Origin of the sequence: Halalkalibaculum sp. DA3122, from assembly GCF_043951865.1 — a bacterium.
GTDB lineage: Bacteria > Bacteroidota > Rhodothermia > Balneolales > Balneolaceae > JAMQKA01.
Map to the genome: position 1 here is coordinate 115,343 of NZ_JBINJF010000003.1, position 115,343 is coordinate 230,685.

General features: G+C 50.2%; 83 protein-coding genes, 1 tRNA gene and 1 pseudogene. 40 read left to right on the forward strand and 45 right to left on the reverse strand.

Translation table 11 applies throughout. The features are described 5' to 3' along the window. Positions 1–30 precede the first annotated feature (30 nt). Positions 31–450 carry an ATP-binding protein gene (locus tag ACG2F4_RS03295; RefSeq protein WP_395258366.1) on the forward strand — a complete coding sequence of 140 codons (420 nt, stop codon included), beginning with the start codon at positions 31–33 and terminating at the stop codon, positions 448–450. Positions 451–502: 52 nt separating this feature from the next. On the opposite strand, the gene ACG2F4_RS03300 is transcribed toward ACG2F4_RS03295, so the two are convergent. From ACG2F4_RS03300 to ACG2F4_RS03325, 6 genes are all read right to left on the reverse strand, one after another. Further along, on the reverse strand, positions 503–2,416 hold the full coding sequence (locus ACG2F4_RS03300; protein WP_395258368.1) for a hypothetical protein: 1,914 nt from the start codon (positions 2,414–2,416) through the stop codon (positions 503–505). Between the two features lie 22 nt (positions 2,417–2,438). Beyond that, positions 2,439–4,265 (reverse strand): family 16 glycoside hydrolase, encoded by a 1,827-nt coding sequence (locus tag ACG2F4_RS03305; protein WP_395258370.1) that lies wholly within the window; start codon positions 4,263–4,265, stop codon positions 2,439–2,441. Between the two features lie 481 nt (positions 4,266–4,746). After that, complete coding sequence (locus ACG2F4_RS03310; protein WP_395258373.1) at positions 4,747–6,318, reverse strand: RagB/SusD family nutrient uptake outer membrane protein; 1,572 nt, start codon at positions 6,316–6,318, stop codon at positions 4,747–4,749. A 31-nt stretch (positions 6,319–6,349) separates the two neighbouring features. Further along, entirely contained in the window at positions 6,350–9,733 is a 3,384-nt protein-coding gene (locus tag ACG2F4_RS03315) for a SusC/RagA family TonB-linked outer membrane protein (RefSeq protein ID WP_395258375.1), read from the reverse strand. Between the two features lie 13 nt (positions 9,734–9,746). After that, a complete protein-coding gene (locus ACG2F4_RS03320; protein WP_395258377.1) occupies positions 9,747–10,817 on the reverse strand; it encodes a FecR family protein in 1,071 nt (356 codons plus the stop codon). 298 nt (positions 10,818–11,115) lie between these two features. Continuing rightward, positions 11,116–11,601, reverse strand: coding sequence for a DUF4112 domain-containing protein (locus ACG2F4_RS03325; protein WP_395258379.1), 486 nt, complete (start codon positions 11,599–11,601; stop codon positions 11,116–11,118). A gap of 290 nt (positions 11,602–11,891) precedes the next feature. Here ACG2F4_RS03325 and ACG2F4_RS03330 point away from each other — a divergent pair, with 290 nt between their 5' ends. Further along, the gene (locus ACG2F4_RS03330; protein ID WP_395258381.1) at positions 11,892–12,917 is read left to right on the forward strand and encodes a DUF2279 domain-containing protein; all 1,026 of its coding nucleotides are present in this window, start codon (positions 11,892–11,894) and stop codon (positions 12,915–12,917) included. A gap of 41 nt (positions 12,918–12,958) precedes the next feature. On the opposite strand, the gene typA is transcribed toward ACG2F4_RS03330, so the two are convergent. The 3 genes from typA to ACG2F4_RS03345 all read right to left on the reverse strand — a co-directional run bounded on the left by typA (position 12,959) and on the right by ACG2F4_RS03345 (position 17,630). Beyond that, a complete protein-coding gene (gene typA, locus ACG2F4_RS03335; protein WP_395258384.1) occupies positions 12,959–14,779 on the reverse strand; it encodes a translational GTPase TypA in 1,821 nt (606 codons plus the stop codon). Between the two features lie 375 nt (positions 14,780–15,154). Beyond that, positions 15,155–16,480, reverse strand: coding sequence for an APC family permease (locus ACG2F4_RS03340; protein WP_395258387.1), 1,326 nt, complete (start codon positions 16,478–16,480; stop codon positions 15,155–15,157). 292 nt (positions 16,481–16,772) lie between these two features. Then, on the reverse strand, positions 16,773–17,630 hold the full coding sequence (locus ACG2F4_RS03345) for an SAM-dependent methyltransferase (RefSeq protein ID WP_395258390.1): 858 nt from the start codon (positions 17,628–17,630) through the stop codon (positions 16,773–16,775). An 827-nt stretch (positions 17,631–18,457) separates the two neighbouring features. Between ACG2F4_RS03345 and ACG2F4_RS03350 the strand changes: the two genes are divergently transcribed. Continuing rightward, positions 18,458–19,234 (forward strand): SDR family oxidoreductase, encoded by a 777-nt coding sequence (locus ACG2F4_RS03350; RefSeq protein ID WP_395258395.1) that lies wholly within the window; start codon positions 18,458–18,460, stop codon positions 19,232–19,234. 64 nt (positions 19,235–19,298) lie between these two features. Next, a complete protein-coding gene (locus ACG2F4_RS03355; RefSeq protein ID WP_395258398.1) occupies positions 19,299–19,727 on the forward strand; it encodes a secondary thiamine-phosphate synthase enzyme YjbQ in 429 nt (142 codons plus the stop codon). Between the two features lie 159 nt (positions 19,728–19,886). On the opposite strand, the gene ACG2F4_RS03360 is transcribed toward ACG2F4_RS03355, so the two are convergent. The 7 genes from ACG2F4_RS03360 to ACG2F4_RS03390 form a co-directional block, all read right to left on the reverse strand. After that, positions 19,887–19,975 (reverse strand) — tRNA-Ser (locus ACG2F4_RS03360). Between the two features lie 301 nt (positions 19,976–20,276). Next, on the reverse strand, positions 20,277–20,855 hold the full coding sequence (hpt, locus tag ACG2F4_RS03365; RefSeq protein ID WP_395258400.1) for a hypoxanthine phosphoribosyltransferase: 579 nt from the start codon (positions 20,853–20,855) through the stop codon (positions 20,277–20,279). A 7-nt stretch (positions 20,856–20,862) separates the two neighbouring features. After that, positions 20,863–22,227 carry a tRNA lysidine(34) synthetase TilS gene (tilS, locus tag ACG2F4_RS03370; RefSeq protein ID WP_395258403.1) on the reverse strand — a complete coding sequence of 455 codons (1,365 nt, stop codon included), beginning with the start codon at positions 22,225–22,227 and terminating at the stop codon, positions 20,863–20,865. Then, complete coding sequence (locus ACG2F4_RS03375) at positions 22,199–22,981, reverse strand: biotin--[acetyl-CoA-carboxylase] ligase (RefSeq protein WP_395258406.1); 783 nt, start codon at positions 22,979–22,981, stop codon at positions 22,199–22,201. Before ACG2F4_RS03375 ends, tilS begins: the two co-directional genes overlap by 29 nt. A 160-nt stretch (positions 22,982–23,141) precedes the next feature. Beyond that, positions 23,142–24,212 (reverse strand): bifunctional phosphoglucose/phosphomannose isomerase, encoded by a 1,071-nt coding sequence (locus ACG2F4_RS03380; protein WP_395258409.1) that lies wholly within the window; start codon positions 24,210–24,212, stop codon positions 23,142–23,144. 13 nt (positions 24,213–24,225) lie between these two features. Further along, the gene (gene ptsP, locus ACG2F4_RS03385) at positions 24,226–25,956 is read right to left on the reverse strand and encodes a phosphoenolpyruvate--protein phosphotransferase (RefSeq protein ID WP_395258411.1); all 1,731 of its coding nucleotides are present in this window, start codon (positions 25,954–25,956) and stop codon (positions 24,226–24,228) included. Continuing rightward, positions 25,953–26,234: an HPr family phosphocarrier protein gene (locus ACG2F4_RS03390; RefSeq protein ID WP_395258414.1), complete on the reverse strand. Its 282-nt coding sequence runs from the start codon at positions 26,232–26,234 to the stop codon at positions 25,953–25,955. The genes ptsP and ACG2F4_RS03390 overlap by 4 nt, the downstream gene beginning before the upstream one ends. A gap of 362 nt (positions 26,235–26,596) precedes the next feature. On the opposite strand from ACG2F4_RS03390, the gene gatC reads away from it, so the two are divergent. From gatC to ACG2F4_RS03470, 16 genes are all read left to right on the forward strand, one after another. Continuing rightward, complete coding sequence (gene gatC, locus ACG2F4_RS03395) at positions 26,597–26,884, forward strand: Asp-tRNA(Asn)/Glu-tRNA(Gln) amidotransferase subunit GatC (protein ID WP_395258416.1); 288 nt, start codon at positions 26,597–26,599, stop codon at positions 26,882–26,884. A 2-nt stretch (positions 26,885–26,886) separates the two neighbouring features. After that, the gene (locus ACG2F4_RS03400; RefSeq protein WP_395258419.1) at positions 26,887–29,394 is read left to right on the forward strand and encodes a YfhO family protein; all 2,508 of its coding nucleotides are present in this window, start codon (positions 26,887–26,889) and stop codon (positions 29,392–29,394) included. A gap of 100 nt (positions 29,395–29,494) precedes the next feature. Beyond that, entirely contained in the window at positions 29,495–30,781 is a 1,287-nt protein-coding gene (locus ACG2F4_RS03405; RefSeq protein WP_395258422.1) for a glycosyltransferase family 4 protein, read from the forward strand. Positions 30,782–30,792: 11 nt separating this feature from the next. Continuing rightward, a complete protein-coding gene (locus ACG2F4_RS03410) occupies positions 30,793–32,133 on the forward strand; it encodes a polysaccharide deacetylase family protein (protein ID WP_395258424.1) in 1,341 nt (446 codons plus the stop codon). After that, the gene (locus ACG2F4_RS03415; protein WP_395258427.1) at positions 32,130–33,290 is read left to right on the forward strand and encodes a glycosyltransferase family 4 protein; all 1,161 of its coding nucleotides are present in this window, start codon (positions 32,130–32,132) and stop codon (positions 33,288–33,290) included. Before ACG2F4_RS03410 ends, ACG2F4_RS03415 begins: the two co-directional genes overlap by 4 nt. Continuing rightward, complete coding sequence (locus ACG2F4_RS03420; RefSeq protein ID WP_395258430.1) at positions 33,290–34,141, forward strand: sulfotransferase; 852 nt, start codon at positions 33,290–33,292, stop codon at positions 34,139–34,141. Before ACG2F4_RS03415 ends, ACG2F4_RS03420 begins: the two co-directional genes overlap by 1 nt. A gap of 24 nt (positions 34,142–34,165) precedes the next feature. Beyond that, the gene (locus tag ACG2F4_RS03425; protein ID WP_395258433.1) at positions 34,166–34,834 is read left to right on the forward strand and encodes a sulfotransferase family protein; all 669 of its coding nucleotides are present in this window, start codon (positions 34,166–34,168) and stop codon (positions 34,832–34,834) included. A gap of 211 nt (positions 34,835–35,045) precedes the next feature. Beyond that, positions 35,046–36,056, forward strand: a complete 1,011-nt coding sequence (locus ACG2F4_RS03430) for a sulfotransferase family protein (RefSeq protein WP_395258436.1) — start codon at positions 35,046–35,048, stop codon at positions 36,054–36,056. Between the two features lie 10 nt (positions 36,057–36,066). Beyond that, positions 36,067–37,560 (forward strand): oligosaccharide flippase family protein, encoded by a 1,494-nt coding sequence (locus ACG2F4_RS03435; RefSeq protein WP_395258438.1) that lies wholly within the window; start codon positions 36,067–36,069, stop codon positions 37,558–37,560. 12 nt (positions 37,561–37,572) lie between these two features. Beyond that, entirely contained in the window at positions 37,573–38,556 is a 984-nt protein-coding gene (locus ACG2F4_RS03440; protein ID WP_395258441.1) for a sulfotransferase, read from the forward strand. A gap of 74 nt (positions 38,557–38,630) precedes the next feature. After that, positions 38,631–39,341, forward strand: a complete 711-nt coding sequence (locus tag ACG2F4_RS03445; RefSeq protein WP_395258443.1) for a WbqC family protein — start codon at positions 38,631–38,633, stop codon at positions 39,339–39,341. 317 nt (positions 39,342–39,658) lie between these two features. Next, positions 39,659–41,110 carry a cysteine--tRNA ligase gene (gene cysS, locus ACG2F4_RS03450; RefSeq protein WP_395258446.1) on the forward strand — a complete coding sequence of 484 codons (1,452 nt, stop codon included), beginning with the start codon at positions 39,659–39,661 and terminating at the stop codon, positions 41,108–41,110. Between the two features lie 94 nt (positions 41,111–41,204). Then, entirely contained in the window at positions 41,205–42,212 is a 1,008-nt protein-coding gene (lgt, locus tag ACG2F4_RS03455; RefSeq protein WP_395258449.1) for a prolipoprotein diacylglyceryl transferase, read from the forward strand. Positions 42,213–42,299: 87 nt separating this feature from the next. After that, positions 42,300–44,036 carry a phospho-sugar mutase gene (locus ACG2F4_RS03460; RefSeq protein WP_395258451.1) on the forward strand — a complete coding sequence of 579 codons (1,737 nt, stop codon included), beginning with the start codon at positions 42,300–42,302 and terminating at the stop codon, positions 44,034–44,036. A gap of 191 nt (positions 44,037–44,227) precedes the next feature. After that, positions 44,228–44,974, forward strand: a complete 747-nt coding sequence (locus tag ACG2F4_RS03465) for a ZIP family metal transporter (protein WP_395258454.1) — start codon at positions 44,228–44,230, stop codon at positions 44,972–44,974. Between the two features lie 256 nt (positions 44,975–45,230). Continuing rightward, the gene (locus ACG2F4_RS03470; protein WP_395258456.1) at positions 45,231–46,472 is read left to right on the forward strand and encodes a hypothetical protein; all 1,242 of its coding nucleotides are present in this window, start codon (positions 45,231–45,233) and stop codon (positions 46,470–46,472) included. 56 nt (positions 46,473–46,528) lie between these two features. Here ACG2F4_RS03470 and ACG2F4_RS03475 read toward each other — a convergent pair whose 3' ends face one another. Continuing rightward, a complete protein-coding gene (locus ACG2F4_RS03475; protein ID WP_395258459.1) occupies positions 46,529–47,443 on the reverse strand; it encodes a mechanosensitive ion channel family protein in 915 nt (304 codons plus the stop codon). A 223-nt stretch (positions 47,444–47,666) separates the two neighbouring features. Here ACG2F4_RS03475 and ACG2F4_RS03480 point away from each other — a divergent pair, with 223 nt between their 5' ends. The 3 genes from ACG2F4_RS03480 (at position 47,667) to ACG2F4_RS03490 (ending at position 50,410) form a co-directional block, all read left to right on the forward strand. Then, on the forward strand, positions 47,667–48,092 hold the full coding sequence (locus ACG2F4_RS03480) for an OsmC family protein (RefSeq protein ID WP_395258462.1): 426 nt from the start codon (positions 47,667–47,669) through the stop codon (positions 48,090–48,092). Positions 48,093–48,187: 95 nt separating this feature from the next. After that, entirely contained in the window at positions 48,188–49,297 is a 1,110-nt protein-coding gene (gene rlmN, locus ACG2F4_RS03485; RefSeq protein ID WP_395258464.1) for a 23S rRNA (adenine(2503)-C(2))-methyltransferase RlmN, read from the forward strand. A gap of 369 nt (positions 49,298–49,666) precedes the next feature. Beyond that, positions 49,667–50,410, forward strand: coding sequence for an SDR family NAD(P)-dependent oxidoreductase (locus tag ACG2F4_RS03490; RefSeq protein WP_395258467.1), 744 nt, complete (start codon positions 49,667–49,669; stop codon positions 50,408–50,410). A gap of 55 nt (positions 50,411–50,465) precedes the next feature. On the opposite strand, the gene ACG2F4_RS03495 is transcribed toward ACG2F4_RS03490, so the two are convergent. From ACG2F4_RS03495 to ACG2F4_RS03520, 6 genes are all read right to left on the reverse strand, one after another. Continuing rightward, positions 50,466–50,909: a hypothetical protein gene (locus ACG2F4_RS03495; RefSeq protein WP_395258470.1), complete on the reverse strand. Its 444-nt coding sequence runs from the start codon at positions 50,907–50,909 to the stop codon at positions 50,466–50,468. Between the two features lie 25 nt (positions 50,910–50,934). Then, positions 50,935–51,237 carry a HigA family addiction module antitoxin gene (locus ACG2F4_RS03500; protein WP_395258472.1) on the reverse strand — a complete coding sequence of 101 codons (303 nt, stop codon included), beginning with the start codon at positions 51,235–51,237 and terminating at the stop codon, positions 50,935–50,937. Positions 51,238–51,260: 23 nt separating this feature from the next. Then, positions 51,261–51,542, reverse strand: coding sequence for a type II toxin-antitoxin system RelE/ParE family toxin (locus ACG2F4_RS03505; protein WP_395258474.1), 282 nt, complete (start codon positions 51,540–51,542; stop codon positions 51,261–51,263). A gap of 135 nt (positions 51,543–51,677) precedes the next feature. Next, entirely contained in the window at positions 51,678–52,511 is an 834-nt protein-coding gene (locus tag ACG2F4_RS03510; RefSeq protein ID WP_395258477.1) for an NmrA family NAD(P)-binding protein, read from the reverse strand. A 720-nt stretch (positions 52,512–53,231) separates the two neighbouring features. After that, positions 53,232–54,131: an SAM-dependent methyltransferase gene (locus ACG2F4_RS03515; RefSeq protein WP_395258479.1), complete on the reverse strand. Its 900-nt coding sequence runs from the start codon at positions 54,129–54,131 to the stop codon at positions 53,232–53,234. 98 nt (positions 54,132–54,229) lie between these two features. After that, a complete protein-coding gene (locus ACG2F4_RS03520) occupies positions 54,230–54,448 on the reverse strand; it encodes a cold-shock protein (RefSeq protein ID WP_395258480.1) in 219 nt (72 codons plus the stop codon). Positions 54,449–54,715: 267 nt separating this feature from the next. Here ACG2F4_RS03520 and ACG2F4_RS03525 point away from each other — a divergent pair, with 267 nt between their 5' ends. From ACG2F4_RS03525 to ACG2F4_RS03545, 5 genes are all read left to right on the forward strand, one after another. Then, positions 54,716–54,796, forward strand: coding sequence for a TOTE conflict system archaeo-eukaryotic primase domain-containing protein (locus tag ACG2F4_RS03525; RefSeq protein ID WP_395258604.1), 81 nt, complete (start codon positions 54,716–54,718; stop codon positions 54,794–54,796). A gap of 202 nt (positions 54,797–54,998) precedes the next feature. Beyond that, on the forward strand, positions 54,999–55,283 hold the full coding sequence (locus tag ACG2F4_RS03530) for a TOTE conflict system archaeo-eukaryotic primase domain-containing protein (RefSeq protein ID WP_395258606.1): 285 nt from the start codon (positions 54,999–55,001) through the stop codon (positions 55,281–55,283). Positions 55,284–55,442: 159 nt separating this feature from the next. After that, positions 55,443–56,882 carry a sugar porter family MFS transporter gene (locus ACG2F4_RS03535; RefSeq protein ID WP_395258481.1) on the forward strand — a complete coding sequence of 480 codons (1,440 nt, stop codon included), beginning with the start codon at positions 55,443–55,445 and terminating at the stop codon, positions 56,880–56,882. Positions 56,883–56,903: 21 nt separating this feature from the next. After that, positions 56,904–60,269, forward strand: coding sequence for a DUF5107 domain-containing protein (locus ACG2F4_RS03540; protein ID WP_395258483.1), 3,366 nt, complete (start codon positions 56,904–56,906; stop codon positions 60,267–60,269). 51 nt (positions 60,270–60,320) lie between these two features. Next, a complete protein-coding gene (locus tag ACG2F4_RS03545) occupies positions 60,321–63,185 on the forward strand; it encodes a sugar-binding domain-containing protein (protein WP_395258486.1) in 2,865 nt (954 codons plus the stop codon). A 200-nt stretch (positions 63,186–63,385) separates the two neighbouring features. Here the strand turns inward: ACG2F4_RS03545 and ACG2F4_RS03550 are convergent, their stop codons facing one another. The 8 genes from ACG2F4_RS03550 to ACG2F4_RS03585 form a co-directional block, all read right to left on the reverse strand. Further along, positions 63,386–64,822, reverse strand: coding sequence for a c-type cytochrome domain-containing protein (locus ACG2F4_RS03550; protein ID WP_395258489.1), 1,437 nt, complete (start codon positions 64,820–64,822; stop codon positions 63,386–63,388). Between the two features lie 359 nt (positions 64,823–65,181). After that, the gene (locus ACG2F4_RS03555; protein ID WP_395258492.1) at positions 65,182–66,102 is read right to left on the reverse strand and encodes a sugar phosphate isomerase/epimerase family protein; all 921 of its coding nucleotides are present in this window, start codon (positions 66,100–66,102) and stop codon (positions 65,182–65,184) included. Positions 66,103–66,210: 108 nt separating this feature from the next. After that, complete coding sequence (locus ACG2F4_RS03560) at positions 66,211–67,698, reverse strand: DUF1501 domain-containing protein (protein WP_395258495.1); 1,488 nt, start codon at positions 67,696–67,698, stop codon at positions 66,211–66,213. 12 nt (positions 67,699–67,710) lie between these two features. Next, positions 67,711–70,458 carry a DUF1553 domain-containing protein gene (locus tag ACG2F4_RS03565; protein WP_395258497.1) on the reverse strand — a complete coding sequence of 916 codons (2,748 nt, stop codon included), beginning with the start codon at positions 70,456–70,458 and terminating at the stop codon, positions 67,711–67,713. A gap of 145 nt (positions 70,459–70,603) precedes the next feature. Then, positions 70,604–71,536, reverse strand: coding sequence for a DUF5107 domain-containing protein (locus ACG2F4_RS03570; protein WP_395258499.1), 933 nt, complete (start codon positions 71,534–71,536; stop codon positions 70,604–70,606). 20 nt (positions 71,537–71,556) lie between these two features. Next, on the reverse strand, positions 71,557–75,081 hold the full coding sequence (locus ACG2F4_RS03575) for a VCBS repeat-containing protein (protein ID WP_395258502.1): 3,525 nt from the start codon (positions 75,079–75,081) through the stop codon (positions 71,557–71,559). A 497-nt stretch (positions 75,082–75,578) separates the two neighbouring features. Then, positions 75,579–77,147, reverse strand: a complete 1,569-nt coding sequence (locus tag ACG2F4_RS03580; protein ID WP_395258505.1) for a RagB/SusD family nutrient uptake outer membrane protein — start codon at positions 77,145–77,147, stop codon at positions 75,579–75,581. A 54-nt stretch (positions 77,148–77,201) separates the two neighbouring features. After that, positions 77,202–80,309, reverse strand: coding sequence for a SusC/RagA family TonB-linked outer membrane protein (locus ACG2F4_RS03585; RefSeq protein WP_395258507.1), 3,108 nt, complete (start codon positions 80,307–80,309; stop codon positions 77,202–77,204). 256 nt (positions 80,310–80,565) lie between these two features. Here ACG2F4_RS03585 and ACG2F4_RS03590 point away from each other — a divergent pair, with 256 nt between their 5' ends. Together ACG2F4_RS03590 and ACG2F4_RS03595 are read left to right on the forward strand one after the other, a co-directional pair. Next, positions 80,566–81,468: an AraC family transcriptional regulator gene (locus tag ACG2F4_RS03590; RefSeq protein ID WP_395258510.1), complete on the forward strand. Its 903-nt coding sequence runs from the start codon at positions 80,566–80,568 to the stop codon at positions 81,466–81,468. Positions 81,469–81,894: 426 nt separating this feature from the next. Beyond that, positions 81,895–83,205 (forward strand): alpha/beta hydrolase family protein, encoded by a 1,311-nt coding sequence (locus ACG2F4_RS03595; protein ID WP_395258513.1) that lies wholly within the window; start codon positions 81,895–81,897, stop codon positions 83,203–83,205. 251 nt (positions 83,206–83,456) lie between these two features. On the opposite strand, the gene ACG2F4_RS03600 is transcribed toward ACG2F4_RS03595, so the two are convergent. The 7 genes from ACG2F4_RS03600 to ACG2F4_RS03630 all read right to left on the reverse strand — a co-directional run bounded on the left by ACG2F4_RS03600 (position 83,457) and on the right by ACG2F4_RS03630 (position 91,673). After that, positions 83,457–85,598 (reverse strand): M3 family metallopeptidase, encoded by a 2,142-nt coding sequence (locus ACG2F4_RS03600; RefSeq protein WP_395258516.1) that lies wholly within the window; start codon positions 85,596–85,598, stop codon positions 83,457–83,459. Between the two features lie 384 nt (positions 85,599–85,982). Further along, a complete protein-coding gene (locus ACG2F4_RS03605; protein ID WP_395258519.1) occupies positions 85,983–86,420 on the reverse strand; it encodes a hypothetical protein in 438 nt (145 codons plus the stop codon). 8 nt (positions 86,421–86,428) lie between these two features. Then, complete coding sequence (locus tag ACG2F4_RS03610) at positions 86,429–86,854, reverse strand: T9SS type A sorting domain-containing protein (protein ID WP_395258522.1); 426 nt, start codon at positions 86,852–86,854, stop codon at positions 86,429–86,431. Beyond that, entirely contained in the window at positions 86,829–87,224 is a 396-nt protein-coding gene (locus tag ACG2F4_RS03615; protein ID WP_395258525.1) for a hypothetical protein, read from the reverse strand. The genes ACG2F4_RS03610 and ACG2F4_RS03615 overlap by 26 nt, the downstream gene beginning before the upstream one ends. A gap of 269 nt (positions 87,225–87,493) precedes the next feature. Then, positions 87,494–88,579 carry a hypothetical protein gene (locus ACG2F4_RS03620; RefSeq protein ID WP_395258528.1) on the reverse strand — a complete coding sequence of 362 codons (1,086 nt, stop codon included), beginning with the start codon at positions 88,577–88,579 and terminating at the stop codon, positions 87,494–87,496. Between the two features lie 438 nt (positions 88,580–89,017). Continuing rightward, positions 89,018–90,706, reverse strand: a complete 1,689-nt coding sequence (locus ACG2F4_RS03625; protein ID WP_395258531.1) for a potassium channel family protein — start codon at positions 90,704–90,706, stop codon at positions 89,018–89,020. A 73-nt stretch (positions 90,707–90,779) separates the two neighbouring features. Further along, a complete protein-coding gene (locus ACG2F4_RS03630) occupies positions 90,780–91,673 on the reverse strand; it encodes a DUF72 domain-containing protein (RefSeq protein ID WP_395258533.1) in 894 nt (297 codons plus the stop codon). 591 nt (positions 91,674–92,264) lie between these two features. Here ACG2F4_RS03630 and ACG2F4_RS03635 point away from each other — a divergent pair. The 4 genes from ACG2F4_RS03635 to ACG2F4_RS03650 all read left to right on the forward strand — a co-directional run bounded on the left by ACG2F4_RS03635 (position 92,265) and on the right by ACG2F4_RS03650 (position 97,293). Then, positions 92,265–92,645, forward strand: coding sequence for a response regulator (locus ACG2F4_RS03635; protein WP_395258536.1), 381 nt, complete (start codon positions 92,265–92,267; stop codon positions 92,643–92,645). 75 nt (positions 92,646–92,720) lie between these two features. Beyond that, the gene (locus tag ACG2F4_RS03640) at positions 92,721–94,757 is read left to right on the forward strand and encodes a M1 family metallopeptidase (protein WP_395258539.1); all 2,037 of its coding nucleotides are present in this window, start codon (positions 92,721–92,723) and stop codon (positions 94,755–94,757) included. A gap of 144 nt (positions 94,758–94,901) precedes the next feature. After that, positions 94,902–96,602: a sensor histidine kinase gene (locus ACG2F4_RS03645; protein WP_395258542.1), complete on the forward strand. Its 1,701-nt coding sequence runs from the start codon at positions 94,902–94,904 to the stop codon at positions 96,600–96,602. Further along, positions 96,592–97,293 carry a response regulator gene (locus tag ACG2F4_RS03650; RefSeq protein ID WP_395258545.1) on the forward strand — a complete coding sequence of 234 codons (702 nt, stop codon included), beginning with the start codon at positions 96,592–96,594 and terminating at the stop codon, positions 97,291–97,293. Before ACG2F4_RS03645 ends, ACG2F4_RS03650 begins: the two co-directional genes overlap by 11 nt. A gap of 76 nt (positions 97,294–97,369) precedes the next feature. On the opposite strand, the gene ACG2F4_RS03655 is transcribed toward ACG2F4_RS03650, so the two are convergent. Further along, positions 97,370–97,945 (reverse strand): NADPH-dependent FMN reductase, encoded by a 576-nt coding sequence (locus tag ACG2F4_RS03655; protein ID WP_395258548.1) that lies wholly within the window; start codon positions 97,943–97,945, stop codon positions 97,370–97,372. 202 nt (positions 97,946–98,147) lie between these two features. Between ACG2F4_RS03655 and ACG2F4_RS03660 the strand changes: the two are divergent. Continuing rightward, positions 98,148–99,594: pseudogene (locus ACG2F4_RS03660) on the forward strand (ammonium transporter). Between the two features lie 28 nt (positions 99,595–99,622). On the opposite strand, the gene ACG2F4_RS03665 reads toward ACG2F4_RS03660, so the two are convergent. Next, positions 99,623–100,999, reverse strand: a complete 1,377-nt coding sequence (locus tag ACG2F4_RS03665) for a replication-associated recombination protein A (protein WP_395258551.1) — start codon at positions 100,997–100,999, stop codon at positions 99,623–99,625. A gap of 533 nt (positions 101,000–101,532) precedes the next feature. On the opposite strand from ACG2F4_RS03665, the gene ACG2F4_RS03670 reads away from it, so the two are divergent. Together ACG2F4_RS03670 and ACG2F4_RS03675 are read left to right on the forward strand one after the other, a co-directional pair. After that, a complete protein-coding gene (locus ACG2F4_RS03670) occupies positions 101,533–103,920 on the forward strand; it encodes a TonB-dependent siderophore receptor (protein ID WP_395258554.1) in 2,388 nt (795 codons plus the stop codon). Positions 103,921–103,926: 6 nt separating this feature from the next. After that, the gene (locus ACG2F4_RS03675; RefSeq protein WP_395258557.1) at positions 103,927–105,186 is read left to right on the forward strand and encodes a PepSY-associated TM helix domain-containing protein; all 1,260 of its coding nucleotides are present in this window, start codon (positions 103,927–103,929) and stop codon (positions 105,184–105,186) included. A gap of 80 nt (positions 105,187–105,266) precedes the next feature. Here ACG2F4_RS03675 and ACG2F4_RS03680 read toward each other — a convergent pair whose 3' ends face one another. The 3 genes from ACG2F4_RS03680 to ACG2F4_RS03690 all read right to left on the reverse strand — a co-directional run bounded on the left by ACG2F4_RS03680 (position 105,267) and on the right by ACG2F4_RS03690 (position 109,214). Beyond that, entirely contained in the window at positions 105,267–105,935 is a 669-nt protein-coding gene (locus tag ACG2F4_RS03680; protein WP_395258560.1) for a metal-dependent transcriptional regulator, read from the reverse strand. Between the two features lie 78 nt (positions 105,936–106,013). Then, positions 106,014–106,514 carry a thioredoxin family protein gene (locus ACG2F4_RS03685; protein ID WP_395258562.1) on the reverse strand — a complete coding sequence of 167 codons (501 nt, stop codon included), beginning with the start codon at positions 106,512–106,514 and terminating at the stop codon, positions 106,014–106,016. A gap of 60 nt (positions 106,515–106,574) precedes the next feature. Continuing rightward, on the reverse strand, positions 106,575–109,214 hold the full coding sequence (locus ACG2F4_RS03690) for a PP2C family protein-serine/threonine phosphatase (RefSeq protein WP_395258565.1): 2,640 nt from the start codon (positions 109,212–109,214) through the stop codon (positions 106,575–106,577). Between the two features lie 239 nt (positions 109,215–109,453). Here ACG2F4_RS03690 and ACG2F4_RS03695 point away from each other — a divergent pair, with 239 nt between their 5' ends. Further along, a complete protein-coding gene (locus ACG2F4_RS03695) occupies positions 109,454–110,227 on the forward strand; it encodes an NRDE family protein (RefSeq protein WP_395258567.1) in 774 nt (257 codons plus the stop codon). A gap of 247 nt (positions 110,228–110,474) precedes the next feature. Here ACG2F4_RS03695 and ACG2F4_RS03700 read toward each other — a convergent pair whose 3' ends face one another. Together ACG2F4_RS03700 and gltX are read right to left on the reverse strand one after the other, a co-directional pair. Then, entirely contained in the window at positions 110,475–112,208 is a 1,734-nt protein-coding gene (locus ACG2F4_RS03700; RefSeq protein WP_395258569.1) for a Na+/H+ antiporter NhaC family protein, read from the reverse strand. A 180-nt stretch (positions 112,209–112,388) separates the two neighbouring features. Then, positions 112,389–113,873 carry a glutamate--tRNA ligase gene (gene gltX, locus ACG2F4_RS03705; protein ID WP_395258572.1) on the reverse strand — a complete coding sequence of 495 codons (1,485 nt, stop codon included), beginning with the start codon at positions 113,871–113,873 and terminating at the stop codon, positions 112,389–112,391. Positions 113,874–114,086: 213 nt separating this feature from the next. On the opposite strand from gltX, the gene ACG2F4_RS03710 reads away from it, so the two are divergent. Beyond that, entirely contained in the window at positions 114,087–114,422 is a 336-nt protein-coding gene (locus tag ACG2F4_RS03710) for a four helix bundle protein (RefSeq protein WP_395258574.1), read from the forward strand. Between the two features lie 201 nt (positions 114,423–114,623). Next, positions 114,624–115,295, forward strand: a complete 672-nt coding sequence (locus tag ACG2F4_RS03715) for a WbqC family protein (protein ID WP_395258576.1) — start codon at positions 114,624–114,626, stop codon at positions 115,293–115,295. Positions 115,296–115,343: the final 48 nt, after the last annotated feature.

A 115,343-nucleotide genomic window follows, 5' to 3' on the forward strand; every position in this document is an offset into this window, starting at 1 on the left:
CCCAAAACCGAAGATTTTTTAATCACAAATATGACAAAACAAACCAAAAAATCTCTTACGCTTACCTCCAGTTTTGAACAAGTCAGCAGGGTGGAATCCTTTGTGGATGAATTGCAGGAGTGGATTGGATTCGATCAGGATATGTATGGGAACATATTACTGGCACTTAATGAGGCCGTGACAAACGCGATCGTTCACGGCAATAACGAGGATGAGCAGAAAAATGTATTTATCACAGCTGTCCACGAAGTTCCGAAATTAAAGGTCAGCATACAGGATGAAGGCAAAGGATTTGACCCCAGCTCCCTGCCCGACCCGTTAGAAGATGAAAACCTGCTGAAGGAGGGAGGGCGTGGTGTTTACCTGATGGAACAGTTTGCCGATGAGGTTACCTATTCTGAAGGTGGGACCAGAATTACAATTGAATTTTTGATTGACGAGCAACAGTAAAACCCCGGAGGCGACGCCAAGTCACCACCGGGATTATGACCAAAAGCCGACTTCAATCCAGAGAGTTAATCCATCGTGCAATTTTAAGAGCTTCCTCCTTTGGCACGTTGGTCATGGGCGGCATGGCGGTAGCGTAGTCCGGCCAGTTGGATTGATCCGGGTTATAGATCAGCTCCACCATCTCCTCCGCGCTGTAGTTTCGTTGGGCCACATCCACAAAGGCCGGACCGACCTGGCGCTGATCCCGGTTGTGGCAGGCCGTACAGGTATATTTTGTTAACAGCGGCTTTACCGACTCATAGCTGCTCACATCGGCCTGCTCTCCTGAATCACCTGTGCCGGTTTGGCCGGACTCCGTTCCAGCCTCTTCCGTTGAATTATAGGTGCTGACCTCACTCATCGACAGTGCGGGTCCGTCGGGGATGTTTTTCAACGTATAATACCCGGAATTGTGCAGTAACGGGTAGCCCTCCTCTTTATCCCTCACGCCGTCGGCCACCACGAAATGGACATAGTTTTCTCGCAGATTGTCCACTTTCAGGCGAACCGTCCTCGCATCATCCGAAATCCGGACGCCGGTTACCTCCGACTGCTCCTGGTCAACCATCGGGCTGCCATAGACCGGATGATATTTATATATAAAGCTGGAGACCGAATAAGAGGCAAGATCCCGGGCCGTTTCAGGCTCCACCGGCTTTGTGAACTCAATTTCAAATCCATCGGGTGTAGCCCGTATTGTCTTCATCTCAAACGGCACCTGCCCATTCCAAACCAGCCGCTGCAGCCCTTCATCCGCCTCTCCGGCCGATCCCCAGCCCCGGTTGGTCTCTCCCACAAACATCGAGCCGTCATCAGCCCAGGCCATGCGCAGCACCCCCGACTGAAATCCGCTACGGAAGTTAAACACGGCCCCCTGGTAGGTTCCTTTCACCTTTTCAAGTGAAACGCGCATAATTTTACTTTGTCCCTGGTCGCCCACCAGCACCTGTCCTTCAAACGGACCAAAATACCCTTCCGGGATCGGCTGAATATCTGAATTTGAGATGCCCATTATCCCGTGCGGCAGCCAGACTGCGGGTGTTTTGAGGGCCGGGAGCTCATCCTGAAGCTCAAACATCGCTTTATAATTTTCTTCATCCTGGATGTTTTCCGGTTTAATATAATTGCCATCTTCATCCTTGTTGATACGGGGATCGATATGGCGATAGAGGTCCTCTGCGGTCATCTTCAATGGCGCATTCGGCTTGTCGGTCCACCGCAGTCCGGCGGGGTGCCCGGTAAAATCTCCCTTCTCCACATGCCATATGCCGCCAGAACCGATCCAGTCACCCTGGTTTTCCGCGTAAAAAAGCTCGCCGTCGATCAGTCCGAGTCCCGCGGGAGAACGCATACCGGTAGCCCAGGGCTCCATTTTTCCATCCTCCGAAATACGCATAATCCAGCCTCTCCACGGCACCCGGCTTTCCCCGCGCCACCACTGCTGATCGCCAAAAGCCACATTCGCTGAGACAAAATAGGAACCGTCCGGTGCCACCAGCGGGCCGTAACTGTATTCGTGATAGTGACCAGAAAGCGGCCAGGAATAGACCGTTTCGATGGCGTCAGCTTTTCCATCCATGTCGGTATCTTCCAGGCGCGTGAGCTCCCCCCGCTGGACGCAGTAGAGCGCCCCGTCTTTATATGCCAGCCCCAGAACTTCGTGGAGCCCGGTTGCAAATTTTCGGAAATAGGGCTCTTCACTGGCAGGATTCTCCACCATGAAAATATCACCACGGCGCGTAGCGACCGCCAGGTTGCCGTTGGGCAGCACGGCCATGCCGCCGACCTCCAGCAGATGTTCTTCCGGGCTGACAACATCTGTGATATAGAAATAATCCTCTTCTGCGGGAGGCTCCTGGGCCGAAGCCACGCCGCCGGTTACCAGGCAAAAAAGCAGTACAAATATGAAATAACGTGTATCAGACATAAAATCTCCTCGTATCCTCAGGTTAAAACAGAATGGTATAATGTATCGTCGGGCGGGCCGGCAGTATCAGTTCCTGGTGGCCGTCGATCTCTCTTATAATAACATTATCGGCACCACCCGGACTTTCCAGCTGAATATAATATGACTGGTCATCGACCAGGAACCGGTTCTCCCCTGCCTGTTTTATCGACTCACCAACGCCGATTCTGACATACCTCTGTTCAAGGGGTCCGCTCATGCGAATGGTTCTTTTGAGGCCACCTCCATCGCGTACCGTTTGGATCCGGTCATTAACGGTGGTTCCGAAGACCGTATACGTAAATTCGGGATTGTCATTGTCATCCAGGTTGTATCCGCCGGATTTGAACCCGGTTCCCGTTCTATCCCGTTTCCAGGGGGCTTGCTCATCCTCCATCTTATTTACCGACAATGCTGGTTCCTCCAGCATATACTCAACAGACCCGTTGGGTCTTGATGAGCCGTCGCCCCGGCTATACCACATCGGGGTCACATCCAGGAACTCGCCCCGCCATGCCTGCACGAGGCTGCCGTGATTCAGGTCATATGTATAGTGGAGCTGTTCCAGGCTGCTGACCGATACCGCATGGGTCAGGCGATCTCCTTCCGGGAGGTCCATAAAACTGCGGAGCAGTGGCTTTTCCCTGGCGTGTACATAAATCGGGTTTCGATCACTCTGCCCCGTAAACCGCTGGTCGCTAAGCACATGTTCTCGCAGTCCCTCAGCGGACACCGAAAGTTCAATATTCGGGGTACTCCAGTCTCCTCTGCGAGCATACAGCAACTCAAAAGGGATCTTCCCGCTGTTAAGCTCTGCTCGCCCCTCCGTGTCATCTACCGGTATAACTTGCTGGTCGGCTATGCGCAACAGCCCCGCCCCGCCGGCGACATCGAGTGCAAAATTGTAGCTGCCCGGCTCCTCGATATCGAGCATTCCGGTATACCGCAGCAGGAACTGTTCCGGGAGCACTCCCAGGTGGGCCGTGAGAAGATCGGAGGATCCCGTCCTGTCGACCGTCAATGTATCCAGATCGGGCTCTTCGGTAAACACCCCTTCATAGAGTTGGTAGCGAAGATCCCCGACAGAAGGGGCCGGACGGTTGTATGGGGTGATTTCGACATTGCGAAACGCCACGGGACCGTGGTCGCCCTGGAACCGAAGAGGGCCCTTCGGGACCTCCCCATCCCCGTAGGCACCGGCCGTCGGACCCATAAGTTCGACGTTTTCATGGATCGGAACGCCGTTCAGTTCTGCCCGGAGCAGGCGTGCATTGGCTATTTTGCGTCCATTTTCATCAAAGCGGGGAGCCTGGAAGGATAACTCCAGGTGCTGCCACAACCCCGGGGCCCTGCTTGCATTCTGGCGGGGAGCATACCCCTGCCGTGGACCTTTCGCATCCGCCGGACGCTGGTAAATGCCGCCGTTGTGGGCAGCGGTCGGAACCTTCACCGTCCAGCTGTCATGAAGCTGCAGCTCGTAGCGTCCCTGCAGGTAGATCCCGGAGTTGGATCCCCTGGGCATCATATATTCAAGCGACAGGTCTATATCGCCGTGCTGAAGCCTGGTATACAGATCTTCCCCCTGGTGGGGGTCGCCCGGATTGTTGACCAGGATCCCCTCTCCCCCCGATATCGAGATGGCGTTGTCCTCATCAAGGGAGGCGGTTACCCCCCCGGCTAATTGCCAACTTCCGGCGGGATCCTCAAAATATGACAAGTCATCGAGCAGTACGGTGTTGGAATCCTGTGCATGCACCCCGGTAACAAGGACCATCCACAGGAGTAGTGCGCTCCACGGCAGAAAGCTGAAAGCGTATTTTTTTGTATTCATAAAGTATGCTGTGTATGATTATATGACGATTCTGATCATTGTACCCTATTCCCCATCCATTTTCAAAACACAGGATGCGACCTGTGCACTTATATTATATTCTGTCGATTCATCCCGTAAATGAATTACTGAATGGAGGTAAGGAATGTGTTTTAGACAAATATTAAAAATTTACCCCGGGAAAAGTTATGATATAAGTAACGGTTTGCCAATTGCCACAGTTAATGGCCACCATACCTGCAGAGTTCTTCCAGTCATTGATCGGGCGACTATTGTAGTCGCCCGATCAGTAACCTGAGATAGGTTAATAAATTTCACCTGTGCTTATGAGTAGACGTTTCAAGGATCTCTGTAATGTTACAGGGGATATCCTTTAAAAATGCGATTGGCTGAACAAGCCGACAAGCACTGTACTGCCTGCAGGCGTTATTCAACCAACCGCCACGATTTTTTTCCTGTTCTGGCTACTCAATAATTAGCATTAGTTATACCCGGGATTCTGCTCAAGCGCAGGATTTGTCTGAATTTCATCATCCGGAATGGGATACAGCAGGTGATGCTCTTCGTAGGTCTGTCCCCAGTTGTTGGATGCCCCGACCACATCGACAAACGTGATCTCACCGGGGTTGTTTTCGGAGGTCACGGGGTATTGCCGTGTGCGCTGTATATCAGACCATATCTTGAAGTTCAGCGCCAGCTCACGCAGCCGCTCTTTCCACACTTCTTCCACGAACTGTTGCTCTGAAAGCCCCGAAAGGCTTGCAACAATCGTGCTCCTGTCGGTTTGCCAGTAGGCGCGATCTCTCACATCGGCCAGGTACTGTACCGCCTCGCTGGTAACTCCCTCGGAACGGGCAATGGCCTCTGCAGCGATCAGCAGAACTTCCGCATAGCGATACACCCGGATATCCCGGCTTCCCCGCCCGGTTTCGAAGAGTGCTTCCTCTTCATACCAGAGGTAGGGGGCCCATTCTCCAAAATCAAACTGTTCGCCTTCCCGCTCCAGCGAGGTGTAGTACAGCTGTTTTTCCTGAATGCGCAGATCCATATTCGGATCATACATCCATGAAAACTCCTCTATAGGGCGGTATGCATTCAATGTCCGGCCGTAGCTGATTCCGGGAGGACGAATAACGCCGGGTACCGTTATCCTCGGGTTGTCGTTGGGATCGATGTCGGCATTATATTCGATGCCGTATACGAACTCGTCATCCGTATCGGAGATCCGGAACTTGTTATAGGCACTCTCTTCAGGCGTGGACCCGTGTTCCAGCAACCTGTGCTGGCCCGACTGAATCACCGAACGCGCCGCATCAGCTGCATTTCCATAGTTGTCAGCCTGCAGCGGGAATCCCGACATCTGAAGATATACATCGGCCAGAAGCGTCTGGACTGCTCCCTGCGTTACCCGATAGTTGTTTTCCGGGAAAGGGACGTTGGCAAGCCCCCCGTTGTTGACAGCCCAGTTCAGGTCTTCAACGATCTGTTCATAAACCGCAGATGAAGGATCGCGCTCCACTTCAATACCTTCAAGACTTTCGGTAGGCTCGGTAATCAGCGGCACATCGCCGAAAAACTTGACCAGGGCAAAATAATTGAGGGCCCTGAAAAAACGCGCCTCCGCCAGCAGCCTGTTTTTCTCATCCTGGGCCATTCCCTCCATATCGGGAATGTATTTCAGAGCGGTATTGGCTCTGCCGATGACATCATAATGCCCGGACCACCAGCCGTCGAAAAACTGGTTCAGCACTTCGGGATCGACCTGCAGATCCTGGGCAACCTGCCCCTGGATCCGCTCGCCTTTACCCTCGTTGTCAAAGTAGCCCGACATGTAGCCTCCCATCATCACATCGGCTCCTCCAAATCCGCCAGAGTCGTAAAAGCCGGCTCCCTGGCCGTCTCTGTACAGTCCGTTAACCAGACCTCTGGCACCTTCGGGCGTATTCAACAGCTGATCTACTGATATCTCATCCTTCGGCACCTCCGTCAGGAAATCATCACACGAATTCAACGCCAAAAAACTCAGTACAAGAATGAAAACTAACTTTTTCATAATGTTAAAATCTGTTTTTAAAAATGAGTATTTAGAATCTGAAGTTTACCCCAAGGGTAAAGGTGCGGGGCTTCGGATACTGGTAGAAAAAGATGTTCTGCGTATTCGGGTTGCCCTGCCAGGATGATCCCTCCGGATCATGTCCCTTGAAGTCGGGATGATGGATTACAAACGCGTTTTGTACGCTGGCTGTAACGCGCATATCCTGTATCCCGAACCTACTGATCAGATTCTGGTCAAGATTGTATCCGACCGAAAACAGGTTTCCTCGAATATAGGACCCGTCCACAATCCAGTGGCTGTCGGCCTGCGTGTTCTGCCCGGAAAGCGGCTGATGACGAATGCGCTGAATGGGCGTATCCTGGTTGTCTACTGTCCAGGCTTCATACAGCTGCGTGGCGATTCCGTTGGTCAGCGCCTGCCGATCTTCGGCGGTATGCAGGAATTGCTGCATGATCTCACTTCCATAGACGAACTGGATATCGGCGGTGAAATCGAAGTTTTTATAGCTGAACCGGTTGATAAAACTTCCCGTCCAGTCCGGCATTCCATGCCCGATAATCTGGCGATCTTCGGAACGCTTTGCTTCCCCGGGAATACGGCCTCGTGCAGCCGCTTCCGCCGCCTCATCGGTATTCCAGGTACCAAAGCGCTGGAATCCGTAGAAAGTACCGATCGGTTCCCCAACCCGGAGTATCGTCTGGCTGCCTGATACCCAGTTGGGTCCGGGGAAGATATCCTCATCTTCTGCACCCAGGCTTTCGACGCGGTTCACATTATAGTTGAAATTGAGGGTGGTCTCCCAGAAAAAGTCGTTGGACCGAACGTTCCGGGTGGTCATCATGAAGTCGACCCCTTGGTTGGAGACCGATCCTATATTGTCCAATACCACGTCGAAACCGGTAGTTGACGGAATCGGGCGATTCAGCAACAGGTCTTCGGTGTCCTTGTAGTAGTAGTCGGCTTCAAACGTAATGGCATTCTGCAATACATCCATCTCGAGACCGATGTTGTACTGGGTCGTTTTCTCCCATTCCAGGTCCGGATTTGCCATCCGCTGCAGCGTGCTGGATGTTTGGCGCTGGTTGCCGAGCAGTACGGTCCCGGAACTTATCGTGGAGAGTGATTGGTACACCCCGATCTCGGTATTCCCCGTTTTACCCCAGGAACCGCGGATTTTCAGGTGGTTGATAAAGTCCACATCCGACATAAACTCCTCGTTGGAGGCGGTCCATCCCAGGCCCAGCGAAGGGAAAAAGCCGTACTTGTTGTTTTCTCCAAAACGGGAAGAGCCGTCCATCCTGCTGGTAAACGTTGCGCTGTATCGACTGTCATAGGTATAACTGCCACGGGCAAAAAAGGAGTTCATCGTCCATTCCCAGGCGTCAGATGCCGGAATGCCCTCTACCTCCGTGGCTGCATCCACGTTGTTCGTCCTGTAAAGGTCATTCGGGAAGTTGCGCACCCCGAACGAGTTGCTCCGGTAGGTGGTCTGCTGCCAGCTGGCACCCAGTACCGCGTTTACGCTGTGGGGCCCCTGGTCCAGCAGGTAGGTCAGGTAGTTTTCGTTCTGCCAATAGGTGGTTTCGCTGTTCGACATGCTGGCATTCCCAACCGATGTTTCCGGAGAATAGAGATCCGTAGGATCGTAATCGCGTGCCTCAAAGTTGGTGTTGTCGATTCCGAACTGTGTTCTGAACTCCAGGTTGGGCGTAATCTGAAATTCGGCAAACGTATTGCCAAAAAGATTTACACGGTCTCGCAGCCGATCCTCTTCCAGTGCGCGGTGCACGGGATTGGGCTGCCCCTCCAGCGTGAGGCTTCGTACGTCGCTAAAGTGGCTCCAGTCGCCATCCGGCATCCGTACCGGAAGGATCGGAGCAAACTCGATCATCGTACGGCGTATCTCCTGCCCGCCGCCGCCTTCTTCAATATTGTTTTCCCAGGTGCGGGTCACTGTAAGGTTGGTGCCGAGCGTCAGCCAGTCGGTGGGATTGGCATCATACACAATTTTCGCACTGGCCCGGCGCATCCATGAATTCAGGATAATTCCCTCGTTGTTGGTATAGTTCAGGAATCCGCCAAATGAGGAGTTTTCTCCACCAGACTGGATACCGATCTGATGGTCGTGGGAAAGGGCCGTTCGGGTCACCTCTTCCTGCCAGTCGGTATCGTAAATTGGGTTGCCCTGCTCGTCAAACAAGGTCCCGATATCGGGCGAAAGATCCAGTTCAGGCTCCTCTCCCGGTGCATAATCATCAAAAAGCGGGGCGTTTTCGTAGCCGGTCCGCTGCACTTCCATAAACTCTTCGGCATTCATGGCGTCCATGCGCCCGAGCATGTGGCCCATGCTGAATGTTCCGTCATAGCTTACGGAGACCTCGTCCGACTGGGTATCCCCACGTTTCGTGGTAACCAGTATCACCCCATTTGCACCGCGGGAACCGTAAATGGCGGTTGCGGAGGCATCTTTCAGTACCTCAATACTCTCAATATTGTTTGGATTCATATACTCGATGCCGTCCTGCATTACAACACCATCCACAACATACAACGGTTCAATACCGGCATTTATCGAACCGGTACCCCGTATAACAACCCTGTTGCTACCCGTGGGGGCTCCAGAGTTGGTAAAAATGTTGACTCCGGCGACCTTGCCCCGCAATCCCTGAAGGGCATTAAACGTGGGCTGTTCCTGCAGGTCCTCTTCGGAGACCATCCCGATGGATCCGGTCACATCCGACTTCTTTTGAATTCCGTAACCGGTGACGACCAGCTCTTCACCTTCAATAGCCTGGGGCTGCAACGCGATTTCCATTTCCGTACGCCCGCCTATCGGCACTTCCGCTGTCTGATACCCGATGAAGGACACCACCAGCGTATCCTGGAGAGAGGGAACGCCAAGCTCAAAACGACCCTCGCTGTCTGTCGATGCTCCGGTGGTCGTACCCTTGACCAATACATTGACACCCGGCAGAGTCTCTCCGGTGTTGGCATCGGCGACCGTACCACTCACAACCTCCAGGTTAATTTTTTCGCTTGGTACCGGCTTCGCAGGCAGAATACCCAGTGTTCGATGGGTTAACACCTTGTAGGTAAAACCAAAACCGGGAAGCAGACTGTCCAACAGGCTGAACAGATCCTTTTCAAAATAGAGGATCTGCTGCTCTGTCAGGGTTTTATCCGCCATCAGCTCGCTCCTGTAGAAAAATTTGACCTCATACCGCTCTTCAATTTCCGAAAGCACGGCGTGAAGGCTGGTTCCCTGCTGAAACGTTTTTACCGTGGCGGCATTAATATCCGACGAACTCACATACACATCCTTTGAATCCTGTGCTTCTGCCGGCAACGCCACAGCAAGCAACAAGACCATCAGACTCACAATCCCTGTCCATTTGTAAGGTATCATATTCATAATTGGTCCCTGGTTATTGTTGATTTGATTCTATGGTTACGGTTTGTTCTGTTTTATAAATTTCAACTTCCATGACCTCCGAAACGGCGTTTATCAACCCGTCGAGGCTTCTGAAATCGATTGATCCGGAAAGCTTCTTGTCCAGCAATTCCTTGTCTTTTACAATAACTTCTTTTCCGTAGGTTCGCCTGATTCGCTCCACCAAGACCGAGAACGGGGTTTCATCAAAATAGAGCTCGTTGGTCGTCCACGAGGTATACACGGCCGGATTAACCTGCTCGAGGCGTATTTGGGGCTGGGAACTGTTGAACCTGGCCATCTCTCCCGGCTTTATGGTGATCCCGGACTGTTCCGATTCCGGCGTATTGGCAACATCAATGTGAACTTCCCCCTCTTCCAGCACCACCCGGGTTCCCTCGCCGTAGGTATCCACCGTGAAACGAGTGCCAAAAACCGAGGCCGAGCCATCTTCCGTTTCGACCACAAATTTCGGCTTATCCCGGGTTTCCTGCCCGGAAATTGAAAAATACGCCTCTCCCTCAAGGCTCACACGCTTCACCGGCTGATCCAGCCAGTTGCTCTTGTAAGAAAGCTGGGATCCGGCGGCCAGTACAATGCTTGAACCGTCCGAGAGGGTTAACGTCTTTTTCTCTTCAAATCCGGTTTCGATGGTCTGTATCGCAACTTGCTTTTGAGCCGATTGCGGCTCCTGATAGGTATAGATTGCAAGGCCGGCAAAAGCGCCCACCAGCAACATGGCCGCAGCTTTAAATAGATAGCTCACCACGCGGGTTCTTTTCTGTTTTGCCTGCCGCGCTATAGTGGCAGCCGTGCCGCGTTCTTCACCTGTAATATCTTGCCGAACCCTGCTCCACTCTTCCCTGATATCAGGCACCCGTGGATGGGTAAACCTGAGTCCCGTAATTTCCTTTTGTGCCCGGAGTGCTTTTTTCCGGTTTTGTTCACTTTGTTGTATCCACCGGTTCCAGTAATCGGCTTTTTCACCCGCCGAATTCCCCAGTGCCCACTCAACAAATGAGGGATCATTCACCAACTGCTGTACTGAGTAGTTATCGTCTTTCAAGACCCGTTTTTTTGGTTATTATCATTATCAGATACCATAGAGCAGTTCATAGAGAAAAGTACTCACCCGAATTTATTTTTTTCTCAGCCCCTGAAATCGCCCGCTCAACGCCTCAGACCCTCAATAGATTAGAAAATGGAAATAGATACAGGTACGCCCCAGCGTTTTCCTCTTCTTTTTTCAACATCACGTGTGCGCGGCTGGCTGGAATTAATTACACAGAGGATACCAGTTCAGGCAGGCTATCTACACGGTGAATACAGTCTATCCTGTCATCATACCTATTTCGACAAGCAGGTTAAAGTAACAGGCCTACGAGTTCTGCGAGCACCCAGCCAATTAGCCAGAGGAAAGCCACAATCATAAAGGTGAACAATACCACGATTGCCCAAATCAGCCACTTGCTCTCGGTGGCCAATTCTGAGGGGTTCTTTTCCAGCTCATCCAATAGCCTGGCATTACGTATGTTCGCTTTCCAAGCCACGTCAAACAGTTCGCCAATTATGGGAACTGTTCCTATCAACATATCGACCAAAATATTTAAAAACATACGTGCCAGGATGGATACCCTGCCCCCGATCAGTGCCGCGTGAATGGGGAAATACAGCGACAAAACCCCACCGATCCAGTCGCCAAGTCCCGGCAACAACCCGATAACTGCATCGATACCAAAGCGAATATCTGTTCCCGGAAATTTAAATTTTCGGTCAAGTAACTCGGCCAGTCGCCCGGCAGCACTTTTCCTGCTCACAGAATCCGTGAATTCGATTTCTTTTTTTACCATATTTCTCCTTCTTACAAAACCATATTAAAACAGGAATAAATACATTATTATCAATATTTTATCCGTACATATATGAAATTTCGATTTCATTTACACATCCTGTTACTCCGGATGAGATAATTGAGCAATGGGAAAGTATAATAGCAGTTGCGAGGTGTAATTAAGTGCCCTGTAAAACGTTTCATCTGCATAGCGTACCTTCATTTCCCGAAACAGTTGGCAAGCTTGCCCCCAAAATGGCACGTGAGTATGTAATCTGTTTTATTACTCAAAAAACGGTCCAATTCATAATGCTGCTGTTCCTGCTTCAACTCGGCCTCCTGCAGGGTAAAGCCCAGGACGGATTGGATCTGCTCGCAGGCGATCAATATGAGAATATGTACCAGCTGAATCAACAGGAGCAGCCGTTTGGTGCAAGCCGGCTTGGTCTTACTGCTGTCGTTCCGGGCATTTCAACAGAGCGTGGGATAATGCCATCCGGCAACCAGATGACACGGAATATCGGTCCCATATTTCAACAAGAGGAAGCGACACCTGTAAACTGGGCTATCTTTTCCGCAGTTACAGCCACCCTGGCCGGTTCATATACCGGGCTTTACCTGTATGCACGAGAGCGCTGGAGTAATCGGCCCACGGTACCCTTTCATTTTAATGAACAGTTGTATGCCAAAGGGTTTGACAAATTGGGGCATTTCTACGCTGCAAGTTCCCAGGCGCTGATCACTTCCCGCCTGTACGATTTTTCCGACATCGGTCGCGCCCGGTCGGCGTTGCTGGGATCAGGTATCGCGCTTTCTGCACAAACACTGGTGGAGATTTTGGATGGCCGAACGTCATCTCTTGGCTTTGACCGATACGACCAGCTGGGCAATATACTGGGGGTGAGCTGGTTTTATGCGCGGGAAAACAGCACCTTTCTGAGGCGCTTCAATATAAGATGGTTCTATTACCCCTCCGGGCGAACCGCCAGTACACAGTCTGCCTACGAAAACAAGGCGTTTACCGACTATAACAGCCAGAGCTACTGGGTGAGCATGCGCATATGGGATCTGCTGCCTGAAAAAATACAGCCCTACTGGCCCCGTTTTTTGGTGCCCACCGCCGGTGTTTCACTGAACAACTGGAAAACGAACGCCGATCCCGCTTACGTATCATATCACCTAAGCCTGAACCTGGATTTCACGCAGATTTTTCCGCAGAAAACAAAATTCGGCCGGCTGCTTGGCGACCTGTTTAACAGCGTGTATCTGCCGGCCCCGGCCGTAGAGCTGCACCCCAACCCCTCGGTCAAGCTCATATTCTACGGGCAGGATTAACGAATGTCGAAGCCGATCCATTTGCGGGTATCGGCCATCATCTATACCAGCTCCTTTTTCTTCTCCGCCCGCTTGCGTTCGTTGTGATCGAGGTACATTTTGCGGATGCGCAGATTTTTGGGTGTGACCTCCAGGAGCTCATCCTTGGCAATAAACTCGATATGCTGCTCAAGGCTCATCTTTTTCGCCGGATCGATCTTGACCGCATCAGCCGATTGCGTGGCGCGGTGGTTGGTCAGGTTTTTCTTTTTGGCCACATTCACCACCAGGTCGTCACTGCGCTTGTTGGCGCCCACGACCTGCCCCATATACACAGGGTCGCCCGGCTCCACGAAAAAAGTACCTCGATCTTTCAGTCCCTCGAGGGCATAGCTGGTCACTTCCCCTTTTTCAAGTGCGATAAGCGCTCCCTGGTTGCGTCCCGGAATTTCGCCCGCATACGGTTCATAGGCATCAAACTGCTGGTGCATGATACCGGTGCCGCGGGTTTCCGTCAGCATCTCACCCCGGAAGCCGATCAATCCACGGGAAGGCACCTTGAAGATAAGGCGGTTGTTGTCGCCCTCCTGCGTCATGGAGGTCATAATTCCTTTGCGCTGCTGAAGGTTGTCGATCACGCGGTTGCTGTAGTCCTGGTGCACATCCACCACCACTTCTTCAAACGGTTCGTGGACCTGCCCGTCAATCTCTTTATAGAGCACCTCCGGTCGGGAAACGGCAAACTCATACCCTTCGCGCCGCATCGTTTCGGTGAGTATTGCCAGCTGCAGTTCGCCCCGGCCCGACACTTTGTATACATCGGGATTGTCCGTCTGATCGACCTTGATCGCCACGTTGGTACGGATTTCACGCATCAGGCGGTCTTTCAGCTGGTTCGAGGTGACATATTCGCCTTCTCGTCCGGAAAGCGGGGAATCATTTACCCGGAAGTACATCGCCATCGTCGGCTGATCGATGTCGTAATATTCAATCGGGGTCATCTCTTCCGCATCGGTGAGCGTATCGCCGATATTCACTTTCTCATATCCCGCCAGGGCAAAAATATCGCCGGATGCCGCCTGCTCCACCGGCTCCCGGCCCAGCCCGGCAAATGTAAACAGCTTCGTAGCCTTGGCTTTCTCTTTCAGTTCGCCCTTCCGGTCGACAAGGGCGATCTCCTGGTTCTGCTCAATCGTGCCCTGTTCGACCCGGCCAATGGCAATTCGTCCCACGTAGTCGTTCCAGTCAATAGCGCTGACCAGCATCTTGAACGGGGCGTTCACTTCCCGTTCGGGTGGCGGCACATGCTCGATAATGGTATCAAAAAGCGGAACGAGATCTTCATTCTCATCCTCCAGCTCGTGGCGGGCAATACCGTTGATCCCTTCCGCATAAAGAATGGGGAAATCGAGCTGCTCGTTGTCTGCATCAAGCATCACGAACAGGTCAAAAATCTCGTTGAGCACGTGGTCGGGCCGCGCGTCTTTCCGGTCGATCTTGTTGATCACCACAATGGGGCGGTATCCCAGGTCAAGAGATTTCCGCAGTACAAATTTCGTTTGCGGAAGTGGTCCCTCGGCGGCATCCACCAGTAGTATCACGCCGTTGACCATTTTCATAATCCGTTCCACTTCCCCCCCGAAATCAGCATGGCCGGGAGTATCGACGATGTTGATTTTCGTATCCTTCCATTTTATTGCCGTATTCTTGGAGCTGATAGTGATCCCCTTTTCGCGCTCCAGGTCGCCGGAGTCCATTACCCGCTCCTGCACCTGCTGGTTCTCGCGAAAGGTCCCGCTTTGCTTCAGCATCTGATCCACGAGCGTAGTTTTACCGTGATCTACGTGAGCAATGATAGCTATATTCCTGATATCCTTAGACATAAATAAATAGATGTTGTGGCTTTAGATACAATCGCTGTGCCACCGAGACGGCACAGCGATTGGTTAATTGCAAAATTCAAAAGACCCGCAAAATAAGGTTTTATTTGCTGAATTCATTGCAAAAGCCGTATTAATTTTAGCCGGCGTTACCTGCAGGATCCCGGAGCGGGTTGAACGGTCAGGGACAACCAATAACTGCACTAGCCTGGACCTCGCCAAGAAATTTGTTCTTCAGCAAGGCAAAGGGAAAATGGCCGCGCTTTACACCCTGTCAAAAATAGGTCGGTAATATATGATGTAAGACACTGCCTGCCATCAGGGCACCTGATTTTTGCATGCATTATCGTGAGAAAGACGGGCTAGCTGCACCTGCTCTTATCTCCGGCCAATCAGCAGTACCGGGATGCCAATCAGCAGAATGCCGATACCAAACAGCGCTCCGATACCCGTGAACGTAACACTTGAATACAGCATATAGAGACAGGTAAGTATAAACAGGATGGGCGTAACAGGATAAAACGGTACTCGATATTCCAGATCCTTCTCGCCGTTCTTAAATCGAAATATAAATAGTGAGATTCCCGTGAGCATCAGGAAAAACCAGAACACGGGAGCCGTATAGTCCACCATCGTGGAGACGCTGTCTTCGGTGACCGCGCCAAGTACCACCAGCAACAGCGCGATAGCGCCCTGAACCAGCAACGCATTTGCCGGCGTATTTTTTGTCGAGTTCCAGACTCCCAGGTAGTTCAGGAAGGAAAAATCGCGCCCCAGGGCGTAGTTTGTACGCGCCCCGGTAATGATGGTAGCATTGGCGGTGGAAAGCGCTGATATGATGACGATAAATGATAGCAGTAGTGCCCCGCCCGATCCGAGAATTGTTCCCATCAGGTCGGCCCCGACGGCATCCGCATTTTGCAGTCCCTCCAGACCCAGTACTTGCAGGTAGGCGTAATTGACCGAAACGTAGATCAGGGTTATCACCCCGATGCCTATCGCCAGCACCCGGATCATATTTTTCTTTACATCCTTTATTTCACCCGACAGGTACGAGGCTTCATTCCATCCACCATAAGTTAAGAGCACAAAAATCATTGCAGCCCCGACGGAGCCCCCCGACCCTGTGCCTGGACTACCGGCAGCGCCTGCGTCGGCGTGGCCTCCTCCAGTAATTCCTAAAAAAGCTGCCAGCAAGAGAATGATAACGATGGTGGAAGTTACCAGGTTTTGCGTTTTCTTGGCTGGATTGGTGCCCAGGAGATTCAGCGCCGTAAGCCCAAAAACCGTAATGGAGGCGTAAATTGCGGAACTGTACGGTCCCAGGGAATAGATAGTCGTGGCATAATCGCCGAGAATAAATGCGGCAAGTGCTATGGAACCGGTCTGGATCACGGTCATCCGCCCCCAGGAGAAGAGAAAACCGAGCGAAGAACCGTACGCCTTGCTCAGGAAATGATACTCACCTCCGGCATCGGGATAAGCGGTTGCCAGTTCCGCATAGCAGAGCGCACCAATCAACGAAATGAGGCCTCCGGCCACCCAAAACGCCAGGAATTCAAATCCACTTCCGGCGTTGGAGGCTACCAGTGGCGGAAGACGAAAAATGCCGATGCCGATGACAATTCCCACGAGCACGGCAACGGCATTCAGGTTTGAAAACACAGGTTGGGGCGTACCATTACCCTTTGTAATTCGGTTCATATAAATAAGATATTACGGTCGTAGAGCAGCATTTATCAATTGATTACTGGTTACCGGATTCGCAGATATGCAAACCTGATCAGACCGCCAACTGCCACTGTCGGACCGGAAAAGCAATAGCACTTTCCAACGCTCGAAACGATAAATCAATATGCATAAGCAGCGGGAGGCGGTCTTCATGCCTGATAGAATGAAGACCACTTCGCCAGGTTTTTACGGATCCGCAACAACTACCCCAACCAAGGGGGTAGAATACCCGCTGACAACCAATAACCGCCGACCTGTCAAAATTCTAGTTTTTAGAGGCAGACCAGTGCAGCACGCGGTCATTTTCCCCGTCGTGGATCTGCACGGTTCCATTTATCACACCATCTTCAACGCGACCGCTGTAGACATAGTGCCGGTCTCCCATGTCCGCCGTAAAACTTACTCGCTCCCCTTTTACCACGGCATGATCTGTCGCCAGTTCGCGACCGTTCGACTCCAGGGCGACATCAATCTTTTGATACTGTTGCTCCACCGACAGGTCGAACGAATCACCTTCTACATTCCAGCTCCAGTTTCCGCCAACCTGGGCCGGCATAACCCAGTAATAGACCGTGTGATTTCTCCCGGTCGAGCTTTCCACCCTCAAGGTGCTGTCCGGCTCCCAGTCGCCCATGTCAAAACTGTGGGATACCACGCGCGTCCCCGGACGCAGCTGCTCAAAAAGTTCAGGACGCAGTTTGCGATTCACGCTGGTCAACAAGTACATAGTGATAACGGATGCCTGGCTGATGTCCGCTTCAAAAATATCGCCGTTGATAAATACGACACGGTCCTCTACGGCATTCTTTTCCGCATTTGCCCGTGCTTCTTTAATTCTCTGGGGATCCAGATCAATTCCATGTCCCACTGCACCGCGCCTGGCGGCGGTTACCACGATACGACCATCACCGGAACCGAGATCAATAACATAATCCCCTTCTTCCACATCGGTAACTTCCAGCATTTTATCGACAACTGGCTGAGGAGTGGGAACATAGGGCACATCCAAATCCTGTGCCTGAGAGGGCAACGAGACCAATCCCAAGAGCAGTACGGACAAAACAGAAAATTGTAAATACTTGTACGGTTTTACTTTGAATACGGATATTTTTGTTGAACTCATTCAGATTCTCCTTCTCTACTTAACTTAATTATGTTGATTGATGAATTTAATGGACAAGTAGTGTTGGCAATCGGTCAATTAAATCCGTTGATGTTAAGAACAAAATGAATATTAAGTTCTTGAAAAACTTAATATTAGCATAAAGCGTAAGATGTCAAACAAATATTCTATTATTTAAGATTTTTAACAGCACACAACGATACAGAATCGGGTCGATGCTACTTAATATTACGGATCATACAGCCGTGGTTAATAAATATCTCGACCCATAACTTCGCCGGGCCAGGCGCCTTCGATTTCCCTTTGTAGCTTTTTCCTTTCTCAACCCGGCAACATACAGTTTGTTGGAGATCAACTCTCTTTAAGTTTTATTTTAATAGACCGAACTCCTTGTTGTATAGTGGCTTATGGCATAACAACATAAATATTTGTGAGAAATACGGGCTAAGTATCCGCTTCTGCAAAGGCCTCTTTAAATGAATAACCCCTCACACAACTGTTGAAAATTCAATACGAAGCTGCCTTGGATGTGTATTTCTACTGCACCAAGGCAGACCGGTTCCCGCTTTCCCATTTTTGTTTTCTCTCTGCGCCAAAATCATCTCTTGAATTTGGAGTCAATAAGAGTGACTTTTTACGAGAGCTTTTACCCCTGCCTCTGCTCGTTTGCCGCGTGTAGTACAACCGTGGTTGCCCGGCAAGGAGGTAGAGTATTGCAAAACGCAATTTACAGCCTTTTCAGCTGGCCGTACCACTTGCGTGAGCAAACAAGAGAAATGGCAGCGTTCGCTAACAGATACCAACTAATCTTTATTCAAAAACATACTATGGACCTGAAGATAAATGATCATCGATTCTTGGTGTGCGGGGCAAGCAGCGGCTTCGGACGTGCAATTGCGGAGCTCCTGTTGGATGAGGGAGCATCGGTCATCGTCGTAGCCCGTCGCGAGCAGAAACTTAAAGAGCTGGAGGAGCAGTATGGCGAGGCCGCCATCACGGTAGCGGGCGACCTCACCGAGGAGGAGACGCACAACAAAATTGAGTCGGCCATCGGCAATTCCGGGCTCCATGGGGCCGTCATAAATTCGGGAGGACCGCCGGCGTTGACACCGCTGGAGACGGCGATGTACGATTGGGACAAGGCGTACGAATCGGTGATGCGCTGGAAGATTGAGCTGGTACTGCGACTGGTGAGTTATTTTACCGCCCACGAATACGGCAGGATTTTGTTCGTGGAAAGCAAATCTGTCAAACAACCGATTCCCTCTCTCGTACTGAGCAATTCGTACCGGGCGGCGGTAGTCGGTTTCGCGAAATCGCTCTCCCAGGAAGTGGCCGGAGACGGTATCACCGTCAATGTGCTGGCGCCCGGGGCCCATGACACCCCGGCTATAAATCGCGTTATTAAAAAGAGAAGCGACGACAGCGGCAAATCGCTCGAGGAGGTCCGCAGCGAGATGGAAGCCGGAGTCCCGGTCGGGCGATTCGGGAAACCGGAAGAGATCGCTTCGCTGGCGGGCTGGCTACTTTCGCCACACGCCTCCTATGTAACAGGGCAAACCATCAGCCACGACGGGGGTGCCATCCAGGGACTGTTTGGCTAAATACCGAATCCCTTGCAGCTCAATTTCACTGGATTTCTTGATCTCAATTTCTACTCTGTAAATTATGTGGCATCAAACACAAATCAGTCTTTCTCCCAAATCAAGAGGATATCACATCATTACTGATGAAATACTCCGCAATATTCCGGAGATCAAACAGATCAGCACCGGCATTGCCCATATTTTCATACAGCATACCAGCGCCAGCCTGACTATCAACGAAAACGCCGATCCCTCGGTCCGCCGCGATTTTCACACCCATTTCAAACGCATGGTCCCGGAAGACACCTCATTGTACGAGCACACCCTGGAGGGGCCGGATGACATGACTTCGCACATCAAAAGTTCACTGTTGGGCTCCTCGGTGAGCATCCCGATAACGAATGGCAAACTAAACCTGGGTACCTGGCAGGGAATTTATCTCTGTGAACACCGAAACAGGGGTGGCAGCCGTAAACTGGTCGTTACGCTGCACGGGGCGTTGGATGATTGAGTGATTGAGTGATTGAGTGATTGAGTGAGTGGATGAATGGTCGGGAATGGAAAAAATTAAGGGAAGAGGTGGATGTTGAATATTGAACAAGGAATCTCGAATTGCGAATGAACGGTTCTACATTCAGTATTCCCTGTTCTGAAATTCGAAAACCAAAAGCGGAGAGGGAGGGATTCGAACCCTCGATACCCTGTTTAGGGTATACTCCCTTAGCAGGGGAGCGCTTTCGACCGCTCAGCCACCTCTCCAAGGAAGTCCCAAATATACGGGCCTCTTCTTTTCATATCAATACCAAATTCAATTTTCGCTTTTCACACGACATTCAGCCGTTTATCCTGCCGAAGATCGATTGTATACGAACGAAAATCATCTTGATCTCCCATTCGAGTAGTCAATACTTATGGACTTTGCAAAACCTTCAATTCCTCGTTCCGGGGAAGTTGGACCGCTGTTTAAAAGATCAATTAAAACCACCTCCCAACACAATAGCAGGTTCTGCAAAGATCCCTGTCTTCCAGAATACCCGGCAGTGCTCCCGGCCTCAACGGTTCAGGTGTGATCGGATCGGGATTCACCTTCATCGAGAATATAAATCTGGGCCAGGTTCCGGCCCTCCTGGGCGTAATCAAGGCCATATCCCAAAACAAAGAGCGACGGTATCCTGAATCCCACGTAATCCAGCGGTATATCGTGGCGGGTGGCCTCCGGCTTGTACAGCAGCGTAACTGTGGCGATGGAGGCCGGATTCTTTTGCTCCAGTTTCTCCACCATGTACTTCATCGAAAGACCGGTATCTACGATATCCTCCACCAGCAGGACGTGGCGATCTTCGATATTGGCATCAATGTCTTTGAGATCTCTTACCTCTCCGGACGATACTTTTTCATCCCCGTAGCTGCTCAACTTCAAAAAATCTACCTCTGACGGGATGCTGATATGGCGCAGAAGATCGGATAAAAAAATAAACGCCCCGTTCAGCACCCCGATAAAAATCGGCTTTTTACCGGAATAATCCCGGTTTAACTGTTTAGCCAAATCGGCAACCCGTGTTCTGATCTTCTCTTCTGACAGATACACTTTGAACGTTTCGCCGTTGCAATTTACAGTTTGGGGTTTGTATAATGACATCGGTCTGCTACTGTTTCCACCGTATTACCAGGCACTCGGCGGTATCCTCCTCGCATTTGACCAGCTCGGAAATAGTGCCCGGGGGATTCATTTTTTCAATCGGCGGAAAGATAACCGCACAGATTGTATCTTCAAAAGTTTTCAGGACAAGGGCTTTTCCCTTTTCAGCGGCACTGATTTTCCGGTTGGTCAGGTGGTCCGATATTTTTTGGTGTCCAACCATGCCAAAAGGCTGGAAAGCGTCCCCCGCTTTCCAGCTGCGCAGCACCAGCGGCCAGTGCAATTTCTGCAGGTCCAGGTACAGGGCCGTTTCAAAGGAAGGGTCCACAAACGGCTCGATGGCAAATACCAGATCATCAAAGATGAACGGCTGCTGCCTCAGGGTCTCCTCATCGAGCTCGATCAAATTCAGCGATTCGGATTGCTCATACACAATTTTGAGCCATTCACGATCATTCAGCAGTGAGTAGTGTTCGGTTAGCTGAATCGATTTGCCCGTTTGCAGATCGGACAGCTTCTCCACCTGCCGGAGTGCCCCACTTGTAATCTCTATACCGGGATCGCTCTGTTTGAGCAGGTGCAGCACCAGCGCCTTCTGCAAGCCGGGTTCCAAATTCCGGAACGCAACCATATCAATCCGGTTGCGGTTGTCTGTCAAGCGGCCGGCGATATAACGAAGCGCCTGTGAAAACAGGGCCGCCCGTTCCGGCAGCCTCAGCACATTTTGCTTCCAGCCCGGGAAAAATTCATCCAGCTTGTCCAGCCACTCATTCCGAAGCAGATTTCTCGCAAATTCTGACTCCAGGTTACTCCGGTCGGTCCGCCAGGGCACGCCATGCGTTTCCACATAATTCATAATTTCCCGCCGTGAGCTATCAACAAGAGGCCTAAACAGGGGAGGATCCCACACACTCATGGCACTCCATGACTCCAGACCAGCTCCCCGAAATAATTTTTGCAGTACCGTTTCAACCTGATCGTCCTGGTGGTGAGCAACCGCTATGGCATCCGCATTATGCTCATGCTGCAGGTCTCGAAAAAACTGGTAGCGCTGATCCCGGGCCCACTGCTGGAAATTGCTCTCCCCGGCTCCCCTGGCATCGAGCTGCTGCCTGTGGCAGCGATAATTCCATTCCCGTGCTGTTTCCTCAACCAGCTGCTGATCTTTATCTGACTCGCTTCCCCTTTTCTGGTAATTTACATGTGCAACCACCGCTTCAACCTCCAGCTGCTTAAAAATATGCAACAGGGCCATCGAGTCGGGCCCGCCGCTCACCCCGATAACAAAGACAGGAGACCCCGTTTGGGGGAAATAGTGTTCCAGGTGCCGCCTGACGCGTTCTTCAATCAGTGATAAGCCGGATCTGTTCATAGGAAAAGGTTTTTACCTCGGCCTCGTGGTTGATTACAGTTAACCGCCCCTTTTCATTGATTCCCAGCAACTTGTACCTGTCGGAGCGGGTATGCCCGTCAATCGACAATCGAATCCATTCGCCGTAGCCAATCAATTTCTGGTTCACCGACCGCAACAGGTCGGTATCATTTTGGTGCCAGCGGGTGTAGCAGTGTTCTATCAATCCGATGAATTCCGCCAGCAGTAGCTCCCGGCTAAACGAAGTGCCGTTTTCGAGTTTTAGAGAGGTTGCGTGCTCCTTTAAATCATCCCTGAACAGGTCCTGGTTTACATTGAAACCGATGCCCACGAGTACCCGGTCCAGACTGTTTCCGCTGAATACTGTTTCGGTGAGCACACCTGCTATCTTCCGATTTCCGATCAGCACATCATTCGGCCACTTGATGGAGGCTTTTTGCGGGGTATTATGCTCTATCAGAGCCGTGGCAGCGTATGCACAGGCCAGTGTCAATACGTGCAGCCGCTCGGCACGACCAGGCTTAAATGCGATGGTAAATGTCAAATTTTCTCCGGGGGATGATTCCCAGTTCCGTTCATACTGCCCCCGCCCTTTTAACTGGTTATCGGCCAGACAAACCATACCGTGGCTGATCTCCTCACCACTCACGCTTCTCAAATACGAGTTGGTGGAATCAAGCCTCTCAAAATACTGCAGCTCATGCCCAACCCACCGCGTGTTGAGAGCCTTTTTAAATTGATCTACATCAAACAAATTTTCCTGGCTTGTCAGTTGTCAGTTGTCAGTTGTCAGTTGTCAGAGGCTGCTTGTTTCTGAGAGCTGTGTCAAGGATAATTTCACAATCCGTTGCTGCACGCTTAAAATGGCAGTTACTTACGAATCCCGCATTACTCAAAAGAAAACCGGTTGCAAATCAATTTCCACTCCCCAAATCCGGGCTTTCAGCCAGTTTGCTCTTAAAAAGATCGATTTTCGCCACCGGGCTTGGATCCACTCCATTTATGACGGCAAGATAAAAGCTGGTCCAGTCTGCCAGCTGTATGAGCGAAAACATGCGCGTCAGCCGGCTTTCCCCCCGCGTTTTCAGTATAATAATCGAGTCGGCCTGATCCTCAATCAGTTCCCGGGTGATATTCATCCGTTGTTCAATGCGGTCGCCATCTTCGCGATCCATAAGAAAGAGAATCGAAAGCCGGCCGGTGAGGTGGGCTACCCGTTCCCAGCCCACAATTTCGGTGTGTGTCATCTCCGGGAACTCGTTGCGATACGCCAGCGTCTTGGAATTTTCCTCGAACTGCGTGCACCAGCGCATTCCCACCGCTTTCATAAAGTTGTTGTTGGTATACACGACCGGGAGTGTCTCAGCCAGATCCCGGGCGAGTGTCAACGCTTCATTGTCACGGTGGTTCGAGAGGAGCTCAACCTGGTTTTCCAGGAACTGCCTGGTCTCACTGAGCGCTTCCCGTCCTTCATTCAGGAACCCAAGTTTTTGAAAAATTCTGAACAAGATGATAAAGCTGTAGCCGACGGCCGCCCGGGCCCGTATGTCGCTCGGTATCTTGAAATAGTCAAAATGGTCGCGCGTAGCCCTGAGCATAAGTTCACCGCCGGCCGTAATGGCAACAGGGGTGGCCCCTTTTTTACGAGCCTGCCGGAGAGCCGCCAGCGTTTCCTCGGTATCGCCCGAAAAGCTGGAAGCCACCATCAGGGTCTCCTTGTTGACCCAGTGGGGTACTTCATATCCTTTTACGACCTCAACCGGTACAGGAGCTGTATCTTTGGTATAGGCCTGAATCAGGTCGCCCGCAATGGCAGATCCCCCCATACCCGCAATGCAGATCGTTTTTATTTTTTTCGGGTCCAGTGATATCTCCAGCTGCTCCGTTGTTTCAACCGCTTCATTCCACTGATTGGGAAAATCCACCAGCAGGTCCCACATTTGCTGAGTATCAATATCCTCGATTGTTGATTTTGTCAACTCCATGGAATCAGCGTGTCTAAAGATTCGTCAATATGCTATTCACTTCGGCAGTCGTTGAAGATGAAAGCACCTTGTCGGCCAGCTCTTTCATTTCAGCGACAGAATATTTTTTCAGCAGTGTTTTCACCTTGGGAATTGATACAGGAGACATACTCAATTCGGTAATTCCCATGCCTACCAGGCAAAGAGCCGCCTTGGGATAAGAGGCGATTTCGCCGCAGACCGCAATATCGATCTGCTCGTTTTCAGCTGCCACTACGCAGTCATGAATCAGTGACATGATGGCGGGATGGATCTCCTGGTACAGTTCTGATATCAATTCATTTCCCCGATCCACCGCCAGCGTATACTGCGTCAGATCGTTGGTTCCCACGCTGAAAAAATCGACCTCTTTGGCAAAAGCCTCCGCCTTGACCGCCACGCTGGGAACCTCCACCATAATGCCGACCTGCACCCGGTCGTCTACCGGCACTCCCTCCTGCCGCAGCTCTTCCTGGATGGCGGATATCTCCTCCTTTACCTCCAGCACCTCTTCCATCACCGATACCATCGGCACCAAAATCTTAACCCGCCCCGGGTAACGGCCGGCCACGGTAAGAATCGCCCTGAGCTGCTCGCGCAGCAGATCGCGCTCGTCCAGCAGCATCCGCACTCCCCTCCATCCGAGGAACGGGTTTCGCTCATCCGCATTCATACTGAAAAACTTGTCCCCGCCGGCGTCAAACAGGCGGATGGTAACCGGGGCGGAGCCGGCCTTTTGCAGGATCTCGGAATAAAAATCGGTCTGCTTTTCCTGGTTCTCAAAATGTTCTTTGCGGATATAGATCGATTCGGTCCGCAGCAGCCCCACCCCCTCGGCCTTGTACTTTTGGACGTTGGGCAGCTCTTCGGCAAACTCAATATTTGCCCGCAGTTGAAAGGGAGTTCCATCCCGGGTTACGGAAGGTTCCGAAATGATACGCCTGAGTTTCTGCTCCTCAACCTGCTGGTGTTTGATCTTTTCGCGATACTCATCTAGCTGGCACTGGTCGGGATCTATGATGACCATCCCTTCGTTGCCGTCCACAATTATCTGGGAAGAGGATTCCACCAGCTGACAGGTTCGCTTGGTACCCACCACGGAGGGAATCCCCATGGAACGGGCCAGTATACTGGCGTGAGAGGTTTGCCCGCCGTGATCCGTAACCAGCGCGCTGATATTGTAGTCAGAAAACTGAATAACCTCCCGGGGGCTGATATCCTCCGCAACCACGATACTGCCCGGTTCAATATCCAGATCTATGGAATAGTTCGTCGCCACCTGTATCAGCCGGTCGCGGACATCCTCCAGGTCTACGATCCGCTCCTGGCTGATCTGGTTCTGGCTCTTTTTGAGCATCTCCAGGTAAGAATCAAATACCTGCTTGACCGCGAAATCCACCGAACGATTCTGTTTTTCAATCAGCTGCTTTACCTGCTCCTCAAGTTCGGGGTCGTTCACCATCTCTATCTGGGCGTCGATCACCTGCAGGGAGATCTCATCCACCTCCTTGCGTTTGAGGCGGACCAGTTCCGTTTCAATCACTCTTTTGGCTTCATCAAACAGTTCCAGGTGCCTGGCTGTGCTGCCGGAACTGATCTTTTCGGTATTGATCACTGGTTTGGGCCTCCGGTAGATATACCCTTTGCCCATGGCAATTCCGTTGGAAGCCGGTACGCCTTTCAACACAAATTCACTTGAAGCAGATTGTTCTACATCGGTGTTCATTGATCACCTGTTATTTCTTCTCCAAAACCATCTTCTATCAATTCCGTGATCGCCTCGGTTGCCTCCTCCTCGTCAGGACCCTCCACTTCTATCTCCAATTCAGCACCCTTTTCGGCAGCCAGAGTCATCACCCCCAGAATACTTTTCCCGTTCACCCGGTAGCCGTGCATATGGATGAAAAAATCTGAGTCAAACTTGCTGGCCAGCTTAACCAGCGAAGCCGCCGGGCGGGCGTGCAGTCCTGCGTCGTTTACGATATTTACTTTCTTTCGGATCATTAAATTACTTATAATTTTTGAAAGGCCAAGATCAGAATTATTACCTAAAGTATCCACACGGATCAGTTGGCAATAAACAGCCTGCGCGGAGACTTAGTTCTACGGTCGTTGTATGATTGGGAATAGTTGCCATTTTTATGTATCTCGAACTGCGTATTTGGAAAAGCATTTTCCCAGATTCAAGCAGAGTAATACGCAATACGGAGTACGAAATACGTTCAAGTTTTAGGGCTAAATCGTGAAATTCGAATCATGCTCCTGTAAAAATTTCGATTGCTATTCAAAACCAATTGATCATTGTTCACTGCAAACTGTTTTGTTAACTTTGAACCTGTTTAATTCGAAACTTATAGACCCAGCACATGTCCGTAACAAAAGATGATGTCCAGTATATAGCCCATTTGGCGCGGCTCCAGGTAACCGACGAAGAGGCCGAAGGGCTCAAGGAAGATATGAACGATATTCTCGGCTATATGGATGAGCTTGCGGAAGTGGACACGACCGATGTTGAACCGCTTGAACACGTGACCGATCTGGAATACCGGTTCCGTGAAGACGAGGCCAAAGAGCCGGTCGACCACAAGGATGCTCTTAAAAATGCCCCCGATGCCGACACCGACTATTTCAGGGTTCCAAGGGTTATCGAATAACTATGGCCTCCAAAAAATCAGCGGTCTCCTCTTATAAAGACGACTTCATATCTTCGCTTCCGGAGGGCAAGCAACACCTTGTGGCGCTCCTGATCATCCTGGTATTGCCCTTTATTCTTTTTGATGATGCCTCCCTCGGGGGCAAGCGATTCATGGGTCATGACACCGAGCAGTGGCGGGCAAGCGCCGAGTCGATCATTGACTACCGAGAAACTCATGACCGGGAACCGCTCTGGGCTACGAACGTATTTTCGGGGATGCCCGCCTACGGCATTTCAGTTCACAACTCGGTACCCCATATCGACCGGTTGATTCGCACTGCGACCAGAAGCATCTATCCTGTCGCCCATTTCTGGATTTTGCTCGGCGGGGGGTATCTTCTCCTCTTTCTCATGGGCATGCGACCGTTGACTTCTCTTATAGGGGCGGTCTGTATCAGTTTTACTACTTACATCCCCATAATTATCGGTGCGGGCCACAACACCAAGTTTATCGCCTATGTATTTGTCCCCTGGATGTTCATCGGCTACTGGCTTTTGACGCGCAGCGATAAAAAACTGCTCAGCTTTGCTCTTTTTGCGATCGCCTTGACCCTTGAATTCAGGGCGGGACATCCCCAGGTTACCTACTATTTCTTCTACCTGCTCGGCTTTTGGTGGGTTTACGATACGTGGCAGGCCTATAAAAAGCAGCAGTTAAAATCGTGGCTCGGCACTACCGGGCTGGTCATTCTTGCCGGGCTGCTGGGGTTTGCGGGTAATGCCCAGCAATACTGGCGATTCCTGGAATATTCGCCCTATAGCACCCGGGGCGGTTCTGCCCTTGCCGAAGGAGGCGGTGGGCTTGGATTAAACTACGCATTCCAGTGGTCGCAAGGCATCAGTGAATTGCTCACCCTGGTCATACCCGGCATATTCGGTGGTGCCTCCAGCCAGGCGTACTGGGGACCCAAACCGGTTACCAGCGGTCCACACTACCTTGGCGCTGTTGCATTTATTTTCGCCCTAATCGGGCTGCTGAGATCCAAACACAAGTTGAAGTACCTGTTTTTTGGGGTAGGCACCCTGACGCTTCTATTTTCTCTCGGTCGCCACTTCGAAACGTTCAACCGGGTGTTCTTCAACTACATGCCCTACTTCAATAAATTCAGGACGCCCGAGATGTGGCTCATCGTCACGGTATTCTGCTATTCCGTGGTTGGTGTTTTCGGCCTGGAGTACCTGTTTGAGCAGGCAAAACAGAAATCCCAAAACCTTAAATCCCTTTTCCTTCCGCTGGGCATAGCCCTGGTCCTTGGAGTTGTCTTCGCGTTGGGAAGCAATGCCTTGCTCTCATTCGAAAAACCGGGAGAACGGCAACAGTTTGCCCGGCAGGTCGCCCAGCGCAACAACGTTCAGCCGTCGGATCCCCAGGTTCAGCAAGCCGTTAACAATTTCATGAATTCCCAGCTAAAACCACAGCGCAAGGAGATCGCTCAAAATGACTCCATACGCTATTTTGTCATTGCGCTGGTAGTAAGTGGATTGATTGTCGGGTTCATGAGGCGAAAAATCAGTGCCGGCTATTTCCTTCTCGCTCTTGTCATTGTGGCCTCGTACGATTACCTGTCGGTGGGCAATCGCTACATAAACGAGGACAGCATGGTCAGTGAACTGGTGGATCCGGAGCGGGCCATTCAACAACAACAGCGGCCCCTCGACAAGTTTCTGCAACAAAATGTGGACAGTGGCAACGGGTGGCCTTACAGGGTGTTCCGGTTAGGTGACAACCCGTTTAACAACTCGATTCAAAGTTATTTTTATCCCACTATCGGGGGCTATTCCGGGGCAAAGCTTAGTTACTACCAGGATCTTATCGATCAGTTTCTGCTCGATGAATCCGGCTCCATGCGTCTTCCCCTGCCGATGCCGATCCTGAATATGTTGAATGTCAAGTATATCACATTCCCCCAGCAGCTCCCGTTTGACAACCTGACGCAGGTGTATTCCGGGAATGACGGCTTCGTATATGAAAATAACACCGCCCTGCCCAAAGCCTTTTTTGTGGATTCGATTCAAACCGTCTCCACAGCCCGGCAAGCCGTAGATGCGATGCAGCCGGTGCAGCAGTTTAATCCTGCTGAAACGGCTATTGTGGAAGGGAATCCATCCACCGACATCCAGCCCGATACGGCGGCCGCGGTCCGGGTAACACATTATGATGCGCGCTCCATCGAACTGACGACTAAGCGCAGCACGCCCGGCTACCTCGTACTGAGCGAAATCTATTATCCCGAGGGATGGGAGTTGACCATCGACGGCGAGCCTGCAGAAATCTATAAAACCAACTACGTGCTGCGCGGCATGAACGTGCCCGCCGGCGAACACACCCTGCGGATGGAGTTTAATCCAACATCATACATCTGGGGTGGACGCATCGCGTGGGCCTCGAACCTGCTGCAGTGGAGTATTTTACTGGCAGGCCTGGGACTATGGTACCGGCGCAGAGAAGAGAAGGGGAATGCCGAATAACGAACACGGAATATCGAATACTGAATATTTTTTCAGCTACTTTAACATTTGAAATTCAAGATTCCTTGTTCGGTGTTCTTAAGCTCAAACGGTGTGAAATATGAGTGAACGGGCGCTTATCGTAACCTATTACTGGCCGCCGAGCGGTGGTGCCGGCGTGCAGCGACCGCTGAAGTTTGCCAAATACCTTCCCCAATTCGATATTCAGCCGTTTGTTCTCACGGTTGAAAATCCCACCTACCCGATACGGGACGAAAGCCTGGAATCAGATATCCCTGAGGAGGTGGAAGTCTTTAAATCGAACACCATTGAGCCGTTTTCGCTCTACTCCAGGCTGGTCGGCAAATCCGTCGCAGACTCAACCAAGCCTACCATCCAGCTCAAATCCGGCAGCTGGAGTGCCAAGCTTAGCGCCTGGATCCGTGCCAATATTTTTCTGCCGGATGCCCGTGCGGGCTGGCTGCTCAGCGCACGGTCCAGCGCGCTGTCGATTGTCGAAGAGCACGATATTGGTACCATCATCACGACGGGTCCCCCCCATTCTGTGCATTTTACCGGAAAGCATGTGAAGGAACGAACCGGCATCCGGTGGATTGCCGACTTCCGCGATCCGTGGACCGGTGTCTACTACAACAAGCTGATGCCGCGCACCTCCCTGGCCCGGCACATTGATGAAAAGCTGGAGAAATCGATCCTCCAAAACGCCGATGAAGTTGTCGTAATTTCTGACTCAATGGTCGACATTCAGCGCAAAATCATCGATCGCACCTACCACGTTATTCCCAACGGCTTTGATCCCGATGACTTTCAACCTGGAAATTTTAAACCCGAAAACAGATCGGAATCCCAACTCACGATCCGCTTTGTGGGGAGCGTGCGGGACGGGGCGATCCCCGATGGGTTTTTAAGGGCCCTGGCCAGACTTAAAAATCCCGGAAAATACAGGATGGAGTTTATTGGGAATCATCATCCCTCCCTCCGTGAATGGGTTGATGAGCTGGACCTCCGTGATGTGGTTGAGTTAAAACCCTATGTCCCGCATGAGGAGGCGATCCGCGCCATGTGCACCGCCGACCTGTTGCTGCTGAGCATCTCCAAAACGCCCGGCAGCGAACTCATCCTCACAGGAAAACTGTTTGAATACCTGGGTTCAGGGACCCCCATCCTTTTTCTCGGCACCGTTAACGGCGATGCCGCGCAGATCATTCGGAAAGCAGGGCAGGGTGTCTGTTTTGAACACCACCAGGTGCCCGAAATTACGGAGTTCCTGGAACATTATTCCCGTTCCGAGGCGCAGGCCTACAAGCAACCCCAAGGGCAGAAAGAGCACCCGTTCTCACGCCTGCGCCTGACCCGACAATTGGGAGAACTGATTTCCAACCGTTAGATTCCCAGCCTATGGATACCCGCAGCCGCTACGTACTCAATATTTTCCGACATCTTTACCAGGTGCCCGACGAGGTCGAAATTTTTTATGGTGATGATCAATCTCCCAACACCAAAGGGGTTTTTGTACCCAACCATGCGGGCGACTTCTTCGAGGATCGAAACCAGGTTGATCCCGCCACTCTGACATTCAGGGAGTGGAAAAACACGGAAGTACCGTTCCTGTTTGAGCAGACCGCCGAGGCCGATTTTTTTACCCGGCAGTCCGATGCTATCAGATTTTCTTATGACATCATCGGCGCCTCATTCTACTTTTTGAGCGGATGGCAGGAATATGTTTCCCCAAAAAGGGACGAATATGGGCGTTATCCCTACAGGCAAAGTCTGCAATTCAAGCTGGGAGCCCCTCACATCCCGTTTGTCAACTACTATTTTGATATCCTGAAAACGGCCATCGAGCAGGTCTATAGCGTTGAGCTTGCTCCCAGAAAGATCGAAAGCCATCCCTATACATTCATTCTCACGCACGATATTGACAGCGTCTACTCCGGCTGGCTGCAAGACGGTTATTCGGCCTTAAAGAGCGGAAAACCGGGCAGATTGATCAGCATCCTGTTGCAAAAGATGAAGGGCGATGATCCCTGGTTTAACTTGGGAGAGATTATTGCGTTTGAAAAAAAACGAGGTGTGGATTCCACGTTCTTTTTCCTTGCAAGGCAGGGAACGCACCAGGGAATTAAGCACGCCGATTACTCGCTGGAGGACCCGGCGATCCCCCAACTCATGGACCAGGTTCGCAATGCGGGAGCAGAAATCGGGCTCCACGGAGATGTTGAGGCGCATCGATCCCCGGCCGCCCTGAAGCGAAGCATAAACCGGTGTGGACCGACCATCAAGGGCAACCGTTTTCATTTCCTCATGTTTGATGTCCGTAAAACACCGGGAATTCTATCCAGCTGCGGCCTGGAGTACGACAGCACCCTCGGTTTTTCGGAGCATGTGGGATTCAGAAACGGCATCTGCCACCCTTTCCCCCTGTATGATCTCGAAAATAACAGACCCACCACTGTCCTGGAAATTCCCCTGGCCGTCATGGATGTCACCCTGCACAACGCCAAATATATGGGATTGCCTCCCGAACAGGCCTTCTCCGGTATTGAGCCCGTCATCCGGGAGCTCCACAAATTCAACGGTGCGGTCTCCATCTTGTGGCATAACAACTATTTCTCTGACCTAAAGTACCACGGCTGGAAGGATGTGCTTGACGAAGTATTTACACGGGCCAGGACCGATGAGGCATTGATTACAAAGGCGGAAACGGTACTTCAAACCTTTAACTTTTCGAGCAGATGAACAGAACGCCCCGCGTAGCCTTGATGAGAAATCGGATATATCCCGGCGGCGTTTTCCACGTGATGCTGCAGATGATCCGCAGCCTGAACCAAAAGGGGGTTGTTCCCGATCTGGTAACGCTGAAATCCAAAGTTTCACCCGAGCTTGCGGCCCAAAAATATAATATGGAGGTACAGTTCAGGGTTCGGGAAATCCTGGCCGACCTGCGGATACCCTATGAATGGCACATCCTCCTGTTCAACAAAATCAGCCGGCATGAGTTGAGAAAATATGATATCGTAATCAATCACAACAATACCTCCTTTCTCTACGAGCGTCCAGGTCGGCAAAAACTGATAAGTTATGTTCACTTCCCCAGAAAAGCGCGTGGCCTCTCCCGGGCGCAGTCGATCCACAGGCCGGAGGGTCCCCGGAAAAAGTGGTACCACATACGCCATGATCCATTTATGCTGGCTTCCCATGCCTACCGGTTCGACAACCACGTTGACAAAGAGGAAATAGTCCTGGCCAACTCAACGTTTACCCGTCAAACGCTGCTGAACCATTATGCTATGGAGGCTGCCGATGTTGACGTGCTGTATCCCCCGGTGGAGATTCCCGACGGTCTGCCGTCGTCTCCCAAAGATGAAATGATGGTGGTGAGCCTGGGACGGTTTGCCCCGGAAAAACGACAGATGGAGCAGCTTGAAATTGCCCGGCAGCTGCCGAATCTTCAGTTCCGGATTATGGGCTTTCTCTCGGATCAAAACTATTTTGAGAAATGCCGGGCTTATAAAGAGCGGCATGGACTTGATCACGTAGAGTTGCTGCCCGATCTTCCGTTTGATCAGTTGAATACTTTGCTGGATCGCGCGGGCCTGTTCCTCCACTCCATCCGGAATGAACCGTTTGGCATCACCACCGTGGAAGCGATCTCCCACGGCTGCCTTCCGGTGGTACCCGATTCCGGCGGACAGGTGGAGATCGTCCCGGATCAGGATCTGCGATACTCCGACACCGCTGAAGCAGCAGCAATCATAAAGCGGGTGATCGACGTTCCGCCAAGAGCCAAAAAAGAGCGCAGGGACCGGTTGTTTAAACGGGTACAGGAATTTGACACCGACAATTTTCGTCAGCAGTTTGACGAGTTGTTGAACAAAGTGACAGGAGCAAGCTGATGAAACTCAGGCAAATTCTTGAAAAATTTTACCAGGTAAACGTCGATCTCTATCGTGAGTTGCGCGACCAGAGCCGGATTCACCGGCAAATCCGGGAGGTTGACGTTCGCAGCCTCTATGACAGGGTGCACCGGGAAGCCGCTCCCTGCTTCGTCCTCTCCACTGGTCGCTGCGGCACCAGGCTGCTAACGGATATCCTGCAGGAAAGCGATCAACTGAGGCCGCAGCACGTTCCAACCCCGGAATTAACCTACTACAGCAGTTTTGCCTACAAAAATGCCCGTGAAAAACCGGAGCTCGTATCCAGCATTATAGATTCGGCACGCTACGAACAGATCCGTGATGCCTGGGTGCTCGGGAAAAAGTACGTGGAGACCAACAACCGCATCACCTTTTTTTGCCATGCCCTCGCAGACCTTTTTCCCGGTTCCAACTTCATCCACCTGGTCAGGAAGCCCGAGGAATTTATCACCAGCGGGCTGGCCCGCAACTGGTACAGCGGCACCGTACTGCATGACGAGGGCCGAATTGCCCCCGAAGATAACCAGGTGAGTCAGGCAGAAAAAATTGCCTGGCTCTGGAATGAAACCAATGGCTTTATCGAAGCGTTTAAAGAGACCTGCCCGGAGGAGCGGGTGCTGACCATCCGCGCCGAAGAACTCTTCCATTCAGTTGATACCACGTTCAGGATATTTGATTTCCTGGATATAAACCCGGTTGCTGAATCGGTCATCCGGAACAAAATCAGTCGGCCGGTAAATCAACAGGACAAAAGCCGGGTTCCGAAAGACCGGGTTACCGGGCAGCTACTGGAGCAATGGACCCCGTTGCGTTCGCGTTATTTCACATAAAAAACGACAACAACCAGGCCTATTTTGAATTTAATCCGCCGTAAAAAACAGGAAGAACGCACGCACCTGCTGATCCTCGGGCTCCCGCGTTCGGGTACTTCGCTGCTGGCCAGCCTGCTGGGGGCGCACTCAAAAGCCAGTGTTATTTGCGAAGATTTCGGGCGCAGCTGGATGGATGTACTGGGCAAACCGGTGGTTGGCAACAAGCTGTGCGTGCCCCGACAGATCGACCTGGACCGACGGCGCACCATTGCCGTTAAGCTGGCAAATCGACTTGGCCTCCTGAAACGGTGGCCAAAAAGCACCTATTCCATCAACGACTACCTGATCATTCCCAACCTGAGGCTGATCCTGATCGAAAGAGATCCGGTTGACGTTCGAAACAGCATTCAAAACCGGGGAGCGGTTACCTGGACCGGCATGGATGGCACCATAAAAAACAGGGAGATCAGCACGAATGAAATCGACTACACCATCGACCGGGGTACGGCCATACTGGATACACTGAAGCCGAGAGAAAATGCCCGCACGCTCTCCTTCAAAGATTTAATCAACCAAACCGACTCGGTTCTGAAGGACCTGCTCCCTTTCATCGGCCTCAGTTACGAAGAAGGGCTGGTCGAAAACGGCACGCGGTGGAACTGGATGTATCCGAAAGTCAGCGAGAAGGGTATAGATGCGGACAAGGCTTAACGCCGCACCGAATCGAATAATTCAGGCCAACTGCTGTAAACTTCCTATATTGTGGACCGCAACGTTTAGCCAATTATCAGCATCAATTCCTAAAACCTATTATCTGGATCAAATTTCAGAGCCAAGTATTTCGAATTCGCGAAAAAGCTAACATTGGGTAAAACAACCGTTTTGCCCGGACCTCTTGCAGAATTAAGCAGCACCTGATACTATGAATGACAGACCCATTTTCCTGCTTGGAGCCCACAAATCGGGCACGACGTTGCTGCGGAGCATCTTCGATGGCCACCCCGACCTGTTTGTTGTTCCCTTCGAATCCCACTTTTTCCAAAACTGCTGCTTTTGGGTGGATTATGACTACCGCAGGGAGCAGCCCCGGAAGGTGAGCAGGGAAACGATCATCAATCGATTTGGCGACCGGCTTCGGCACCTCAACAACACCGACGACCGGCTGGGAGATTCTCCCGCCAACTTTACAATTGAGGTATCGAGATTTCTGGAGGTGTTCGGGCGGTTTTCCAGTGAAATGAACAACCGCGAGCGGTTTACCCTGCTTATGGAGGGGTATCACCAGGCACTGTATGACCGTCCCCTCCCAGAGAACAAGCGCATCGTTGAAAAATCAGTGGAACACGCGGAATTTGCACTGTTCCTGCAGCAGATGTTCCCCCAAGCGCGGTTCATACATATTGTACGAAATCCCTACGCAAATATCGTGTCGCTGCGCAAGGCGAAGGTTCTCCAATCCGGGTTTCCCCTAGTATTTCGCATGCTCAACTCTCTTTACAACAACTACTACCACCTGTACCGCAACCGGCAGCTGATCGACGACTATTACCTGGTTCGATATGAAGACCTGCTTTCAGATCCACAGGAAGAGATCAACAAGATGGTGGAGTTCCTGGATCTGCGGTTTGACAAGTCCCTGCTTGAACCGACAAAGTTCGGGGCCCCCTGGAGCGGCAACAGCGCCACGGGGCGGGATCTCTCCGGCTTTGACCAAAGCCGTATCGACAGCTGGAAAAGGGAGATCAGTGCCATGGAAATACTGCTGCTCAACAGGTTGTTTGACTACCCGTTTGAGGAGTTCGGCTACCAGAAACTCCCGGATCCACCGATGAGGCGATTCCTGGAAAAAGTCAACGGCGAAGGCATCAGGCGGTACCTGGTCAACCGACTCTGGCTGGCCTATCTTTCATACAATCCGGGTAACGAAATATGAGGTCCGAACTTTGGGTGTAATCATTCGACAGAGCATTCAAAACACCGTCATCGCCTACGTGGGAGTGGGACTGGGATTTATCTCCACCATCCTGCTCTATCCCCGCGTGTTGACACCCGACCAGTACGGACTCACCCGCATCCTGATCTCCCTGACCATGGTATGCACCCAGTTCGCCCATTTGGGGATGAAGAACACGGTCACCCGCTATCTCCCCCATTTCAAAGAGACATCCTCCGGCAAACATGGACTCCTTTTCCTCACCGTGGTAGTGCCGATGGGGGGATTTCTGATCTTCACGATACTCTTTTTCCTCTTCGATGATCAGCTCATCTACTACTACCGGGACCAGTCCCAGCTCATCAACCGGTATTACCTTTACCTGCTGCCACTGGTGGGCGTGGTGCTTTACTACGAGGTACTCAACAGCTACGTACGGGCACTCAAGGATTCCGTTACCGGGTCGTTTCTGAATGAAGTGGTGATGCGTATTCTCATTATCGCGCTGTTGATCCTTTACTCCTTCGGCCTGTTCGATTTCACCCTCTTCATGCTGTTGTTCGTATTGGTCTATGCGACCGAACCGCTGGCCCTGCTGGGATATCTCTACGCCAGGGGAGAACTTGCCTTTGCCATTCCGTTCAGAGATTCTAGCAGAAAGCTGGCGCGCAACATGCTGGCCTACGGCACCTACACCATGCTTGGCGGGCTGACCACTATTTTAGTGAGCAACATCGACATCATCATGCTCGGATCAATGTCGAACCTGGCCAACACGGCGGTCTATGCCATCGCCTTTTATGTTGGATCCGTGATCGAAATTCCAAAGCGCTCCATTGCCAAAATCGCCACGCCGATCATCGCCGACCTTTCGAAAGAGAAAAACTACGACCGGATACGCGACCTGTACAGCCGGACCTCGCTCACCCAGATCATCGGAGGAAGCCTGCTGCTGGTGGGCATCTGGGCCAACATGCACAACCTGATGGATCTGCTTCCGTCGGAATATCACGGAGGGCGATGGGTCATCATCGTTATCGGCTTTGCCAAACTCATTGATATGGCGGCCGGCGTAAACGGGCAGATTATCCTGCACTCCAGGCACTACCGGTTCGACCTGCACACCATGATTTTACTGGTGGTATTGACTGCCGTCACCAATTACCTGCTGATCCCGGTTTACGGTATACTGGGAGCGGCCCTGGCCACTGCCATTTCGATTTTTATCTACAACCTGATCAAGTACGTTTTTGTATGGATTAAATTTTCAATGCAGCCACTCCGCCGGGAGGCCTTGTGGGTACTGCTCATTGCAGCCGGATGCCTGCTGGCCTCATTTCAGATTCCCTACATGGTCAATTTTGTGGTCGACGTCACCGTCCGGTCGCTGGCAATCGCCTCTGTTTTCCTCGGATTAATCCTTATGTTTGACCTTTCTGACGACGTCAAGCGACTGACGATCGAGACGGTGCGCCGCATTCGGGCATTCCTCAAGAACCGCTAACGTTTATATACCATGAGCATGGAGCACACCAAGTTAAACCGACAGCGATCCGGGCAGTACCGGAAATCTGCCGACAGGGAAGCGTTCCTGGATCAATTTAACAGCGCGTTGCAGCCTTTCGAGCAGCAGGAATATGCCGACATCCCGCCCTCTCATCCTTTCCTGTTCGTCATCGGCCTGCCGCGCTCCGGCACCACCCTACTGAGCCAGCTGCTGGTCCACTGCCTTGACGTGGGCTATATCAACAACCTGGCGGCCCGGTTTTGGAGGGCCCCCGTAACCGGCATCCGGTTTGCTGACAGCGTGCTGGAAACGGGCCGCTTCCAGGCGTTTCAATCGCACTACGGGGCCACCCAAGAGCTGGCGGATATCCACGAATTCGGTTATTTCTGGCGGGAATGGCTCAAAAAAGATTCCTTCAAAAACATCAAAAACGCCCGTGCCATCGAAGATCAGATCGACTGGGGCGGGCTCCGAAAAGCACTGGCCAACATGCAGGCGCAGTTCAACCGCCCGATGGTGTTTAAGAATATCTTCGGCTCGTATCACATCCCAAAGCTCAACAACGTGCTGGAACAAACACTTTGGATCTATATCGAACGCGATCCGCTGGATACCGCCGTTTCCATCCTGGAGGCGCGCCGAAAATACTACGACGATCCCAACAACTGGTGGAGCTACGTTCCCCCGCAGTATGAACAGATTATCGACAAAGACTACTGGCACCAAATCGCCGGACAGATTCACTACCTGAAAAAGTTTTATCACCAGGAACTGGAAGACATGGAGGATTCCGGCCGGGGATTGTCGTTTTCGTATGATAAACTCTGTTCAAATCCGGCGGGTTTGCTGGAGGCCGTGACCGATCGAGTCCGGAAGCTCTATGGAGTTGAGATCCCGATCACCCAAGAACCTCCGGCCCGGTTTGAGTACAGCAGTTATAAAGATAGCACCGAGGAGAAGCAGCGTTTTAAACAAATTTTAGAACGCTTTTGAACGACGATATGTGTGGGACACATTCAGCCACCGGAAAATCCACAACCCAAAACTCAAGACCCAAGACTATAAATATGACTCCCGATTCACCCGTCGTTGCGATCCATCAACCGAACTACATCCCCTGGCTGGGTTATTTTCACAAGATGTGGGAAAGCGATATTTTTGTATTGCTCGACACCGTGCAGTTTCCCCGCGGGCAGAGTTTTGCCAACCGCAACCGGGTAAAAACCCACAACGGTACTTCCTGGCTGACCATCCCGGTTTCAACGCCTTCAGGTGAGAAGGGCAAGGTGCCCTATACGGAAGTTGAGTTTGCCGGCACCAAGTGGAAACGCAAGCACCTGCGCACCCTGCAGATGAACTATAAAAAAGCGGATTACTACGATGAGATCTATCCCATGTTGGAGAAAGAGATCGAAAAACATCTTGATTTCGTGGAGCTGAACATCGCCCTGATCACTAAAATCGCCTCCTACCTGGGCATTCAAACACGACCGGTGAGGCTCTCAAGCCTGTTGGATACTTTCGGTGAAAAGACGGACTTGATAATTGACATCTGTAAAAAATTGCATTCCAGTATTTACCTATCGGGAACGGGCGGGGGCAAGGAATACAACGATGAAGAAAAGCTCAATGAGAATGACATTGAACTGCGATACAGCCGGTTTGCCCACCCGGAATATCCACAGCTCTGGGATGGATTCGAACCCAACCTTTCGGTCATAGACCTTCTCTTCAACTGCGGACCTGAGAGCAGTGCAGTGCTTTTTCGCAAGCAGTAATTCAGTTCTCAGAAAGAAAATCGATTTATAAATCCGTGCAGAAATTTATTTACGTACTTCGTGTTTCGTAATGGGAATTATGTATTTGTTTGTTGCTGCTTTCAAACGCAATTCTACCAACGGTAAAATAAATGGACACCGCTACTTTCATCCCGGAAATAACAGATTTTGCAGGTTCCTATTTGGTTCTTGATTTCTAATTCCCGATTCCCAATTCTCGTCCTGTACACTGTCCCCTGATCCTTGTATCTTTGGCAACGATTCTGGCCAATAATCCGTTAGAAACGCTCATTACAACGAAATTCAACCAGTCGTCCATGGACGAATTACATATTTATAATTCGCTGACCCGGGAAAAAGAACGATTCAAACCAAATAAAGAAGGCTTTGTGGGCATCTACGTTTGCGGGCCCACCGTCTATGGAGATCCCCACCTGGGACACGCCAAAAGCTATGTCTCCTTTGATGTAGTGGTACGGTATCTCCGCTATTTGAACTACAAAGTGCGCTACGTGCAAAACATCACCGATGTAGGTCACCTTACCGACGATGCCGACCAGGGCGAAGACAAGCTCGAAAAACAGGCGCAGATCGAAAAGCTGGAGCCGATGGAGATCGCTGAGAAATATACCTACAACTACTTCCGGGACATGGACAAGCTGGGAGTACAGCGGCCGGATATTTCGCCCCGGGCCACCGGACATATTCCAGAGCAGATCGAGATGGTCAAAAAGCTGCTGGAGGAGGGGCACGCCTATGAGGTGAACGGCAATGTTTATTTTGATGTATCCTCCGACGAGGACTATGGCAAGCTCAGCGGCCGGGATGTGGAGGAGCAGGAGACCGGCACGCGAATTGAGACCGCCGGCGACAAGCGGGATCCCAAAGATTTCGCCCTGTGGAAAAAAGCCGGAGACGATCACATCATGAAGTGGAACTCCCCCTGGGGATGGGGCTACCCGGGCTGGCACCTCGAGTGTTCGGTTATGTCCACCAAATACCTGGGGCACAATTTTGACATCCACGGCGGCGGCCTCGATAATATTTTCCCTCACCACGAGTGCGAGATCGCCCAGAGCGAATGCGCCTTCCACGAGCCGTTCGCCAACTACTGGATGCATAACAACATGGTTACCCTGAACGGGCAAAAAATGGGAAAGTCGCTGGGCAACGCGATCTCACTCGATGAATTTTTCCGGGGCAACCACGAGCTGTTGAGCCGAAAATGGGCTCCGCAGGTCATCCGCTTCTTCCTGCTGCAGAGCCATTACCGAAGCACCACCGATTTCACCGAAGAGGCCCTCGGCAGCGCCGAGCAGGGGCTGGAAAATCTCCAAAACATCATTCGTCTGATAGCGGACACCGAGCCCGGGGATGCCGAACCGTTTGATGCTGAAGCGTTGGACTCGGAGCTGAGGCAGCGAATGAATGACGACTTCAACACGGCACAAGCTATTGCCGTACTGTTTGAAAACCTCAAAGCCCTCCGCAAACAGATTAACCAGGGCAACGTCCCCACCAACCTGGATGAGGTCAAATCCCTGCTGGAACGGTTTGTAGATGGAGTGCTCGGCATCTGGCCGGAAGCGGAAAAAGACACCGACCGGGACGACAAGACCGAAGACCTGGTGAAGCTGCTCATCGACCTGCGCACCGAGGCCCGGCAGCAAAAGAATTTTGGACAGGCCGACAAAATCCGGGATGAGCTAAAAGCGATCGGCATTGAGCTTATGGACAATCCCGAGGGCACCACCTTTGAAATCAAATAATAACTGCAGTTCGTGACCGGCAGGGCATAATTTGCCCGCACCTGCACACGACCTAAGACTCAAGACTAAAGACTCAAGACTCAAGACTAAAAAAATGCAATCAACCGATTATTTTGTTTGGGATGCCGATCCGAGTGTCTTTAACCTCGGGACCATCAACCTTCCGTTCCCGGTCGCTGTCTGGGGACTCGTTTTGGCTGTTGTCGCCATTATCTACGGCTTTTCAAAACTCGAAGAACGCATACCGGAGCACGTGGAAGAACCGGCTGCCTGGAAAATCCTGGTTCTCATTTTTGGAGCTTTTGCAGGGGGACAGTTACTCTTCCTGGTACTTCCTTCTCCCACGATCAGTCAAATCGGGCCTATCCAGCCGCGCTGGTACGGGGTGCTGTTTGCAGGCGCATTTGTGGTCGGCTACCTGTTGACACGACGCATGTTCAGGCACGCCGGTCGAAAGGAACAGGAGGTGGAACAGCTGTTGACCTATGTGCTTATCGGCACCATCATCGGAGCCCGTCTTGGTCACGTTATATTCTACGATCCGGGATACTACTTGCGCCATCCCGGCGAAATCATCGCCATCTGGCGGGGTGGACTTGCCAGTCACGGGGCTGCTATCGGGATACTGCTGGCGATGTACTATTTTGTTAAAAAACAACGCAAGATGAGCTTTCTCTGGCTGGCCGATCGCGTGGTGATGGTGGTTGCCATCGGGGGCGCTTTTATCCGCACCGGCAACTTTTTCAACTCCGAAATTCTGGGCGAACCCTCCACCCTGCCCTGGGCCGTTATTTTTGCCAAAATCGACATGATTCCCCGGCATCCCACGATGCTCTACGAGGCCGTCCTCTGCATCGTCACGTTTGCGATCTGCTGGACCATCTACAAACGCTACAAGCACCAGCCACCCGAAGGCGGCATCTTCGGCGTGTTTATGCTGGTCCTGTTCAGCGGCCGTTTCCTGCTGGAGTTCACCAAAATGAATCAAGCCGGGTTTGCCGGCGACTGGGCGATCAACATGGGGCAATGGCTCAGTATCCCGCTGATTGTGGCCGGAATCTGGCTGATCCGAAAAGTAAACTGGAAGAAGAATAAAGGTTGAATCCTGAAGGTTTGGAGCCTGCAGTTTCGGCTAGTTTTTTTATATTGATGCAAAATTCTAACCGTCAACTTATTCAGATCAGATATTATGGAAAAACTTGATCCGGGAATTCGGGAAAAAATTGATCACTGGCTACAGGGCAACTATGATGAAGAGACCAAAGCTGCATTGCGCGAAAAACTGGAGCAGGAAAAGTATGAAGAGCTGACCGATGCCTTTTACAAAGATCTGGAATTTGGAACCGGCGGAATCCGGGGCATCATGGGGATCGGCTCCAACCGGGTTAACAAGTACACGTTTGGGATGGCTACACAGGGACTCAGCAACTTTTTGAATGCCCGGCACCCCGGAGAGCAGGTCAAGGTAGCGATCGCCCATGACTGCCGGAATAACTCCGAAACCCTGGCCCGGGTGGTGGCCGACGTATTCTCCGCCAACGGCATTAAAGTTTACCTGTTTGAAGGATTGCGCCCCACCCCCGAACTCTCGTTTGCCATTCGCGAGCTCAACTGCCACGGCGGGGTGATGTTGACAGCCTCTCACAATCCCAAAGAATATAACGGGTACAAAGCCTACGGGAGCGACGGCGGACAGCTTGTTGCGCCCCAGGATCAGCAGGTGATGGAAGAAGTCCAGAAAATTACATCGGTTGACGAAATTAAATTTGACGGAAATCCGGAATTGATCGATGAGATCGGGGAAGCGATCGACGAAAAATACCTCGAGGCCATTACAGCGTTGTCTGTTTCCCGCGATGCCATTAAACGGCAAAAAGATCTCAAAATCGTTTTTTCCCCCATCCACGGTACCGCAGGCGTACTTGCCCCGGCCGCGCTCGAACGATATGGATTCACCAACGTTACGCTTGTGGAGGAACAGATGCAGTATGATGGCAATTTTCCCACGGTTGAATATCCGAACCCGGAGGAGAAAGAAGCCCTGACCCTGGCCCTGGATAAAGCCAGGGAGATCGACGCCGAACTGGTGATGGCCACCGACCCGGATGCCGATCGCGTGGGGATCGCCGTAAAAGACCACAGGGACGAGTGGACACTGCTGAACGGCAATCAGACGGGGACCTTGCTCATCAACTACATGCTCAACGCGTGGAAAGAAGCGGGCAAACTGACCGGAAATGAGTATATCGTCAAAACGATTGTCACCTCCTACCTGATCGATCGCATTGCCAACGAATACGGGGTTGAGTGCTACAATACGCTCACCGGTTTCAAGTATATCGGGGAACTGATGACCAGGTTTGAGGGCAAGAAAACGTTTATCGCCGGGGGCGAAGAGAGCTACGGCTACCTCGTGGGCGAACACGTGCGCGACAAAGACGCCATCGTGGCCTCAACAATTATTGCCGAAATGGCGGCCTATTACAAAGACCAGGGCAGCAGCCTGTTCGAGGCATTGCTCGACATGTATGTAGAACACGGCTATTTCCGGGAAAAACTGGTGTCGGTTTACAAGCGCGGGAAGAAAGGCGCGGAAGAGATCCAGCAGATGCTTAAAAACTACCGTGAAGCCCCCCCCAAGCAACTGGCGGGCTCAGACGTAGTCATCATCAAAGACTACAAGACCGGCCGGGAAAAAAATATTTCCAGCGGAAAAACCACCGACATTAATCTGCCCAGCTCCAATGTGCTGCAATTTGTCACCGAAGACGGCTCCATCGTCTCTGTTCGTCCGTCGGGTACGGAGCCCAAAATAAAATTTTACTGCAGCGTCAATACCGAGCTGGAAAGCCGCGGTGAATTTGAGGCCGTGACAGAACAGCTTGAAGAAAAGATGGATCGTATCATCGAAGAGCTGACCGGGTAAACGTTGCTCAATATTTCCAAACCTCCAGGGTTTCCGAAAACCTTTGGAGGTTTTCTTTATGCGGCCTTTTTCCAAGCTGTTTTCCTCACTTCTATTTATTCCAGTTCTAAATTTTCATTAATTCCTTTCTTCCGTTCATCCGATTGCTATATTCCGCAATGTGTCAATTTCCGGATGATCATCAAGTATAAATGAATTTTCTCGATAAACCTGTAGTGGATGTTTTCCTCTACGCCCTTATTACGGCTGTAGCGACCGGGCTCGGAGCCCTTCCATTCTTTTTTTTAAAGAAACTGACGCGAACATGGCTGGGAATTTCCAACGGCATTGCGGCGGGGCTGATGCTGGCCGCCAGTTTTGGGCTTATCTATGAGGGATTGAATTACGACCTGTGGATGACAATCGGCGGTATCATTGCGGGCCTGGTGTTTATTGCACTGAGCCAGAAGCTGCTGGACCAGCATAATGACATCTCCATAGCCAGGCTGAGCCAGGCCGACGCCACAAAAATCCTGCTTATTTTGGGCGTCATGACGCTCCATTCATTTACCGAAGGCGTTAGCGTAGGGGTATCGTTTAGCGGCAGCCTGGACCTCGGCCTGTTTATCACAACAGCAATCGCCATACACAACATACCGGAGGGACTGGCTATCAGCCTGGTAATGGTGCCCCGCGGCACTTCCCCTTTCAAAGCGATGCTGTGGAGCATTTTCTCCAGCCTGCCACAGCCGCTCATGGCGGTACCGGCATTCCTTTTTGTAGAAGTATTCCGGGCCTACCTGCCGGCGGGACTCGGTTTTGCGGGAGGTGCCATGATCTGGATGGTGTTTGCTGAACTGGTTCCCGATGCCATTGAGGATGCTCATCCCCGTACGGTGGCCATCACCGTCACCATCTCCGTTGCCCTCATGGTACTATTTCAGGAATTGATTGGATAAAGGGGGCTTTGTAAAATCGTTTTATTGGCCAATATCGGCGTTTTCGCGGATTCTAAATCCTGATTTATAAGATATAAACTGCGGTTCCGAATCCGCTCAGGGGTTGGTCTTGACCAAAACCCCTGGTTTTTCAAAGCCCTCTAAAAATATTTTTACAGAATAAAGCTAGAAATTAAAGACGATTATCATTAAATAAGGCCCATCAAAATCACAGGGATATTTACAAATAATTTAAATTATAGGTTAACAGGGGAACATGAATCTATTTTCACTTGTCGGCTTGCTCTTTCTTGTCAATATAACTCCACAGGAAACCGACACAACAAGTCAGCAGTTGCCGCCGAATACCATCAACGTGTATGTGGACTGCCGCGGGTGCAGCGAATCCTACGTTCAAAATGAGATTAATTTTGTTCAATTTGTCCGCGATATGACCGATGCCGATGTTCATCTTCTTGTCACCCGCCAGTGGACCGGGAGCGGGGGACGCGAGTACCAGATCCGATATATCGGGCAGCGAAAGTTTGAAGGCCAGGAACAGCTCCTCACCTACCAGTCATACCAGTCGGATACCCAGGATATACGGCGGCGCGGGCTCGTAAAGAAAATAAAGGTGGGCCTGCTGCCCTACCTGCGGCAGACCTCCATCATCCAGGAGCTCTCCATTACCTATGACGGTACCCTTGACTCCTCCCCGCAACAGCAGGATGACAAGTGGAACAGGTGGATTTTTGAAGTGGGGATGGATTCCTTTTTCGACGGGGAAGATACGCGGAGCCGGATAAACATCTGGGGCGAAATATCGGCTTCCCGCATTACCGAGCAATGGAAAACCGATTTTGAGTTTGACAAAGATTTCAGGCGCCGAAGCTTCACCGATGAGGATACCACGGAAACCTACCTGACCGAAAGCAACCGGTACAGGGGCATAGTTGCCAAAAGCCTCAACAGTCACTGGTCGTTGGGGCTCTTCACAGAGGCGACCACCTCTACACGGAATAACTATGATCTGCGTATCGGGGGATCACCGGCAATTGAATACAACATTTTTCCCTATTCCGAATTCACTGAACGGGAACTCAGCTTGCGGTACGTGCTGATGACCACCTACAACAATTACGACCAAGTCACCGTCTACGGAGAGTGGGAGGAACTGCTGATACAAAATCGCTTTTCTGCCAACATGGAATTCACCCAGCCCTGGGGCGAAATCGAGGGTGACCTTGAACTGTACGCCTACATGCGGGACTGGTCGAAAAACCGGGCGGTCTTCGACCTTGAATTTGACTTCCAGATTACCCGGGGACTTTCCATGAATCTATCCGGGCGGTACTCCCTGGTCAACGACCAGCTCTCCATCCCCGCCGAGGAGATTTCCGACGAAGAGCAACTGCTCAACCTGAAAGAACCCCCGACCTCCTTTTACTACAACGCATCCATCGGATTCGAATATACGTTTGGTTCAATTTACAACAGCGTGGTAAACCCCCGATTTTAGAATATCATACGGGACCTGTCCCTGTTGTTGCCTGTCTCAGGGTAAAATCCATGCCGTTAATTGTCACTACCATTACGACCTTTGCTTGCAAGCATGGAACTCAACTTTTCTCCTCCCTTGATGCCAAAATCGAGCGTACGGATCGGGAATGGGATATCGATACCGTTTTCATCAAACTCTTTTTTGATAGCCATAATGGCGTCACTTTGGGCTCGCCAGTAATCGGGATTGGTCCTGAAGTTCACCCAAAACCGGACTACAAAATTAATAGAACTGTCTCCGAATTCGTTGTAAAAAAACTCGATACCCCGGCTTTGGTCTATACTCTCAAGCTTCTCTACCGCCCGGATCGCCAGTGTACGCGCCTTTTCCAGGTCATCTCCGTACGAAACGCCGCAGGACAGATCAATACGGCGTTCATTTTTCTTGGTAAAATTCTGCAACGGACTGTCAAAGACCGATTTATTGGGTATATATACAATTTGCCCCTGTGGCGTTTTTAAAATAGTGTTACGCAGGTTCAGCTTCTGGACGGTCCCGTAAAAACCGTTGGTTTCGATGATATCTCCTATTCCAAACGGGTGCCGAACAGAAAGCATAATCCCAGAAATGAAATTGGAGGCGATATCCTGAAAGGCAAAACCGATGGCCAGACCAATGATACCGGCACCGGCAAGAATCGAGGTGACCGTATCATCCAGCTGTAAAATCTGCAGCGCGAACAGTATACCGAGACCAACCACCAACACGCCTACCACAGTCTCCAGCAGATTAATGATCGTGCGGTTTTTGGTCGTCTTTTCCAATAGCTTTTTGACCGCCTTGCGCACCAGTTTCCCGATAAAGACAAATAGAATAAGTACAACAATCGCTACCGCTAAATTCGGCAACATACCAATGCCGGCTTCCAACCAACCTTGTAATTTGTCGACAATCAATTTATATGCATCTGTCGCATCTGAAATATTCATTGAGCTCCCAATTTGGTTACTATTTGCAAAATATACCCGGCTGCGAAAATCCGACTACTACAATAAGAATAAATCCCTTACCATTCCGTAGGAAAAATAACTGTTCAATTTCACAAGTTATTGAGCACGATGAAATAACAGGAATCGGGAATGTAGTTCAACCATTGACTGTTTGTTACATTCAGTACCGACTGTTCACATTAATCCAAAATCAAAAAGTATTATGCCTAAAAGAAAAGCCGAAGCTATTTGGAACGGAGATCTGAAAGGTGGAAACGGAACCATGAAGTTCGGGAGCGGCGCGTACGAGGGCTCCTACAGTTTTGCCTCACGTTTTGAGGAGGGAACCGGCACCAATCCCGAAGAGCTGATCGGGGCTGCCCACGCCGGCTGTTTTTCGATGGCCCTTTCTGCTGCGCTGGCCGACCAGGGGTATTCGCCCGAAACGGTGGAGACCAACGCCGAGGTCACACTGAGCGTTTCTGACGCCGGAGCCTCAATTTCTGAAATTCACCTGAACACCACCGCCAGCATCCCCGATATTGACGACGATGAGTTCCAGACCATTGCAGAAGATGCCAAGAACAACTGCCCCGTATCCAAAGCGCTAGCAGGGGTCAACATCATTCTTGATGCCACGTTGAACTAACCTTTTTAGTACCCTGGAATCCCAACCTCCAGGGTACTCCTTTTCCCCGCCGGTAAGCTTCTGCTTTCTGCCGTAAAGTTTGTATCTTCCCGCCTATGACCACGACTACAAATACCGACACGAAAACCGATCTTAAAAGTCTCACCAAACGGGAACTCCAGTCGTTCTGTGAAGAACTGGGACTCCAGTCGTACCGCAGCGACCAGATTTTCCAGTGGCTCTATCAAAAAGGGGTTTCCTCGTTTGACGAAATGACGAACCTCTCCAAAGATCTCCGCAGCCGCCTGGCCGACCTGGCTACCGTCAACCGTATTGAAAAAGTACACCACCAGCAATCAAAAGACGGTACCATGAAATTCCTCTTTGAGTTGCAGGATGAGGAGAAACACAAAGTGGAATCGGTGCTGATTCCCGACTTTTTCCCCGACGGGGCGCCCAACCGCCTGACCGTCTGCGTCTCTTCCCAGGTGGGTTGTGTATTCGGATGTTCGTTTTGCGCCACCGGAAAGATGGGCTTCTTTCGCAATCTGACTCACGGAGAGATCGTCGACCAGGTACAATATATAAATGAACTCTGCCTGGAAAAGTATGACAAGCAGGTCACGAACATCGTATACATGGGCATGGGCGAACCGCTGCACAACTACCAGTCTGTCGTAGAATCTGCCGCAATTTTAACGGATGAGCACGGGCTCGATCTTTCACCGAAGCGAATCACCGTTTCAACGGTGGGCCTCACCAAGCAGATCAAGAAGCTCGCGGAAGAACGCCAGCCGTTTAACCTGGCGATCTCACTCCACGCGGCCAACGACGAGAAGCGGGACGAGATTATGCCGATCAACAACTCCATGAACCTGGAACAGCTGAAAGAGGCGGTCACATATTATTATCACCAGCTTCACCGGCCGATAACCTATGAATATCTGCTGTTCGACGAGTTTAATGACACAGTGGAAGATGCACGTGAACTGGCTGAAATCGTACACTGGGTGCCCAGCAAAGTAAATATCATCATGTATAATGATGTGGCGGGCGTCAAGCTAAAGCGGGCCCGCGAACAGCGGCTCGACCAGTTTATGCAGGAGTTGATCAGCCACGACGTGACTGCTACTGTTCGACGCAGTCGCGGCGATGATATCGATGCCGGCTGCGGGCAGCTTGCCATCAAGGAGGGACAAAAAGGTAAGACTATCTCGAAAAATTAGCCGGATTTTCAGCCATTGGTTTCCAGGTTGCACCTGCGTGTCACAGCTTTATAGATTTCTCCTTTTCTTCATTTGATAACACATGGGGCGTCCTCATACCCATATTAACTCATTGGCTGCCAACGAAGATTAAAATGGATAGTCGTACTGCCGGTTGGCTAAGATCAGATTTAAGAAATGGGTTAAACAAAAGAAAAGGAACTGATTAGACGAGTATCCAGACCCGGTGAATAGCACAATGACCTCCGAAATAGCTGCTCCGTACACATTTTAGTCAACTGCATCTTCTGCTGAACAATCTTGGAAACTTTTGGAGCAGGCATCGCATTTGAACCATGTAAATCATTAATCTGAAATCAGGATATTTTTATGCAGGAAATTATTATTACCGGCGCTTCAAGGGGATTCGGCCAGGAAGTAGCCATTGAACTGGCAGAAACGGGACGAAGACTGCACTTGATTTCTCGCAGTAAAGCCGGGGTGACTGCCGGGAAAGTCCGTGACAAAGGAGGTCAGGCGGAAATATGGGCGATGGACCTGAGCCTCACGGATCGACTGGAAGATAATTTCGAACTGGTACTGGATGCGATACAGACCGATGAGGCGGATTTTATCGGCCTGATCAACAATGCGGGGACCATTGAGCCGATAGGCCCACTCGGCAAATACGATGTCGGAGACTATCGAACCAATCTTGAACTGAACTACGTGGCCCCCGCCGTGCTGACCCATCTTTTTGTCAACCGCTTCCAGTTGGTACCGGCCATCAAGCGGGTACTTTTTGTGGGATCCGGCGCATCCGGCAGGCCCATTCACGGTTGGAGCCACTACTGTAGCAGCAAGGCCGGTGTGGATATGCTGGCCCAAACGGTAGCCGTTGAACAGCAGACGCAGGAGCATCCGGTGGAAAGTGCGGTCTTTAATCCCGGTCGCATCGAGACCAACATGCAGAAGATCATCCGAGGGAAAGATGAGGAGGATTTCCCCCTGGTGGATGATTTTATCGCTTCAGCCACGGACGGACGCAACTTGCCGCCCGCTCAAATGGCCAAAAAACTGGCACAAATCTACCTGGGCGAAAACTATCCACACGGGGAGATTGTGGGGAGATGAGAGAACCGACACATAAAATATCCAGTTTCCTGTCGGCTGGGAAACTAAAAAAACCTTAGGCCTTTGGGTCCCTATACCACCGGATAAGATTTGAGACACCATACAGCAGTAAAAATACAGCAATCAGGTACGCCACCGAACCCGGATTGGCAAAGAGCATGAACGCAATGACCAGGGTAATGACACCAGTTGCCGCAAAACCAAGGGAGAACAGCAACAACAATCCGAACAGCCCCAGGAACGTTGCAAAGGTGAACGGTATCAGTTCAGGGAATATAAATATTAAAATACCTGCTACAATAGGCACTGCCGAGAGCCATGATGGTATTCGAAAGGCGATGAACAGCAATCCGAGGGCTACTAAATAACCGCCCGCAATCAGGTACAGGAAGTTGGGATAGACCAAAGTGAGTACGCCCGTGGCCAGGGCAAGCAGTGCGTTCAGGATCTGCCGTTCCCGCGTTTTGTATTGGACAGTTATTCGGTATTGTTCAAGCATGATAAATTTTAGTCATTGAATTTATTCAAGAAGTAACCAACGGGCGTACCTCTTTATCAATTTTGCTTCCGGATTCATCCCGGGTCTGATCCAGGTCGTACCGGGCCTGGAGATTCATCCAAAATTCAGGGGTGGTACCCAGAGCCCTTGACAGACGCAGGGCGGTATCGGCCGTTATGCTCCGTTTCTCGTTAACGATCTGGTTGAGCCGCGTATGGGTTACCCCGATTTTGTCGGCGAATTCCCGCTGGCTTATGCCCATCGGTTCTATAAACTCTTCCCGCAGTACTTCCCCGGGATGGATAGGTTGAAGTTTTTTTGTAGTCATGGCAATGGCTATGTGAGTTTTGATCAATGATCATCAACAATCTCTACATCATACGCATCACCCTGGCTCCGGGTAAAACAGATGCGCCATTGATTGTTGATTCGAATGCTGTGCTGGCCTTCGTGATCTCCTCCGAGTGTTTCCAAACGATTGCCCGGAGGTACGCGAAGGTCATTGATGTCAGCGGCAGCATCAATCATTCTAAGCTTTCGCAAGGCACGCTGCTGAATCGTCTCCGGCAGCTTTTTAGAGTAGGTTCTGTTGAAGACCTCCTCTGATTCCTTGTCGTTGAATGATTTTATCATACCCAAATGTAATTCGTAACGTTCCGCGTTACAAATATGTTATATAATTTTGCAGGTGCTCATTTTATACTGAATCAGCTACTGTGAAAAAACTCGTACTCTTATCAGTAATCTTAAACAGATCCGCTAAGGAATTTACGTTACCTGAAATTGCTCCTCATTTTCTTCCAGGTAATCCTTCAGCGACAGTGGCGGACGGTCCAGAATCTGCTCAACCATGGGACTGACGTCTGACCGGCTTCCATCCTTTATTTTGCCGAACACGGCGATCATCGCATCAATGTAGGTGTCGGAGTAGTCGCGGCGTTCCATTTCGCTTCGGTAGGTCTCATCGTCCGGATTTTTATAGGTGATATTCGTGCCGAGTACTTCAGAAAATATATCGGCAGCCTCAAAAAGGTCCACCGCTTCCGGTCCGGTGAGGGATATGGTCTGCTGCTTGTAGTCCGATGGATTTGCAAGGAGTTCGGCGGCTGCTTCCCCGATATCGCGGCAGTGAATAAATGAGACTGTACCCTCACCACAGGGCAGAAAGAGCTGCTGCCGCTCGCGGATATCTTTGGTCTGGTACATCTCAAAGTTTTCCATGAAGAAATTAGCATTGATAAAGGTATAATCGATGCCTGACTCTTCAATGGCATTAGCCACGCTCGGATGGGAGGCGATAAACACAATATGCTCGATATCCTGCTTTTGGGCTTCCTCCACCATCGGCATAATCAGTTCTGCGGCATTGGGCGTGGCAGAGGGGCCGCATAGAAACAACTGCTGGTGTCCCTCAAGGGCCGGGCCGAAGCTGTCGGGCTCTTCATAATCCAGGAATACGGTATCTACCGATTCCCCAAGCTGGTCCTGGGCCCCTTCTGCATCACGGGTGCCTGCGGTAAAGTTCAGGTCTTTCTGTTTCAATGCATGAACCAGGGGAGTTCCTACATTCCCGGTGGCGGCTGTTACCAGAATCTGACTCATAGTCAATTTAGTTTAAATTGTTGGTCTCCGATTAGGGCTATGCAAACGTAACACACATTCGGCTCGTTCAAGGATTGGCTACCAGTCCGGGTATTAGATTAAAGGGGGGCTTTGAAAAACCATCCAACTCACCGTTTCCCCCCCCCATCCCTTCACATGACTCAAAAACTATATGCCATTATAAACGGGGATCACTATTAGGGAAGGAATTTTTATGACTTGGTTTTTTTGATGGGCTGGGAAATCAAACCAAACTACCAATATTTGGAAGCCAATATTTCTACCTCAAATCCAAGGGATTTATAAGAGGCTATTTTGGAACAGTGCCTACAGTTGGATATGGACGCGATAGCAAGAGATATTCCCCATTTCTTTTTGACACTGCTGATGTTTAAAGAGTAACTCGCTTTAAGGATGTTGTGCAACAGTATGCGTTTTAAAAAATAATCTGTGCCCTTTGTTATTTCGTAGTCCGGCAACACACTGTAATACCATTTTAGGTCTTATAATAAATGTAACTCCCTGTATATCAGTGCATTACAAGAAATATAAAATAATCCTCGTGAGAAATGCAGGCTAAATTACTCACATAAGAAATGTAATCGATCTTCAAGTCGATTCTTACGTTTTAGATCACATCCACGTCCCGAGTGAACAGCAAATTTAAATTCTGCCGGCAAGTTGTTACCGGTTTTTTGTCCTCAGTCTTGGTTTTGGGCTTCAGTCTGTCTTTTCAAAAACCATCCGGTAATGATCGAACAGTTCACGTTCGAAGCATATCCTGTTGGGACTGGTACTGAGTAGAGCTCTGAAATTAATGTCGGTGAGGTATTTGGGTAACAGCGTGAGCAGGAAGGCGTATTTCTTCAGGTTAAACGACCGGTATCTCTTTTCCCACTGACGGATCGTTTCAATATAGTCCAGCCGACCGCTGCTCTTGCTGATCAGTTTGAAAAGTGGTTTGGCATTGTTAATCACCATCTCCGATCCGTAGGGTAACCATGATCCGGGAAACTGCTTCTCCATCAATGCTAATATATAGGCGTCCGAACTTTTTTCGGCGTTAATATCGATATCCTCATAATCGATCATATTTTTGCCGAATACCATTGTCTGCAGGTACATTCTTCCGCCCGGCGGCAACAGGTCATACACCGTACGGAAAAACCGTCGGTACACCTCTTCCTGTTTTCCCGCTTTATACTCTTCAACCGAACAAAAATGTTCGAAGGCACCGAGCGAGACCACAGCGTCGAATGTTCCGTAATCATCCTGTGTCACTTCCAGGCAGTTTTTGATATAGACCTCCAGCCCGTTTTTTCGGCACGCCGCGGCCTGGGCGTCAGAGAGCGTAAGGCCAATACACTTTGCCCCCACTTCGTTGGTAATGTAATTGACCAAAGGCCCCCAGCCGCATCCCATGTCCAGCACCCTGCTTTCGGGGGTGATATTCAGCTGGTTGACAATAAACCGGTGCTTCGCTTCCTGGGCCTGTTCAAGGCTCATGGAAAAATCTCCGTTGTACATGGCTCCGCTGAAATCAGCCATTTCTCCCATACTCAGCCTGAAAATGCGGTCGATGGTACTGTAGGTGAAATCAAGATCTTGTTTGTCTGCCATAACATTCTATCATTTGGGACTGAACGAATTCATACAACAAAAAAGCCCGCACTCTTTAATGAGGCGGGCTCCTAAATTCGAATGTGAGAACTTAAATCCTATTCGTAATCCAGGCTTCGTACGTTAGTTGCACTTTTGCCTTTGGGTGTATCTTCAACATCAAATTCTACAGCCTCACCGTCTTCAAAACCTTGATCAAAACCAAGATTTTCGACGTTGTTTCTGTGTACGAAAATATCTTTTCCTCCTTCATCCGGAGCGATAAATCCAAATCCTTTTTGGGTATCGAAAAATTTTATTTTGCCTTGTTGTGACATGTGTAATCTATATTATTTTAAGCACCAGTAGGTTTCGTCTTGTGAAAAGAATTGGGCTAACGCATCGATTCAGTAAAGTTCGCTTACCAGGTGGGTAATTATATTTAACAAGTCAAGGTATGACTATTTATTCACAATACCTATTTATACTTGATGTACTATACAATTTCATCTTGCGGGGGGAGAGATACAACGTGCTTATTTCTACCGTTATGGCTAAAAAGGTTATTAAATTGCCTGATGTGTATCTAATGAGATTTCTTTTCCATGGCAATATCCAACCAGCAGATCGAACTGTTCCGGTCGCTTTTTAAAGGGCGGGAGGATATCTACGCCCGCCGGTGGTAAAATAAAGATCGGAACGGGTACATGCCGGCCTATAATATGGACTGGGACCGGTACGAAAAACATAAGGCGCTGGGGGGGCACCTTTCAGAATTTCAAACACAAGGAGCTTGCTCCACTTACTCCTACCGTTATTCGAAAGCACCTGTCGGGCAAAGAAACAATCTGAATCTATCCCCTGCTGAAGGATAACCCCTCCTGGCTGCTGGCCGCCGACTTTGACAAGGAAAACTGGATGGAGGATAGCCGGCAGTTTTTACAAGTATGTGAACGGCACAATATGCCCGCCTACCTGGAACGTTCCCGCTCCGGCAACGGTGGACATGTGTGGATCTTTTTCCAACAACCCTGTCCGGCGTGGAAAAGCAGAAAAATTGGTTACTATTTGCTGCGGGAGGCCGGCATTCTCTCTGAATTTGAGAAGGATGCCAGTTTCGATCGGCTGTTTCCCAATCAAGATTCTCATTCCGGCAAAGGCTTACCCATCTGACTTGTACACACAATAATATAATCTATGAGAATCATAGTTTAATCTATACAATCCTTTGAATTCAGCTATTACATTGATTAACGCCATTTCGGGAGTGTAAAATAATGGTGAAACAGATACAGGGTATCATTGAACAGGGAATGATCATCTAACGAAATTATGAATCCGGAATCAGTAGAAGCCAAATCCCCCAAAAAAGAGGTTGAGTTCAGATTCATCTATATCGTCGGGATCTCCCTCATCTCAGCTCTGGGTGGTTTTCTATTTGGGTATGACTGGGTGGTTGTCGGTGGCGCAAAACCGTTTTACGAAGCTTATTTTGATCTTACCTCCTCCTTTGAAATTGGATGGGCGATGAGCAGTGCTCTTGTCGGATGCCTCATCGGGGCCGCTCTGTCAGGATATATTACCGACAAATATGGCAGGAAAAAGGTACTAATATTTTCAGGATTGCTCTTTACCCTTTCCGCAGTCAGTACAGCGCTTTCGGAGACCTTTTCACTGTTTATCTGGGCCCGAATTCTAGGTGGAATTGGTATCGGGTTAGCTTCAAATGTTTCTCCAATGTATATCGCAGAAATTGCACCAGCAAAATATCGGGGACGACTGGTATCTATAAACCAGCTGACCATTGTCCTTGGAATCCTGGCTGCACAAATCGCAAACTGGCTAATTGCGGAAACCGTACCGGGTGATGCTACACACAGCTACATCATAAATTCCTGGAACGGGCAGTATGGGTGGCGCTGGATGTTTGGAGTCGAAGCGATGCCGGCATTCATCTTTTTCACCATGGCCTGGTTTGTCCCCGAAAGTCCCCGGTGGCTGGTAAAACAGAACTTAACGGTCAAAGCCCGTGAAGTGCTGTACAAAATTGGGGGAGCCGCTTATGCGAATAATGAGCTCGACGCAGTCAAAGAAACGCTGGAAAAAGAGAATAAAAAAGTATCTATCAGCGAACTCTGGAACCCTTCATTGCTACCTATATTGACCATCGGTGTGGGATTAGCCGTATTCCAGCAGTGGAGCGGTATAAATGTAATTTTCAATTACGCTGAGGAGGTCTTTACAAGTGCGGGTTATACCATAACTGATATGTTATTCAACATCATTATAACAGGAACCATCAACCTTATATTTACCCTGGTGGCGATGCAAACCGTGGACAACTGGGGTCGCAAAAAACTGATGCTGCTGGGAGCAGGCGGACTCTCCGTGACCTACCTGCTGTTGGCTTTCTTTTACTACACCCAGATACTTGGCGTCCACATGCTAATCCTGGTTGTTACAGCAATAGCTCTTTATGCCATGTCTCTTGCACCCGTAACGTGGGTCATTATTTCAGAAATATTTCCCAACCGGATACGGGGAGCTGCAATGTCAGTATCGGTCTTTGCACTGTGGGCGGCCTCCCTGGTGCTTACTTACACTTTTCCCATTCTAAACCAGGGACTTGGGGAAGGCCCCAAAGGGACCGCTTTTACATTCTGTGTCTATGCAGGAATTTGTGTCCTGGGATTCATTTTGATCTACACAAAGCTCCCGGAAACAAAAGGAAAATCCCTGGAGGAACTTGAGCAGGAACTCATACAAGAATAGAATCACACGAAAATATTTGTCATGGAAAATCAGAACCCGGTAGACGTCTGGGAAGAAACAATTACAATTCCCACCTATCCTGTGGGAGAACCTGAACACAACCCCATGTTCTTTGAAAAACGGGTCTACCAGGGCAGCAGTGGCGTAGTATATCCCAATCCCATTATTGAAAAGATCTACGACGAAAAAATTGAAAAGACCTATACCGGCCTTTTCCTGGAAAACAGGTACCTGAAAGTCTTAATTCTGCCAGAGATTGGCGGACGTGTACAGATGGCCTACGACAAGATAAAAGAGCGTCATTTCGTGTATCACAACCAAGTCATCAAACCGGCACTCGTTGGACTGTTGGGCCCATGGATATCGGGCGGTATTGAGTTCAACTGGCCCCAGCATCACCGTCCAAGTACCTTTCAACCGATTGACCATAAAATCGAGGAAAATAATGATGGCTCAGTCACCGCCTGGACCAACGAAATTGAGTTGATGTTCCACACCAAGGGAATGGCTGGATTCACCTTGTACCCTGACAAAGCGTACCTGGAAATTAATGTTCAGCTATATAATAGGACCAAACTCCCACAGACTTTTCTATGGTGGGCCAATCCCGCCGTGAGTGTGAATGAGCACTACCAATCGGTATTTCCGCCGGATGTAAACGCCGTTTTTGATCACGGCAAGCGGGATGTTGCCACCTTCCCTATTGCCAAAGGAACCTACTATAAAGTGGACTATTCCCCGGGAACCGACATTTCGAAGTATAAAAACCTGCCGGTACCCACCTCCTACATGGCCATTCAGTCGGATTATGACTTTGTAGGCGGATATGAACACGACTCCGAGGCGGGACTTCTGCACGTAGCTAATCACCACATCTCACCCGGCAAAAAGCAGTGGACCTGGGGTAATGGCAACTTCGGCAAGGCCTGGGATCGCAACTTAACGGATGAAGACGGACCCTATATTGAACTGATGACCGGCGTATATACCGACAATCAGCCCGACTTTGCCTGGCTTATGCCCCTGGAGGAAAAAGCATTCTCCCAGTACTTCCTGCCCTACCGGGAGCTCGGGGTGGTAAAAAATGCGACCAAAGATCTGCTTCTAAATATTGAACCGGTCGATGAGCACAGCGCCAAAATCCAACTATACGCCACGAGCAAACAAACCAATCTCCAGGTCACATTACGGGTAGACAGCCAGATCGCATTTCAGGATCAGGCTGACCTTTCACCGGAAGCTGTGTATTGCAGGACTGCAGAATTTGACCACCCTATTAAAGATAACAACTATCTCCTGTCGGTTGAGAACTCAAATGGAGACGAGCTGATACAGTATGAGCCGGCAGGAAATAAGGAAAATGAGATCCCGGAACCGGCCAAACCGGCTAAAGATCCAAAAGAAATTGAAACAAATGAACAACTCTACCTGACCGGTTTACACCTGGAACAGTACCGGCACGCCACGTACCGACCAGAGCCCTACTACAAAGAAGCTCTTCGCCGAGATCCGTCGGACATACGAAACAACAATGCTCTTGGTAAGTGGTACCTGCGGCAGGGACGTTTTGAGAAAGCTGAAAAATATCTTAGAAAAGCGATTCAAACGCTTACGGAGCGCAACCCCAACCCCTACCAGGGTGAACCATATTACAACCTTGGAGTCAGCCTAACATACCAGGGACGCATTGAAGAAGCTTATTCAGCTTTTTACAAGTCCGCATGGAATAGTGAGTGGCAGGACAACGCATATTTTGCTCTGGCCGAGATCGATGTGGCCCGCGGAAACTTTGAGCAAGCCCTCGAGCATATCAACTGGTCGCTGGACCGGAATGCCCGAAATGGTAAGGGATGGACCCTGAAGGCAGCAGTTCTTCGAAAAATGGAGCACTATGAAGAGGCGCTTGAAACAATTAATACTGCCATTAAGCGCGACCGGTTTAACCTTTCGGCCTATTATGAACGACATTTGACCTGGGAAAAATGGGGCGAAGATGAAAAAGCGGATGCAGCACTGGATACGTTATTAGAGCTCTCCCGGGAGTATGAACAAAATTTAATTACGTATGCCCTGGATTACGCATCCGCGGGATTATTTGATGAGGCTATGGGCCTTTTGAAAAACGCCATCGAAGAGGAGGAGCTGGAAACGTATCCCATGGTCTTGTACTACCTGGGATGGTTTCACCTACAAACGGGGAAAGATGAGGAAGGACTTCAGTTCTACCAAAAGGCTGCACAGGCAAATCCCGCATACTGCTTCCCCAATCGCCTGGAAGCCATTCCCGTACTGCGTGATGCCGCGAAGCGTAACAATAAGGACGCGAAAGCTCCATATTACCTTGGATGCCTGTTTTATGACAAGCGCCAGCATGAACTGGCAGTCAATTACTGGGAGACTTCACGGAAACGGGACGAGGCGTTCCCCACCGTGCACCGCAATCTCGGTATTGGGTACTTTAATAAACAGGATGACGCCCAAAAAGCGATCCGTAGTTTTGAAAAAGCCTTTTCTCTTGATGAGTCGGACGCCCGGGTATTCATGGAGCTGGATCAGCTGTATAAGCGCACCAACAAAGATCCGCAAGATCGACTGAAGTTCCTGGAAGAGCATATGGAGCTGGTTGATTTCCGGGATGATGTGTACCTGGAACGGGCGGCACTCTACAATTTCCTCGGGGACCATCAAAAAGCGTATGACCTTATTATGGATCGAAAATTCCATCCCTGGGAGGGCGGCGAAGGAAAAGTATCCGGCCAGTATGTCTACAGTTTGACCGAATTGGCCAAAATCGATATTAAAAATGGGGCATATCAAGAGGCCATTGAAAAACTGGAGAACGCCCAGACCTATCCCCCCAACCTGGGAGAAGGCAAGCTATACGGCACCCGGGAAAATGACATTTTTTACTGGATGGGTATGGCGTACAATGCACTTGGGGATCATGATACGGCCCGGGAACAGTTTACCAAGGCCACGGAGGGAGATTACCAGCCGAGTCCTGCAATATTCTATAATGACCAGCCGCCCGAAATGATTTTTTACCAAGGACTGGCCTGGCAACAGCTGGATCAGCCGGGGAAAGCCAGCGAAATTTTCCAACAGCTTGTGGATTACGGAGAAGAGCAAATTAACGAAGAGGTGAGCATCGACTACTTCGCCGTATCGTTGCCCAACCTGTTGATCTTTGACGATGACCTGGCTCTCAGGAATAGGATTCACAGTAATTTTATGATTGCATTAGGTCGGCTGGGACTGGGAGCGTTTTCAAAAGCAGAAACTCTGCTGGAAGACATCCTGCAGAAGGAGGCGATGCACTTTGGAGCTCAAACACACTTAAAACTCATCACCCGGTTCAGGGAGCAACTGACTTCAAATATTTCATGAACGGTCCACTTTTAGTTAACAACACTCAATAAACACTTAAATGCCATGATTATGAAACATCCTGTTCCACGCTTCGAAAGGCTTGTACGTTTAGGCATAGCAGCAGTTTTAGTACTTCTCCCCATCGGCAGTGGCTTGTTCGCCCAGGATAATATTTCACTTGCCGGACAATGGAAACTAAAGCTTGACAAGAATGATATCGGATTGCAGCAGCAGTGGTATGATGAGCGTTTCTCAGATTCCCAATCCATTTTACTGCCCGGATCGATACAAGAGTACGATTTAGGGGAGAAAATATCGACAGAAACGGAATGGGTTGCTACGAGATATGAACAGTTTTTTGAGCTGGATAAATATGCTCCTTACCGGACGGACGATAATTTTAAGTTTCCGTACTGGCTAACCTCTGACACCCATTACCAGGGAGTTACATGGTTTCAGAAAGAAGTTACCATTCCTGAAAACTGGGACAACAAGCAAATAACACTTGAGCTTGAACGCCCTCACTGGGGGAGCATGGTATTTGTGGATGGTAATAATATGGGCGCCGACAGCAGCCTTGCTATTCCCCACCGCTACGACCTTTCGGAGGTACTCTCACCCGGCACGCACACCTTGTCGATCAGGGTTGACAATAGAATACTATATGATATCGGACTGAACTCTCACAGCATCACCGAGCATACACAGTCGAACTGGAACGGCTTGGTAGGTGATCTCCTGCTGAAGGCATCCGACCCGGTGTTTATTTCTGACGTACAGGTTTATCCTGATGTTGAGAATAAGCAGGCCCGTGTCCAGGTACACATAAACAATACTACCGGCAGCCCACAATCGGGAGGCCTGCAGCTGCAGGCCAGGTCAAAAAATACTGATAAAGAACAGGCTCTCCCTCCTGCCCAAAAATCGTTCACTGTATCTGAATCCGGTGTCGTTGAACTAACCTACGCGATGGGGGATGATCCGCTGTTGTGGGATGAATTTAATCCGCAATTCTATACCCTGGAAGTTGATCTAAAAAGTGGATCGTCATACAGTGACTCCTATTCCACTGACTTCGGTATGCGTGACTTCACTGTGGAGGGCACGCGATTCCACATTAATGGGCGCCCCATATTCCTGCGAGGCACCCTGGAATCGGCTATCTTCCCTGAGACAGGCTATCCCGCCACATCAAAAAAAGAGTGGGCCCACCATTTTGAGGTAGCAAAACAGCACGGGCTGAACCACATCCGCTTTCACTCCTGGTGTCCTCCGAAGGCTGCTTTTGAGGCTGCAGACGAGCTCGGTATTTACCTTCACGTGGAAGCTTCCGTCTGGGTTAATCAAGGGGCCACCCTGGGCGACGGCAAGCCGGTCGACCAGTTTGTGATTGATGAAAGTAAACGCATCATGAAAGAATATGGCAACCATCCCTCCTTCGTCATGTTTGCACATGGCAACGAGCCGGGTGGCGATAATTATGAAGCGTACCTGGCTGATTTTGTCTCAATGTGGAAGCAAAAAGACAACCGCCGCGTGTACACCAGTGGGGCCGGGTGGCCGGCGATAGATGAGAATGAATTCCACGATCTGCCCGACCCGAGAATCCAGCAGTGGGGCGAAGAACTCAATAGCGTGATCAACGGTACGTCCCCGAGCACGGACTGGAATTTCGAGGAAGATATCGCTGGATATGAGATCCCGGTCATCGGGCATGAAATCGGGCAGTGGACGGTGTACCCGAATTTCAACGAGATGTCGAAGTATACCGGCGTGCTGTACCCTCACAACTTTGAGATATTCCGGGATTTCCTCGAACAAAACCACATGCTGCACCAGGCACATGATTTCCTGATGGCCTCCGGCAAACTGCAGGCGCTTTGCTACAAAGCCGATATCGAGGCCGCACTTCGCACTCCGGGTTATGCCGGCTACCAGATGCTGGATCTGCATGATTTCCCGGGTCAGGGAACCGCACTCGTCGGCATCTTAGATCCTTTTTGGGACAGCAAACCCTACATCAATTCGGAAGAATTCAGCCGGTTCAGCTCTCGGACGGTTCCCGTGGCAGTTATGGAGAAACGAATTTTATCCAATACCGAAACCTTCAGGGCTGAGCTCGAGATCGCCCACTTCGCTGAACATGAAGCAGATGGTATCCCGGTTCGCTGGAAAATCACCAACAATCAAAACCGGATATTGGCTTCCGGTGAAACAGTGCGGGATCTTCCCATTGGAAACAATATTGAAGCCGGAACCGCGTCACTAGACCTGTCTTCGTTTGACGAACCCCAAAAGCTGAACCTGAATGTGACTGTCGGAAACTTGGGTGAAAACGACTGGGACTTCTGGGTGTTCCCGGAAAGTGTGGATACGGAACCATCGTCGGACATCATTGTCACAAAAACCCTGACCCCGGCTATTGAACGTAAGCTACAAGAAGGGGCGAAGGTACTCCTGCAGATCAATGGGAAATTGAAAGAGGGCAAGGGCAAAGAGGTAGTAGGTGGGTTCTCCACCGTCTTCTGGAATACAGCGTGGACTCTGGGACAGGCTCCCCATACCATGGGCGTGCTGGTTGAACCGACTGATCCGCTTTTTAAGGATTTCCCGACGGAATACCACACGAACTGGCAGTGGTGGGATATCGTGCATGACGTGCACCCGATGGTGTTAAACGACTTCCCGGCCGACCTCACGCCAAAGATACAGATGATTGACACGTGGTTTGAGGCCAGGAAACTGGGACTTCTTTTTGAGGCAAAGGTTGGTAAAGGGAAACTGGTCGTCACCTCCATCGATTTTGAAAATAAACTTGCCCAGCGGCCGGCTGCCCGACAGTTATACCACAGTTTGCTTGGGTATATGGATAGCAGTGATTTCAATCCGGATACACCGGTCAACCTCAGCCTGATTGAAGAGCTGTACGAGTAAATCATTTCTGCTGAACGCCAAGATTTCCTTGCCGGTAGCTTGGCGTTCAGTTTATTTATCCGGGAGTGTGATTGGCTAAAAACTACCCTCTCTCTCCTCAGGACTTTGAGTCAAATAGATAACTTCATGCAGTCAAAATGAGCTCTTCTATGGGTGCTGTTTCTCAGACGACCGGTCACCTTGTTCTCTTTTGCAATTCTTTATTTATCAACCTCCGCCGTCGCTACGCCTGTGGTATCACGTAATCCCAGGTTGACCTCCAGTCCGGGTAGTGCGTTTTCCAGTTCCTGGGCCCCTTCCGGGGTTACACCAGTCTGCCACACAAAAAACTTTCGTAAATGCGGCAACTTTTTCAACTGCTGAATACCTTCATCAGTCACTTCAGTACCATATAAATTCAGAAGTTCCAGGTTCGAAAGACCGGTAAGATGGGTAAGTCCTTTGTCAGTAACGCCTGTATTTGGCAGATGAAGTCGTGTCAAGTTCGTAAAATTCCCGATGTCGACAAGGGCCGTATCGGAGATGATAGAATCTCCCAGGTCAAGCCAGGTGATTTGAGTTGACACTTCTCGCAACCCACTCATCAAAGAGTCAACAGATCTATTTCGCGGAACATCAACCTGCAGCCAATTGCTCCCGGTGGCTACCGGACGAATATCTATACCCTGCTTCTCGAGATCAACAAGCACCTGCGCATTTGCCGGTGCCACCTCGGAAGCGAGCAGCTTTTCAGCGGGACTCATATCGGCCTGTGGATCTACCAGCGTATTCAGTGCCGACTGGACCTCCTCCGAGACCTCCACTTCGGCCACTTTTTTATCAAACGGGGCTCCGCTGCTCACCCACCATTCCAGCAACTCTTTATGAGCATCCGTAAGAGGTCGTTTCCCCTCCGGCGGCATATGGTCATCGTGGGTTTCCGGCAGGAAAATCCGTCGTATCATCTCACTTTCCCCGGCATTCCCTTCTACAAAAGCCGGGCCGCTTTCTCCCCCTTTCAGTAGCAGCTCCCGAGTGTGCATCTGAAGTTCTCCCTTGCTCTTCGTTTCGTTATGACAAGAGGTACAGCGCGTTTCCAGGATGGGATCGACAATGTCACTATAGATCTGTGCTTCCTGGATATTGGTGATCTCTTTAAACCCTTTTTCCTCCTTGGGGGGCAGTCCGGCCACTGTCCGCAAACCATTTGGCATGTATTGGGTCAGGTAGTCACTTCCGTGGGTCAGGGAGCCGCCGTAATGGCCAGCCACCGCTAATGTCAGCATCATTATCGACAGTAATGACAAATATGCCCTATCTACAACCTGAGAAGGGTTTCGATCATGCTGCCACTTTAATAAATATGCGCAACCCGAAGCCACAGCCACCCCAATCCCCGACCACTGGTGAATAGCCAGCATCTCTTCATTATATCCGCCGGCCTGGGCCAGCAAATACCCAAGAACAGCAGCCAGCGCAGCCGATGCCGCTCCCAGCAGAAGTACAAACCCAGCCGCCGATCCAACTTTCTCAAATCGCTTGAACCGGGAAGCAATCTCAAGGATAAACGCCATTACCAGGAAGCCGATCGGCAGGTGAAGAACCAGTGGGTGAAAACGGCCTAAAAAAAGTACAATGTCAGAAACTTCTTGCTCCATGTGCTATTCTAAAATATTCATCTTCAATATCGTAGGTAATACTAGTACTCAATTTCGAAAGTAAGCGAAATTATCTAATGGTGGCTATTCGCTCATTTTGTCAGGTCATCCCCCTGCCCCCCCCTTCGAAGGGCACAACAGAGACTTAATGATGATCAAAATCAACAATTTTTAACTGCACTTTTTCTGATACTAAGTACTAGGAGTCTGTCGGACTTAGCCTAATCTACTGCGAACCATCCGAATTTGGCTGATTCTCGTTACAATTCCCTAAGCCCGACAGACTCCTAGCTCACAAATTTTCACCATTGACAACATACTACAATAACAAACCGCAGAATTTTTGTGAGAAATACGAGCTAACTATACCGCTCCTTCCACAGATTCAACATATGCGTGTTGATCTCCCACTGGTTTCCGAGTGGTTGCCCGGTATAGGGAACAGCTGGCATGTAGGTCGGAGGACCGAACTCGGGGGTCATCGTTAGTCCCCTGCCCTCCTCAACCTTTTGCTTTACGACGGCATCCCACCAACCAAAGTGAGCTTCCAGGGCCTGCTCCCATTCGGGGGCACGCGGATCTGAAACTTGAGGGCCTTCCGGGTGTCCAACTCTTGAATGCACGTGATCGGTGCGCTCCAACGCCAGTTCTACAGCCTCAGGCTGATTGGCCAACAACGACTCATGTACATTGCACCAGTGTGAAATGTCCAGCGTCAGGCGCAGGCCGGGAATCTGCTCAATAAACTGCTGCGTGATGTGGGCCGCAAAAAGCATGCGCGAACGATGCGTTTCATGCGATATCCCGATTCCGCTCGACTCCTGCAGTTGCACAGTGTAATCGACAATCTTCCGGTTTTGTTCAAAGCTAAAAAAGTCGCGCCCCGAGTGACAGTTGATGAGCAACGGTTCCATCTCGACAGCGCGATCAATATTTTGCTTGAACTCGGTAAAATGTTCTTCAAAATCGTTGCTTCCGGAACCGACGAGCAGGCCGATCTTCAGATCATAATTACTGGTTACCTGAACCAACTCACGTTGCTCTTTTCTGCTGCCGGGCAGCCACACCTCAATCCCATCGTAGCCGGCTTGTTGAACCGCCTGGCAAAACTCCTCCAGTGTACCCGGGTAGCCCCACCGCGTGGCCAAATAGATAATATTAAAATCATCGGGGATGGCGAATCCGGGCCTGTTCTCTGTCTTTTTACTGGTCCCGCCGACCAGCATCCCGCCACTGCCCAGCGCTAAATTTGAGATAAACGTTCTTCGGTCTAATGGCATACTATATTATTGGTAGCTGATGTTCAAAAAACTATGAACTCATTTTTGAGAAGAACCGGAATAAGCGAAAATCCTCATTTGCCGTCTACCCTTTCACTTCTCACTTTATTACGCCAGAATATCTTTCACCACATGCCCGTGCACGTCCGTAAGGCGGAAATCCCGACCTTGGTGGAAATAGGTCAGCTCCTCGTGATTCAGTCCCATCTGGTGAAGAATGGTGGCCTGCAGGTCATGGATATGCACGCGATCCTTAATTCCTGCATAGCCGATTTCGTCGGTCTCGCCATAGGTTACTCCCCCTTTGACGCCGCCACCCGCCATCCAAACGCTAAACGCCTCGGTGTGATGATCGCGGCCCATAAACGGCATCTCCTGCCCGTCCCGGTTCTCCTGCATCGGGGTGCGCCCGAATTCGCCGCCCCAAACTACCAGCGTCTCTTCCAGGAGCCCACGCTGCTTCAAATCCTTAATTAGTGCCGTCATCGGCTGATCCACCTGCCTGCACTTATCCCGGAAACCGGCATCGATACCGGTCTCCTCGTTTGTCCCGTGGGAGTCCCATCCCCAATCGAACAGTTGTACAAATCGTACGTCCTTTTCCACCAGGCGCCGCGCCAGCAGGCAGTTGTTGGCAAAAGAGGTTTTGCCCGGCTCGGTACCGTACATCTCGTGGATATAATCCGGTTCATCGGAGATATCCATCACGTCAGGTACCGACGTCTGCATGCGAAACGCCATCTCATACTGCGAGATACGGGTCAGTATCTCCGGGTCTCCAACCTGCTCATGTTCCCTGCGGTTGATCTCATTGATCGCCTTGATCGCCTTTCTTCGAAGATTGCGGTCGATACCATCCGGGTTGGAGACGTAGAGCACCGGATCTCCCTTGGAGCGGCACTGCACGCCCTGGTAGACGGAAGGCAGAAAACCGCTGCCCCAGGCACTTTTGCCGGCACTCGGGGTTTTTCCGCCGGAAACCAATACCATAAATCCAGGCAAATTGTCATTTTCGCTGCCCAGCCCGTAGGTGACCCACGACCCCATGCTGGGACGTCCCAAACGGGGACCGCCGGTCAACATGAGCAGCTGGGCCGGAGCGTGGTTAAACTCATCGGTGTGCATCGATTTGATAATTGCAACATCATCCACAATGGTGGAAAAATGAGGCAGTAGATCGGAAACCATGGTCCCCGACTCCCCGCGCTTTTTAAAATTGGCCTGCGGTCCCATCATCTTCGGGACCCCCTCGATAAACGCAAACTCTTTTCCTTCCAGCAGTGACTGGGGACAATCTTTGCCGTGCAGCTTCTGGAGCTCGGGCTTGTAATCGAATAGCTCCAGCTGCGAAGGTGCGCCGGCCATATGGAGGTAAATAATCCGCTTGGCTTTGGGGGCAAAATGGGGAGGTTTCGGGTCCAGTGGATGCCCTCTGCCCATAGTTTGAGCATTCTTGTCATCTGAAGATGAGAACGGGTTGCACCCGGTCATGGCTGCAAAGGCCAATCCTCCCAGTCCCAGTGAGCACTTTTTAAGAAAATGACGTCGGGTTTGAGACTCCAGCTTCCGGTGGCGTAGTTCCTCGAAAATGTCCATGCTACTGTCCGTTTATGATTTAGTAATAAATTCATCCAGGTTCATGATGGCGCTTGACACAATTGTCAAGGTTGCCAGTTCCAGGTCTTTTTTCCCGGTTAACTCCTCCGCAGCCTGGGGATTCTGCTCAAAATGGGCTTTGGTATCACGATACAGATTTTTTAGCTCTTTCAGCTTGCCCGTTCCGATATCCTGAAGCATCGCCAGGTGGTAACCGGTCTTCAACTGCTGCTCGGTATTCACAGGAGCTTTCTCAAGTATCCGCTCCGCCAGTCCCCGGGCAGCTTCCACATATACCGGGTCGTTCAACGTGACCAGTGCCTGCAGTGGCGTATTCGTATTGACCCGCTGTGCTACACAGACCTCCCGGCTGGGGGCATCAAAAGCGATCATGGAAGGATACGGATTGGTTCGTCGCCAGTAGGTATATAAGGCACGCCGGTACCTATCTTCTCCTTCGCTTGTTTTCCATTCCAGCCCGCTGTAGACCACCTGCCAGAGTCCATCCGGCTGCGGCGGCATGACGCTTGGACCATACATTTTGTCGCTCAACAAGCCAGCCACTGCCAACGCCTGGTCACGAACCTGTTCGGCGGTCAGGCGCACACGCGGGCCGCGGGCCAACAAGCGGTTGTTGGGATCAAGCTCCTGCAGCTCAGGAGTGACATTCGAGGCCTGGCGGTACGCAGATGACATTACAATCTGTTTCAGCTGCTTTTTCACGCTCCACTCGTGCTGGTTCATAAACTGTAGCGCCAGCCAGTCAAGCAGCTCAGGATGCGAGGGCAGGTACCCCTGCGATCCAAAGTCAGACATAGTTTCCACGATTCCGGTTCCAAACAATTCGGCCCACAGGCGGTTCACCGTCACGCGCGCCGTGAGGGGGTTCTCCTTGCTCACCAGCCATCGGGCCAGTCCCAGGCGATTTTCGGGATATTCCTCCGGCATCGGGTTCAATACCTCGGGCACGCCCGGCTTCACGGTGTCTCCGTGCACCATCCAGTTACCCCGTTCAAATATCCGGGTAGTGCGCTTGTAGTTGCCTTTCAGCTCTACCATAACCGGCGTTTCGATGACCTCATCGGTATTTAGCAATGTATAAAATTTCTCGCGTGTCTTTTCGTATCCGGGTTTACCTTTGCCCGGAAGCGACCGGTGAAAGAGGACCCACTCAATTGTATTCACATATCCTTCATTGCCGGGATCCTTGAACACAAAATAGAGATCGGTCACCCCCTCTTGGGGAGTTATGGGGATGGAGGTGATATCAAAACTACGCGGCCCGTCATCCTCCTCGATATCCCAGCGGCCGATCATCTCACCTGCAGGATCCTCTTTTCGTATCTCCACCACGCCACTGGTTCTGTTGGTCCGGTAACTGATAAACATGCGGTCTTTCCCGGTCAGGTCTACATCTTTGATGCGAGCATGACCACCGTGCTCCACGGCCAGGTAACTGTTGGTGGAAGTAATTGTCCCTTTCTTGATCTGGTCAAATGAGTGGGCGTGGATCTTCGGTTCCGTAAGTCGAACCAACTTGGTAAAATCCTGTGTTCTTGATGATTCCTGTGGATCGGCAGTCTGCTGTCGAATCCATTGAGTAATCTCATCCAGGCGCTGCTGGTCCTCTTCCTTTTTAAATGTTTTAAGATTCGGGGCTTCGCTGGGCACATCCTCATCCGCAGTGTTGTTGAAATATGCGTATGACTTAAAAAAATCCTCATGCCGAATCGGGTCATAGGGATGCGCATGGCACTGCACGCATTCCATCGTGGTCCCCTGCCATACATTCCAGGTGGTATTCACCCGGTCGATCACGGCTGCCACCCGAAACTCTTCGTCGTTGGTACCCCCTTCGTCATTATTCATGGTATTGCGATGAAATGCGGTTGCTATCAGCTGCTGATCTGTGGGATTGGGCAGCAGATCGCCGGCCAGCTGCTCGATGGTAAACTCGTCAAACGGCTTGTCCTCGTTAAAGGCTTTGATCAGCCAGTCGCGGTACTGCCAGATACTGCGGTGCCCATCCTTTTCATAGCCCTTGGAGTCGGCGTAGCGGGCCAGGTCCATCCACATGGCCGCCCACCGCTCTCCATATCGCGGGGAGTCCAGCAGGCGGTCCACCACCTTCTCGTATGCGCCCGGACTGTTATCATTTAAAAAGTTTTTAAGCTCCTGTTGGGTAGGCGGAAGCCCGGTCAAATCCAGCGTCACCCGGCGCAACAGAGTTTCTTTAGCCGCTCGTGGAGATGGTTCCAGCTCACGCTCCTCCAGTTTTCGGAGTATAAAACGATCAATATCATTTTCGACCCAATCGGAGTCTACTTCAGGCGGCGTTACCGGCTGCGGTTTCTGATAAGACCAGTGTTCGCCCCAGTCGGCGCCCTGCTCGATCCACCGGGTCAACAATTCAACTTTTTCTTCCGGCAGGGGGTCCCCTTCAGGCGGCATCCGCTCATCCGGGTCGGGATGTGTAATGCGGCGGATCATCTCGCTTTCTTCGGGACTTCCGGGGACAATGGCAGCTTTGCCAGACTCATTCGGGCTGAAAGCCTCCTCCTGGAACAGCAGGCTGAATCCACCCGATTTCTTCACCCCGCCGTGGCAGGCGATGCAGTTTTTATTCAAAATCGGCTTAATATCCCGGTTATAGTCTGCCGGCTCCTCGTGCGGGTATAGGACATACACCCCACAAAAAAGAAGTACAATTCCGGATAACAGGTATATCCCGTATTTCTTGTCTGAAAAGATCCCTACCATGTTGTAATCACCTTAATTATCTATAAATCCCAACTATCCCTTAATTTTATAAATAATAAACATATCATAAATAGATTATCCTACCATTGAGATGGACTTTTCTTCTACAATATGTAATCTCGCATCATATTGTCCCTGAATAATGTTAAATTTTTGCCCTTCCGCGGACCAGGGTACACTCTATTTCCCACTGATGAATCACGTTATTTTTTATTTTTGCCGCTTCCCCGGTTTTTATCGCTTCGGATAAAGAATCCGTTTGGGCCGTTGTTGGTTCCAGCGAAACCGTACAGCTTCGTTCTTCCCCATCCTCAGGCCAGCCCCCGTAGCAGAGCCATATCCCGAGATATGGTAATTTTCTTTTATCAAAGCTAAAAACCAGGGTTTCATCCGCTTTACTCTTGTAAAGCCCGGCCTGGCCGATATTTGACTCGGTAGAAAACAGCTTCACAGCAACATTAGCTTCAATACTTTGAACCCTGGATAGATCAATGGCATCTGCATTTCCAACTTTAGGCGGCCAGTCGATAACATCCTCTATTGAATCAACCCCTTTCCCAGTATACCAGTAAACCACCACTTTTTCACTCTTGCCCAGTAAAACCCGGTCATTTGATTCTACGAAAAGCAGTGGATGGGCCGACCACAAATATTCGAGAGTACCATCAGATTTATTCTCAAGATAATAGGTAATATTCAAACTGGAACCGTTTAATGCTATCTCTTTTGTCAGTGAATAGTTAAGCTTCTTGCCCTCAATCGATAATGTAATCGATTCTTCATCTTTTTGATGGTATTCCCAGGAACGACTCCAAAGCTCGCCGTGATCGGGCAGCTCTACCGATCCATTTTCAGTTTGCACTTGGCAGGCTTCGATGGTGGGGAAACACTCGTCAAAACCATAGGCAAATCGCAGATCAAAGGGGTCCCCATAATCAGGTTGTACAGGACGCTCTGAAGGTGGGTCCAACAAAAATTCAGTGCCGGTCTTTTTACTAAACAGGCTCACCATCTTGCCTCCCATTTCCGGGTTCAGGATAATCTTGATATGCTCATTCTCAAGCTTCTGCAAATTCAAATATATTCTTTTTTCTTTTCCTACTGGTCTAACGTTTGCTGTTCTCCCTCGTAATTGTAGAGTGTCACACTTTTCACGTTTTCAGGAAGATTGATCTTCCTGGTTGATTGAGACATGTACCCCGAACCGTAGTAAAGTTCTCTCTTTTCGGTACTGCCATCTTGATAGGTGATCATCAAATGTGAGGCAGACGCGGGTGGCTTTAGGACAGTACCCGGTGTGGGATTGACTGCTTCAAAGACTTTAAGAGAATCACTATTCTGGGAAGCAATGTATATCAGTTGTCCGTTTTCTGATTGCAGGGTAATCAATCCTTTCCCATCTCCGTCAACAAAGAAACCACTTTTCCGGTGAGAGATCGGTTTAAAATCTCCATTTCCATCTCCTGCCAGCAGGGTTCCAACCGAGGCATCCAGTCGACCGGTGATGACCTCCGGGGCATATGAATTGCCGATGGCAAGAACATCCAGGAACTGGTCTCCATTCATATCCCGGACTTCCAACCCGAATAACGGCGCCCACTGGACTTTGGCAGGCAGCGGCTTGATGTCAAACTTTCCATTCCCCAGGTTTTCAATGTAGCTGCTCTCGAAGCGGGTAGCCTTTCGCACGAATGCGCCCTCCAGCCCTTCATCTGGGAAAAATTCCTTGAAAGGGGTCTGGGCATATTCCTTATAGGTTGGGAACCTGGAACGCAAAGAGGGAATTTGCTCGAGAAGTTGATCCCGTTTATAAATGGGGTATTCCGTTCCGTTCAGGTAGTATGTAATGATCGGATCCAGGCGCCGGTTTCTGTCAAAATCTTTGGCATAAACGGTTACCGGTTGAGAAACCGATGCGTCCAACCTGGTATTTAGCCCAAGGTTACCTGCCACATAATCGATATCTCCGTCACGGTCAAAATCGCCCCCGGCAATGCTGTTCCACCATCCGGAGGTATGCTCAAGTCCGGTTTGGTCGGTAACGTCTTCAAATTTCCCTTCCCGGTTCTTGAGAAATGTTATTTCCATAAATTCTCCCACAAGCACCAGGTCTCTCCACCCATCATTGTCAAAGTCGGTCCAAAGGGCCGAAGTGACCATTCCCAATCCCTCCAACGCCCTGGCAACCTTTCCTGTTACGTCCGTAAAATGCCCACCGTCATTTCTCAATATGTGGCTCCTGGGAGGGAGTGGATACCCTGTTGGCTGCGTTTTTCCAAGCGGCTGCAACCGACCACCGACAAAAAGATCCAGGTCTCCATCCCTGTCATAATCAGCTGCAGTGACAGTTGAACCGCTGGTCCGTATTTCGGGCAAAGCATCCCTGGCAAGAGTGAAGTTTCCTTGCCCGTCATTCAGGTAGAGACGATCCTGGTAATATTTTGAACCTTTAAAAAATTCGTTGCTTCCGCTTGTCACGTAAAGATCCCGGTCTCCATCGCCATCGGCATCAAAAAAGAGCGGGGCCATCTCTTCGCTTGTGCTGGAAGCCTCATCATCAGATATTAATTTCCGGCTAAAGGAGCCATCTGCTTTTTGTATGAAAACTGAACCACTTTGGTCATACGAACCGGTGACATAGAAATCATCCAGTCCATCGCCGTTCAGATCAGCAGTGGCAAGTCCCGGTCCCATCTGGGAGTGTTTGTGAGGAAGCAGCGGTTGCCGTACAAAATCGTTATAAAACATTTCGTTGTGTTTATAATCCAGGTTCAGCGCTTCCGTTACATCTGTTAAGAGCGGGGGTGTTGATTTTTCAGAAGGAACAGGCCCTGACTTTGCATCGTTATAATCCACAGCAATCTGCTGGTTCACTACAATTTTTTCCAGCCTTTCAGAATGCCCGTCCGGCCAGATCACACGCAGGGAATCTACGCTCTCGCAATTACCCAGTCCGAAATGGATAGGATATTCGACCGATGACTGGTACCCTCGGCTGACGTTATGTTTTACCGTTTGAACTGCATCGCCACAGTAGAGCTTAATCTCTGTTCCTAGTCCATACCTGTTTTTATCCGGTCCTTCTAGTTTCACACTTAAGTAATTATTTCCTTCCCCGTTATTCCGGTAGATACCCGCCTTTTCATTTATGTGGTTCACCACCATATCCAGGGTCCCGTCGTTATTCAGATCGGCGTAGGCTGCACCGTTCGAGTAGGTGGGATTCCCGGATTTCCAAGTCCCACTTTTTTCTTCGAAAGTCAAATCCCCGTTGTTTCTGTAAAGAGCGTCTGTTCGCTTGTAGTCATAAATATTTTGCAGGGCTTTGCTTATCTCCTCACGAGCCCGTTCCCTTCCGTACCTCCGCTCCAGGTTGATGCGCTGTCGAATCAGATCCTCATCGACGACGCCCCGCAGGTATCCATTTGTTATCCACAGATCACGATATCCGTCATTATCAAAATCGGCAGCCAGAGGAGCCCAGCTCCAGCCGGTCGCTTGAACTCCTGCATATTGGCCGATCTCACTAAAGGAAAGGGTACCTTCATGGGTCGTTCCATTATTAAGCTGCAGCATATTACGCAGGTATTGAGGATGATACCCCGCTTCCAGCGACCGTTCAAAATAGGCGTAGCTCATCGGGTCCGACATTCGCCTGCGTTTCTCATAACCGGGAGAAAGCATGTCCACCACCAGGATATCGATCCAGCCATCGTTATTCAGGTCCGATAAATCACTCCCCATGCTCGACAGGCTGTGATGCTTTAGGGCATCGGAACCGACCTCTCGGAATGTGCCATCCTTGTTGTTGATGTACAGGTAATCATTGGCCAGGAAATCGTTGGCCACATAAATATCTTCCCAGCCATCATTATCCAGGTCGCTGATACCCAGCCCAAGCCCCATCCCCGGGTAGACAATGCCCACCTCGCTGGTAACATCACGGAATGTACCATCACCATTATTTTGATACAGCCTGTCGTTCCCGGTACCCGATCCGTCGGTGACGAGTTCTTTAATTCGGTTGGGCTGCAGCTCTTCGTTGGAATGATTGAGCAGGTACAGGTCCAGGTCTCCATCCTTGTCATAATCAAAGAAAGCCGATTGCGTGGAATAGCCCGTGTCGGCGATACCAAATTCTTCGGCCCTCTCCGTGAATGTCAGATCACCGTTGTTGATGTACAGCCGGTTTTTCCGTTGTTCGGGCGGTGCCTTTCCCGACCTGCACACATATAAATCCAGGTAGCCGTCATGGTTTATATCGACAAAATTTACCCCCGTAGACCAGCCCTCATCCAGCAATCCGGCAGATTCCGTTATCTCCTCGAATTTAAAATCTCCCTTATTCAGGTAAAGCCGGTTCGAAACCATATTGCCAGAGAAAAATATGTCTGGCAGGGAGTCATTGTTGATGTCCCCAATGGCCACTCCCCCGCCGTTATACAGGTAGAACAATTCAAACATGTTGAGCGAACTGTTTTCCTCAATATCGTTGGAAAAATGGATGCCGGTCTGTTCGGGTGAGAGTCGCTGAAAAAGCTGGGTGGATGTGTCAGACTTCTGGCATCCTATCAATAATAGGTTGCTCAGTAGAAATAGAATGGGAAGGAAATTTTTCCGCATTTAAAGAAACCGATCTTATAACACTTTTCTCATCCAAATAACCCTATTAACGCGAACTCTGGATAAGCAGAAGTTAATATAGAATCCATATACCGTCTTTTCGAAATTTTTGTTGAGCAAGTGAGCGAAACCGGATCTTAAAGGAACCATTTCTTTTTGAGATCTACGTTTTCCAGCGGATCGGGTTAACTGGTTTTAGCGCAGGTGTAGCAACCGCAACAAAATTTCACCAGCCGGCGATTGTTGCGGTTCATTTTTTCATCGTTGAAAAAATGAACCCTCCTGAATTCTCAAATTCAACAAACGAACTTCCTTTTCAGCAATTCCTTAAACCGGGCTAACATTAATTACCGATTACCTTTTTAAACAGCAACGTAAAGGACAGGCAGGAGCAGAAGAATATGCTCAGGGATTATGAAAATAGATGGAAACACCATTCGAAGAGGAGATTCCACTATTTACCAGGTTGCATCTCCTGCCCTGCCTGAAAGTTGGTTCTATTGCCAGAATGGGTGCTGCTCTACATTGGGATTGCTTTGCACCTCATCAAGTGGCAGGGGTAGCACATGGTCTTGCTGACCATGCGTTCTGTTGACGTCATACGTATTGATAAACTCGTTAACATACTCACCGAGATAATCTTTTTTATTCCCGCCGTGCGAGCTCATTCGTTTCAGGAAAGGATAGGTCTTCTGCTCGAATGCGAATTCCAGAACGAACTCGTCCACGATGGCGTCCCTGAGCTCATCTTGGCTGAGCCCGGAAAGCTCTGGCAGTCCGGCACGCTCCCGCACCATATTTATCCCAAAATAGGGATCTCCATTCCCACTTTCATTGGCTGCTTCCGAATGGCCCAGCAGCACATCGGCGTACCTCAGGTAAGGCACATTCTTTTCAGTATTGTTTTCACTGCTGATTCCAATTTCAACCCATTTGGCAACAAAACCGCTGCCGAATATCAGGTCATCCGGGTTGTTGGGATCGGCATCATTGCTGACAACCCCGCCAAAGCGACTTAAATTAAAATCGGCGTCTTCACTCCAGCGTACCGTGGCTCCATCAACCCGCGTTGAAGGATATGACTCGATAAAGGTTCCCGGAATTCGTTCATCGCTGTCGTCATATTTCATGCGGAAAGCCTTCGTACCATCCAGCCAGTGCCAGCCCACACCGCCCATGTCGGTAGGCAGATCCGGCGGAACAAAGTGTGCGTGATGATTGGTAAACTCATCGCTGTCCACCGAGGCCGAAACCTGGGCCTCAAATATCCTTTCGCCCGTGTTTTCGTGCTCGGTATCGAAATTCCAGGCAAAATCATCGAAAAGATAGTGGGGACTGTTGCTCATAATGTCTTCGGCTGTCAGCCTGGCCTGGTCCCACTGCTCGTCCATTAAATAAGCTTTCATCAACAACGTTTTAGCCGCCCATCGTGTGGCCCGGCCAACGTCACTCCCGGTATACTCACTGGGCAGCACGTTTGCAGCAGACTGCAGATCCTCGAACATCATATCGAGCACCTTGCGTTTTCCATCTTCATTCGAGGCAAATTCCAGTTCTGTCGTGCGCTCGGTTGTAAAGGGCACATCGTCGAAATAGCGAATCAGGTTGAAGTAGTAGAACGAACGCAAAAACCTGGCTTCCGCAAGTATGCGATCCCTCAACTCCGGATTGCTGGGACTTTCCATGTTTTGAGCCGCTTCAATCACACCATTGGCCCGGTTTATCGCTTCATAGGAGAGGTCCCAGTATGCCTCGATATAAATATCAGTGGGACTCACGTTTCCGGTCTGAAAATCAAGTGGCCCTTTCTCCCACCCAACCTGGTACCCTACCAGCTCCTCAAACACGTAGCGATTGTAAAAAAAGTTGAACCACCGGCCGCCCTCCGCGAGGTTGTCATACACACCATTCACTCCTTTTACCAGGTCATCGGAATCCTGGTAAAACGTGTCGGGATTTATAAAGTCGGGATTTTCAATAAGATCCTCTTCACAGCCAACGAGAGACGCTGCCAACAGAACAGTAAACACTAAACTCAATCGAAGTGTATTCACTAAAGAATTCATAATTTTACCTCTTCATTATCTATTTAAATATTTTTCTGACACCGAAGGGAGCCTTTAGAAATTCAGATTCAAACCAATCGTAAACACACGGGATCGCGGGTAGGAATCGTAATCGTCGCCGCGATTGAAGTTGCTCTGCCCGCCGCTGCTTACTTCCGGATCAAAGCCGGAGTAGTCGGTAAGTGTCAACAGGTTTTGCGCACTAACATAAATTCGCGCTCTCTGAAGTACATTTTGACCAGTGAGACTGGTGGGCAGGGTATATCCCAGCGTCACGTTTTGGACACGCAGGTAGCTGCCATCCTCAATAAAGAAGTCCGAGTCTCTGAAGTAGTTGGCAAACTCCCGCTTTGCATCAATAATTGGCCGGCTTGCATCCGTATTGTCAGGCCGCCAGGAATCCTCCAAAATGTTACTGATCTGGTTGATCTTCTGTATCCCATCACCGGCCTCGGCCTGCTGCAGGTTACGCACCTCGTTGCCATGCACTCCCCTGACGTAGATGCTTAAATCAAACTGTTTAACGTTCAGGGAAGAGTTCAGTCCCCATGTAAAGTCGGGATTGGGATCGCCGATAATAACCATATCTCCTTCCGGCGTAATTCTTCCGTCGCCGTTTACGTCACGGTATTGCGGGTAGCCGGGCAAGTCACCGGATAAGGAAGCGCTGTTCTGGATCTCCTCCTCGCTTTGGAAGATGCCGACATAGTCAAATCCTCTCCAAACTCCGACGGGCAATCCTTCTGAAACCCAGCTGCCAAACACCCCGAGGTGTCCACAGCCCGGGCAACCGGTAAAGAAGGGCTGGGTTCCGCCCAGGTCTGTAATTTCATTTTCGACAATGGAGATGTTCCCGGAGAAGTTCAACCGGAGATCACTCCGGCTGATAGCAAGGTAATCCGTAGAGAATTCAAAGCCGGTATTCCCCATGGAACCCGTATTCTGGAGCATGCTACCAAAACCCGTGCTGGAGGGAATGTTAACGTTGAGCAACAGGTCATCGGTGATATTATCAAAGTACTCAAACGTCAGATCAAGACGTCCATTCAGGAACCCAAGATCCAGTGCAATATTGCGCATGGTCGTCTCCTCCCACCGGAGGTTGGGATTCGGGATGCGATTTTCAACCAATCCACTGGCCAGCTGACCGCCAATCACATAGTTTGCTGTCGTTAATCCTGAAAGGGACTGGTATACAGGGAGTTCTGAGTTTCCTGTGACTCCCCAGCTGGCCCTGACCTTAAAATTAGAGAAGAGATCAGCCAAGCCCGCGTTCTCAAAAAACGGTTCATTGTTGATACGCCAACCCAGCGCCACCGATGGGAAGTTGGCCCATTTATTATTCTCTCCAAACTTGGACGAACCATCTCGGCGGAACGTGAAGGTGGCCAGGTAGCGATCACTAAAATTGTAATTAATCCTTGCCAGGAACGATTGCAGGTTCCACTGCTGCCGGCTGGATACCGGTATCTGGGGATTAATACCATTTTGCAGGTTCACGCTCTTAAAGTTATCAGCTGGAAAATCCCTGTTCTCTACCTCTGAAAAGCGGTTAACTTCTTCCTGCCAGGTATATCCTACCACCGCATCAATGGAATGATCTTCTGTCAACTGTTTCGTATATGACAGGGTATTCTCATTCAAAATATTGTTAATGCTCCGCTGGCCCTTTGAGAGCACGACATTCTGATCAATACCGATATTCGTTGTTAACGGGAAAAAGGTATCGCGCTCATTGAAAACGATATTGGCACCAAATCTTGAGGTCAGGCTTAATCCTTCAAGGATATCGACGGTGAGAGAAGAGTTACCAAAAAAGCGATTATAGCGATCCTCGTCCACCCCATCCTCTAGTTCCGCTACCGGGTTAATGGGGAACCGGTCATCATAGAGCGGGAAGTTATACGCTCCATTTTCATTTCTTACTTCAGGTGTAGGATCGAGCTGCAGGGCTGAAACGATAATGCCGCCCGGTCCCTGGCTGGTCAACGCATTTTCGGATTCCCCGCGCGTATATGACCAGCTGCTGTTCAACGTCACGATATCCTTGAACAGGTCGTTATCCAGGTTCAGGCGCAAACCATATCGTTTAAACTGGGTATCTCTTACAATTCCCTTATTGTTATGCAAACTGGTTACAATGGCATATCGATTACTTTCATTTCCCCCGGAAACCGAAAGCTGGTGATCAGCCACCAGGCCGGTCCGTGATATTTCGTCAAGCCAGTCGGTACCGGCGCCCATATTTTCGATCTCCTGCTGACTATAAAGGGGAGCCCCACCCTGGCTTTCGGCCAGGATGTTGCGGTACCTGGCATATCCATCGGCAGGCAGCATCTCTACACTGTTTGCAATAGTTTGAAATGACTGGGAGCCGTTGTAGGTGACACGCGTATCACCGGCCTGTCCTTTCTTGGTGGTAATAATTACAACTCCACTCGCTCCCCTGGAACCGTAAATTGCAGTTGCCGAGGCATCTTTAAGGACTTCAATTGATTCAATGTTGTTAAGGTTAAGTGTTGCCAGCACATTTGTGGGAGGTCGCCCGGACCCGGTCCCCTCTGAACTGTTGTCAGGATATATTGGAAAACCATCTATGACATACAGGGGCTCTGATCCCGCATTCAACGAGTTGGTTCCCCGAATCCGAACAGATGTACCCCCGCCTGGGGCTGAGCTTGTTTGTTTGACATACACCCCGGCAACACGACCTTTTATGGCATTGTCAACAGAGGTTACCGGAACGTTTTCAATAGATTCACCTCCAAGCGATGACACCGAACCGGTTAGATCACTCTTACGCTGGGTCCCGTAACCAACTACCAGCAGTTCTTCTCCAATAACAGCTTCGGATTGCAGTTCTACATTGAGTTCTGAGCGGCCATTAATGGGAACTTCCAGTGTTTGGTAACCAACAAACGAAAAGGCCAGAGTATCCTGTAAAGAAGGTACACTGAGCTCATAATTTCCCTCACTATTTGTTGAAGTCCCAATGGTAGTACCTTTTACAACTACATTTACTCCTGGTAAATTTTCACCACTGTTAGCATCAACAACACTGCCGGTAACGGTACCTTGAGCTAACGCACCATAGCTGAATTGGCACAGAAACAGAGGTAGCAAGGCGAGAACTTTCCACATTTTGTATAGATATCTTATCATGTCAATCCCTTTTTATTTTAATCCCGTCACTTTGAATATTACTGCTGAACCAAGTTTCAGGCTGGCAAACCTAATTCTCCCTGCTATAAATAAAGAACAAGCTGATTCTTTATTTGCCTGCCAGACACTTTTATAGTTTTTTTACTTGGCTAATAAAAAGATTAAAAAAACTACTACTTGTAAATCAGCATCATCAACGTATATTCTATTTATGCTTTAGTAAATGGACAATATTTTGTTAAGCATAGACAATACTATGATACCAGAAGAAAGAAAACGAGAGGGATTCCTCGGACAAAAGATGGTGGTACTTCCTCAAAATGTGAGAAATGCAATCCAGGAGAACCGTATTATCAACAAGATGTATGTCACCGATATTGGATATTATCCCTATGCCGATCACCACTACCGAAAAAGAGAAACGGGTTCAGAGGAGTATATTCTTATTTACTGTCTGGAAGGCCATGGCTGGATTGAGCTAAAAACAGACCACTATGAACTGGTTCCAAACTCCTACTTCATCATTCCCCGCAACACTGCACACAAATATGGAGCCCGGAAGGACGATCCCTGGAGTATTTACTGGATCCATTTTTCAGGTAGTTCAGCAACCCAGCTTTATAGCAAATATACGTTAGCGGATTCATCGGATGAGGAAGCCCCGCAAGTTATACAAATTCCTTTTGAGGAGCGGCGGATCAAGTATTTTAACGGGATCATATCGTTACTGGAAAGTGGATACAGCCGGGAAATCATAGAGTATGTCAACATTAGCCTCTGGCAGCTCCTTGCCTCATTTGTTTATAACGATTTCTTCTCAGAGATACGCCACCAGAGTAATGAAACGAATATCGTTGACAACGCCATCAACTACATGAAAGAAAACCTCGACCGCTCGATATCGGTGGATGAGCTGGCAGAACACCTGAACTATTCCAGTTCCTATCTTTACTCCCTGTTCAAAGAGGAAACAGGCTACTCCCCGATCCATTACTTTAATCACCTGAAAATTCAGAAGGCATGCCAGTACCTGAGCTTTACAAATATGAGCATCAAGGAGATCAGCTATGAACTGGGATTTAATGATCCATTTTATTTTTCAAGGCTTTTCAAAAAGCTGATGGAGCTTTCGCCCACGGAATACCGGGAAGAACTTTAGTATAAATATATCGCCTTTGATGAACGTTCAACACCTTCACCAGCGATACTAAAATTGGGTGCGAAATAGTTTCAACTCGGTCCATATTGTTATATGATCAAGCCGCCTACAACGACGAGTCGAGGGTTTTGAAAGGCCTTCAGTAACCAAACTGCAAATTACATTTTTTTTGATTGCCGCCATTTTACCATATTGCTTGGCAGCTTATTGCCGGCCGACTAGCTGATATCTCGATATGGCCTTGTAAATAAATTCATTATGAGCATGAGATTTTCCCGCCCGGCGTCACCTGCTTAAATTCATTCCTTGGCAAACGCCGGGAGCACCCGTTAACCGCAGATCCTGTCGTAATTTGAATCGCCTGAGAGCCGTAAACAGCTGAATTAGATCTACTAAAACCAACAGATGATGAATAGTCCAGCAAATATGTTTGGTAATAGACGTAAACAGGGCAGGAGTCTTCACCTTGTGCTTCTCCTTCCCTTTCTGCTTCTGAATACCTATCCAGTCAAGGCGCAAGCCCCCGACACCGTGGCCGGCATACCGGTCAATTATGATGAGGACAAGGTGGGTAAATATCAGCTTCCGGACCCGCTGCTGCTTGCCAACGGGGAGAAGGTAGATAATGCTGACACCTGGTATGAACAGCGTCGCCCGGAGCTCCTCGAACTGTTCAAGGAATTTCAATTTGGACGTGCCCCCGAACCTCCCGCAGACCTGAAATACAATGTGTTCGACAAAGGAACCGTAACGCATGACGGAACCGCCGTCCGCAAACAGGTAACAGTATATTTTTCTTCCGAGGAGAACGAACCCAGTATGGAATTGCTGATCTACCTGCCGGCTGAGGCGACCGCCCCTGTCCCAATACTCTTTACCCCAAGCTTTTTAGCAAATTCGACCAGGGTGAATGATCCCGGGGTTAAACGCGGTCATATCTGGAACAGGGAGCAGGAACGCGTTCCCGCTCCTGAGAAAAGCAATTTCGGAGAACTGGATGTTCAACAATTCATCTCCCGCGGCATCGGCATAGCCACGGTGTATTACGGGGATATTGAACCGGATTTTGAGGGAGGTTATCAACACGGCGTCAGGGGACTATACAGGGAACAGGGACAAAATCAACGAAGACCGGATGAATGGGGAGCCATTTCAGCATGGGCCTGGGGCCTGAGCCGGGCGATGGACTATTTTGAAACGGACAGGGATATTGATGCAGCCAGGGTTGCGTTGATGGGAATTTCCCGGCTTGGTAAAACGGTGCTCTGGGCAGCTGCCCGTGACCAGCGGTTTGCAGCGGTGATAGCCAGCTGTTCAGGTGAGGGAGGCGCGGCCCTGAGTCGACGCAACTATGGGGAAACTGTTGCCCATTTGACAGCTCCGTCACGATACCCGTATCAGTTTGCCCCAAACTACCAGGTGTTTGCTGAACACGTCAATCAGCTGCCGGTGGATGGCAACTTGCTGCTTTCCCTTATTGCTCCTCGTCCGTTGCTTCTGCAAACGGGAAATGAGGATCTCTGGTCTGACCCCAGGGGCGAATTTCTGGCAGCCGCAGATGCGGCCCGGGTCTACCGGCTATTGGGCGAACAGGGACTAGGTACCGATCAGTGGCCTTCTGCGGGGAATCCGGTATTCGGTACTATCAGCTATTTCATGCATGAGGGAGGTCATGGAACTCTGCCCACCGACTGGGAGATCTTTCTGAAGTTTTTGGAGAAGCACCTGGTGAATTAAAAACATTGAGTCCAACGATATTATAAAAATTTAAACTATTCGTCGGACGAAATGTTTTCGAGGTCGTTAAAAACCAGGGTTTTTGCAAAGACCTCTTTTAGCCAATCTGTTTCTGGAAACAAGCGGGCTGAATGGGGAAAAATATGCTTTCTCCCACACCTGTTGCATGTAAATAGCACCGAAGAACTGGATCCAAATCCGGCATTCCCAGAGTAACATTCATCAGGTTACATACACACCATTCACAGGCATCACCTGCCACCCGTGCTGAGTCCCCGTCTCTCAAGCAGGTGTTTCACATCGGGCTCCTGGCCGCGATACGTTTTGTACAGCTCCATCGCGTCCCGGCTGCCCCCCCGCGACAAGATATACTCCCTGAATCGCCGGCCGTTTTCCCGCTCCAGTCCGCCCTCCTGCTGCATATAGGCAAAAGCATCGGCGGCAAGTACTTCGCTCCAGATATAGGCATAGTAATTTGCCGAATACCCGCCCGCAAAGATATGTGCAAAATAGGGCGATTTGTACCGGGGCGGAACCGCTTCCATATCCAGTCCGTATTTTTCCAGCGCCTTTTCTTCGAAAGAAAGTACGTCTTCGGAAATCTCATCGCTCTCGAGCAGGTGCCACTCCAGGTCCAGCATGGTAGCGGCAAGGTATTCCTGAGTATCAAATCCCTGGTTAAAATCGCGTGCTGCAATGACCTTGTCGAGGAGTTCCTGCGGTATCTGCTGGCCCGTTTCGTAATGAACCGCGTAATTTTCAAGCACTTCCGGCTCAACGGCCCAATCCTCCTCAAACGTGGAAGGAAACTCTACAAAATCACGCGGAACCGAAGTACCCGCCTGGGAAGGATACCTGACATCCGAAAACAGCCCGTGTACGGCATGACCCATTTCGTGAAACATGGTGGTGACATTCTCAAAACTGATCAGTGCGGGTTCTCCCTCAGCCGGCTTTGGAATATTCATCACATTTACAATCACCGGTTTTTTATCCAGCAGGTGCGACTGCGATACAAACGAGTTCATCCACGCCCCGCCTCGTTTGGATTCGCGCTCAAAATAATCGGCATAAAACAGGCCGATCTGCGAGCCTTCCTCGTCATACACGTCAAATACGCGAACATCCGGGTGGTAGACCGGCAGATCCTTCCGCTCCTCAAATGTAATTCCGAACAACCGGTTCATCGTGTAGAATACGCCATCCTGCAGCACGCGATTCAGCTCAAAATAGGGCCGTACTTCCGACTGATCGATATTGTATTCAGCCTGGCGGACCTTCTCGGCATAGTAGTTCCAATCCCAGGGTTTCACTTCTCCCTCTATACCGTCTTCGCGCATCATTTCCCGTATCGCCTCTGCTTCGCCTTCCGTGTTTTCAATCACCGGCGGGATCAGGTCAGACAACATATCGAGGGCGGCTTCCGGTGTTTGGGCCGTCTGGGGTTCCAGCTTGTATGCTGCATGATTGGGATAGCCCAGCAGCTCCGCCCGTTCGGCGCGCAGGCCAGCCAGTTCCAATACCAGCGGACGGTTATCGATACCGCCCTCCTCTCCGATACCCCGGTAGGCCGAAGCTTCCCAGACGCGCTGCCGCAGATCCCGGTTGTTCAACTCCTTGAGGATCGGAACCCGGGTGGTATTGGTAATCGTTAGCAGGTATCCCTCCTCATGCCCCCGCTCCTCGGCAGCCTCACGCGCCGCCGCTATTCGATCTTCGCTGAGTCCGTCAAGTTGTTCCTCGTCATCTACCAAAACCGCCCGCTCCTTCGTTATATCCAGGAGATTCTCCTGGAACTGGGTGGTCAGGGAGGATATACGTTCATTAATTTCCCGCATGCGCTGTTTTTCCTCTTCATTCAGCTGAGCCCCTGCGCGCACAAAATCGCGATGGGTATCTTCCAGCAGCTTCAGTGAGGCCTCATCCAGGTCCAGCTCTTCCCGCTTTTCGTAGAGGGTGTTCACCCGATCGTACAATTCGGCATTAAGCAAGATATTGTCGGAATGGGCCGCCAGCCTCGGCGCCATATCTTTTTGAATTTCCTGAATCTCATCATTGGTGTGGGCAGAAGTCAGATTGTAAAACACCGAGCTCGTCCGACGCAGCAAGGCACCGCTCTTCTCCATCGCCACAATCGTATTTTCAAAAGTGGGGGGTTCAGTATTTGAAGCGATCGATTCTATCTCCTCGAGCTCGCGCTCCATCCCCGCCTCGAAAGCAGGTCGAAAATGCTCAACATCGATCGCATCAAAATCAGGAGCTTCAAACGGGAGGGGACTGGGTGCAAACAGGGGATTCTCATTCATTTCGTCCGTATTACGGTTGTTTTGACTACAGGCCGACAGTACTATACCGGCAGCCATAAAGAGTATGAAAAGGGAGATATTTTTCATGATTCGGGTGGTTAAATAAAATGAACAGTTATAGTCTTTCTGCCATATTCAACGGTACCTTCAAACCGGTTAAACCGGCAAGATCTCTAACAGGCTATAGCCGGGAGTAATTTGTAACCATGTCGCGAAAGAGCAAGATTGCATGTTCAGCTGAGCAGAAGTCGGCTACTCCAAGACATGATCATTAATAGATTGAAGTTCCTTAAAGTAAATATTTTAAGCAACCTATTTAAATAACTTATAGGGTCTTTTGCAGAATCCACTATTGTGTTGGAAGGTGGTTGTACCACCGACCTTATTGATCTTTTAACGGGAGTCGAACTTTTTCCGAACGAGGTTGAGAAGTTTTGTAAAACCCTCTCATATTACGAACAGCTTTCAGAGTCACTCTTCAAGGTCGGTTTGGGGGGCCAGGAAAGGCGTTAACACCAGCTCAACCGAAAGACCGCTCTCATTTTCGCTGGTATCTACAGACGAGATACGGTAGTGATAGGTAGTTCCGTTTGTAACTGTTGAGTCTGTATAACTGGTACCGCTGACCGGTTTGCCCCCGTTAATCGGGTCAAGCGACGTCGAGTCCGGGATCGAATCTTCCGCACGATAAACATAATATCCCTGCAGATCATCTCCATACACGGCATCCCAGTCAATAACCAGTTCCCCGTTCCCGGTCTCTCCCGTTACGGCCTTCGGAACCGGCGGGGCGGTAATATCCTCCTCCAACGTTTCCTCCTCCGGGGAAGTGGGACTGCTACATCCTATTGCTGCCGCAGCGGCAACGGCCAGTACCAGCATCCGCCTGTTATCGAACCATTTCATCATCGACTCAATCATTTTATTAGCATCATTTTTTGTACAATCCGCCGGTTGCCGATCTCAAAGACCGCAAAGTACACTCCGCTCGACTGCCCCGAAGCATCAAATCGAACCTGGTAAACACCTGCCGGACGTACTTCTTCTATCAACGTGGCGATATTCCGTCCGATCACATCATACACTTTCAGGCTGACCATGTTCTGGCGGGGCAGCGTAAACGAAAGGGTGGTGGCCGGGTTAAAGGGATTGGGATAATTCGGACTCACTTCGATCTTCGACGGCAGGTATTGCTTTTGCTGGTCTTCGATATACCGGTCATTTCCGATTACCAGTACATAACTCGTTGTTTGGGCACCGGGAGTAATCTCTGTCTTCCGGCCTGCATTCAGCTCGTAAGACCGGCCGGTTTCCTGCTCAATTAGTACGGCCTGGCCGCCCATCCTGCCGTTCTCCCCTTCCAGCCTGACGTGCGTTGGTCCAATACAAGGCCGGAGTCCTGCTGATTCCGGTCGACTTATGAGCCGGTTCGTCTAAGTCAGCCATCACCGGTCGTTTTATTACATCAATCGGCTCGGTAAAGTCAACGACCAGCTTCTTCTCCAGGTGAGACGACTGGGCCGCCGTATCGGTAATAGTAATAGTGAGCTGATCGCCCTGATTTCCATTGCCATAAACAACATAGGCAAACGGCTGCGTAGAGTGCGGCTCAATCCTCAGCTTTTGCGGAGCAGAAATATCAAACCGGTAGGGTTGCAGCGCATAGGAAAACAGTGTCTGAACATGCACTGTCTGGGTATCATTGGCCGCCATGGAGAGTGTATCAATTCCGGAAAAATTATCAGCCTACCCGTTGACCACGATCCCCTCTTTCAGCGGATACAAGCGGGCGGCATCAAAAAAGGTATCTATTTCAGCATCTTCTGTGGTGTTGCTGTTCTGTTTCACCCGTACTTTCAGCCCTGTCGAAGCATTTTTACTTACGGTGGTGTAGTTGATCCAGTGAAAGGAGTTGATGTACTGCTATATGCTCTCCTGTACCTCCGTGAATCGCTGCTCCAGGTTCTCAAATCCGGATTCAATCATAGTCCCCGCATTTCCGATCTGCCGGAGCGCCTCCTCATTGAAATCAGCGGGATCGCTTTTGACATCCACCGCATACACCCGCTTCTCCCCCTGTGTCCGGAGTACCTCCTCCAGCCGATGACGCCCCGCCAGGTCCCACCCCCGTTATTCTCCAATATTTCAAATGAATCTTTATCCAATACCGTGACACCCTCATGATCCCGGTCAAGGGCATGGAGCATGACATTGACATAGTTGGGTTTCAGGGTAAATATGGTGTCTGTTTTCAGTCGGACAAAATCGGGTTTCACGTAGAAAGACCGGCTCTGCCAGCGGCTGGCAAACGCTTTGTTCCCGGCCATCCGCCGGCGAATGCGCCAGTAATAGGTCTCATTAGCATCAAGATTATGCACTACCCGACGGCTAAGCTCCTCTGAAGGAGGACTTCCCTCCAGGGATATGGAGTCTTGCCAGGTGATGGAACGAAAATCCGGATCTGAAGCGATCTGAACATCCAGCCGGTATCCCTTTTTGGGGCGGGGTTCCCATGCGAGCGTCACCGGGAGGTCGAGATGCGCCCCCTCCGCCGGACCGCTGATTACAGGTGAATTTACAGCTATGGATAACTCAGATGAAGTCCAGGCACTGAACAGCCCCCGGTCGTCGATCCCCTGCTTTCGAACTCTCCAGTAGAAGGTCGCCCCCTTCTCCAGTGATTGCAGACGAGACAGTTCCCACTTCGCGGCGGTAAGGGTAGAATCGTACTGAAGCGTATCTGTAAACGACGGCTCGCTCGAGAGGTGCAGGTGATACCGATAGCGTGAGGAACTGTCCGACCAGGCCAGCGTTTCCGGTACCTCGATAGCCGCACCCCTCTCCGGAGAGGTAGTAGAGGGGGGCGGGAACAGTAACCCGCCGGGTCCATCCGCTTGCCAGCGTATCATTGTCCACGCTTGCCCGTCGCACCCGCCAGTAGTACGTTTTCCCGTTTCCACGGTACCATCGCCCCAGTCGATTGTAAAGTCATAATCGGTGTAAGCCCATCCGCCCCGGGTACCGATGGTTATCGATTCGTTCTCCGTGGTGGTCTCCCACGTTGTCACAAATGGTTGCGGCTGACCCCATGCAATGGCTGGATTCTGGAGAACAAGAAACACCACGCAACATGCATACAACAAACCCCTCACGTACCCCATAAAACTACTGAAGATCTCTTTGATTTATTATTTAGCAATCCTGACTCTGAATAACAGAAGCTTTTTGCCAACGCCCTATAGAGTAGCCTGCCTAAATTATTACAGAAGTAACAATCTGTCTTTGTTCTATGATACTGTCATAAAAAAAGCTGTTTAAAATAAATTTTAACCTGTTTAGACATATCATCCCTGCCGAACCTGAACGGTTACCTTTGTTTGCAGTGTAGGGAGGCCCTTGCAATTTACACTCCTTTTTCGAAACCCGTTTTCTATCAAATGGAAGTAAGATGATGTTCCGACCCAGCCCTCTTTTTCAGGACTTGTCAAAAGTTCCGGCAGCTCTGTTTATTCCCTGAATTCATCCATAAATCTCATTTCATCCTCGTTGGTGCCGATCAGGACAAGTTCGCTCTCCTCGGATATTCTGAAACCGGGCTCAGGATTTACAATCTGTTGGTCATTTTCCCGGATGGAAAGCACGTTACAGCCGGTCTTTTGTCGAACCTGCGAGTCAATCAGTGTTTTTCCCACAAGCCGGGCAGGGGTTTTAACAGTAAATACATTCAGTCCCTCGGCAATAATAACGATATCGTTTCGCTCCAGAATATTAAAAATAGCATTTGCACCCATTGTTGCATAGGACAGTACAAAATCAGCCCCTGCCCGGTGCAGGGTTGATACATTTCGCTGCAGCGTTGAACGGCTTATAATCTGAATGTTGGGGCGCAATTTCCGGGCATAAATCGTCAGATAGATGTTCATATCGTCATCGTGGGTGGTGACAAGAATGCACGGCGCCTGCTCAATTCCCGCTTTTTTGAGCACGCTAAAATCTTCGGCCGAGCCCAGGATATATCGCTCATCCTCCTTCATACGGGCGGGATCCTTGTCAATAATCCGGTAATCCAGTCCCCGTTCATCGAAAGCTTCGGCAATACCACGCCCCACGCGTCCCGCCCCCACGATGATGACCGGCTCATCAGAAACCCGGTAGATAGCCATAAACTCGTCATACGATCTGAGCTGATCGGTGGACCCCGCCATAATAAGCACGCTCTCATTTTTGATGGCAAGATCGGGATGGGGCTTTATAAACTGCCCTCGTTCCCATATACCCACCAGGTTGATCCCCATCTTTTCCCGCAGCTGGCTCTCTTTCAGCGTTTTGCCCACCAGCGGTGTTTGGTAGGCCATCGCTTCAGCAATCACCAGCCTGTCAAATCGCCCGAGTACGTGAACCCGGCTGTCCTGCCCGATCGTTCTGCGTGAAAGCGATCGGCCCATCATCTCTCCCATTCGTATGACGTGAGAACACCCGGCCAGCTTAAGAAGGTCAATAGAGTCGGCGGAGTTGGCCGTGGCCACGATGGTTACATCCTCATCCATTTCCCGAACCGTATTACTCACGTTGGAATTTACCATATCGCTTCCCAGCGTTACCACCATGGCGGCCTGCCCGATCCGAAGATTCCGGTAGGTTTCGGGGTCATCGAGCTCCCCGTAGACCACATGGTAGCCCTGGTCGTGATATTCGAGCGCCTGTCCCAGGTCGCCTTCAAGCAGCACGTACTCGTAATGGTACTGCTCAAGCTTTTCCATTAGCGCCCTGGAAATCGGGTTGAAATGCGTTATAATGATGTGGTCCCGGGTATCTTCAGGGAGTTGACGCGGGGCCCTCGCCTTTGACTGCGCCTCGAGCCACGGGGCATAGAAAAACTGGATAAACGTGAATGGCAACAGTATCAGCAGCGATACCATCCCCGACAGCAGTACAATTACTGAAAACGCGCGCCCCAAATCACTGGTAAAGGTGATATCACCAAATCCCAGGGTCGTCATGACGGTGAGTGTCCAGTAAAAGCCGGTAATCCAGCTGAACTCCTGCCCCTCATACTCCATGATATAATGAAATATGACGGTGTATGCCGAGATAATCACAAAAAGTAGTGCCAGGAAACGGGCAAGCCGCTTGATATTATACCGGGCATCCCGGCTGGAGATAATTTGCGTAAGCTGGGAAGAGAAAAATTTCAATTGGTTGACTTCTTGATCTTATTTTTGTCCCTTATCACCGATTTTACGGCCGTACAAATAGCTTTCAGCATTTTTAAAACAGGTCCTTTTGGCCACCATCAAGCCAGTTCGGCACCTTCAAATTTGACCCCAACTCTGCGTTCAGGTTTTTAATAAAATGAGCAGCCAGCTCGGGCGATCGCTGCTCATCATTCTGATGTACGAAAAAATGAATGTTATCCAATCCCTGGTCGGTCCAGCGCTGGAGTCGTTGCACCCATTCCTCCAGTCGCGTAAAATCGGTGGGATGATTCGCGCCCACATAGCGGACAAACGTCTCATTATTCGTCAGGCGCATGTGCAGCAGATCGCGCCGGCCGGCGGTATCCACAATTACATTTGCCACATTATTTTCCTCCAGTAACTGGTAGAGGTCCTCGGCCACAGCGGGATCATTAAACCAATCCGTGTGCCTGAATTCAGCGGCCAGCGGTATACCTTCCGGCCACTCCTCGACGAAACGGACCACACGATCAAAAAATTTGGGGGCAAACTTGCTGCGCAGCTGCAGGAAAACCGTCCCCAGCTTCTCCCTGAAATGCACTACGCTGTCCAGGAAATCATCTCGTGCTTTTTCAACATCATTCAGCCATTTGAAGTGGCTGACCCGCTGGTTTACTTTTGGAAAAAAACGAAACCCTTCAGGCACTTTTTGGTACCAGTCATTGATTTGGTCCTCCGAAAAATTCCGGTAGAACGTGGCATTCATCTCCACGGCATTAAACTGCGAGCCGTAGTATTCCAGCTCGTCGCCGGTCCCTTTCGGATAAAAATTTTTGAGATCTTTCCGGTTCCACTTGGCACAGCCCACATATATCTCAGGGGGTTCGGAAGAACCCGTTTTTTCAAGCACCTCCGCGGTTCCGGGATGATCCTGGGGTAGGAAAAAATCAATGCTTCCGGGATGATCTGCGCTGCCAAATTTCATGAAAACAGGGTCATGTATTTACGGTTCAGAGGGCTTTACAAAACCGTTGTTTTGCAGAACCCTCGGTTTGTATATTCTTCTTTCTCAAGATTCAGACGGAAGGTATTCATTTTTTTCTCTTTTCCCGAATGGTCTCTTCCCGGGAGCCTGACGGCCCCGACACGTCGAACGAGAGGAATTCTCGTAATACCGAATGCCAATCCCCGCTACCTCAGCTCCTGCCTATTCATTAATGGAGGGTTTTGCAAAACCTCCATTATAAAGAAGTTCCGATTTTAGCATATTTGTATGTATTTTTGGCCTACCGCACAGGGTGCGGCCTGTTATCCAGGCACGGCAACTTTTTTTATTTGATCGAAAATTGTCCTAACTTCATTTTAATATTTACACGATTCAGGAGGCTTTCCACGGCCTCTCTGACAGCCGTGCCAACATGCGGGAAAAGGTGATTCATGCGGGAAAAGGTGATTCTGCTGATTATTTCAATATAACATTCCGGAATCCGGTGGACCGATCCATCTCTTGTTTAAATTGAATAAAATAATCTTCTTACTATTTTATCAATCGAATTATAAAATGATTTAACGCTGTATGGGTAACACAAAGAAAAAAGTTCTCATTGTTGAAGATGACCTTATTCTGAATTTATTGTATGAAAGTTATCTTGAACGACTTGATTTTGAGACTGAGGGAGAGCTGGTATACGGCAAAACAGCAATAGAGACGGCAAAAAGTATTGATCCCGATCTCATTATTATGGACATCTCCCTTGAGGGAGAGATTGATGGCATTCAAGCGATGAAAGAAATTCGAACATTTTCGGACGTGCCGGTCATATATATTACAGGCAATTCCGATCCCTACCACGTAGAACGCGCCCAGGAAACCGACTACCTGGACTACCTGACCAAGCCGATAGAATTTGACGATCTCAAAAAATCCATCGACAAGCATTTCAAGACCGTCAGCTAAGCCAAATAACTGCTTGTCAAGTCTCTTATCCCAGCAAATACATAATCCACAATTCCTGATTTATCACAGAATACAATGATACCGACAGCTAAGAAATCCCTCTCTTTTGTTATACTAATATCCCTGTTTATCGCCGGATGCGCCACGGTACAACAACGTGCCGAGCAACCGGAAACAGCCGCTACGGCAGCCTCCCAGGCAACCCCTCCGGACACCACCCTCCCCCTGGAGCTGGATCGGCCCGTTCCGAACTCCATAGATTTTGAGATTCCGTACGCGTACAAGCGTTCGGTCCGACAGGGCACACGGACCCCCATGGGCACTCCCGGTGAAGATTACTGGCAGCAGAAGGTAGACTACGACATGGACGTGGAGCTTATCCCGGACGAAAAGAGGGTCACGGCCCGCAGTACCATCACCTACCACAACAACGCCCCCGATTCATTGAACGGCATTATGCTTGAACTGGCACAAAATGTGCACAAAGAAGGCGTTCCGCGCAAAGAGAACGTGGAGGTAACGGGAGGAATTGAGATAAAAAGCGTGACAGTGGAAGGGCGCGAGCTCCGGGAAATCACGATGCAGGGACAACAGGGCTATTATATTGATGGAACCCGCATGTTTCTGACCCTGCCCTCGGCCCTCAAACACGGTCGCTCAACACAGGTTGAGGTGGAGTGGGCTTTCAAGGTGCCGCAGAAAGGGGCCGGCGGACGTATGGGGTACAGCGAAGACAACCTCTTTTTTATTGCCTACTGGTATCCCAAGATTTCGGTATATGACGATGTCTATGGCTGGTTCACCGACCGGTTTAAAAACAACGCCGAATTCTACCATGAGTTTGGTGACTATTCGGTCGATATCACCGCGCCGGAACAGTGGCTGGTTACCTCCACGGGCAACCTGCAAAATGCCGGCCAGGTGCTGGACGCTTCCGTTGCCGAGCGCTACCGCCAGGCCCAGCAGAGTGACCAGGTAATAGCCATTGTAGACAGCAGCGACTTCGGGAATATCACTCCTTCAACCGGAGACGGCACATTAACCTGGTCGTTCACGGCAGAAAATATCAATGACTTTGCCTTCAGTGTTACCAAAGAATCGGTCTGGGAGGGCGCGCGCGCCTCAGTTGGAGATCGCGATAACGATGGACAGGAGGAATACACTTTTGTAGATGCCGTCTATCGCCTTTCAGCTCCCAAATGGAAAAAAGCGGTCCCCTATGCCCAGCATTCCATCACCTTCTTTTCAGACTATTTGGGCATGAGTTATCCCTGGTCGCATATGACCTCCATTGAAGGCGGTGGCATTATCGGCGGGGGGATGGAGTTCCCCATGATTACCATCATCGGCTCCTATAACTACCAGCCTCAGGAAAGTCTCTATTACGTGATCGCCCATGAATTTGCCCACATGTGGATTCCGATGATTGTAAGCACCAATGAGCGCCGCTACAGCTGGATCGACGAGGGCACTACGACTTTTAACGAAAACCAGGCGCGAAAAGACTATTTCTCCGATTCCGGCAATCCGGACATCAACGAATTTAATTCATATACAAACATCGCCGGCACCTACCTGGAAGGTCCCATTATGCGATGGTCTGACTATCATTATCCCGGTCCTGCTTTCGGAGTGGCCTCCTACCCGAAACCCGGCAGTGGCCTGGTGATACTACGGCACCTGCTGGGCGAAAAAACATTTCAAAAAGCCTACCAGACGTTTTTGAGCGAATGGAAATACAAACATCCCTACCCGTGGGACCTGTTTAATATTTTTGAAGCGGTCAGCGGGCGGGATCTTGACTGGTTCTGGCGAAGCTTCTACTATGAGACGTGGATTCTTGACCAGGCGGTCGGGGATGTCACCTCAACAGCAAACGGAACGCGGATCGTGATCGAAGACAAAGGCCAAATGCCGCTGCCGGCGACAGTAGAGATAACGCTGGACAACGGCGAAACGTTGACCCGTCATATCGAAGTAGACACCTGGCTGAGGGGCAACACATCTGCAGAGCTTCTCATAGAGCACCAAGCCGAAGTAACCGGGGTTCAAATTGACCCTCAACATCATTTCCCGGATGTGAACAGGGCCAACAATTCCTGGCAAAAATAAACGTCTGCAAGGATTAATATTTAGATTCGTTACAGAGGGGCATTGACAGATGTCCCTCTTTTTATTTTTTGCAATTCTCCCCAGCAAGAAATTGTTTACATTTAACCTTCATTCATATTACTTTCTTTTTCAAAGAAACTGCATATGTTAAAAAAATACCTTTCATTGCGTTGGGTTTTACTAGGCACGGCCATTGTCACTATTCTTGGCCTGACGGCGATGAATGTCTTTTCGCTATTTCGCCTGCACCAAACAACGATTGAATCGGACCTGGAAAACAAGAAACTGCAGGTATCAGAATTTACTGACAAGGTTCATCACCGTTTTTTCAATCCGTACTGGGGAATTGACAAGCTCGACATGGATCATACCCAGCGGGTGTTTGAACAAACAGGGCAATTCCCCCCGGCATTTCAGCGACACATCGAACAGGCCGCCGCCGATTCCATCTTTACCGACATCTATTTCAAACCTCACGGCTGCAGGGCCTGCCAGAATGAAACCAGCCTGCTCAGATTTGATCAGCTTGACCGCAAATTTAAACCGACTACCGAATATTCCGAATTCGTGTGCGACGGGATGGGCATTGCGCGAACCCGCATGAAAGTGCTCATTGACGAATACCGGTTTAACTATAAAAGCATTTTTGATACCCACTACAGCATGACCCTGGCGCTGATCAATCTCTCCGAACAGGAGATTTTTGGCTATCTGACCATGCTGATCGACCAGGACTACCTGGTTAATGAATACTTGCATAAAGAGCTGGTGCGGCGCTTCGGCAACCCCGACTCCAGCGGCGTAGTGGTTTGGCTGCGGGACTGGACCAAGGACGAGACGGTCATAAGCAGCGATCACGCGCGCACCTTTGACGAAGACAAGGTGCAGTACAAGCAGCGGTTTCCCGATTTCTTTGACAACTGGACGCTCAAGGTAGCTTTTACCGAAAGTCCCACGATTGCGGCTTCCAAGGCCTCGCTGTTCAAAAATTTTGCGGTACTGGGTGGTGCGGTCGTCATCCTGCTGGGAGCGATCGGGTTTATCTTTGTCACCGCGCAAAAAGAGCGGGCCCTGGCGGAGCGGCAGGCCGGCTTCCTGGCCAATGTAACCCATGAATTGAAGACCCCTCTTGCCGTAATGCAGGCGGCGGGCGAAAACCTTGCCGATGGACGCGTGGATAACAAGGAGCGGCTCCAGTCCTACGGCCGGCATATCCACAGCGAGGCTCTCCGGCTAAAGCGAATGATAGAAAAGCTGCTGGATGTAGCCAAAGCTGATGCCGGACAGTCCATTATTGAACCCAAACCCGTTGACCTGAACCGGCTTGTTCAACGATACCTGGATAACCATGAACCCTATATCAACAACAAAGGCTTCACTCTTGATATATCGATGGACGAGTCGCTGCCTCCTGTCATGGTGGATGAAGACAGTTTTAACACCATCATCGGGAACCTGGTTGAAAATGCCATAAAATATAGCGAAGATGAAAAATATATCGGTATACAGCTGCAAAAAAAGCATACGCAGGTGCGCCTTGAGATAGAAGATCACGGGGTGGGAATACCCAGGAGCGCGATCAAACATATTTTTGAAAAATTCTACCGGGTCGAAGACTCCCTGACAGCCCAAAGCAAAGGTCACGGTTTAGGACTCTCGATCGTCAAGAACCTTGTTGAGCTGAACGGCGGCACCATACAGGTTGACAGTGTGAAAGGAAACGGTTCTACATTTATCGTGGAATTCCCGATTCTGGTCGATCCCGGAAATAACGGTAAGGGTACTACAGACGAACAATCACAACAACACATTAATCAGCAAGATAAACCCCAGTATGTCGGATAACCCAAAAAAAATAGTAATTGTTGAAGACGAGCCCAGCCTCATTTTTACCTTACAGGATACACTGGAAAACGAGGGATATGATGTTTTTGTGGCTGAAGAAGGTGAAGAAGCCGTCGAAATTGTAAAAAAAGAGAATCCCGACCTGATGTTGCTGGATCTCATGCTCCCCGGAATGAGCGGTTATGACGTATGTAAAAAAGTCCGCAACATGACCTACACGTTTCCCATCATTATATTGACGGCCAGGGACCAGGAAATTGACAAAGTCACCGGCCTCAACATCGGGGCCGACGACTATATGACCAAGCCGTTCGGCGTTAAGGAACTGCTTGCACGCATTAAAGCCCGTCTCCGCCGTTCAGAAACCTACTCCAAGTCAAAACCGATCAACGATCTGGAGCTGGATCCGGTAACGATTGACCTGAAAAATGCCCTGGCCAGGCACCCGGAGGAGGAAAAGGATCTGACCACGCGGGAGGTCGAACTTATCCGGTACCTCGCCGCGCATGCCAATGAACCGGTCTCACGCGATGCCCTGCTGGAAAATGTCTGGCGGTACGAGCACAGCACCAACACCCGTACGGTGGATGTTCACATCTCAAAACTGCGTTCCAAAATTGAACAACACCCCGACGACCCGCAGTACCTGGTTACCCTGCACGGCGTAGGTTATATGCTGAAAATTGAGTAATGGTCAGATCGACTCTGCGGATAATCGTTGGCAGATCAGCAAGGCAGGGAGGGTACCACTTACAGACAGAGAGTTCTTAGTCGTTCAACCCCTCCAACACGTTTTGGGATTTGGTATCGGCGATAAATTGGATAAAATTTTTGATCTGGTTATCCAGCAGTTGCTGCTGAAATGAGTCGCTGATCCCTTTCTCCTCATCAAAATTATCATTTACCCTGGGAATGTAGACCCGTTCCGGAAATATATATGCATTCCGATAACTGAATACCTGCTGCATCTGCTCAACTGCTCGTAAAGCCCCAAAAGCACCATCGGCCTCTCCCACGAAACAGATCGGTTTCTTCTCCAGTCCGCTCGGATAGGGCAGATAATCTATAACCAGCTTCAGAATGCCGGGATACCCTCCATTATATTCGGGTACAACCACGCAGAGCCCGTCGGCATCCAGCAGTTTGGTAGTAAACTTCCGGACTTCTTCATTCTCCTTTCCGTAAGGCCCTCCGCTAACCTGTTCGAGTGGGAAGTATCGCAGATCGATGATTTCAGGCATCACCTCCTCGATCTCACGGTATCGTGTTCGCAAATAACGCGATACACGCAACGCATTAGAGCCGGGGCGGTCGGTACCGCTAATAATATTCAGTTCAATCATTACATGCTGTTCTATTAGTGCTGAAAAAAAGTATACCAAATTCGACAGTTAATAATTCCATCTTAATCATTTAAGACCTTATTGAAAATTTACTTAATTAATAAACATAAATTTAAATCATAACTAAATTTATTTTTAATTTATTCATATTTAATTTAATATATTCACTTAATTGCAATATTAACCTAATTTTATTAAGTGGATGAGAAGAATAATTATACCGGTCATACTGCTGGTACTGTTCGCCGGTGCTCCAGGACTATTGGTGGCAATGCCGGATCCGGCCCCTGTTTTACTGGACACAACCGCTTCCCCCGTCGAAGGGAAAACGTTTGCCGACCTGCTTTGGGTAATGGTCGCCGGTTTCCTGGTATTTTTTATGCAGGCCGGCTTTGCCCTTGTGGAAACCGGATTTACGCGGGCTAAAAACGTCACCAACATCATGATGAAGAACCTGATGGATTTTGGATTGGGTACCATCGTATTCTGGGCTTGCGGTTTTGGCCTGATGTACGGAACCGACATGTTCGGGCTCTTTGGCACCTCCAATTTCTTTTTATCGGAAGCGGTCACTCCCAGCGGCGAGCTGGACGCTTGGCTGTATGGGTATTGGTTTTTCCAGGCCGTTTTTGCCGCCACCGCGGCTACGATTGTTTCCGGAGCGGTGGCAGAACGAACCAAATTTTCGGCTTACATCATCTATACCGTGATTATTACGGCATTTATTTATCCCATTGTCGGGCACTGGATCTGGGGGGGGCGGGTGGCTGGAAAAGCTGGGGTTCTATGATTTTGCGGGATCCACGGTGGTCCATGGTGTGGGAGCCTGGGCCGGACTGGCCGGCACGATGATTCTGGGTCCACGCATTGGTCGTTTTGCCCGCGGAAAAGTAACAAATATCCCCGGCCACAGCATGGCTCTGGGTACACTGGGCGTGTTTATCCTGTGGCTTGGTTGGTTTGGTTTCAATCCCGGAAGTACGCTCGGGGCCGACCTGTCCATCGCGCGTATTGCCGTTACCACCAACCTGGCTGCGGCGGGCGGAGCTGTTACCACGATGGCAGTCGTCTGGTACAGGCGCGGCAAGCCCGATTTGACCTATACTCTCAACGGCGCGCTGGCCGGCCTCGTCGCTATTACAGCGGGATGTGCAGTGGTTTCTCCGGTGTCGGCCCTGATCATCGGTAGCATCGGGGGGCTGTCCATGATGCTCGGAATGTATCTGCTTGAAAAGAATGGCATTGATGATCCGGTTGGAGCGATACCCGTGCACGGCTTTGCCGGCGTTTGGGGCACACTGGCGGTAGGACTCTTTGCACAGTCACCCTACACCACGGAATTAACGGGCCTTTTCTTTGGAGGTTCTTTTACACAGCTGCTGGTACAGGCCCTGGGAATCTTCTCCGTCTTTGCGTGGACGATCGGTACCGCATACCTGGTCTTTAAGGGAATTGAGCAGTTCCACGATTTAAGAGTGAGTGCCGAGGAGGAACTCAACGGGCTCGACAAATATGAGCACGGGGTACGTGGATATCCCGATTTCTTTGGAGTAAATGACGCCCGTGAAATGATGGACCTTGACGCCGAACAGGAGTTGAATCTTATCAACAACGCCATCCTTCCTGTTGATGTAGACCCCGACTCCTGATTCCCGGGAGTCGGCGGACGATAAGAAGTTAGCTATTCGATCGCCAGGCTTTTTTTATCTTCTGGAGGCGTTCCCATAGCTTGCCTTCGCGGCCGATATTCCCAGGTTCGAACCAGCTCGTACCTTCCAGTTCCTCTGGCAGGTACTGCTGCTCGGTCCAGTGGTATGGATGAGAGTGGGGATACTTGTAGTCGTCGGAGGCATTCTCTTTATCCAGGTAGCGGGCCTCCTTGGAGTTGGCGGTTTTGTCCCGCAGGTGAGGCGGCACCGCTTTTGTACCGCGATTCTTAATCTCGCTCCGGACCGAAAATACCGCCCCGGTGCTGTTGCTTTTGGGTGCCAGCGACAGGTAGATACAGGCATGAGCCAGGAAATAGAGCCCCTCCGGCATGCCGCATTTGGTAAACGCCTCGTGTGCCGAATTCACCATCGTCAGGGCATGCGGATCGGCCATCCCCACATCTTCAGAGGCCAGGATAAGCATGCGCCGAAAAATGAAATTGGGATCATCCCCACCCTCAAGCATGGCCGCCATCCAATAGAGGGCCGCATCCACGTCTGAGCCGCGCATCGACTTGATAAAGGCCGAGGCGTAATGGTAATGCTCATCACCGGTACCCTGGTAGCGCACATTGCGTTTCTGGATACACTCTTTGGCGATCTCCAGGTCGATAAGAATGTTTCCCTCTTCATCCTTATCGCTGGAGAGGACTGCCACTTCAAGGGCGTTGATGGCGTTACGAATATCTCCACCCGCGAACTCTGCCAGGTGATTTTTGGCCGGTTCGGTGAGTATGACATCTTTATGGCCGAGTCCGCGCTCCTTGTCCTTCAGCGCCCGGTCGATCATCGTCTTTACGTGCTCAACCTGGAGGTCATAGAGCTCGAAAAGCTGGCACCTGGAAAGCAGCGGATTTACCAGGGAATAATACGGGTTTTCGGTCGTCGCGCCGATCAAGGTGATCACACCCGATTCAAGATGCGGCAGCAGCGCATCCTGCTGAGCTTTGTTCCAGCGGTGGATCTCATCCACAAACAGGATCGTTTTTCTACCGTTCATCTGCTGGATCTTCTGGGCCCGCTCTACAACCTGTCGCAGATCTTTAATCCCATCCAGCACCGCGTTAAGCACCTCAAACTTGGCATTGATCTCCCGCGAAATAACATGGGCAAGCGTGGTTTTTCCCGAACTGGGGGGACCGTAAAAAATCAGCGAGCCGATCACCCCGCTCTCGATCATACGGCGCAGCATCTTCCCCTCTCCGACGATATGATCCTGCCCGACGAACTCGTCTAGTGAATCGGGACGCATGCGGGTGGCCAGCGGTTCATGGGGATTTACCACGGACCGTTTTTCCTGCGATTTCTTGGCCGGATCCGCTTTTTCCTCTTCAAAAAGATTCATCTGCGATAGAGTTGTTTCTGGTGGCAGTTGACAACGTGTAAAATCTAAGCTTTTCCATGTTCAAAATTAAACCTTTTAATAGATCGTTTTAACCTGGTCCCAGCCTCACCTGTGTGCGGCAGGCGTTTGGCAACAACTCTTTGAACTTCCACATCTTTACCGGGGCATTAAAAACTCTGCTATTCAAGCTTGTCTGGCTAAAAAACAGGGCTCTGAAAACCACTGGCTGAATTGACTGTTCAAGACCAGGGACCGACACAAACTAAATGGAAAAATTCTTGTTATTTAAACCAAATCTAAATAAAATTGCGGCGTCTTATTTAGATACGGTCTAGGTAAGAATACGTTGTTGAAACCAAAAATAAAGAACCTCATACATAACTCCGGCTGTGCCGGCCTGTTTTCGTGGCTTTCGCATAGTTTCATCCGCTTGTCCATGCCCGGTATGGGATGACCAAGCCAGGCCACCAGGCATCGCAGCTGTATTAGAAATCACAATCCCTAACCCTAACATAGCGAATACCACAGAACCAATGGCATTTTCTGAAATAAATCTCCTTAAAATACCCGTTTTTCTTGTTTTACTTCTATTATCGGTCTCTTTCAGCGCCCGGGCACAAACAACCGGCAGCATAGAGGGAAGGGTCATCGATATTGAAGACAAGCCGCTTCCCAATATCAACATCCGTCTGGAAGGCACCAGCTACGGGGCCGCAACCAATACCGATGGGTACTACATAATCAATGAAATACCGGCGGGCGACTACACCTTCGTGGTTTCCGGCATCGGATATGAGGAGGAAACGCGAGCCATATCGGTTCAGGCGGACCAATCTCTCACGATCGATGTCACGCTCTCAGGCTCAAACCAGGAGCTGCAGGAAGTTATTGTACGTGCAGGTGATGCGAACAAGTTCAGCACTGATATTACACAGCATGTCGCCAAGCTGCCGATCAGAAATATCAACAATCCCCAGGTCTACAACACGGTTACCTCTGACCTGCTGGAGGACCAGGTTGCGACCAGTTTCGAGGATGCCCTCACCAACACCCCCGGGGTGACCAAGCTTTGGGAATCTACCGGTCGCGGTGGCGACGGAGCCGGCTACTACTCCCTGCGTGGATTCTCAGCCCAGCCCACAATGGTGAACGGGCTGCCCGCCCTCACCAACGGCACTCCGGATCCCGCCAACATTGAGCGGGTGGAAATCATCAAGGGGCCATCCGGCACGCTCTACGGCAGCAGTCTCGTATCGTACGGCGGACTGATCAACGTGGTAACCAAGCGACCCTACTACAATTTCGGAGGTAATATCTCCTACAAAACCGGGAGCTTCGGCCTGAACCGGGTAACGGCAGATATTAATACGCCCGTCAGCAGCGAGCGGGATATCGCACTGCGCGTCAACACGGCATACGACTCCAGAAACAGCTTCCAGGATGCCGGATTCAGCAAGTCTCTTTTTGTTGCTCCGTCCCTCTCCTACCGCGTACATGAGGACCTCTCTTTTCTTATCCGCACCGAATACTACAACGCCGAGCGCACCAATCCCACCATGCTATTCCTGAATAGAAGTGCAGAGCTGACAGCCCATAACATGGAGGAGCTGGGTTACAACCCTAATCACTCGTTTACCAGTAATACACTTACTATTCAGAATCCAACCTTTAATTTCCAGGGCCAGATGAGGTACCGGCTTTCTGACCAGTGGACCTCTCAAACTGCCATTTCAAGCAGCAATGCCCAAACTGACGGATACTACACCTACTTGTGGGATTTCGCCGGCGACGGCACCAACAGCACGTTTGCCCGTTACCTGAGCAAACAAAACTCCACAACCCTGGGCACCGATATCCAGCAAAACTTTATTGGTGATTTTTCAATCGGCGGGGCAGACAACAAAATGGTAATCGGGATTGATTATTTCCAGCAAAACGTCATCAACAACAGCAGCGGATATGTGGGGCTGGGAACCGTATCGCTCGGCACCGACCCCGGCGGGCTTTCAAAAGAAGCGGCCGACACCGCCCTGGCCACCGCGCCAGTTAATCAAAGTGAGACGAAGCAGCAAGTCTACAGTGCCTACATTTCTGATGTAGTGGATATACTGCCCCAGCTGTCGGTAATGGCCAGCCTGCGGGTCGACCATTTCGATAATGAGGGAACCGTCTCCACCGATGATGACGACTACACCCAGATCGCCTACTCACCCAAATTCGGAGTGGTTGTAAAGCCGCTGCCGGAAAGACTTTCGCTGTTCGCCAATTATATGAACGGGTTCAGCAATGTCGCTCCAATCACTTCAGGAAACCAAACCTTCAACTTTTCACCCGAGCGTGCAAACCAGTGGGAAACCGGTATTAAGACCAACCTGCTGAATGACCGCCTTTCAGCCACTGTAAGCTATTACGATATCCGAGTCACCGATGTTGTTCGCCAGGTGGCCCCGGAACAGTATGAGCAGGATGGGGAAAACTACAGCCGAGGTATTGAGGCCAGCATTACCGCCTCCCCTGTCAACGGGCTGAACGTCATTGCCGGTTACAGTTACAACGAGAGCGAAATCACCAAAACCGACAACGATCAATACCGCGGCCGGCGACCTGAAGAAGCTGGTCCCCAAACCCTGATCAACGGCTGGATCAGCTACCGTATTCCCGATGGGCCGCTCCAGGATCTCGGCCTCGGATTCGGGGGTAACTACGCCAGCGAAAATATGATTCTCAACCGGGCCTCCACCGGCCAGTTTACCCTGCCTTCCTATACAGTCCTCAACGCTTCGGTCTTTTACGAAACCGAGAGCTACCGGCTGGACCTGAAAGTCAACAATATCGGCGACACTACCTACTACAAGGGATGGTCAACCATCAATCCCCAGCAGCCACGAAACATAACCGCGAGCTTCTCCTACAAATTTTAATTTGCCATGCCTTCATTCAAAAAAATAATGCTTGTCATCCACCGCTGGCTCGGTCTCATAACCGGGCTGGTGGTACTCATCCTGAGCATAACGGGATGCCTGTTTGTCTTTCACCAGGAGATCTCCGACATCGTAAAAAGCGATCTCTATTATGTAAAGGAAAAGCCGTCGGACCGCCAGCCCCTGCCGATTGAACAACTGGAGCAGAAAGCGGCCGAAGCACTCGAGATAGAGCACCTGCCATATGGACTCACCACCTACAAAGATCCTGACCGAAACTGGTCGGCCATGAATTACCAGGCCAGTGATGAGTTCGCGTGGACCTATTTTGGCTCTATGGATGATTATCGCACCGTATATATAAATCCATATACGGGAGCGGTCGCCGGCATACAGAATGAGAAAAAGGATTTCTTTCAAATTGTGAAAGGCATACACTGGAGCCTCCTGCTGGCCACGCCGATTGGTCAGCCGATTGTTGCGTGGAGCACTGTCATATTTATCGTACTGCTCATTACCGGAATAATTCTATGGTGGCCCAAAAAGTGGAACAAGGCGGGCCGGCAGCGCAGCTTCAGGATCAAGTGGGGCAGCACCTGGCGGAGAGTTAATTATGACCTGCATAATGTGCTCGGCTTTTACTTTTTGACACTGGCGCTCATCCTCGCATTTACGGGACTCTACTGGTATTTTCCCTCCGCCAAAAAGGCGATTTACTTTTTGGGGACCGGTGAATTCAAACTCCCCCCTGACGAGCACAAGCAACATGTTTCAGCCGCCGCACCATCGGACGAAATCGAATCCCCCCTGCAGGTTATTTACCGCAACGCCTGGAATCAAAATCCCAACGCCTACGGTATCAGTTTGGCAACGCCGGTTGACAGCCAGGGGACGATCACGGCCACCGTATATCCGGACGGGCAGACGTATTACGAACATTTTCACCTGGATTACGACCAGTACACCGGGGAGCTGATTGCGGGAGAAGATTACGATTCCAAAAACGCCGGGGAAAAACTATTGGCGATGAATTACGACATCCATGTAGGTGCCATTGGCGGATTGCCGGGGAAAATTATCGCTTTTATCGCCAGCCTGATCTGCGGGAGCCTTCCCGTTACCGGATTCATCATCTGGTGGGATCGAAAAAAACGGCAGTGGGCACGCGAAAAAAGAGACCGGAAGCGCTCCGATAAATCTCATATCAATCCATCATTTAAAGAACCGGAATATGCGAGCCCGGAACCGGAAATAGTAAACAAGTGAGGGGGAGGCATTACTTAGATACCCCGAGAGACCTGTTTGTCTCAATCCTCAGACAGTCTGCACCGCAAGCTCGCGCGACGTTAACTGTTTCCAGGCATTTCGGCCACAAAAATATTGTTGGCAATCTCATAGCCGATCGCCTGCTCTGTCTCTTCAAGTAAAATCGTAAGGGGGCCGTTGAACGGGGCTTTCTCCCTGATTTTAATTTTAACCCCCGGCAGCACTCCCAGCTTTTCCAGGTAGCGCAGCACCTCCGGGTCTTGGTCCTTCACGCGGCTTACGATATAGGTTTTCCCCGCATCCGCGTCTCCCAGCGGCTCAGCATTCAGCTCAGGCATGACGCCCTCCTTGGTTGGGATGGGATCTCCATGCGGGTCGTGGGTGGGATTGTCCAGCAATTCGGCAATCTTATCCTCAAACTGTTCCGATATGTGGTGTTCCAGCTTCTCAGCCTCCTCGTGCACTTCGTCCCAGGAATAACCGAGTACCTCCAGCAGGTACAGCTCCAGCAGGCGGTGGTGGCGGATAATCTCAAGGGCAATCTTTGTGCCCGATTTGGTGAGGGTGGCCCCTTTGTACGACTGGTAATCGACCAGTCCCATTTTTGAGAGCCTTTTTACCATGTTGGTGGCCGAAGCCGACGACACATCCATCGATTCGGCAATGCTGGATGTAGAAGCGCCCTTGCCCTCCGATTCCAATACATAAATAGTTTTTAAATAATCTTCGACAGCTTGGCTCAGAACCATGTATACAAGTACTCCATTTCTAAAAATCTTTATCCCGAATATACGAAATCATCTACACCGATTTGTAGCCGCCGTAAATTATTCCTCGGACCTGTTTTTGATGTACTGGTCAAATTTTACGCGGGCGTAGGCATCAGAACCCACATATGCCAACAATGATTTAAATGTATCGACAGGAATAAAACCCGGTTGTTTTCCCAAAATCTCTCCTTGTCCATTGATAAAAAGGAAAGTGGGCGTTCCCGACACGCGAATGGAACCGGCAAACTCCCGCTCCGACATTTCAGTGCCGTTGTAGGTAACCCGATCCTTCGATTCCACATCCAGGCGTACTGGATAATAGTATTTGTGAAGCGAATCCTGGACCGCCTTTTGGGGAAACACCTCTCGTTCCATCTTTTTGCAGTACCCGCACCAGCTGGCCTCCATGTAGATCATCACCTTTTTATCGCCCGATTTTGCAAGCTCCTGGGCTTCCTCCAGGGAATACCAGTTTATCTTGGCTGTGCGATCAACTCCCTGAAATGCCGATACGGTCATAAAAAAAAGTACCGCCAGTAACATACTTGTCTGTTTCATTCTGCATAAAATTTGTTGAACTTTGAGTATACGGTTCGATGGTTACCTAATTTATCTATTCTAACTTTTATTGTTAAGTTTTATTACCATCACAGTCATGTCATCGTGTTGCCTGGCCTTTCCCGAAAAGGTATCCACATCCGACACCAGATCTGATAGGATTTCAGGGGCCTGTTTTTTTGCGCTGTTACCGAGCAGTTTTTGCAGCCGACCGGTTCCATAAAACTGGTGTGCCGTATTCAACGACTCAACAACGCCATCAGTATATAGCACCAGGAGATCTCCCGCGGAGAGCTCCAGCGTGGCCTCCTGGATATTGTTGTCAAATGAGTCTGAAATTGTTAACCCGAGTCCCAGTCCACTGGGCTGAAGCAGGTTTATGGTCTTTTTCTCGGCGGCATAATGCAATATCGGGTTATGGCCGGCCCGCGCAAAGCTAAACGTTTTTTGGCGGGTATCCACGATACCGTAAATCAATGAGATAAAAGTACCGCGCCGTGCGTTATCATAAAACAGTTTATTCGCTTTTTTCAGCACTTCCGCAGGTGATTCTGTCTCCCGGCACAGGGTATGCAGGATCCCCTTGGTGAATGTCATGTAAAATGCGGCCTGAATGCCCTTGCCGCTCACATCCCCAATAGCCACCCCGAGGCGGTGGTCATCGAGCTGGATAAAATCATAATAGTCGCCCCCGGTTTCATACGCCGGCTTACAGATAGCTGCCAGATCCAGCATATCGATGGCGGGCGTTCCCACCGGCAGGAACGATTGCTGTACATCGCGGGCAATCTGCAGCTCCTGCTTAATCCGCTCCTCCTGCGCCAGCTCTTCTACGTATTCCGGTACAAAATCGGGCAGTGCCCGCCCCTCTTCACCTTTCAAAATTGAAAATACTCCCCCGCCCGTTGCCAGAAACAGGAACACGAGATAAAACAAAAAGACGTAGAAATCGGGCGAACCCTCCATCATCCATCCACTGGAAGCGACCAGCAGGCAGTTGAACAGGAAATAGGTTATCAGCAGGGTCAGAAAATCCCAATATAGGTAGATACCCGTCAATGCCAACCCAAATACCAAGTGAAGAACAGCCTGCGTTACGGGCGGTCCGCCGGTATACGGGAGCGGCTCTGCCACCACAACGGCCAATATCATGAAAAAGCCGGCCAGCCAGCGCTTGCCGGTCTGGGCATAGGTTTGGGAACCGACAACCAAAAATATGCTGAAAGCGGCAAACAGGGTGTACCACAAATTGTCCAGTAACAGGTAAACTGGAGGCCAGATCACCTCGTAAGACAAGATCGGTTCCTCGATTTCAAAGTAAAAATCGGGGAAAAACCACAACAAAACAGCCCAGAAACCGGCAAGAAGAAAAGCGAGGACACCCGAGCGGACAAACGCCTCACCCACCGGTTTGTTAAAAAACATTCCCTGCCGGAGATAGTCGTAACAATCGAGCTTGCCGGGCCAGTATTGGCGGGTAACCGAATCGCCGACCGCTGAAAGAACGAAAAGGCTGACCGAAGCTACGGCACCGGTGATTCCCATACTCAGGGAGAGGCCCACAAGATCGACCCAGTTGCCACCCTCTTCAAAAATATTGGTTTCATTGATCTGGTTCATGAATATAATAGCCGGCACTGTAAATCCCGCCAAAATACTCAATACCAGCGCTGATTTTGTATCGATCACCCGCGCCCGGATACGGAAATAAAAGATGATAATCGTGCCTATACCAAAAAGAAAAAAACCGGCCACTTGAACCAGTTCCCAGAGGGGCGGGGTTCTGCTGTCATTGTCGGAACGGGGATTATAGCTGGCACTCAGTCCCAGCAGGTTGCCCGTTGGCGTCAACGAAGCCCGCAGGTTTATCACCTGCCCGTGGATCGGCTGCGCTGAGGTATACCGGATACGCGCAACGACCGTTGATCCCACCGTTTCCATACGGATATTCGCCACATCAAACTTTTGCAGTTCCCAGCCGGACTGCGCAATGTAATATTCACCCAGCCGCAATACTTCGGAGCGAGTAAATGGACTGATACCCGGAGAGGAGCCCCGGCCACTTGGAGCGGTGGTCGTGTCGTTATAATTCCGATCAAGGTTAAAGCTTAATTTCTCATGCCAGAGCGAATCCGGCAGGGTCTCCAGCAACTGCCGCAAACTGTCCGAGGTAAAAACACGCTCCAGCGCCTCCCGGTTCACCTGCTGTTCCGGTATCAGGTCACTTCCATTTAACAATTCGACCCACTCTCCCGAAGAAGCATATCGTATGATGAATTCGGTGGGCCCCGTTTCTACATTCTCCCGATCGCTCCCAATCGTGATTTGCCTCTCATCCCTTACCGAACTTTTTTGGTTGAAATGAACCTCCCAAAAATAGGGGTAGAGGTTCGCTGAAGAATCTTGCTGAAAGATTTTAATCGCTTTCTGCCGACCCATGTTGGTTTGCAGACTGTCCAACAGGCGGCTGTTGGTCCCAAAGTTGACCTGCGTGCGGTAGTTGCTGGTGTTGAATCCCAGCGAACCGGCAAGGTCTTCCGCACGGGATTCCGCGGAAGATTCATCCAGGGCAATATGGATCATGCCCCGAGGATCTTGCGAGTCATAGGTCATGAAAAAGCCGAGCACCCCGAGCAGCCCGGCGGCTATAAACAGAAAATCCTGAACGGTGTAGCTTCGATTTTGATTTAGCAGAGACATGCACCTGTCGCCTAAATTGATTATCGCAGAATGAATACACGCATGAATATGCTAAATAGTTATGAGAATATCTTTTAACTTTCCGGGGCTTTCACGTCCGTGCCGGAACAATATGTTTGGGCTAACGGATGGAAAAATTTGCCTGGATCCACACCTTTCGCTGCTGGACCTGAAGCGTTATTTCCACTGCCCTGGCACGCACCCCGGGTCAAAACCACCAATCGACAGATATACTGCATATGTGCCTGATCGCCTTTTCATATAAACAGCACCCGCAATATGACCTTGTTTTCATAGCCAACCGGGATGAGTTTTATGAGCGGCCCACGCGAAAGGCCCGTTTTTGGGATGAGGAACCAGACATCCTGGCAGGCAAAGATCTCAAGGCGGGCGGCACATGGATGGGGATTACGCGCGATGGGCGGCTTTCCGCCCTGACCAACTACCGCGACATGGCTAACCGCAAGGAAAACGCCCCCTCACGGGGACACCTGGTGCGCAATTTCCTGGCCGGCGACATCGCACCGGAATCGTACCTGCAGCAACTGCATTCCAAGGCCGAACAGTATAACGGGTTCAACCTGTTGGTGGGTTCGATCCACAACCTGATGTATTACTCCAACAAAACAGGTCAGCCGGTATCGCTCGACGCCGGTTTATACGGGTTAAGCAATCACCTGCTGGATACGCCCTGGCCGAAGACAGAGCGATCAAAGAAACAACTTTCAGAAGTTATCCGGCAAGATACTATTGATGAATCGTCTCTCTTCGAGATATTGAAGAACGACCAGGCGGCCCCTGATTCCCGGCTCCCTGATACCGGCTTGTCCAGGGACCTTGAACGCGCCGTTTCCCCCATCTTTATCGCAACGGAGGAATATGGCACCCGCTGCTCCACAATTTTACTGGTTGGCAGCAACGGGCAAGTAACCTTTGAGGAACGCCGATACAAAAAGGGAAGTGCCACTGTCAAAGATAACAGCCGTTTTGAGTTTGAACTGGAAGGACGTTGACAATCAGTTTTGCGATCGATTGAACGCTTTGACGAGTTTGAATATCGTGGAGTGTAGTTGGAAGATAACAGTCGGTATGAGGCGGAGCTTCAAGGCTAAAAAATGGGGAGCTGGTTAGTAAACGGGCCTTTGCAGAACCTGCCATTTTGTTGGGAGGTAGTTGTACTACCGGCCTTGGTGGCCTTTTAACGGGAGTACAACTCCCTCAGAACGAGGAATTGAGGGTTTTACAAAGCCCTCTAAACGTTTAATCCAAACTTGTAATAGCAGCTTCTTTTCCCTCTGGCGCATACTCTTCCGGATCCGGTATTTTTCCAAATTTAAAGATAACAGCAATGATTACAACCACTCCCAGCGGGTAGATAACCCACCAGGGAATACTCAGCACCAGCACGCCGACCATCGCCAGGATGCTGATCGCCCCCACGATCATGGCATAGGGCAGTTGCGTGTTGACATGCTCCACGTGATCGCACTGGGTGGCGATGGAACTCAAAATCGTCGTATCGGAAATCGGGGAGCAGTGGTCGCCCCACACCGATCCGCCCAGCACGGCACTAACGCAGGCGTAAATAATTTCGTGGGTGACCTCAAAACCCAGTCCACTGCTGTTGCCGATCTCCCACGCAAGCGGGACCACCAACGGCATCAGGATACCCATCGTGCCCCAGCTGGAACCGGTGGCAAAAGCAGTAATTGCCGACAAAAACAGGACCATCGACGGCAGCCAATAGGGATTCAGCAGGTCACCAAAAACCGACATCAGGTAATCTGCCGTATTCAGCTCCACCGTAATGGCGCTAAGCGCCCACGCCAGGACTAAAATCAGGAGGCCGTCAAACATGGTGTGCATCCCGTCCATCATTCCTTTCAGGGTGTCCTCAACATCCAAAAGCCTTTGCGACAAAGTCATAGCTATGGCCACCACCATCGAAAGAAATCCGCCCCAGAGCAGCGCTTTGTAAGAGTCGGCTGTTTCAATGATTTCCTGGATATTGCTGCCATCACCCGTGACCACCAGTCCGCCGATACACCCAAACACAAGTACAAATATCGGGACAGCGGCATTTATCCAGTGCGATTCAGTCTTCTTTATTTCATCCTCCCTGATCTTCTCTTTGTAGAGGTTGTAGCGATCCAGCTCCGGTTCATGCTTGGCTTTATACAGGGTGATGCGTGCTTTCAGCATGGTCGCAAAATCGCGGCCGGACCATGCGATCAGAATCACAAAAAGGATGGTAAAAAATGCGTAAAAATTGTAGGGAAGCGAGTTAAAAAATACGGAGTATGCCGCTTCGTTGAACTCCGGCATCTTTGCCTCGGCGTCGGCGATAAACCCCACCATTGCGCCGATCCAGGTGCTAACCAGCGCGACAGTGGCGATGGGAGCGGCGGTGGCATCCACGAGATAAGCCAGCTTGGCGCGGGAGATCCGAAGCTTGTCGGTGAGCGGGCGCATCGTATTGCCGACCACCATGGTGTTGGCATAATCATCAAAAAAGACAATAAACCCCATCAGTGCCGTGATGAGCTGGCCATGCACTTTGGTGCGCACATACCGGGTAATCGCCCTGATCACCCCACGCGTTCCGCCGTTGTCGGTGATAATGCCCACCATGCCGCCGATCAGCAGCGTAAAAATGATAATACTCATGTGCCCCGCATCGGCGGTGGCATCTAAAATATAGTCGCTGAGGGCGGTGAAAAAACTCGTAAAAACACTAAAAAAGCTCAGGTCACCCGCCAGGAAAGCACCGCACCAGATACCCAGAAAAAGGGCAAACAACACCTGGCGAAAGACCAGGGCAATTCCAATGGCAACAAGCGGGGGAAGGACACTCGTCCATGAAACGGATGGGGATTGTGCCTGCTCCGCGGTTGATTGAATCGTACCTGCTGCTTCGGGGGCGCCGGCACCTAGAATAAAGATGCATGCAATCAGTCCCAGAGCCAAGACCAGAAATGACCAGTTTTGCTTCATACCTCAACCGTTTTTAGGAGATCAGGACGACCGTTTTCTCGAACGTTTAAGCATGAAAATACAATCTCTGGGATTTTTTCCTAATCAAAACGTATTGCGTATTACGTACTGCGTATTTGGAATTGCCAACGTTGAGTATTCTCATAAAGTAATATGAAATACGCAGTACGATTTTACCTTTTATTTTAACCTTTCAAGGGCTGTTTTAACTCGGCTAATAGTCGTATCCTTGCCCAAAAGCTCAATGGCCGGAAACAGGTCGGGACCGAAGCCCTGCCCGGTGACCGCTACGCGAAGCGGCATGGCCACTTTGCCGAATCCGATGTCCATCTCGTCGGTCAGCTCATTGACGGCGGCTTTCAGATTATCGACGGTAAATTCATCTTCGCCAAGATCAACAATCTTTTCCAGGTACTTTCGGACGATCTCCCCGCTGTCGTCCTTCCATTTTTTGAGCGCTTTTTTGTCATACTCTTCGGGATCCTCAAAAAAGAACATCCCCTGCGTGATAAAATCCTCCACCTTGCTCACGCGATCTTTCATCAGCTCAATGATTTCCAGCAGGTACTCCTTTTCTGGCTCCACGCCCTCTTCTTTTGCAATGGCTGCCACGCGTGGATACAACTCCCCGGCCGGTTTTTCACGCAGGTAGTTCTCATTGTACCACAGCAGCTTTTTATGATTGAATACCGCCCCGCTCTTGCTGACGCGGTCCAGGGTAAACAGTTCAACCAGTTCATCGAGCGAATGGATTTCGGAATCGTCGCCGGGACTCCATCCCAGGTAGGCCAGGAAGTTCACCAGGGCCTCCGGCTCATATTTCTGCTCGCGGTAATCTTTGGCATTGATCGGAATGCCTTCACTCTCGGCTTTTCTCTTGGAAAGCTTCCCGCCGCTCGGCGACATAATCAGTGGCAGGTGGGCCATCCTGGGCGCTTCCCACCCGAGGTATTTGTAGAGCAGCATATGCTTGGGCGTGCTGCTGAGCCACTCCTCACCGCGGATAACGTGCGAAATTTCCATCAGGTGATCGTCTATCACGTTGGCCAGGTGGTAGGTGGGCATGCCGTCGGACTTGAGCAGCACCTGGTCGTCCAGCCCCTTGCTCTCGAAGGAGACAAATCCGCGGATCTCATCTTCAAAACGGATGGTCTCTCGCCGCGGCACCTTCAGGCGTACTACGTACTCTTCGCCCTCTTCCAGCCGTTTTTCAACCTCTTCCTGCGGGAGCGTCAGGCTGTTTTGCATCGACATACGGGTAACTGCATCATATTTGGGGGACGGGTTGCCGGATTTTTCTAGTCGATCGCGCATGTCGTTGAGCTCCTCGGGCGTGTCAAACGCATAGTAGGCATGTCCCTCTTCGACCAGCTGCTCGGCATACTGTTGGTACAGGTCCCGGCGTTCGCTCTGGCGGTACGGCCCGAAGTCGCCCTCCCTGCCGGGTCCCTCATCAAAATCGAGTCCCGACCACTGCAGGGACTCAATAATATCCTCCTCCGCCCCCTCCACGTAACGGCTCTGGTCGGTGTCCTCTATACGAAGTACAAACACCCCGTCGTGATGCTTGGCAAACAGGTAGTTATAAAGTGCGGTTCGGAGCCCACCGATATGCAAAAATCCCGTGGGGGAAGGAGCAAAACGTACGCGAACGGATTCGTTCATCTCAATTAAATTTGGGTATTAGCGTGAATTTCGAATGAGCTGCAAAGATACAGGTTCTTGGAGAGTTTTGAAATGCGTATTGCGTATTGCGTATTGCGTATTGCGTATTGCGTATTGCGTATTGCGTATTGCGTATTGCGTATTGCGTATTGCGTATTGCGTATTAGGAAATATGTTTTAAGATTTGAGAAAGTCAATTCAAACTTTTCTGATATGAAATTTAGAGAATGGATCAAAACTGTTCCCAAAGAGATAACGAATGATACAATTTGGAACATGCAGGTGTATAAGTATGCACTTTTCCTTTCTGATGTTGCATGGCAGGATATATCTCACCTTTCAAAAAGAAAAGTATTGGTCTCTTTATGTGATCAACTCGACAGGGCAACAGGTTCAGTTTCTGCAAATCTGGAAGAAGGATATTCTAAAAAATCAAGATTGGACAGAGCACGATTTTATGAGTACTCTTTAGGCTCAGCCAGAGAAAGCCGCGGATGGTACGACATTCGCTTCCAGATAAAGTTTTTAAATCACGCTCACTACTACTAACAGAAATAATAAAACAATTGTTACACATTGTTCCCACTGAACGTCAAAACAAAATCAAAGAACACGATATATCCTACTCAATCGATCAACATGAAACATACTCAAAAACAATTGAATCAATTAAAATAGACTTCCAAGACCCAAAATAGCCTCATTGCAATACGAAATACGCAGTACGTAAGCAGTACGCAATACGACCGAATGAAACTATCCCTACTCTTCCCCCAATTCGCACCAAACCTGTACGACCTGGCTATTATGTTAAATTCAGATCATATTATCTTACAGGACGAAGAGCAGTGGTCGCGCAAAAGCCGGGTGCACCGGGCAAAAATAAGGAAGCCCGGGGGGACACTCTGGATCAATATCCCGATCCGTACCGAAGACCGCAAGAAAACGATTAAGGAGGTACGCATCGACCATGAAGAAGACTGGATCACCCCCCTGCTGCGCAGCCTGGAGTACAACTACCGCAACAGCATCTACTACGATTTCTACGAGCCGGAGATCAAGGCCGATTTTGAACGTTCCGGCGACTTTGAGTACCTAGTGCCGTTCATCCTCTACATCCAAAAGCGCCTGCTTCGCTTTATGGAACTGAACCTCGACTGGAAGTTAAGTAGCGAATTGAATAATTACACCTCCGATCCAGATGAGCTGGCCAACCGGCTGGGAGCCGATATCCTCTACCAGGAACACGACAGCCGTCACTACCAGCGGCAGGCAACATCACAAAAAGAACTGGATTTTATCCACCCCACCTATCACCAGCATTTTGAAGGTTTCGAACCCTGGTGCTGCATTCTCGATCTTCTCTTCCAATTTGGACCGGAAAGTTTTCGGATCACCGAGCAATTAATTGTTGAAGAATAAAAGTTCAAGGTTGAAGATTACAGGTTATCTGTTATGTTACAATACAAA

Excerpts from the sequence above, each read along its gene's own strand:
- ACG2F4_RS03295 (WP_395258366.1), top strand. The coding sequence starts at position 31 with ATGACAAAACAAACCAAAAAATCTCTTACGCTTACCTCCAGTTTTGAA.
- ACG2F4_RS03300 (WP_395258368.1), bottom strand. The coding sequence starts at position 2,416 with ATGTCTGATACACGTTATTTCATATTTGTACTGCTTTTTTGCCTGGTA.
- ACG2F4_RS03305 (WP_395258370.1), bottom strand. The coding sequence starts at position 4,265 with ATGAATACAAAAAAATACGCTTTCAGCTTTCTGCCGTGGAGCGCACTA.
- ACG2F4_RS03310 (WP_395258373.1), bottom strand. The coding sequence starts at position 6,318 with ATGAAAAAGTTAGTTTTCATTCTTGTACTGAGTTTTTTGGCGTTGAAT.
- ACG2F4_RS03315 (WP_395258375.1), bottom strand. The coding sequence starts at position 9,733 with ATGAATATGATACCTTACAAATGGACAGGGATTGTGAGTCTGATGGTC.
- ACG2F4_RS03325 (WP_395258379.1), bottom strand. The coding sequence starts at position 11,601 with ATGGTAAAAAAAGAAATCGAATTCACGGATTCTGTGAGCAGGAAAAGT.
- ACG2F4_RS03330 (WP_395258381.1), top strand. The coding sequence starts at position 11,892 with ATGCTGCTGTTCCTGCTTCAACTCGGCCTCCTGCAGGGTAAAGCCCAG.
- typA (WP_395258384.1), bottom strand. The coding sequence starts at position 14,779 with ATGTCTAAGGATATCAGGAATATAGCTATCATTGCTCACGTAGATCAC.
- ACG2F4_RS03340 (WP_395258387.1), bottom strand. The coding sequence starts at position 16,480 with ATGAACCGAATTACAAAGGGTAATGGTACGCCCCAACCTGTGTTTTCA.
- ACG2F4_RS03345 (WP_395258390.1), bottom strand. The coding sequence starts at position 17,630 with ATGAGTTCAACAAAAATATCCGTATTCAAAGTAAAACCGTACAAGTAT.
- ACG2F4_RS03350 (WP_395258395.1), top strand. The coding sequence starts at position 18,458 with ATGGACCTGAAGATAAATGATCATCGATTCTTGGTGTGCGGGGCAAGC.
- ACG2F4_RS03355 (WP_395258398.1), top strand. The coding sequence starts at position 19,299 with ATGTGGCATCAAACACAAATCAGTCTTTCTCCCAAATCAAGAGGATAT.
- hpt (WP_395258400.1), bottom strand. The coding sequence starts at position 20,855 with ATGTCATTATACAAACCCCAAACTGTAAATTGCAACGGCGAAACGTTC.
- tilS (WP_395258403.1), bottom strand. The coding sequence starts at position 22,227 with ATGAACAGATCCGGCTTATCACTGATTGAAGAACGCGTCAGGCGGCAC.
- ACG2F4_RS03380 (WP_395258409.1), bottom strand. The coding sequence starts at position 24,212 with ATGGAGTTGACAAAATCAACAATCGAGGATATTGATACTCAGCAAATG.
- ptsP (WP_395258411.1), bottom strand. The coding sequence starts at position 25,956 with ATGAACACCGATGTAGAACAATCTGCTTCAAGTGAATTTGTGTTGAAA.
- ACG2F4_RS03390 (WP_395258414.1), bottom strand. The coding sequence starts at position 26,234 with ATGATCCGAAAGAAAGTAAATATCGTAAACGACGCAGGACTGCACGCC.
- gatC (WP_395258416.1), top strand. The coding sequence starts at position 26,597 with ATGTCCGTAACAAAAGATGATGTCCAGTATATAGCCCATTTGGCGCGG.
- ACG2F4_RS03400 (WP_395258419.1), top strand. The coding sequence starts at position 26,887 with ATGGCCTCCAAAAAATCAGCGGTCTCCTCTTATAAAGACGACTTCATA.
- ACG2F4_RS03405 (WP_395258422.1), top strand. The coding sequence starts at position 29,495 with ATGAGTGAACGGGCGCTTATCGTAACCTATTACTGGCCGCCGAGCGGT.
- ACG2F4_RS03410 (WP_395258424.1), top strand. The coding sequence starts at position 30,793 with ATGGATACCCGCAGCCGCTACGTACTCAATATTTTCCGACATCTTTAC.
- ACG2F4_RS03415 (WP_395258427.1), top strand. The coding sequence starts at position 32,130 with ATGAACAGAACGCCCCGCGTAGCCTTGATGAGAAATCGGATATATCCC.
- ACG2F4_RS03420 (WP_395258430.1), top strand. The coding sequence starts at position 33,290 with ATGAAACTCAGGCAAATTCTTGAAAAATTTTACCAGGTAAACGTCGAT.
- ACG2F4_RS03430 (WP_395258436.1), top strand. The coding sequence starts at position 35,046 with ATGAATGACAGACCCATTTTCCTGCTTGGAGCCCACAAATCGGGCACG.
- ACG2F4_RS03440 (WP_395258441.1), top strand. The coding sequence starts at position 37,573 with ATGAGCATGGAGCACACCAAGTTAAACCGACAGCGATCCGGGCAGTAC.
- ACG2F4_RS03445 (WP_395258443.1), top strand. The coding sequence starts at position 38,631 with ATGACTCCCGATTCACCCGTCGTTGCGATCCATCAACCGAACTACATC.
- cysS (WP_395258446.1), top strand. The coding sequence starts at position 39,659 with ATGGACGAATTACATATTTATAATTCGCTGACCCGGGAAAAAGAACGA.
- lgt (WP_395258449.1), top strand. The coding sequence starts at position 41,205 with ATGCAATCAACCGATTATTTTGTTTGGGATGCCGATCCGAGTGTCTTT.
- ACG2F4_RS03460 (WP_395258451.1), top strand. The coding sequence starts at position 42,300 with ATGGAAAAACTTGATCCGGGAATTCGGGAAAAAATTGATCACTGGCTA.
- ACG2F4_RS03465 (WP_395258454.1), top strand. The coding sequence starts at position 44,228 with ATGAATTTTCTCGATAAACCTGTAGTGGATGTTTTCCTCTACGCCCTT.
- ACG2F4_RS03470 (WP_395258456.1), top strand. The coding sequence starts at position 45,231 with ATGAATCTATTTTCACTTGTCGGCTTGCTCTTTCTTGTCAATATAACT.
- ACG2F4_RS03475 (WP_395258459.1), bottom strand. The coding sequence starts at position 47,443 with ATGAATATTTCAGATGCGACAGATGCATATAAATTGATTGTCGACAAA.
- ACG2F4_RS03480 (WP_395258462.1), top strand. The coding sequence starts at position 47,667 with ATGCCTAAAAGAAAAGCCGAAGCTATTTGGAACGGAGATCTGAAAGGT.
- rlmN (WP_395258464.1), top strand. The coding sequence starts at position 48,188 with ATGACCACGACTACAAATACCGACACGAAAACCGATCTTAAAAGTCTC.
- ACG2F4_RS03490 (WP_395258467.1), top strand. The coding sequence starts at position 49,667 with ATGCAGGAAATTATTATTACCGGCGCTTCAAGGGGATTCGGCCAGGAA.
- ACG2F4_RS03495 (WP_395258470.1), bottom strand. The coding sequence starts at position 50,909 with ATGCTTGAACAATACCGAATAACTGTCCAATACAAAACGCGGGAACGG.
- ACG2F4_RS03500 (WP_395258472.1), bottom strand. The coding sequence starts at position 51,237 with ATGACTACAAAAAAACTTCAACCTATCCATCCCGGGGAAGTACTGCGG.
- ACG2F4_RS03505 (WP_395258474.1), bottom strand. The coding sequence starts at position 51,542 with ATGATAAAATCATTCAACGACAAGGAATCAGAGGAGGTCTTCAACAGA.
- ACG2F4_RS03510 (WP_395258477.1), bottom strand. The coding sequence starts at position 52,511 with ATGAGTCAGATTCTGGTAACAGCCGCCACCGGGAATGTAGGAACTCCC.
- ACG2F4_RS03515 (WP_395258479.1), bottom strand. The coding sequence starts at position 54,131 with ATGGCAGACAAACAAGATCTTGATTTCACCTACAGTACCATCGACCGC.
- ACG2F4_RS03520 (WP_395258480.1), bottom strand. The coding sequence starts at position 54,448 with ATGTCACAACAAGGCAAAATAAAATTTTTCGATACCCAAAAAGGATTT.
- ACG2F4_RS03525 (WP_395258604.1), top strand. The coding sequence starts at position 54,716 with ATGGCAATATCCAACCAGCAGATCGAACTGTTCCGGTCGCTTTTTAAA.
- ACG2F4_RS03535 (WP_395258481.1), top strand. The coding sequence starts at position 55,443 with ATGAATCCGGAATCAGTAGAAGCCAAATCCCCCAAAAAAGAGGTTGAG.
- ACG2F4_RS03540 (WP_395258483.1), top strand. The coding sequence starts at position 56,904 with ATGGAAAATCAGAACCCGGTAGACGTCTGGGAAGAAACAATTACAATT.
- ACG2F4_RS03545 (WP_395258486.1), top strand. The coding sequence starts at position 60,321 with ATGAAACATCCTGTTCCACGCTTCGAAAGGCTTGTACGTTTAGGCATA.
- ACG2F4_RS03550 (WP_395258489.1), bottom strand. The coding sequence starts at position 64,822 with ATGGAGCAAGAAGTTTCTGACATTGTACTTTTTTTAGGCCGTTTTCAC.
- ACG2F4_RS03555 (WP_395258492.1), bottom strand. The coding sequence starts at position 66,102 with ATGCCATTAGACCGAAGAACGTTTATCTCAAATTTAGCGCTGGGCAGT.
- ACG2F4_RS03560 (WP_395258495.1), bottom strand. The coding sequence starts at position 67,698 with ATGGACATTTTCGAGGAACTACGCCACCGGAAGCTGGAGTCTCAAACC.
- ACG2F4_RS03565 (WP_395258497.1), bottom strand. The coding sequence starts at position 70,458 with ATGGTAGGGATCTTTTCAGACAAGAAATACGGGATATACCTGTTATCC.
- ACG2F4_RS03575 (WP_395258502.1), bottom strand. The coding sequence starts at position 75,081 with ATGCGGAAAAATTTCCTTCCCATTCTATTTCTACTGAGCAACCTATTA.
- ACG2F4_RS03580 (WP_395258505.1), bottom strand. The coding sequence starts at position 77,147 with ATGAATTCTTTAGTGAATACACTTCGATTGAGTTTAGTGTTTACTGTT.
- ACG2F4_RS03585 (WP_395258507.1), bottom strand. The coding sequence starts at position 80,309 with ATGATAAGATATCTATACAAAATGTGGAAAGTTCTCGCCTTGCTACCT.
- ACG2F4_RS03590 (WP_395258510.1), top strand. The coding sequence starts at position 80,566 with ATGATACCAGAAGAAAGAAAACGAGAGGGATTCCTCGGACAAAAGATG.
- ACG2F4_RS03595 (WP_395258513.1), top strand. The coding sequence starts at position 81,895 with ATGTTTGGTAATAGACGTAAACAGGGCAGGAGTCTTCACCTTGTGCTT.
- ACG2F4_RS03600 (WP_395258516.1), bottom strand. The coding sequence starts at position 85,598 with ATGAAAAATATCTCCCTTTTCATACTCTTTATGGCTGCCGGTATAGTA.
- ACG2F4_RS03605 (WP_395258519.1), bottom strand. The coding sequence starts at position 86,420 with ATGATGAAATGGTTCGATAACAGGCGGATGCTGGTACTGGCCGTTGCC.
- ACG2F4_RS03610 (WP_395258522.1), bottom strand. The coding sequence starts at position 86,854 with ATGGGCGGCCAGGCCGTACTAATTGAGCAGGAAACCGGCCGGTCTTAC.
- ACG2F4_RS03615 (WP_395258525.1), bottom strand. The coding sequence starts at position 87,224 with ATGGCGGCCAATGATACCCAGACAGTGCATGTTCAGACACTGTTTTCC.
- ACG2F4_RS03630 (WP_395258533.1), bottom strand. The coding sequence starts at position 91,673 with ATGAAATTTGGCAGCGCAGATCATCCCGGAAGCATTGATTTTTTCCTA.
- ACG2F4_RS03635 (WP_395258536.1), top strand. The coding sequence starts at position 92,265 with ATGGGTAACACAAAGAAAAAAGTTCTCATTGTTGAAGATGACCTTATT.
- ACG2F4_RS03640 (WP_395258539.1), top strand. The coding sequence starts at position 92,721 with ATGATACCGACAGCTAAGAAATCCCTCTCTTTTGTTATACTAATATCC.
- ACG2F4_RS03645 (WP_395258542.1), top strand. The coding sequence starts at position 94,902 with ATGTTAAAAAAATACCTTTCATTGCGTTGGGTTTTACTAGGCACGGCC.
- ACG2F4_RS03650 (WP_395258545.1), top strand. The coding sequence starts at position 96,592 with ATGTCGGATAACCCAAAAAAAATAGTAATTGTTGAAGACGAGCCCAGC.
- ACG2F4_RS03655 (WP_395258548.1), bottom strand. The coding sequence starts at position 97,945 with ATGATTGAACTGAATATTATTAGCGGTACCGACCGCCCCGGCTCTAAT.
- ACG2F4_RS03665 (WP_395258551.1), bottom strand. The coding sequence starts at position 100,999 with ATGAATCTTTTTGAAGAGGAAAAAGCGGATCCGGCCAAGAAATCGCAG.
- ACG2F4_RS03670 (WP_395258554.1), top strand. The coding sequence starts at position 101,533 with ATGGCATTTTCTGAAATAAATCTCCTTAAAATACCCGTTTTTCTTGTT.
- ACG2F4_RS03675 (WP_395258557.1), top strand. The coding sequence starts at position 103,927 with ATGCCTTCATTCAAAAAAATAATGCTTGTCATCCACCGCTGGCTCGGT.
- ACG2F4_RS03680 (WP_395258560.1), bottom strand. The coding sequence starts at position 105,935 with ATGGTTCTGAGCCAAGCTGTCGAAGATTATTTAAAAACTATTTATGTA.
- ACG2F4_RS03685 (WP_395258562.1), bottom strand. The coding sequence starts at position 106,514 with ATGAAACAGACAAGTATGTTACTGGCGGTACTTTTTTTTATGACCGTA.
- ACG2F4_RS03690 (WP_395258565.1), bottom strand. The coding sequence starts at position 109,214 with ATGTCTCTGCTAAATCAAAATCGAAGCTACACCGTTCAGGATTTTCTG.
- ACG2F4_RS03695 (WP_395258567.1), top strand. The coding sequence starts at position 109,454 with ATGTGCCTGATCGCCTTTTCATATAAACAGCACCCGCAATATGACCTT.
- ACG2F4_RS03700 (WP_395258569.1), bottom strand. The coding sequence starts at position 112,208 with ATGAAGCAAAACTGGTCATTTCTGGTCTTGGCTCTGGGACTGATTGCA.
- gltX (WP_395258572.1), bottom strand. The coding sequence starts at position 113,873 with ATGAACGAATCCGTTCGCGTACGTTTTGCTCCTTCCCCCACGGGATTT.
- ACG2F4_RS03710 (WP_395258574.1), top strand. The coding sequence starts at position 114,087 with ATGAAATTTAGAGAATGGATCAAAACTGTTCCCAAAGAGATAACGAAT.
- ACG2F4_RS03715 (WP_395258576.1), top strand. The coding sequence starts at position 114,624 with ATGAAACTATCCCTACTCTTCCCCCAATTCGCACCAAACCTGTACGAC.